The organism is Rhodospirillaceae bacterium, assembly GCA_028819475.1.
Lineage (GTDB): Bacteria > Pseudomonadota > Alphaproteobacteria > Bin65 > Bin65 > Bin65.
This window is the reverse complement of the sequence record JAPPLJ010000001.1, coordinates 1-96,106: the sequence shown is the minus strand read 5'-3', so window position 1 is coordinate 96,106 and position 96,106 is coordinate 1. Positions and strand designations below refer to the sequence as shown.

The 96,106-nt window shown below is 66.9% G+C and carries 82 protein-coding genes and 1 pseudogene; 58 read left to right on the top strand and 25 right to left on the bottom strand.

Annotation, left to right across the window (positions count from 1 at the left end; genetic code table 11):
• Window positions 1-512: 512 nt before the first annotated feature.
• Window positions 513-986 (top strand): SsrA-binding protein SmpB, encoded by a 474-nt coding sequence (smpB, locus tag OXM58_00415; protein MDE0146810.1) that lies wholly within the window; start codon window positions 513-515, stop codon window positions 984-986.
• A 33-nt stretch (window positions 987-1,019) separates the two neighbouring features.
• Here smpB and OXM58_00410 read toward each other — a convergent pair whose 3' ends face one another.
• The 7 genes from OXM58_00410 to OXM58_00380 all read right to left on the bottom strand — a co-directional run bounded on the left by OXM58_00410 (window position 1,020) and on the right by OXM58_00380 (window position 8,408).
• On the bottom strand, window positions 1,020-1,424 hold the full coding sequence (locus tag OXM58_00410; protein MDE0146809.1) for a Rid family hydrolase: 405 nt from the start codon (window positions 1,422-1,424) through the stop codon (window positions 1,020-1,022).
• A gap of 19 nt (window positions 1,425-1,443) precedes the next feature.
• The gene (locus OXM58_00405) at window positions 1,444-1,959 is read right to left on the bottom strand and encodes a hypothetical protein (protein MDE0146808.1); all 516 of its coding nucleotides are present in this window, start codon (window positions 1,957-1,959) and stop codon (window positions 1,444-1,446) included.
• Between the two features lie 120 nt (window positions 1,960-2,079).
• Window positions 2,080-3,258, bottom strand: a complete 1,179-nt coding sequence (pobA, locus tag OXM58_00400; GenBank protein ID MDE0146807.1) for a 4-hydroxybenzoate 3-monooxygenase — start codon at window positions 3,256-3,258, stop codon at window positions 2,080-2,082.
• Between the two features lie 28 nt (window positions 3,259-3,286).
• Entirely contained in the window at window positions 3,287-4,744 is a 1,458-nt protein-coding gene (locus OXM58_00395; protein ID MDE0146806.1) for an NADH:flavin oxidoreductase, read from the bottom strand.
• 180 nt (window positions 4,745-4,924) lie between these two features.
• A complete protein-coding gene (locus OXM58_00390; protein MDE0146805.1) occupies window positions 4,925-6,217 on the bottom strand; it encodes a HupE/UreJ family protein in 1,293 nt (430 codons plus the stop codon).
• 23 nt (window positions 6,218-6,240) lie between these two features.
• Complete coding sequence (locus tag OXM58_00385; GenBank protein ID MDE0146804.1) at window positions 6,241-7,188, bottom strand: MBL fold metallo-hydrolase; 948 nt, start codon at window positions 7,186-7,188, stop codon at window positions 6,241-6,243.
• Window positions 7,189-7,442: 254 nt separating this feature from the next.
• Window positions 7,443-8,408, bottom strand: a complete 966-nt coding sequence (locus OXM58_00380) for a LuxR C-terminal-related transcriptional regulator (GenBank protein ID MDE0146803.1) — start codon at window positions 8,406-8,408, stop codon at window positions 7,443-7,445.
• 298 nt (window positions 8,409-8,706) lie between these two features.
• Here OXM58_00380 and OXM58_00375 point away from each other — a divergent pair, with 298 nt between their 5' ends.
• From OXM58_00375 to OXM58_00350, 6 genes are all read left to right on the top strand, one after another.
• Complete coding sequence (locus OXM58_00375) at window positions 8,707-9,885, top strand: VWA domain-containing protein (protein ID MDE0146802.1); 1,179 nt, start codon at window positions 8,707-8,709, stop codon at window positions 9,883-9,885.
• Window positions 9,886-9,910: 25 nt separating this feature from the next.
• Complete coding sequence (locus OXM58_00370) at window positions 9,911-10,657, top strand: class I SAM-dependent methyltransferase (protein MDE0146801.1); 747 nt, start codon at window positions 9,911-9,913, stop codon at window positions 10,655-10,657.
• 313 nt (window positions 10,658-10,970) lie between these two features.
• On the top strand, window positions 10,971-11,420 hold the full coding sequence (locus OXM58_00365; GenBank protein ID MDE0146800.1) for a sulfur transferase domain-containing protein: 450 nt from the start codon (window positions 10,971-10,973) through the stop codon (window positions 11,418-11,420).
• A gap of 247 nt (window positions 11,421-11,667) precedes the next feature.
• Window positions 11,668-14,403 (top strand): DNA gyrase subunit A, encoded by a 2,736-nt coding sequence (gene gyrA / locus OXM58_00360; protein ID MDE0146799.1) that lies wholly within the window; start codon window positions 11,668-11,670, stop codon window positions 14,401-14,403.
• Window positions 14,404-14,502: 99 nt separating this feature from the next.
• Entirely contained in the window at window positions 14,503-15,003 is a 501-nt protein-coding gene (gene coaD / locus OXM58_00355) for a pantetheine-phosphate adenylyltransferase (protein MDE0146798.1), read from the top strand.
• A 109-nt stretch (window positions 15,004-15,112) separates the two neighbouring features.
• The gene (locus OXM58_00350) at window positions 15,113-16,201 is read left to right on the top strand and encodes a M48 family metallopeptidase (protein MDE0146797.1); all 1,089 of its coding nucleotides are present in this window, start codon (window positions 15,113-15,115) and stop codon (window positions 16,199-16,201) included.
• Window positions 16,202-16,222: 21 nt separating this feature from the next.
• Here OXM58_00350 and OXM58_00345 read toward each other — a convergent pair whose 3' ends face one another.
• Window positions 16,223-16,990 (bottom strand): glucose 1-dehydrogenase, encoded by a 768-nt coding sequence (locus tag OXM58_00345; protein ID MDE0146796.1) that lies wholly within the window; start codon window positions 16,988-16,990, stop codon window positions 16,223-16,225.
• 409 nt (window positions 16,991-17,399) lie between these two features.
• Here OXM58_00345 and OXM58_00340 point away from each other — a divergent pair, with 409 nt between their 5' ends.
• The 25 genes and pseudogenes from OXM58_00340 to gloA all read left to right on the top strand — a co-directional run bounded on the left by OXM58_00340 (window position 17,400) and on the right by gloA (window position 43,389).
• On the top strand, window positions 17,400-19,823 hold the full coding sequence (locus tag OXM58_00340) for an FAD-dependent oxidoreductase (protein ID MDE0146795.1): 2,424 nt from the start codon (window positions 17,400-17,402) through the stop codon (window positions 19,821-19,823).
• A 131-nt stretch (window positions 19,824-19,954) separates the two neighbouring features.
• Window positions 19,955-20,932, top strand: a complete 978-nt coding sequence (locus OXM58_00335) for a membrane dipeptidase (protein MDE0146794.1) — start codon at window positions 19,955-19,957, stop codon at window positions 20,930-20,932.
• An 82-nt stretch (window positions 20,933-21,014) separates the two neighbouring features.
• A complete protein-coding gene (locus OXM58_00330; GenBank protein MDE0146793.1) occupies window positions 21,015-22,673 on the top strand; it encodes a hypothetical protein in 1,659 nt (552 codons plus the stop codon).
• Window positions 22,657-23,328, top strand: a complete 672-nt coding sequence (locus tag OXM58_00325) for a DUF3726 domain-containing protein (GenBank protein ID MDE0146792.1) — start codon at window positions 22,657-22,659, stop codon at window positions 23,326-23,328. The genes OXM58_00330 and OXM58_00325 overlap by 17 nt, the downstream gene beginning before the upstream one ends.
• A gap of 19 nt (window positions 23,329-23,347) precedes the next feature.
• Window positions 23,348-24,364, top strand: coding sequence for an Ldh family oxidoreductase (locus OXM58_00320; GenBank protein MDE0146791.1), 1,017 nt, complete (start codon window positions 23,348-23,350; stop codon window positions 24,362-24,364).
• A gap of 29 nt (window positions 24,365-24,393) precedes the next feature.
• The gene (locus OXM58_00315; GenBank protein ID MDE0146790.1) at window positions 24,394-25,497 is read left to right on the top strand and encodes a hypothetical protein; all 1,104 of its coding nucleotides are present in this window, start codon (window positions 24,394-24,396) and stop codon (window positions 25,495-25,497) included.
• A gap of 209 nt (window positions 25,498-25,706) precedes the next feature.
• Complete coding sequence (locus OXM58_00310) at window positions 25,707-26,018, top strand: metalloregulator ArsR/SmtB family transcription factor (protein MDE0146789.1); 312 nt, start codon at window positions 25,707-25,709, stop codon at window positions 26,016-26,018.
• A 77-nt stretch (window positions 26,019-26,095) separates the two neighbouring features.
• Window positions 26,096-26,602: a hypothetical protein gene (locus tag OXM58_00305; protein ID MDE0146788.1), complete on the top strand. Its 507-nt coding sequence runs from the start codon at window positions 26,096-26,098 to the stop codon at window positions 26,600-26,602.
• Between the two features lie 225 nt (window positions 26,603-26,827).
• Complete coding sequence (locus tag OXM58_00300; GenBank protein ID MDE0146787.1) at window positions 26,828-27,139, top strand: hypothetical protein; 312 nt, start codon at window positions 26,828-26,830, stop codon at window positions 27,137-27,139.
• 11 nt (window positions 27,140-27,150) lie between these two features.
• Window positions 27,151-28,425, top strand: a complete 1,275-nt coding sequence (locus tag OXM58_00295; protein MDE0146786.1) for an NAD(P)/FAD-dependent oxidoreductase — start codon at window positions 27,151-27,153, stop codon at window positions 28,423-28,425.
• A 317-nt stretch (window positions 28,426-28,742) separates the two neighbouring features.
• Window positions 28,743-29,498: pseudogene (rpsB, locus tag OXM58_00290) on the top strand (30S ribosomal protein S2).
• 330 nt (window positions 29,499-29,828) lie between these two features.
• Window positions 29,829-30,752 carry a translation elongation factor Ts gene (gene tsf / locus OXM58_00285; protein ID MDE0146785.1) on the top strand — a complete coding sequence of 308 codons (924 nt, stop codon included), beginning with the start codon at window positions 29,829-29,831 and terminating at the stop codon, window positions 30,750-30,752.
• A 69-nt stretch (window positions 30,753-30,821) separates the two neighbouring features.
• The gene (gene pyrH / locus OXM58_00280) at window positions 30,822-31,541 is read left to right on the top strand and encodes a UMP kinase (protein MDE0146784.1); all 720 of its coding nucleotides are present in this window, start codon (window positions 30,822-30,824) and stop codon (window positions 31,539-31,541) included.
• 117 nt (window positions 31,542-31,658) lie between these two features.
• Window positions 31,659-32,216, top strand: a complete 558-nt coding sequence (gene frr / locus OXM58_00275) for a ribosome recycling factor (protein ID MDE0146783.1) — start codon at window positions 31,659-31,661, stop codon at window positions 32,214-32,216.
• Window positions 32,217-32,228: 12 nt separating this feature from the next.
• The gene (locus tag OXM58_00270) at window positions 32,229-32,960 is read left to right on the top strand and encodes an isoprenyl transferase (GenBank protein ID MDE0146782.1); all 732 of its coding nucleotides are present in this window, start codon (window positions 32,229-32,231) and stop codon (window positions 32,958-32,960) included.
• A complete protein-coding gene (locus tag OXM58_00265; GenBank protein ID MDE0146781.1) occupies window positions 32,848-33,825 on the top strand; it encodes a phosphatidate cytidylyltransferase in 978 nt (325 codons plus the stop codon). Before OXM58_00270 ends, OXM58_00265 begins: the two co-directional genes overlap by 113 nt.
• Window positions 33,816-35,039 (top strand): 1-deoxy-D-xylulose-5-phosphate reductoisomerase, encoded by a 1,224-nt coding sequence (locus OXM58_00260; GenBank protein ID MDE0146780.1) that lies wholly within the window; start codon window positions 33,816-33,818, stop codon window positions 35,037-35,039. Before OXM58_00265 ends, OXM58_00260 begins: the two co-directional genes overlap by 10 nt.
• 193 nt (window positions 35,040-35,232) lie before the next feature.
• Complete coding sequence (gene rseP / locus OXM58_00255) at window positions 35,233-36,624, top strand: RIP metalloprotease RseP (GenBank protein MDE0146779.1); 1,392 nt, start codon at window positions 35,233-35,235, stop codon at window positions 36,622-36,624.
• An 86-nt stretch (window positions 36,625-36,710) separates the two neighbouring features.
• Window positions 36,711-38,993, top strand: coding sequence for an outer membrane protein assembly factor BamA (gene bamA, locus OXM58_00250; protein ID MDE0146778.1), 2,283 nt, complete (start codon window positions 36,711-36,713; stop codon window positions 38,991-38,993).
• Between the two features lie 27 nt (window positions 38,994-39,020).
• Window positions 39,021-39,605, top strand: coding sequence for an OmpH family outer membrane protein (locus OXM58_00245; GenBank protein ID MDE0146777.1), 585 nt, complete (start codon window positions 39,021-39,023; stop codon window positions 39,603-39,605).
• Between the two features lie 68 nt (window positions 39,606-39,673).
• The gene (fabZ, locus tag OXM58_00240) at window positions 39,674-40,144 is read left to right on the top strand and encodes a 3-hydroxyacyl-ACP dehydratase FabZ (protein ID MDE0146776.1); all 471 of its coding nucleotides are present in this window, start codon (window positions 39,674-39,676) and stop codon (window positions 40,142-40,144) included.
• 14 nt (window positions 40,145-40,158) lie between these two features.
• Entirely contained in the window at window positions 40,159-40,956 is a 798-nt protein-coding gene (lpxA, locus tag OXM58_00235) for an acyl-ACP--UDP-N-acetylglucosamine O-acyltransferase (protein MDE0146775.1), read from the top strand.
• Window positions 40,949-41,809, top strand: a complete 861-nt coding sequence (lpxI, locus tag OXM58_00230; GenBank protein MDE0146774.1) for a UDP-2,3-diacylglucosamine diphosphatase LpxI — start codon at window positions 40,949-40,951, stop codon at window positions 41,807-41,809. The genes lpxA and lpxI overlap by 8 nt, the downstream gene beginning before the upstream one ends.
• Complete coding sequence (lpxB, locus tag OXM58_00225) at window positions 41,790-42,992, top strand: lipid-A-disaccharide synthase (GenBank protein MDE0146773.1); 1,203 nt, start codon at window positions 41,790-41,792, stop codon at window positions 42,990-42,992. The genes lpxI and lpxB overlap by 20 nt, the downstream gene beginning before the upstream one ends.
• Window positions 42,985-43,389, top strand: a complete 405-nt coding sequence (gene gloA / locus OXM58_00220; protein MDE0146772.1) for a lactoylglutathione lyase — start codon at window positions 42,985-42,987, stop codon at window positions 43,387-43,389. The genes lpxB and gloA overlap by 8 nt, the downstream gene beginning before the upstream one ends.
• Window positions 43,390-43,473: 84 nt before the next feature.
• Here gloA and OXM58_00215 read toward each other — a convergent pair whose 3' ends face one another.
• The 6 genes from OXM58_00215 to gltX all read right to left on the bottom strand — a co-directional run bounded on the left by OXM58_00215 (window position 43,474) and on the right by gltX (window position 50,938).
• Complete coding sequence (locus OXM58_00215) at window positions 43,474-44,235, bottom strand: ABC transporter permease (protein MDE0146771.1); 762 nt, start codon at window positions 44,233-44,235, stop codon at window positions 43,474-43,476.
• On the bottom strand, window positions 44,232-45,026 hold the full coding sequence (locus tag OXM58_00210; protein MDE0146770.1) for an ABC transporter ATP-binding protein: 795 nt from the start codon (window positions 45,024-45,026) through the stop codon (window positions 44,232-44,234). Before OXM58_00210 ends, OXM58_00215 begins: the two co-directional genes overlap by 4 nt.
• A gap of 34 nt (window positions 45,027-45,060) precedes the next feature.
• Complete coding sequence (locus OXM58_00205) at window positions 45,061-46,047, bottom strand: ABC transporter substrate-binding protein (GenBank protein MDE0146769.1); 987 nt, start codon at window positions 46,045-46,047, stop codon at window positions 45,061-45,063.
• The gene (locus OXM58_00200) at window positions 46,044-47,870 is read right to left on the bottom strand and encodes an amidohydrolase family protein (protein ID MDE0146768.1); all 1,827 of its coding nucleotides are present in this window, start codon (window positions 47,868-47,870) and stop codon (window positions 46,044-46,046) included. The genes OXM58_00205 and OXM58_00200 overlap by 4 nt, the downstream gene beginning before the upstream one ends.
• Window positions 47,871-48,015: 145 nt before the next feature.
• Entirely contained in the window at window positions 48,016-49,332 is a 1,317-nt protein-coding gene (gene gltA, locus OXM58_00195) for a citrate synthase (protein MDE0146767.1), read from the bottom strand.
• A 193-nt stretch (window positions 49,333-49,525) separates the two neighbouring features.
• Complete coding sequence (gene gltX, locus OXM58_00190; GenBank protein ID MDE0146766.1) at window positions 49,526-50,938, bottom strand: glutamate--tRNA ligase; 1,413 nt, start codon at window positions 50,936-50,938, stop codon at window positions 49,526-49,528.
• Between the two features lie 181 nt (window positions 50,939-51,119).
• Between gltX and OXM58_00185 the strand changes: the two genes are divergently transcribed.
• From OXM58_00185 to OXM58_00165, 5 genes are all read left to right on the top strand, one after another.
• Window positions 51,120-53,288 carry a ComEC/Rec2 family competence protein gene (locus tag OXM58_00185; GenBank protein MDE0146765.1) on the top strand — a complete coding sequence of 723 codons (2,169 nt, stop codon included), beginning with the start codon at window positions 51,120-51,122 and terminating at the stop codon, window positions 53,286-53,288.
• A 50-nt stretch (window positions 53,289-53,338) separates the two neighbouring features.
• The gene (locus tag OXM58_00180; GenBank protein MDE0146764.1) at window positions 53,339-53,725 is read left to right on the top strand and encodes a Rid family hydrolase; all 387 of its coding nucleotides are present in this window, start codon (window positions 53,339-53,341) and stop codon (window positions 53,723-53,725) included.
• Entirely contained in the window at window positions 53,722-54,411 is a 690-nt protein-coding gene (locus OXM58_00175; GenBank protein ID MDE0146763.1) for an SDR family oxidoreductase, read from the top strand. Before OXM58_00180 ends, OXM58_00175 begins: the two co-directional genes overlap by 4 nt.
• A gap of 197 nt (window positions 54,412-54,608) precedes the next feature.
• Window positions 54,609-55,742, top strand: a complete 1,134-nt coding sequence (locus OXM58_00170; GenBank protein MDE0146762.1) for an acyl-CoA dehydrogenase family protein — start codon at window positions 54,609-54,611, stop codon at window positions 55,740-55,742.
• A 95-nt stretch (window positions 55,743-55,837) separates the two neighbouring features.
• A complete protein-coding gene (locus tag OXM58_00165; protein MDE0146761.1) occupies window positions 55,838-57,058 on the top strand; it encodes an MFS transporter in 1,221 nt (406 codons plus the stop codon).
• Window positions 57,059-57,276: 218 nt separating this feature from the next.
• Here the strand turns inward: OXM58_00165 and OXM58_00160 are convergent, their stop codons facing one another.
• The gene (locus tag OXM58_00160; protein MDE0146760.1) at window positions 57,277-58,218 is read right to left on the bottom strand and encodes a terminase small subunit; all 942 of its coding nucleotides are present in this window, start codon (window positions 58,216-58,218) and stop codon (window positions 57,277-57,279) included.
• Window positions 58,219-58,743: 525 nt separating this feature from the next.
• Here OXM58_00160 and OXM58_00155 point away from each other — a divergent pair.
• Window positions 58,744-60,351, top strand: coding sequence for a methylcrotonoyl-CoA carboxylase (locus OXM58_00155; protein ID MDE0146759.1), 1,608 nt, complete (start codon window positions 58,744-58,746; stop codon window positions 60,349-60,351).
• A 122-nt stretch (window positions 60,352-60,473) separates the two neighbouring features.
• The gene (locus OXM58_00150) at window positions 60,474-60,728 is read left to right on the top strand and encodes a hypothetical protein (GenBank protein ID MDE0146758.1); all 255 of its coding nucleotides are present in this window, start codon (window positions 60,474-60,476) and stop codon (window positions 60,726-60,728) included.
• Between the two features lie 191 nt (window positions 60,729-60,919).
• On the opposite strand, the gene OXM58_00145 is transcribed toward OXM58_00150, so the two are convergent.
• From OXM58_00145 to OXM58_00130, 4 genes are all read right to left on the bottom strand, one after another.
• Window positions 60,920-61,933 carry an isopenicillin N synthase family oxygenase gene (locus OXM58_00145; GenBank protein MDE0146757.1) on the bottom strand — a complete coding sequence of 338 codons (1,014 nt, stop codon included), beginning with the start codon at window positions 61,931-61,933 and terminating at the stop codon, window positions 60,920-60,922.
• 463 nt (window positions 61,934-62,396) lie between these two features.
• Complete coding sequence (locus OXM58_00140; GenBank protein ID MDE0146756.1) at window positions 62,397-64,274, bottom strand: hydantoinase B/oxoprolinase family protein; 1,878 nt, start codon at window positions 64,272-64,274, stop codon at window positions 62,397-62,399.
• A 2-nt stretch (window positions 64,275-64,276) separates the two neighbouring features.
• Window positions 64,277-66,379: a hydantoinase/oxoprolinase family protein gene (locus tag OXM58_00135; GenBank protein ID MDE0146755.1), complete on the bottom strand. Its 2,103-nt coding sequence runs from the start codon at window positions 66,377-66,379 to the stop codon at window positions 64,277-64,279.
• A 133-nt stretch (window positions 66,380-66,512) separates the two neighbouring features.
• Complete coding sequence (locus OXM58_00130) at window positions 66,513-67,184, bottom strand: GntR family transcriptional regulator (GenBank protein MDE0146754.1); 672 nt, start codon at window positions 67,182-67,184, stop codon at window positions 66,513-66,515.
• Window positions 67,185-67,261: 77 nt separating this feature from the next.
• Between OXM58_00130 and OXM58_00125 the strand changes: the two genes are divergently transcribed.
• Window positions 67,262-68,626 carry an MmgE/PrpD family protein gene (locus OXM58_00125; protein MDE0146753.1) on the top strand — a complete coding sequence of 455 codons (1,365 nt, stop codon included), beginning with the start codon at window positions 67,262-67,264 and terminating at the stop codon, window positions 68,624-68,626.
• A 6-nt stretch (window positions 68,627-68,632) separates the two neighbouring features.
• Here OXM58_00125 and OXM58_00120 read toward each other — a convergent pair whose 3' ends face one another.
• Both OXM58_00120 and OXM58_00115 read right to left on the bottom strand, forming a co-directional pair.
• Window positions 68,633-69,919, bottom strand: coding sequence for an amidase (locus OXM58_00120; protein MDE0146752.1), 1,287 nt, complete (start codon window positions 69,917-69,919; stop codon window positions 68,633-68,635).
• Window positions 69,916-70,770, bottom strand: coding sequence for a VOC family protein (locus OXM58_00115; GenBank protein ID MDE0146751.1), 855 nt, complete (start codon window positions 70,768-70,770; stop codon window positions 69,916-69,918). Before OXM58_00115 ends, OXM58_00120 begins: the two co-directional genes overlap by 4 nt.
• Before the next feature lie 266 nt (window positions 70,771-71,036).
• Between OXM58_00115 and dctP the strand changes: the two genes are divergently transcribed.
• From dctP to OXM58_00080, 7 genes are all read left to right on the top strand, one after another.
• Complete coding sequence (gene dctP / locus OXM58_00110; protein ID MDE0146750.1) at window positions 71,037-72,104, top strand: TRAP transporter substrate-binding protein DctP; 1,068 nt, start codon at window positions 71,037-71,039, stop codon at window positions 72,102-72,104.
• Between the two features lie 79 nt (window positions 72,105-72,183).
• Entirely contained in the window at window positions 72,184-72,720 is a 537-nt protein-coding gene (locus tag OXM58_00105; GenBank protein ID MDE0146749.1) for a TRAP transporter small permease subunit, read from the top strand.
• Between the two features lie 46 nt (window positions 72,721-72,766).
• Window positions 72,767-74,089: a TRAP transporter large permease subunit gene (locus tag OXM58_00100; GenBank protein MDE0146748.1), complete on the top strand. Its 1,323-nt coding sequence runs from the start codon at window positions 72,767-72,769 to the stop codon at window positions 74,087-74,089.
• Window positions 74,090-74,339: 250 nt separating this feature from the next.
• Window positions 74,340-75,143, top strand: a complete 804-nt coding sequence (locus OXM58_00095) for an enoyl-CoA hydratase-related protein (protein MDE0146747.1) — start codon at window positions 74,340-74,342, stop codon at window positions 75,141-75,143.
• Window positions 75,144-75,156: 13 nt separating this feature from the next.
• Window positions 75,157-77,157 (top strand): acetyl/propionyl/methylcrotonyl-CoA carboxylase subunit alpha, encoded by a 2,001-nt coding sequence (locus tag OXM58_00090; protein MDE0146746.1) that lies wholly within the window; start codon window positions 75,157-75,159, stop codon window positions 77,155-77,157.
• A 3-nt stretch (window positions 77,158-77,160) separates the two neighbouring features.
• Window positions 77,161-78,084, top strand: coding sequence for a hydroxymethylglutaryl-CoA lyase (locus tag OXM58_00085; protein ID MDE0146745.1), 924 nt, complete (start codon window positions 77,161-77,163; stop codon window positions 78,082-78,084).
• Between the two features lie 7 nt (window positions 78,085-78,091).
• Window positions 78,092-78,508, top strand: coding sequence for a DUF1489 domain-containing protein (locus tag OXM58_00080; protein ID MDE0146744.1), 417 nt, complete (start codon window positions 78,092-78,094; stop codon window positions 78,506-78,508).
• A gap of 22 nt (window positions 78,509-78,530) precedes the next feature.
• Here the strand turns inward: OXM58_00080 and OXM58_00075 are convergent, their stop codons facing one another.
• Window positions 78,531-79,559, bottom strand: coding sequence for an amino acid dehydrogenase (locus tag OXM58_00075; protein ID MDE0146743.1), 1,029 nt, complete (start codon window positions 79,557-79,559; stop codon window positions 78,531-78,533).
• A gap of 173 nt (window positions 79,560-79,732) precedes the next feature.
• Between OXM58_00075 and OXM58_00070 the strand changes: the two genes are divergently transcribed.
• The 6 genes from OXM58_00070 (at window position 79,733) to OXM58_00045 (ending at window position 84,410) form a co-directional block, all read left to right on the top strand.
• Complete coding sequence (locus OXM58_00070) at window positions 79,733-80,014, top strand: GlsB/YeaQ/YmgE family stress response membrane protein (protein ID MDE0146742.1); 282 nt, start codon at window positions 79,733-79,735, stop codon at window positions 80,012-80,014.
• Between the two features lie 99 nt (window positions 80,015-80,113).
• Window positions 80,114-80,839, top strand: a complete 726-nt coding sequence (locus OXM58_00065; protein ID MDE0146741.1) for a VWA domain-containing protein — start codon at window positions 80,114-80,116, stop codon at window positions 80,837-80,839.
• On the top strand, window positions 80,840-81,514 hold the full coding sequence (locus OXM58_00060) for a DnaJ domain-containing protein (protein MDE0146740.1): 675 nt from the start codon (window positions 80,840-80,842) through the stop codon (window positions 81,512-81,514).
• 160 nt (window positions 81,515-81,674) lie between these two features.
• Complete coding sequence (locus tag OXM58_00055) at window positions 81,675-82,589, top strand: UTP--glucose-1-phosphate uridylyltransferase (GenBank protein ID MDE0146739.1); 915 nt, start codon at window positions 81,675-81,677, stop codon at window positions 82,587-82,589.
• Window positions 82,586-83,908 (top strand): UDP-glucose/GDP-mannose dehydrogenase family protein, encoded by a 1,323-nt coding sequence (locus OXM58_00050; protein MDE0146738.1) that lies wholly within the window; start codon window positions 82,586-82,588, stop codon window positions 83,906-83,908. Before OXM58_00055 ends, OXM58_00050 begins: the two co-directional genes overlap by 4 nt.
• A 7-nt stretch (window positions 83,909-83,915) precedes the next feature.
• Window positions 83,916-84,410, top strand: a complete 495-nt coding sequence (locus OXM58_00045; GenBank protein ID MDE0146737.1) for a gamma-glutamylcyclotransferase — start codon at window positions 83,916-83,918, stop codon at window positions 84,408-84,410.
• On the opposite strand, the gene OXM58_00040 is transcribed toward OXM58_00045, so the two are convergent.
• Window positions 84,388-86,037, bottom strand: coding sequence for a D-alanyl-D-alanine carboxypeptidase (locus OXM58_00040; GenBank protein MDE0146736.1), 1,650 nt, complete (start codon window positions 86,035-86,037; stop codon window positions 84,388-84,390). The genes OXM58_00045 and OXM58_00040 overlap by 23 nt on opposite strands.
• Before the next feature lie 506 nt (window positions 86,038-86,543).
• On the opposite strand from OXM58_00040, the gene clpS reads away from it, so the two are divergent.
• Entirely contained in the window at window positions 86,544-86,867 is a 324-nt protein-coding gene (gene clpS, locus OXM58_00035) for an ATP-dependent Clp protease adapter ClpS (GenBank protein MDE0146735.1), read from the top strand.
• A 32-nt stretch (window positions 86,868-86,899) separates the two neighbouring features.
• Complete coding sequence (clpA, locus tag OXM58_00030) at window positions 86,900-89,248, top strand: ATP-dependent Clp protease ATP-binding subunit ClpA (GenBank protein ID MDE0146734.1); 2,349 nt, start codon at window positions 86,900-86,902, stop codon at window positions 89,246-89,248.
• A gap of 293 nt (window positions 89,249-89,541) precedes the next feature.
• Here the strand turns inward: clpA and OXM58_00025 are convergent, their stop codons facing one another.
• Window positions 89,542-90,705, bottom strand: coding sequence for a GNAT family N-acetyltransferase (locus OXM58_00025; protein ID MDE0146733.1), 1,164 nt, complete (start codon window positions 90,703-90,705; stop codon window positions 89,542-89,544).
• Between the two features lie 511 nt (window positions 90,706-91,216).
• On the opposite strand from OXM58_00025, the gene OXM58_00020 reads away from it, so the two are divergent.
• Complete coding sequence (locus OXM58_00020; protein MDE0146732.1) at window positions 91,217-91,921, top strand: DUF4328 domain-containing protein; 705 nt, start codon at window positions 91,217-91,219, stop codon at window positions 91,919-91,921.
• Between the two features lie 276 nt (window positions 91,922-92,197).
• Here OXM58_00020 and OXM58_00015 read toward each other — a convergent pair whose 3' ends face one another.
• Entirely contained in the window at window positions 92,198-93,238 is a 1,041-nt protein-coding gene (locus tag OXM58_00015; protein MDE0146731.1) for a hypothetical protein, read from the bottom strand.
• 841 nt (window positions 93,239-94,079) lie between these two features.
• On the opposite strand from OXM58_00015, the gene OXM58_00010 reads away from it, so the two are divergent.
• Together OXM58_00010 and OXM58_00005 are read left to right on the top strand one after the other, a co-directional pair.
• Window positions 94,080-95,264 (top strand): tyrosine-type recombinase/integrase, encoded by a 1,185-nt coding sequence (locus OXM58_00010; GenBank protein MDE0146730.1) that lies wholly within the window; start codon window positions 94,080-94,082, stop codon window positions 95,262-95,264.
• 11 nt (window positions 95,265-95,275) lie between these two features.
• A partial coding sequence (locus OXM58_00005; GenBank protein MDE0146729.1) for an integrase arm-type DNA-binding domain-containing protein occupies window positions 95,276-96,106 on the top strand: 831 nt, incomplete at its 3' end.

Here is a 96,106-nt window from a genome sequence, read left to right as displayed (position 1 = left end):
ATGGTGCGAAACTTCAGCTTGGCCATGCGATGCCCCTTGTTGAGAATGGTTCTCACCGTCCCCGGTCGGCCGCCGATTTGCTATTCGTCGTAAGCGTAAGATGGGCGTAAGCGACCGGAGTCGTTCTCCAGGGTCTTGTACCGTAGCAGAACGAGGGTTTCAAGAGGGATCGACGTGGGTGCAACCCATTGTCCTATAGGGAATAATCATAGAAATGTCGCCTCCTGCGTTCTAAAGGCATCTCAAGGGTACGCATGTCCAGATATCCGAAAATAGAGGTCAATTTAAGTGCCGCCGACATCGACCCCGATCAGCTGCATTTTGCCTGTCCCCCGATCCCGTTCGCCCGGCGCCGGCTGACCGCGCCGGCCGACTGCGCGCGGCGAAGGTAGCAGCCGCACCTTGTGGCCGCCATCCGAATTTGCCCGGACCCGTCCCGGTTCGCGGCCGCGGCTTGGTCCCGCCGCATTTGCCTCATGACAAAGCGGGCGCAAGACGCCACCTTTCCGGCCATGGCGCGGAACGACCGGAATGCCCACCGCCTCGTGGCCCAGAACCGTAAGGCGCGGCGCAACTATTTCATCGACGACTCCCTGGAGGCCGGGATCGTCCTGACCGGCACGGAGGTGAAGTCCCTGCGCGCCGGGAAGGGCAATATTGCCGAAGCCTACGCAAGGGACGACCGGGGCGAGCTGTTCCTGTTCAACAGCTACATCCCGGAATACCACGCCGGCAGCTACAACAACCACGAGCCGCGCCGGCCGCGCAAACTGCTCTTGCGAAAGCGCGAAATGGCCCGGCTGATCGCAGCTGTCCAGGAGAAGGGGCTCACGCTGGTTCCGCTGTCGGTCTATTTCAACGAACGCGGCGTCGCCAAGCTCGACCTCGGCTTGGCGCGCGGCAAGAAGCAGCACGACAAGCGCGAGACCGACAAGCGGCGCGACTGGCAACGCGAAAAGGCGCGGCTGATACGCGAGAAGGGGTAGGGCGGTTCGAGGGCCGGGGCGGGCCGCCCGGCTTCAGTCGAACATCGCGATACAGTCGATCTCGACATTCACGCCCTTGCGGTGGGGCGTGCCGCCGATGCAGGTGCGGGTGACCCGTTCGCCGGCCATGTACTCGGTGAAAGCCTCGTTGAACTTCGGGAAGTCCGCCGTATCGCGCAGGCAGACGCGCATGTTCACCACGTTGGCGAAAGTCGCGCCGGCCGCCGCCAGCACGCCCTGGAGATTGGTCAGGGTCTGGCGGGTCTGGACCTGGATGTCGTCGGACACGACCTGCTTCGTCTGCGGATCGAGCGGCCCCTGGCCGGAGACGAACAGCATGTCGCCCCAGCGGATGCCCTGGGCCAGCGGCGAGGCGGTCTTGCGGTCGGTGAAGCCGGTGGTCGGCGCGGTGGCCGAGGTGATGAATTCCTTGGGCATGGCGGTTCCCCCGGAGCGCCTATTCGGAAGGCGCAGGCATGACGTGGCCGCAGGCATCGCAGGTGCGGTGCGCCTCGACGTCGAAGAAATTGGCGTAGGCCTTCGACACCGGATCGAGCGCGTAGTCGACCACGACGAATTCCTCCTCGTGCAGGAAGGCGTCGCATTCCGGGCAGAACCACTGGAAGCGGTCGATCTCGCCGGGCCGGCGCTTGCGTTCCTGGACCAGGAGGAAGGCGTCGGGCGGGAAGCGCGGCGAATGCGGGATCAGCGGCGCGGTGTAGACCGCCTCGCCCGCCTTGAGGACCTGGATGTCCTCTTTCCCGTCCGGGTCGCGGTAGTGCAGGTTCATCTGCCCGGAGATCATGTACATGACCTCGGCGCTCGGGTTGATGTGGAACTCGCTGCGGTATTCGCGGCCGCGGGCGACGAAGAGCAGGGTTTCCGGCTCCTGCCACAGGACATGCACCCGCCTGCCGGTCTCGGCAAGCTCCCGGGAAATGGCGTGCAGATCGCCGACAGGCATGGGCAACATGGCGAACCCCCGTCCCGGTTGTCCCAGTCTCATGGTAGGCAGCGGACCGCCGTGCAGGCAAAGACTTTCTCGCCCCGGATTTTCCAACTCCAACCGGGTCCGCGACAGATCGGCGGCGATTCAGCGGCCGAACGGCAGTCCGGTGTAGTTTTCGGCGACGGTCTGCTGCCCGGCGGCGCTGCCCAGAACGTAATCCAGTTCGGCGCGCTGAACCCGACTGTCGAAGGCGCTCCGGTCCGGATAGCGGTGGAGCAGGGATGTCATCCACCAGGCGAAGCGCTGCGCCTTCCAGATCCGCCTGAGACAGGTGTCGGAATAGGCATCGAGGCGGTCGCGGCGACCGGTGCGGTAGAAGGCGTCGAAAGCCTCGGCGAGGACGCGCACATCGGCGACGGCCAGGTTCAGCCCCTTGGCAGCGGTCGGCGGCACGATATGGGCGGCATCGCCGGCGAGGAACAGGTTGCCCCAGCGCATCGGCTCGGCGACGAAACTGCGCAACGATGCGATGCTCTTGTCGGTCGACGGGCCGGTTTCCATGCCTTCCGAGGCCTCGGGGCCGAGCCGGCGCTGCAGTTCGGTCCAGATCCGGTCGTCGGACCACTCGCTCAGGTCTTCGTCGGGCGCGCATTGGAGATAGAGCCGGCTGACCCGGGGCGCGCGCATGCTGAACAGTGCGAAACCGCGAGCGCTGCAAGTGTAGATCAATTCGTCGGAAACCGGCTTGGTATCTGCAAGAATGCCGAGCCAGGAGAACGGATAGACTTGCTCGAACGTTTCGAGCCGGTCAGCCGGGATGCTGGCCCGGCTGACGCCGTGAAACCCGTCGCAGCCGGCGATGAAGTCGCAATCGACGCGATGTTCGGCGCCGTCATGGACGTAGCGCAGGGACGGCCGGTCGCTTTCGACATCGTGGAGCGATACGGGCGCGGCCTCGAAGACGATGCTGGCGTTTTCGGCGAGGCGCTTCGCGAACAGGTCCTTTTGAATCTGCGTCTGGCCGTAAACGGTAACGCAACTCCCGCCGGTGAGGGCCTTCATGTCGATCCGGTGGCGGCGGCCGTCGACCGCAATTTCGACACCCCCGTGCACAAGGCCCTCTCGCTGCAGCCGCTCGCCGACGCCGGCCGCGGTCAGCAGGTCGACCGTGCCCTGCTCCAGCACGCCGGCGCGGATCCGGCCCTCGACATAGGCCCGGCTGTGGCGCTCCAGAACGACCGATTCGACGCCGGCGTTGTGCAACAGCTGGGACAACAGCAGACCGGCCGGCCCGGAGCCGACGATGCCGACCTGGGTCCGGATCGCGCTCACCTGGTCTGTCCGGGTGGGTTCAGGCCGGGCCGGCCCAGGCCGGCGCCGTGGTGCGCCGCTTGCCGTCCAGGGTCCGTTTCACGCCGGGCTCGTCCAGCTCCTTGCGGTCCCACAGCTTGCAGGTCACCTGCTTGTGCTTCTGGTCGAGCCCTTCGCAATAGTTGGTGTATTCGCAGACCCGCACCTCGCCGCCGCAGCCGGCGCGCACCTTGAGGAAAAAGTCCGGATCGGCCAGGGCCTGCCGGGCGATGCCGACGATATCCGCCTTGCCTTCCTGCAGGATCCGTTCGCCCTTCTCGAATCCATGGATGCCGCCGGTAACGATGACCGGCGTCTCGAAACCGGCGTCGCGCACTGCCTTGCGGATCGCCGCGCCCGGTTCGACGTTGCGGCCGAACGGCCCGCGCTCGTCGGAAATATAGGCCGGCATGCATTCGTAGCCCGACCGGCCGGTATAGGGATAGGCCGACTCGCCGACATTGGGCTGCTTGGCGTCCTCGAACCGGCCGCCGCGGGACAGGGACAGGAAATCCATGCCGGCGCGGGCGAATTCGGCGGCATAGAAGCTGCTGTCCGGGACTTCCGAGCCGCCGTCGACGATATCCTCGGTGAGAAAGCGGCAGCCGACCGGGAAATCCTCGCCGACGACCTCCCGTACCCGGGCGAACGCCTCGAGCGGCAGGCGGACGCGGTTTTCCCTCGAGCCGCCATAGCCGTCATCGCGGTCGTTGGTCCGCGACAGGAAGGACGCCATCGTATAGGCGTGGGCATAGTGCAGCTCGACGCCGTCGATGCCGGCTTCCTGCGCCCGCCGGGCGGCGTCCGCGAACAGGTTCGGCAGCACCTTGGGCAGATCGCGGATATGCGGCACATGGGTATCGCCGACCCGTTCGCGGAAGCCCATGCGCAGGGATTCGAGCTGGCGTTCGTCGAGAATGCCGTCGAGTTCGGCGTCCGACAGCGCCTTGAGCGTTTCCCGGATATCAGCTTCCGGCGCGTCGGCCATGCCGAGCGCCGCCCGGATGTCGTCCGTCACGACGAGGAAGCGGTCGAGAAATTTCGCCGGATCCGGTCGGCGCCGGATCGCCAGGAAGTCGATGCACTGGATGAACAGGCGGGTCTGGCCTTCGCTTGCCCGTTGCACTGTCTGGGCGATTTCCCGGAGGCCGGGGATGTAGCGGTCGTGCCCGATGCGCAGGAGCGGGCCGGACGGGATATCGCGGATGCCGGTGGCTTCGATGACCAGGCCGCCGGGCTTGCCGCGGGCGAACTGCTCGTACCAGTCCAGCACATCGTCGGTGACCCAGCCTTCCTCGTTGGAGCGCCACGGCACCATGGCCGGCACCCAGGTGCGGCTCGTCAGGGTCAGCGGCCCGATCCGGATGGGACTGAACCACAGGGAGCGCGCCGCCTGCTCTTGCGTCGGCCAGGCGCCGGGCTCGGGCGCATACTTGATCCGTTCCGGCGGTTTCCACATCGCGTCGTCACTCCGGCCGCCGTTCGGCTTTCCCGGATATTCCTGCTCAGGAAAGGGCCGGCCCCAATTAGTTTAGGTCTAAATATTTTATATTTAAACTAAATTGCTGCAAGCCGCAACCAGGTACAGAACCGCGGCCAGGGTTGACGCTGGACGCAGACGAGCGTGTCCGGGTTTCCGCTACAGGGTAGAAATCAATTGCACCGCCCGCTCGCCGGTCCAGATCGCAGCTACGAGTACGCATGGCAGGGCGATCGCCCAGCGCACCACGACCGCGCCACGAGGCAGTCTCTTCGCGACGAGGAAAAGGAGAGGCCACAGGACCAGTACGATCAGGAGCTGGCCGGCTTCGATACCCAGGTTGAAGGCCAGCAGGCTCTGCCAGAGGTTCGGCGAATCGAGCTTCAATATCTCCCGCAGGACGAAGGAAAAACCGAGCCCGTGGAGCAGGCCGAGAAGCGCGGTGACGCCCGTCGTCAAACGGTGTCCGACAGAAGTCAGGGCGGCGACTGCGGCGTAAACGATCGACAGGGCGATGCCTGTCTCGACCAGCGGAACGAACCACGCGCCGCTGGGATAGTAGCCGAAGAATCCGAGGGTCAGCGTAACGCTGTGTCCGAGGGTGAATCCGGTCACCCGCCAGGCCAGGGATCCGAGCGCGGTCGCGCCGAGCACGAGGCAGACGACGAACAGCACATGGTCCAGACCTTCCAGGATGTGACGGACGCCTTCGACGACAAAGGTCCAGGCAGCCTCCAGGACTGATCTCGATACTATCACCGGCTTCGCGATCAGGCCGCGAATGCGGAATACCAGGGGCGGATCGGTTGCGTGATCCAGAATGAGGTTGGCGGTCTCGTCCTGCTTGGGAAGACCGGGATCGAGCTTGCTTCGGAGCGTATACTCGGTGTGCTTGCGGCCGGTCGGATAGATGAGTTCGGCATCGACGACCGTATCGCCGACATAGGTGACCTCGAACCCTTCCGCATAGACCGGCCCGGCGAGCGCGGCCTCGGCTTCCTCGAGACTCGCAAACGGCGGCTGGATCCGGGCGGGATAGGCGCGAATTCTTCCGGTCCTCGCCCGGAGCGTGCTGCCTGCCGCCTCCAGGACCAGGCCGTCGGCGAGACTGCGGGCGAGTCCGCCGGGCGCGCGCCGCAGCGCTTCGGCGTCCAGATAGTGAACCGGCTTGCCGTCCTCGATCCGGTTGATCGTATAGGGGGCCGGCGCGCGGACACCCTCGGTGTTTTCCGGACCGAGCTTGTCGGCGACGAGATAGGGCATGGGCAGCCGGATCAGGAGCCGCATCCGGCCCTGCTCGTGGACGACATGAACGACCCGGATATTGACGTTGAGGAGGAAGTGGGCCGCGGCGGGAGCGCTAACCCAGGCCAGGGCCGCCAGTATCGGCACGACGGCAAGAAAGGAAAGGGCGGCGGGGCGCAGCGCACCCCGCCTCGCGGTCAGCGACACGCGAACGCCCTTGGACGGTCAGGCTATTTCTTCTTCTTCGCCATCTCTGTGGCCATGTTGTTGGAGCCGAAATAGTAGACGTGGCCGGACTTGCCCTTGAGGTCCGCCTGCGAAATCTCGACGGACGCCGATTTGAGCATCGTGTGCTCGTGGGTCTTCGCCCACTCCGTCGCCGGCGTGAGGGTCGAGGTCACGAATGTGGTTTCCGGCACCAGGTAGTGATGAGGAATGGCAATCTTGGCGCCGCTTTTCGCGACCACGGAATCCGCCTGCTTGTAGTCCAGAATGTGCTTGGAGCCGTCTACCGGCACGAAAACCACATCGACCTTGCCGATCCGGTCCCAGACCTCTTTCGGCGGATTCGGGCGGTTATCGCCCCACATCAGGAATCTCATTCCGCCGGTTTCGATGACGTAGACCGTGTTGTCCATGTGCCGGAAGTTCGTGGGCGGACAGATATTGTCGCGGCCTTCGAACTGCTTCACCGCGTCCGTCCACGCGACGGTGCCCGGCGCGACGCACTGGTGCTTGTCGGCAATGCCGGTGATCTTCACGTCACCGAGCTGGAACGTGCCGGCCATGCGGTCGAGCAGCATGTTGGCTTCCAGGCGGCCGAGCGCGTCGTGGTCGAAATGCGCGTGGGTCGACATGCCGATGTCGACTTCCGCCTTGGGAAATTCCATGCGGTACCACAGCCCCCAGGCGCCCGAGGGATCGTTGCGCCAGGGGTCGACCATGATCCGGATCCCCTTCGGCGAGGTGATCTGGAACGCGGAATTGGAGAAGAAGGCGACTCCGACCTTGCCGCTGTCGGGTTGCACGCCGCCGGTGTTTTGCACCTTGATGATGCGGTTGTGGTTCTTGCCGGATTTCCAGGTGTCGAGCCCGGTCGTATTCGCGCCGACGGCGCCGATGCCGATGCCGGCGACCACGACCGCTGCAACCCCGCCGAATACCAGTTTTCTGCGCATGATGGCACTCCCCTAAGGTTGTTGTCGTTCCTGCAGGCAGCGCCGGAACGCCGCCCGCACCCTGTCGCAATACCAAGGAACAGGAACTGCCGGTAGGTGGGCTGACCATGGGGGGTATATGGGGAGAAAACCCATACCTAATTTTGGTTAGCTGCCGCCGCTTCGGGGCGGACCGGGCGATGCCGGAATGACGGCGCGCCAGGGCGATTCCGGGTACCGGAACGGCCCGGTCCCTGCCGCCGGCATTCACGGGCCTAGTCCCGGCGGGCGGACGCCTCTTCGAAGAACGACGCGAGATAGGTGCGCAGGTTGATCGGGGCGCCGCGTATGCCGATTTTTTTTCGGATATTGTTCCGGTGAAAGTCGACGGTGCTGGTCGCGATGCTGAGCATGTCGGCGATCATCTTGGTCGTCTTGCCCTGGATGACGAGCTTTGCCACTTCCAGTTCCGTCTGGGTCAATCTCGAATATCGCGCCGACAGATGCTTGCTCAGGGGGGACGTCAGTTCGCTGACGTTCGCCTCGAGTATTTCGACATAGGCCCGCGCCCGGGCGTCGTTTACGCGGCGTTTCAATCTGTCGAGATAGGGAAAGACCAGGTCGTTGACATTGGTGAGTATCTTCTCTTCCAGATCCGCCTTCGAATCCTCGATACGCTTGAGGAGTACCTTCAGTGCCGCATTCGCCTCCTCCAGTTCTGCCTCTCTCCTGCGAAGGGAGGCTTCTACCCTGCGCCGGGTCTCGACCTCGTTTCTCAACTCCTCGTTGACCGTTGCCAGGTCCCTCGTCCGGATCCTGACCCGCGACTCCAGCTCGTCGCGCGCCCGCTGCAGCTTTTGCTGGGCGGCCTTGCGCTCGCTCACTTCGATCAGATATTTGAGGTCGCTCTCGACGACGTCCCGGAATTCCGCGAGCAGGTTCGTATAGGTGATCGCCTGCTCGTTGGTCTGTATGTCGAGCACGCAAATCGTGCCGAAAATGGATCGGTCCGGCCACGCGATGGGCAGGCCCAGGTAAAACACCATTCCGTGCTTGAGGTCCGGATTCCGGTCCCACACCGGGTCCTGTATCGCGTCGCGCACCAGCAGCAGGCGACGGTCGCGCATCACGGCGTCGCAATACAAACCCGTATCGAGCGTGAAAGAATCGTCGACTTCGTAAGGATTCCCCGGATTTCCGCTCGTAACGAACACCCGGTGGTCCGGTGGATCCCGTTGCATGATAAGCCCGGCAGGGACATCGAGCAGACGAGCGAGAATGTCTACGATTCGCTGCCACTTGAGCAGCATGTCATCCGGTATCGGAGGCTTTTCCTGCACCCTGGGATTTCCGGAGCCCGACCGGTGTCATGGCATCTGGCAGGACCGTGGCGTATTGCCGGTGAATCGATCCACGGCGCTCCTGACCTTGCCCGACGTCGGAAAAGGTGTCAACTACGGCCGGCCTCAATTGCGGCTGCCGAAAGCACGCCTGACGTTGCGGCAGGCGGGATATTCCCGACGGGTCTCGACGAGCGCCATGTTCACCAGCTTCTTCCTCGAACTCCGCAAGGCCAATCTGCCGGTCAGCATGAAGGAGTACCTGCTGCTGCTCGAAGCGGTGAAGCAGGGGCTGGCCGACTACCGGGTCGACGATTTCTACTATCTGTCCCGCTCGGCGCTGGTGAAGGACGAGCGCAATCTCGACAAGTTCGACCGGGTATTCGGCCATGTCTTCAAGGGGCTGGAGATGCTGTCCGAGCTGTTCGATCCGGCCAACATCCCGGAAGACTGGCTGCGCAAGATGGCCGAGCTTCACCTGACCGAGGAGGAGAAGGCCGAGATCGAGGCCATGGGCGGCTGGGAAAAGCTCATGGAGGAGCTGAAGAAGCGCCTCGAAGAGCAGAAAGGCCGGCACCAGGGCGGTAACAAGTGGATCGGCACGGCCGGCAAGAGCCCCTACGGCGCCTACGGCTACAATCCCGAAGGCGTGCGCATCGGCCAGGACGGCAACCGCAACTTCTCGGCCGTCAAGGTCTGGGACAAGCGCGAGTTCCGCAATCTGGACGATTCGATCGAGCTCGGCACGCGCAACATCAAGATTGCCCTGCGCAAGCTGCGCCGCTTCGCCCGCGAAGGGGCGGCCGACGAGCTCGACCTGCCGGACACCATCCACTCCACCGCCAGGCAGGGCTGGCTCGACATCAAGATGGTGCCGGAGCGGCACAACGCCGTGAAGGTGCTGATCTTCTTCGACGTCGGCGGCTCGATGAGCCCGCACGTCAAGGTGTGCGAGGAGCTGTTCTCGGCCTGCAAGACCGAGTTCAAGCACCTGCAATACTATTACTTCCACAACTGCCTGTACGACTACGTCTGGGAGGACAACCGCCGGCGCAACAGCGACCCGATGCAGACCTGGGACATGCTCCACACCTACGGCAGCGACTACAAGGTGATCTTCGTCGGCGACGCCTCCATGAGCCCCTACGAGATCGCCATGCCGGGCGGCTCGGTCGAATACTGGAACGAGGAGGCCGGCGAGGTCTGGCTCAACCGGATTACCCAGACCTTCACCCATTGCGTCTGGCTCAACCCGGTGCCCCGGCGGCACTGGCAGTACACCCCCTCGATCGGCATGATCGGCGATATCTTCGAGCGCCGCATGTTCGAACTGACCCTCCAGGGTCTCGACGACGCGATCAAGGAACTGAGCCACTAGGGGCGGGCGGTCGTCGGCGCGTCCCGTGTCCGAAGACGCCGCCATCTACGAGGTCTTCGGGCCGTTGCCGCAGGGTGCGCCGGGCATCGACACGTCGACGCTGCGCGCGCTGGACGCGGTGCTGGGCCGCGATGCCGTCAGGCAGGTGCTCGATCTCGGAGCGGGGCGCGGCCGCACGACCTTCGCCCTGGCGCAGGCGCTCCCGCACGCGCAGGTCACGGCGGTCGAGATCCACGCGCCCTTCGCCGGGCGGATCGCCGAACGCGCCCGCGAGGCGGGCCTTGCGGACCGCGTCGATGTGCTGTGCGGGGACATGGCGAAGATCGAGGTCGCCGCGGGGAGTATCGACCTGATCTGGGCCGAGGGCTCCATCTACGTCGTGGGCATGGAACGGGCCTTCGCCCTGTGGCGCCCCTGGCTTCGTCCGAGCGGCTGCGTCGCCTTCAGCGACGCCGTCCGGTGGACCAGCGATCTCTCGAAAGAGGCTCGCGCATTCTGGGCGGCGGAATATCCGGACATGACGTCCGAAGCCGCGATCCGGTCTCGCGCCGAGGCTGCCGGCTATCGGGTCGTCACCGGCTTTCGGATGCCGAAGGCGGCGCATGACGCCTACTACGTCCCGCTGGCGGCGCGCGCAGCCGAACTTGCGGGATGTGCCGATACCGGCGTCCAGCAAGTCCTTGCGGGTCTTCGAAGGGAAATCGACGTCGTCCGGCGCTTTTCCGATGAAGCGGGCTACACCTTCTTCGTCCTTCAGCGCAGCGACGGCTGAGCCCTGACCGCCGGCGGCACGGAATCCGCGACCGCAAGAAGCAGGACAGGGGGAGCGGCAACCCGAGGACCGGCGAGACGGCGGCGGCGGGCGTGCGGCGGGCCGCTCGACAACCGTGTGCCGAGTGCCTTCCTCGCGGCCGCTGCCGCCATGCGCGGGCCCGCCGTCGCGACCCGGAATGCGAGCGAGTTCCGCAACACCGGGGTGGGGCCGTCGATCCTTGGGCTGCGGAAGCGCGTTGGACCTCCTTCCCGACACGGTACATCGCCGCAGCGGATTTACATTCGCACAATTGAATATATAAAACGCTGCCATGAACATCCGCTTTCTCACCGGCCGGTTTGCTGTCGCCGACGGCGCGCCGGATGCCGCTCAAATCGCCGAATTCAAGACGCAGGGCTTCGGCGCCGTCGTCAGCCTGCGCATGGCCGGGGAGCGCGGCGAAATTCTGCCGCCGGAGAGCGAAGGCGCCGCGGTCGAGGCGGCCGGCATGGCGTGGCTGCACTTTCCCCTGGCGCCGCCCCAGGTCGGCGATGTCGAGAAGACCGACGACCTCAGCCGGCGGATGCAGGAGCTGCCGGCGCCCATCCTGATCCATTGCGCGTCGGGCGCCCGGGCCGCCGCCATGACGCTGGCGGTCTGCACGATCGGCGAGCGATGGGAGCCGGATGAGGCGGCGCGAAAGGCGGACGAAGCCGGGATCGCGATAGCGCCGGAACTCGCTCCGAAAGTGGCGGCATACGTCCAGGCGAAACGGGCCTGAATTCGTACCGGAGCCGTGCGCCTGCCGAATGGCGAATATGCGGCGCCTGTTGCGAAATTCGGGCCTTCACACCACATCATATTGTTGTAACCGGCCCCGCCGCATGCTAAATTTTGTGGTGTTTTCCGCTCCCGACCCGCTTCGCCGTTCGGTAGTCCCGACACAGCACCCAGCATTGCCGGTTTTCCGCGGTTTCAACCGCCGGAATCCGCTGCAGTACCCTTCGATCTAGCGAGTTCGAACCGCCTTGGCCGAGCCGACGACGCCCGAACGCGACATCGCGCCCATTTCCATCGAAGAGGAGATGAAGCGCTCCTATCTCGATTACGCCATGAGCGTGATCGTGGCCCGGGCGATTCCGGACGTGCGCGACGGCCTCAAGCCGGTCCACCGGCGCATTCTCTACGCCATGCGCGAGGGCGGCTACACCAGCGACAAGCCGTACCGCAAGTCTGCCCTGATCGTCGGCGACGTGATGGGCAAATACCATCCCCACGGCGACCAGGCGATCTACGACGCGCTGGTGCGCATGGCGCAGCCCTTCTCCATGCGCCTGCCGCTGATCGACGGCCAGGGCAATTTCGGCTCGATGGACAGCGATCCCCCGGCGGCCATGCGCTACACCGAGGCGCGGCTCGCGAAGGCGGCGGAGTCGCTGCTCGACGACATCGACCGCAACACGGTCGATTTCCAGGACAATTACGACGAATCCCGGCGCGAGCCGATCGTCCTGCCTGCGCGCTATCCCAACCTGCTGGTCAACGGCGCCGGCGGCATCGCGGTCGGCATGGCGACCAACATTCCGCCGCACAATCTGGGCGAGGTGATCGACGCCTGCTTGGCGCTGATCGGCGATCCCGACGCCGCGCTCGAAGATATCATGGAGCTGCTGCCGGGACCGGATTTCCCGACCGGCGCCCTGGTCATGGGCCGGGCCGGCATCCACGAGGCCTACCGCACCGGCCGCGGCGCCGTCGTCATGCGCGCGCGCCACAAGGTCGAGCCCGGCCGCAACGGGCGCGAGAACCTGGTGTTCACCGAAGTTCCCTACCAGGTGAACAAGGAGAGGGTGCTGGAGAAGATCGGCGATCTCGCCCGCTCCAAGCAGATCGAAGGTATCGCCGGCGCCAACGACGAATCCGACCGGGAAGGCGTGCGCCTGGTGGTCGAGGTCAAGCGCGACGCCGATCCGGAGGTGGTGCTGAACCAGCTCTTCCGCTTCACCCAGCTCCAGACCAGCTTCGGCGTCAACATGCTGGCCCTGAACGGCGGCCGGCCGGAGCAGATGGGGCTCCTGGAGGTGCTCAGGGCCTTCCTGGCCTTCCGCGAGCAGATCATCGTCCGGCGCACCGCGTTCCTGCTCGAGGAAGCGCGCGGCAAGGCGCACACGCTGGCCGGCCTTGCCGTCGCGGTCGCCAATATCGACGAGGTCGTGGCGCTGATCCGCCACGCTCCGGACGCCGCCGCCGCGCGGGAACAGTTGATGGAGCGGGCCTGGCCGGCGGCCGACGTCGCGCCGCTGATCGCGCTGATCGCGGAGCCCGGCCGCCTGGTCGGCGAAGACGGCGGCTACCGGCTCTCCGAAGCGCAGGCGCGCGCCATCCTCGATCTGCGGCTGCATCGCCTCACGGGCCTCGAGCGCGACAAGATCGGCGCGGACCTCCGGCAGATTGTCGAGGAAATCCGCGACTATCTCGATATCCTCGGTTCGCGCATCCGGGTTCTCGAAATCCTGCGCGAGGAACTCGGGGAAATGCGGGAAACCTATGCCGATCCGCGCCGCACCGCGATCGAGGACGGGGATTTCGACCAGGATATCGAAGACCTGATCCAGCGCGAGGACATGGTCCTCACCTTCACCCACGGCGGCTATATCAAGCGCGTGCCGCTCGCCACCTACCGGGCGCAGAGGCGCGGCGGCAAGGGCCGCGCCGGCATGAAGACCAAGGAAGAGGATTTCGTCGACCAAGTCTATGTCGTCAACACCCACACGCCGGTGCTGTTCTTCTCCTCGACCGGCATGGTCTACAAGCTCAAGGTCTACCGGCTGCCCCTCGGCACGCCCCAGGCGCGCGGCAAGGCCATGGTCAACATGCTGCCGCTCCAGCCGGGCGAAAACATTTCGATCATCCTGCCGTTGCCCGACGAATCGGAGTGGCCGGACCTCGACGTGATGTTCGCGACCAGCAGCGGCACGGTGCGGCGCAACTCGCTCGCCGATTTCGTCAATGTCCGGGCGAACGGCAAGATCGCCATGAAGCTGGATGAGGGCGAGACGCTGGTCGGGGTCGAAACCTGCGACGCCGGGCAGGACGTGCTGCTGGCCACCGCCGCCGGCCGGGCGATCCGTTTCCCGGTGGCCGACGTGCGACGCTTCCGGGGGCGGGATTCGCGTGGCGTGCGCGGAATCAGGCTGGCGGCGGGAGACCGGATCATCTCCCTGTCCATCCTGAATCATATCGATGCCGATACCGAAACCCGGGATGAGTATGTCCGCATCGCCAACGCGCATAAGCGGGCCGGCTCGCGGATCGAGCAGGGTGAAACTCCCAACCGGGAGGATGTCGAACTCGCGGCGCGGATCGTCGAAGCGCCATGGTCGGAGATGCACGCCGTCGAGGAATTTGTGCTGGCGGTCTCGGATGACGGTCTCGGCAAGCGCACCTCGGCCTATGAGTATCGCATCACCGGCCGCGGCGGCATCGGTATCGTCAACATGGATCTCGATCGCGACGGCAGCGAAGCCCGGGTTGTAGGCGCTTTCCCGGTGGAGAAAGAGGACGAACTGATCCTCGTGACCAATGGCGGACAGATCATCCGCGTCCCCGTGGACGGCATCGGTGTCGTCGGCCGCAAGACCCGTGGCGTCTACCTGTTCCGGTTGGACGACGACGAGCGGGTCGTCTCGGTCTCGCGCCTGCGCGATGCGAACGGCGCGGCGGAATCCCACCCGGAAGCCGGCCCGGAAGCTGGCTCCGCCTGAGACGAAGCGGCCTTCCCGCCGCGCCGGATTGGCCGTTGCATTCCCGGCCGCGTCCGCCTAGGCGTTTCGCCAGTCGCATCGCGAAGGGGGAGCGCATCCATGGCCGAGCGTATCGCAGTTTATCCGGGCACCTTCGACCCGATCACGAACGGGCATGTCGATATCATCCGGCGCGCCCTGCGGATCTGCGATCGCCTGATCGTCGCCGTGGCGGAAAACATCGGCAAGACTCCGCTGTTCACGCTCGACGAACGGCTGGCCCTGGTCGAACACGAACTCCGGATCGTCAACGGGGCGAACGACGGCGGCCAGGCGCAGGTCAAGGTTTTCGGCAATCTGCTGATGCATTTCGCGGAGGAAAACGACGCCGTGATGATTATCCGCGGCCTGCGGGCGGTCTCGGATTTCGACTACGAGTTCCAGATGGCGGGGATGAACGCCCGGCTCAATCCGGATGTCGAGATGGTCTACCTGATGGCGTCCGAGCAGCAGCAGTTCATCGCATCCCGGCTGGTCAAGGAAATCGCCTCGCTGGGCGGCGACATCGAGAGCTTCGTGCCGCCGAACACTGCAACGGCCCTGCGGGCTAAATTCTCCTGAATACGGGATTGCAGATCCGGGCCGGCGCCGGCTCCAGCGGGGTTGACGCCGCGGGGCGGCCGCGGCAGTCTTGGGCGAACTAAACAGGTACAAATCGGAAAGAGCCGGAATGAAACACCTGCCCCTGTTCGTTCTTCTGGCCGTCGCGCTCGCCGCCTGCGCGCCGCAGTCGCGGGTTCCGGAGATTTCGCGCAAGGCCGCGGAGGAAGAGGCCCGCAAACAGCGCGAAATCGTCGTCCTCGAACGCATGAAGGTGCAGGACCGCCTCCGCCGGGTCGATTTCGCCGTTCGCGCGGCCAACGTCGACCTCTGCAAGGAAAAGGCGCCGGCGGTCGGCTTCCTGACCATGGACCGGGACAGCGCGCCGCCGGAATACCGGGAGGCCTATGCCAGCCTCTACGGCGTTACGCGGCAGATGACCGTGATCTCGGTCTTCGGGGGCGGCCCCGCCGCGCGGGCGGAACTGGCTGTCGGCGACCGGATCGTCTCGGTGAACGGAGAGATCATAGGAGGCGGCAGTTCGGGGCGGTCCCGGGTCGCAAAGCTGATTGCGGAAGGCAACGGCAGGCCGCTCAGCCTGACGGTGCGGCGCGGCGGCAATCTGGTCCCTGTCGAACTGACGCCGGCGATGGTCTGCAACTATCCGACCTTCCTGCGCAACGACGACAGCGTGAACGCCTTTGCCGACGGCAGCCGGATCATCGTCACCTCGGGCCTGATGCGCTTTGCCGAAGCGGATGACGAACTTGCCTTCGTGATCGGGCACGAACTGGCCCACAACACGATGGGCCATATCGAAGCCAAGACCGGCAACATGATCCTCGGCGGCATTATCGGCGCGATCCTTACCGGGCTGAGCGGCGTCAACGTCATCGATCCGATGATGCAGCTTGGCGTGCTCGCCTTCAGCCAGGAATTCGAGGCCGAGGCCGATTATGTCGGCGTCTACTATGCGGCAAAAGCGGGCTACGACACCAAGAAAGCCGCCCATTTCTGGCGCCGGATGGCGGCGGCGCATCCCCGCGCGATCGGCCTCCAGGGCACGACCCACCCGTCGAGCGCCAAACGGTTCCTCGCCGTGGAAGCGGCGACCAGGGAAGTCGCCGGGAAGCGGGCGCGGGGAGAACCGCTGATTCCGTACATGAAATCCAGCAGGAAGCCGGCCTCGAAGCCGGCGGGGTCGGGCCCGACCCAATAGCCGTCCGGTGCGGATCCGGTATTACCCGGCCATCGTCAGCCCGCCGGACACGCTGATCGTCTGGCCCGTGATAAAGTCGGCGTCGCTGCTGGCCAGGAAGGCGACGATACCGGGATAGTCGTCCGGCTGGCCGAGACGGCGCATCGGAATGGCCCGTTCGAGGGCGACGACCAGCTTCTGCCCGGCTTCGTCGTCGCCGGCGAAAGTGCGGAACAGATTAGTGTCGGTCGGCCCCGGGCAGATGCAGTTCACCTGCACGTTGCGCCGGGCCAGTTCCCGCGCCAGCGTCTTGGAAAACGAGATGATGCCGCCCTTGCAGGCGGCGTAGACCGACTCGCCCGAAGAGCCGACCCGCGCGGCATCCGACGAAATGTTGATCACCTTGCCGGACCGGCGCTCGGCCATGCCGCGTACCGCGATATGGTGCAGGTTGAGCGGCCCGAAGAGGTTGATCTCGACGATCCTGCGCCACAGGGCGGTATCGGTGGCGAGGAACGGCATCGCGATGTCGATGCCGGCATTGTTGACGAGGATGTCGAGCGGGCCGGCAGCCGCTTCGAAGGCCGACACCGCGTCGGCGACCGCGTCATAGTCCGTGATGTCGGCCTCGAATGCCGTCGCCCGGCCGCCGTTTCCGGCGATCAGGTCCGCCGTCTCGCGCGCCGTCGGGCCGTCGCGGTCAAGGACGCCGACGGTTACCCCTTCCTCGCCGAGCCGCCGGCAGATTGCGCGGCCGATGCCGGCGCCGCCGCCGGTTACCAACGCATTTTTTCCGTCCAGGCCGCGCATGTCGTGCTCCCGTATCGCCGTGTTCCCGGCGGGCAACACTACTCCGGCCCGGCCCCGGACCGCCGCGCAAATGCCGCCGGCTTCCGGGCCATTTCGCCGCGCGCCGGCCTTGCGCCGCGTCTCAAGTGTCGGACAGGACGCAAAACCCTCGCCGACCCACCTTCCTTGCCGCCCCGGCCGACCGGAGGGAGAGCCGGGAACCAGAGTCGACCCGACGGGCCTGCACTTGTGGCCCTTGGGCCCCCGATCGTCGCTGCGCTCCGTCCGGCGCGGCATTGAGGGAAGATCGGGTTACACCGCCTCGACAAATCGTTTCTGGATCGCCCGGGCAATTCGCTTTAGTGAGCCCGGTTCGGCAACGCCGGCCGGAAAACGGAAGCGGTATCCGGCGCGTGTAAGGAGCGAAACGATGGACCAGTATCGGGTCGTGGTGATCGGCGGCGGGGTGGTCGGCGCCTCGGTCCTCTATCATCTGGCCAAGTATGGCTGGACCGACATTGCGCTGGTCGAGCGCTCGGTGCTCACCGCCGGGTCGTCCTGGCACGCCGCGGGCGGTATCCATGCGCTCAACGCCGACCCGAACATGGCGGCGCTCCAGGCCTACACCATCGACCTGCTGCGCGAGATCGGGCCGGAATCGGGCCAGGATATCGGCCTGCACATGACCGGGGGGATCACGGTCGCCTCGGCGCCGGCGCGCTGGGAATGGCTCCAGAGCACCTACCGCATCTTCCAGACCATCGGCATCGAGGACTGCCACCTGATGACGCCGGCGGAGATCAGGGAACGTTGCCCGATCATGGATGTCGACGGCGTGATCGGCGGACTTTGGGCCGACCGCGAAGGCTATGTCGACACCACCGGCACGGTCCACGCCTATGCCGGCGCGGCGCGCAAGCGGGGCGCGACGGTGATCGAGCACAACCGGGTCCTCGAACTGAGGCAGCGGCCGGACGGTTCCTGGGAGGTCGTGACCGAGAACGGCACGATCCTCGCCGAGCATGTCGTCAACGCCGCCGGCCTGTGGGCCAAGCAGGTCGGCCGCATGGTCGGCCTCGAACTGCCGGTGTCGCCGCTGGCCCACCACTATCTGGTGACGGAATCCATTCCGGAAATCGAGGCGCTCGATTTCGAAGTGCCGATGACGGTAGATCTGGAAGGCTTCACCTATCTGCGCCAGGACCAGAAGGGCGTCCTGGTCGGCATCTACGAGATCGACCACCAGCACTGGAATATCGACGGCGCGCCCTGGGACTACGGCTTCGACCTGATCCAGGAGGATACCGACCGGATCGCCCGCGAGCTGGAAATGGCGTTCACGCGCTATCCGGTCTTGCAGGAGGTGGGCGTCAAGAACTGGGTGAACGGCGCCTTCACCTTCTCGCCCGACGGCAATCCGCTGGTCGGACCGGTGCGCGGGTTGCCGAACTACTGGCTGGCCTGCGGGGTGATGGCGGGCTTCCTGCAGGGTGGCGGCGTCGCCAAGACGCTCGCCGAATGGATGATCCACGGCGAGCCCGAGGCCGACGCCTGGCCGATGGACATTGCGCGCTACGGGCCGTTCGCCTCGAACCGCGAATATATCCGCCAGACGACCGGCCAGTTCTATTCCCGCCGCTTCGTGATGACCTACCCGAACGAGCAGCTTCCGGCAGGCCGGCCGCTCAACAAGGCGCCGGCTCACGATGCGATGAAGGCGGCGGGCGCGCTGTGGGGGGTAAGCTGGGGTCTGGAGGTGCCGCTGGTGTTTGCGCCTGAGGGTTTCGAGGAGACGCCGACGCTCAAGCGGTCGAACGCCTTCGGGCTGGTCGGCGAGGAATGCCGTGCCGTGCGCGAGGGTGTCGGGCTGCTCGATATCACCGGCTTCTCCCGCTACGAGGTCACGGGCCGGGACGCCGAGGCCTGGCTCGACCGAACCATGGCGGGACGCTTGCCGAAACCGGGCCGGGTGCGCCTGTCGCCGATGCTGGCGCCGGACGGCCGCCTGAAGGGCGACCTCACGATCCTGAACTGGGGCGACGGTTCCTGGTGGATCATGGGCTCCTACTATCTGCGCGAATGGCATATGCGCTGGTTCCACGACCGGCTCGACCCGACGCGCGACGGCGACGTGCAGGTGCGCGATATCTCCGACGCCACCGTCGGCTTTTCGCTGTCCGGCCCGAAATCCCGCGACGTGCTGGCCGCGCTGACCCATGAGGATGTGAGCCACGAGGCCCTGCCGTTCATGAGTTGCCGCCTCATGGATGTCGGGCTGGTCCGCGCCCGGGTCGGCCGGCTCTCGGTCGCGGGCGAACTGGGCTACGAGATCAACTGCCCGGCGGCGGCGCATGTCACCCTGCGCGAAATGCTGCTGGAAGCCGGCAAGGCGGCCGGAATCCGCGAATACGGCTACTACGCCCTCAATTCATTGCGCCTGGAGAAAAGCTTCGGCATATGGTCGGCCGAATTCACCCAGGGCTATACGCCGGGCATGACCGGCCTCGACCGCTGGATCGCCTTCGGCAAGGGCGACTTCGTCGGCCGGGAAGCCGCCCTGGCGGAGCGCGAGAAGAATACCGCGCCCCAGCGGCTGGTGACGCTGGAGGTCGACTCGCCCGATGCCGACGCGTCCGGGTTCGAACCGGTCTGGCTCCGCGGCCGGCGGGTCGGATTCATCACCTCCGGCGGCTACGGCCATATCGTCGGCAAGAGCCTCGCGATGGCCCTGGTCGAACCGGAGTTCGCCGAACCCGGCACGGTGCTTCGGACCCATATCGTCGGCGTGGAGCGCGAAGCGGCCGTGATTCCGGCCTCGCCGTACGATCCCCCGGGCGAAAAGATGCGGATGTAGCGAGCGGTTCGGCCGGCCCGTGCAGCGGATTTCCGCTGTTTGCCGAATCGGTTTTGCTGTTATTGAACGCGAAGCGGCCCGCCGCGGCTTCCGGGAGAATCGAGATCGTTTCGGACCGTAAACCCGATACAGTGATCGACGGCCTGCAATATTGCCGGTGGTCGGAAAGGATATTCCGCCAGTTGCGCTCCGGCGGCGTAGACGCGGTCCACACGACCGTCGTCTATCACGAGGGCTATTGCGGCGCGCTCGGCCGGCTCGACGAATGGTCGGTCCTGTTCGACCGCTTCGGCGACCATGTCCTGCCGGGGCGGACGGCGGCCGACATCCGGGAGGCGCAGGCGGCGGGCAAGACGGCCGTTTTCTTCGGCATGCAGAATTGCACGCCCGTCGAGGACGATCTGGCCCGGATCGAAGACCTCCACGGCCGCGGCGTCCGGTTCATGCAACTCTCCTACAATGCGAAATGCTCGCTGGCGACCGGATGGGTCGAAGAAGCGGCGGACGAGGGCGTCACGCCGAAAGGGCGGGAGGCGATTGCGGAAATGAACCGGGTCGGCATGGTCGTCGACATGTCCCACTCGGCCGAACGGTCCACACTGGAGGCCATCGAACTGTCGGCCCGGCCGATCGTCGTGTCCCATGCCAACCCGCGGACGTGGCGGGACACCGGGCGCAACAAGTCGGAGACCGTGCTGAAGGCGCTGGCCGAAAGCGGCGGGCTGCTGGGCTTCAGCCTGTACCCCCATCACATGAAGGACGGACCGGCCACGACCCTGCGGAGCTTTTGCGACATGGCCGCCCGCACCGCCGACCTGATGGGTGCGGACCGGATCGGGATCGGTTCCGATCTGTGCCAGGACCAGCCGGATTCGATCGTCCGCTGGATGCGCAGCGGCGTATGGGAGGACGCGAACACGCCGCCGCCGGAAAGCGTACGGCAGGTCCGCTTTCCCGAGATGCCGTCCTGGTTCCGCTCGAACGAGGATTTCCCCGGCATCGCCCGCGCATTGCGCGATACGGGCTTCTCGGCGGAGGAGACCGCGGGGATCATGGGCAACAACTGGTTCCGTTTCATGGAGCGCGCCTTCGAACCGCAGGCGGCCTGAATTGGGCGCATCCGGCGACTTCCTTGCGGTTCCCGACGGCCGGACGGGGCGCACCCTGCGCCTACGGCCGCCGGAAACGGTCATGCGTCTCGCCCGCCTCGGCGCCTTTCACCAGACGCGGCTGAGTTTCCTCAGGGCGACGCTGCGGCATGTATGGTCCGCCGGCTTCCGGTTCGCGTACGACCGCTGGGACATCGGCGACGACGGAACCGGTGTCGCCGTCTATGCGGCTGCAGGACCGGAACACACCTACTCGCTGGTCTGTTTGGCCCACGACCTCGATCCTGCGATGCGCACCGACCGCGTGATCGCCGAAGCCTGGGACGCCACCTACGTCCTTTACGACGGCATTCCCGACGACAGCGAAATCGAACGCCTGCGCGCCAATACGCCGAAGCAGGAGGCCGGACGCTACCGCCACACCGATCTGATCCTGTCCCGCACCAACAAGAGTGCGCGTCTTTTCGACTACGTCGTCGGTTGCCTGGCCGAAGGCCGGCAGCCCGAAGCGGCGCGGCTTGAGGATGTCGGTTATGTCATGCGGACGACGGCGGTGTACGGCAACGGCAAGTTCGGCATTGCCGACCGGCATCGCTATGCCGGCCGGGCCGGGTTCGGCGGCCCATTCCGCATGGAAATGCTCACGGTCTGGATGATCCGCCAGTTTGTCGCCGATCTCGTCGATCACATGGCGCGGGTCACGGGCGGCTCCGGCGCCGCGCCGCTCGACAGGGCGCTCCGGCGCCGGCTGGGAATCGGCAATTCGACCGGCCTCGGTCTCGGGCCGTTCATCGTCAACCATCCCGCCCTGTTCGCCCGCTGGATCGAATGCCGTGAGACGGCGCTCGCGCGGGTTTGCGCACAGGAAAGCGCGCCTTCGGAAATCTGGGCCGTGTTCCGGCAGTGGATCGGGCGCGCCAGGGCCGATGTCGCGGCGTGGATCGTGTCGGACGAAGTGCAGGCGGAAAAGATTGCCCGGCTGGCGGGCGACATCGATCGGCTGGAGGCGTTTTCCGCCGGTTTCGGGCCGGAAACCGCCAGGCCCTGGGCCAGGATCCGCGACTGGGCGGCCGACCGGCTGTCGCTCGAAGGCCAGGAACTCACCGTTTCGCTGCTCATCGAGCCGTATGGCGGTCTGGTCGACGACCTGGCCGACCGGATGGCGATCGACGAACGGGAAATGGCGCCGGCCGGCCTGCCCGGAAGCGTCGGCGAAATTCTCGGGGCTGTCGAGGACCGGTACGGCTGGGCGCTGGAGCCCGACTATGCGACGCCGGAGGCGCAGGGGCGCTTCTGGTACGTCTCGGCGAACAAGCTGGAGCCGCGGCTCGGCGAACGGTGGGAGGAGGCGGGCGCAGACCTGGAACTTCCGCTCGCGACCGGCCGCGACATTGCGGCGTGCCGCGCCGATTTGCGCAAGGCGGCGCGGGAAGATTGTCTTGCGGATTTCCTGCTGCGCCACCCGGAGCATCGCCATGTCGTCCGCCGGCTTTGCGATCCGGACCTCGGACCGTATGGCCAAATTCGCGACAACCTGGTCGGCGCCGATCTGCTGCCGCTCAACCTGCTGCGCTGCAAGCTGGCGTTTTTCGGCGCCACGCATTTCGATCCGAAATCGGATCGCTGGCTGCGCATCAATATGTTCTGCCATGCGCCCTATCCGGACGAAACGGAAAGCCAGCAGCCGGACGACTGGATTTTTCCCCGGGGCGACGCCCAGGCCGATGCTCTGCTCCCTTAACGAAATTCAGGCGCTGGCGACGAAGGCGGCCCGCGGCGCCGGGCTGCCCTGGGGCGTGGCCGACGAAGCCGGCCGCGCGGCGCGCTGGCTGGAGGCGCGCGGCCTTGCCGGCTTGTCGGCCCTGGACGGGGCGCTCGATCGCTTGTCCGCGCCGGACTGGCGGCGCCGCTTCCCGATCCCCGACGGCGCCGTGTGGCGCGCGGACTGCGGCGAGATCGACGGGCTGTTTGCCGGGATCGCGCTGGCGGATCGGGCCGGCAGGCCGATTCCGCGTGCCGGCGCCGGCGCACTGGTCCTCTCTACAGTCCGCTGGCCGCTGCTGACGATGCCCTTTCTTGCAGCCGTCGCCGCGGCTCTCGGGGAGCGGCTGGCGGTTTCGCCCGGGCCGGATACGCCCGCGATCGAGGTCGGGCCTCATGTCATCTCCGAAACCTGCCGCACCATTGAGGGGTTGCCGCTGGCGACATCCGTCCGGGTCGAAAGGGTGGAAGGCAGCACCGCGCTGCAAGGCGCCGCGCGGCTTGACGGCAGCATCCCGATCGACAAAGAGGTCTATGCCCGCCTAGATCGCCGCGCTGGGCGGACGTATGTGGCCGAAAGCGCCGAATCGCAAACGCGCGGCGCGGGCGGCGGCGATCTGATCGAAACCGACTGAGCATTTGACGGGAGAGACGATGGCTACCGCCGAAACCGTTGCCATGACCCTTGGCGAGATCGAAGATCTGGCCTATCGCGCGCTTCTGAAGGCCGGAACCGGGACGGCGAATGCCCGCGCTGTCGCCCGGTCCTCGGCGGCGGCCCACGCCGACGGCGTCGCCTCGCACGGACTGCCTTATGTGCCGATCTATTGCGAGCACGTCCGGTGCGGCAGGGTGAAGGGCGCTGCGGCGCCGGTCGTCAGCCAGCCCAGGCCGGCAGCGCTGGTGGCGGACGCCGGCAACGGTTTTGCCCATCCCGCGATCGATGCCGGATTCGAACGGCTGGTTCCGCTGGCAAGGGAACAGGGGATCGCCTGCCTTGCGATCCGCAATTCCTACAATTGCGGTGTCCTGGGCTGGCATTCCTTCAGGCTCGCGCAGCAGGGGCTTCTGGCGATCGGTTTTACGAATTCGCCGGCGGCCATTGCTCCGGCGGGCGGGGCTCGCAAGGTGGTCGGCACCAACCCCTTCACGGTCGCGGCGCCGGACGGCGAGGGCGAGGCGCATGTCCTGATCGACCAGAGCGCCAGCGTCATCGCGCGCAGCGAGGTCATGCAATGTGCGCGCCGGGGCGAGGCCATTCCCGAAGGCTGGGGCCTGGACGCCGAAGGCAATCCGACGACCGACCCCGAGGCCGCCCTGGCCGGCTCGATGCTGCCGAGCGGCGGCTACAAGGGCTTCGGCGTCGGACTCATGGTCGAGTTGTTCGCCGCCGCCGCAGCCGGCGCCACCCTGGGCATCCACGCCAGCCCGTTTACCGGGACCGTCGGCGGGCCGCCGGCCACCGGCCAGTTTTTCATTGCGGTCGATGCCGAGGCGACGTCCGGCGGCGCGTTTGCCGGGCGGGTGGCGGAACTGGTCGCCGCCATCGCAGAACAGCCGGGCGCCCGCGTGCATGGCGCCGGCCGCAGGGCGGCGCGGGCCAGGGCGGCGGCCGGCCCGATCGACGTCGACGCCGCCATCGTCGAGAAGGTGCGAACGCTGGCGGCCTGAATCGTCATTCGTCAACGGAAGGACCGGACATGACAGGCGGGTCCAGCATCCGCGACGTCGCCATGAAAGGCGCCGGCTACTATTCAAGGTCGACCGCCGGCGCGAAAGACGTCATCGACGGTGCGGCCCCGCTGGTTCTCGACGCCGCAAATTCGCTGCCGATCCCGGAAGACGGCCGTCCGATAACGGTGGCGGACATTGGTTGCGCTGACGGCGGCACCTCGATGGAAATGATCGGCAAGGTGCTGGCGGCCCTGCGCCGGCGGGCGCCGGGGCATCCGATCCAGATGGTCTACACCGATCTGCCGCGCAACGATTTCAGCCAGCTGTTTCAGAACGTTCACGGGCTGAGCGATCTGGCGAGCCCGTTTCCGGATATGCCGGACGTTTACTGCTTTGCGAGCGGTACTTCGTTTCACAAGGGCATATTCCCGCCCGGCAGCCTGCATCTCGGATTTTCGGCCACGGCGTCGCACTATATCAGCGAGAAACCCTGCGCGATTCCCGATCACGTCCACATGGTCGGCGCCACCGGCCCGGTGCGCGCAGCCTACGAAGCGCAGGGCGCGCGCGACTGGGAGGCCATGCTGCTCCAGCGCGCCCGGGAACTCGTTCCCGGCGGTCGTCTGGCCCTGTTCAATTTCGGTATCGACGAGGCAGGCCGCTATCTCGGCCATACCGGCGGCGTCAGCATGTTCGACACGTTCAACGACCTGTGGCGCGATCTGGCTGAGCGCGGCGCGATCGCGCCCGAAGAATATCGCGATACGAATTTCGCCCAGTGCTATCGCACCGTCGATCAGTTCTGCGCCCCGCTGACCGACCGTGAAAATGCGGTGTACCGGGCCGGTCTGCGCCTCAAACATGTCGAGACCCGGGTCGTCCGCTGCCCCTATGAACGCGATTTCTCCGATCACGGCGACGCCGGCAAATTCGCCGCCGAATATATACCGACCCTGCGGTCGTGGAGCGAGCACACGTTCGTTGCCGGCCTGTCGCCGGCCCGCCCCGCTGCGGAGCGGCAGGCTATCGTCGACCGGTTTTACGACAATTACGAGAACCGGGTCCGCGAAAACCCGGACGGCCACGCCATGGACTATGTCCACATCTATCTGGTGTGCGAAAAGGTATGACGGTTCGGGCGCGGCCGGCGCGCCGAATACCGGCCTGAATTTCTCACCGGACCGGCGGCGCCGGCGGGCGGCGGCATATTCGGAAATTTGAACATTTCGCGCGGCGGGTTATGTTGTGCAGCGGTCTCGGCCGGGCGGTGCGTCCCGGTGCGCGACCGAGCGGTGTGCCTGAATCCGTCCGAAAGCGAGAACTGCCGGGGAGCCATTGCGTGGCCATCGACACGATCGATACCGAGGCGATGGCGCGCAGTGCCGAAGAGGCGGCGCGGTTCCTGAAGACGATCGGTAATCCGAAACGGATGCTGATCCTCTGCTATCTGGTGAACTGCGAACGCAACGTCATGGAGCTGGAGCAGCTTCTCGACGTGCGGCAGTCCAGCATTTCCCAGGAACTGGCCCAGCTGCGCCGCAGCGGCATGGTCGCGACGCGGCGCCGGCGCAGGAATGTCTACTACCGGATCAGCGATCCAAAGGTCGAGGCGATCATCGGCGCGGTCCACAAGGCCTTTTGCTCAACCTAGAAGATTTCCCGACCGGATATGATCGCACGGGAGGCCTTCTCCGGCCGCAAGGCGCAGCCTGACGTCGCGGGCGGAATGTGACGCCTGCCCTGGCCGAAACGATGGCCGCCTGGGACGGCAAGTCCGCCGCCGCATTGCAGTCGGCCTACGAGCGCCATCATGCCGAAGAGGGTTTCGTCGCGACGATCCTCGAGCATCTCGCAGAGGTCAAATCGCAACGGGCGGCGACCTGGCTGCTCAAGAAACACCTTGAATCCGGCAATACCCTGAGCGCTGCCGAGTGCCGTGCGCTTGTCGGCGGGCTTTCCCTTCAGGAGCACTGGGAGAGCAAACTGCATATGCTCCAGTGCATCCCCTGGCTGAATATCGCGGAGGAGGATTGCGCCGCTCTGGAGGGGTTTCTGGAGGCCGGTGTCAGGAGCGACAGGAAATTCGTCAGGGCCTGGGCCTACGACGGTTTCAACGAACTGTCGCTTCGCTTCCCGCGATATCGGAAAATGACGGACCGCATGCTCGCCCGGGCGAGCGAATCGGAAGCGGCGTCGGTCCGGGCAAGAATTCGCAAACTCCTGAAGACTCGCTGAATTTTTCGCCGAATCGAATTCTGGCGGCGCTGGCGCTGAAGCCGGTTCGAGAGCAGCGCCCCGTCGGACGAAGCGCGGCGGAGGAAGGTGCCGCCCGGAAATTCGGCTTTTTTCCGCTGCCGCCATGACGAAATCGCTTCCAACATCGGCGCACGCGGCATAGCATAGAGGTACCGCGCCGGGACGCCGGCTGTTCCGGTTCGACGAAAACGATGGAGGAAGCGCATGAAACTGGGATATGGCCCGGCCGCAGCCGGGCTTGTTTCCGCGGCGCTGATCGCCGTTGCGCCGGTTGGCGCTCAGGCGGAATCGTCCGGCCGCAACCTTGCCCTGTCCTGCTACAGTTGCCACGGCCCGGCAGGCAAGAGTCCGGATTCGATTCCGGCGATTGCGGGCAAGAGCAAGGCGTTTATCGTCCAGGAAATGATCGGTTTCCGCGACGGCAAGCGGAAATCCACGGTGATGCAGCGGATAGCCAAGGGCTACAGCGATGCGGAAATCCGTTCGCTTGCCGGTTATCTTGCCGGCGTGAAATAGGAGTTCGCGACATGAGCAGACTGACACGACGCGAATTTACCGCTGCAGCGGGCGCTTCGGCGGCGGCTTTCGCCGCCCCTGCGGTGGCCCAGGGGAAGGGGGGCCGGATCGTTGTGGTCGGCGGCGGCTTCGGCGGCGCGAGCGCGGCGAAATACGCCAAGATGTTCGGCGGCGACGCCGTCGAGGTGACGCTGATCGAGCCAAACAAGACCTTCTACACCTGCCCGTTCAGCAACCTCGTTCTGGGCGGCCTGCGCGACATCGGGTCGATCGGGCACGGCTTCGACGCCATGGCGAAGCGCGGCGTCAAGGTGGTCCACGATTCGGTGACCGGGGTCGATCACGCCAAGAAAACGGTGACGACTGCCGGCGGCGCCTCGATCGGCTGGGACAAGCTGATCCTGTCGCCGGGCATCGATTTCCAGTGGGGCAAGATCAAGGGCTATGACGCGGCGGCGGCCGAGAAGATGCCACACGCCTGGAAAGCCGGTCCGCAGACCGTCGTGCTGCGCAAGCAGCTCGAGGCGATGGATGACGGCGGCGTCGTCGTCCTGGCACCGCCGGGCAACCCGTTCCGCTGCCCGCCCGGGCCGTACGAGCGGGCCAGCATGATCGCCCATTACCTCAAGACCAAGAAGCCGAAGTCCAAGGTCCTGATCGTCGATTCCAAGGACAAGTTCTCCAAGATGCCCCTGTTCATGGAGGGCTGGAAGAAGGTCTACGGGCCGATGATCGAATGGATCCCGCAGAAGAAGGACGGCCCGGTGACCGAGGTCGATGTCGCCAACAACACGGTCATCACCGAGTTCGGCGCCAAGCACAAGGGCGCGGTGGTCAACCTGATCCCGCCCCAGAAAGCGGGCAACGTGGCCGATATCGCCGGCGTGACCAACAAGTCCGGCTGGGCGCCGGTCGACCGGCGGACCTTCGCATCGACCATGCAGAAGGACGTCCATGTGATCGGCGACGCTTCGATCGCCTCGCCGATGCCGAAGTCCGGCTTCTCGGCGAGCAGCCAGGGCAAGGTGGTGGCCGCCGCGGCGGTCGATGCGCTGGCCGGCAAGAACCCGGCCGACCCGTCCTTCGCCAACACATGCTACAGCCTTGTGGCGCCGGAATACGGCATCTCGGTCGCCAAGGTCTATGCCTGGCAGGGCGGCAAGCTGGTCGGCGTCAAGGGCTCCGGCGGCGTCAGCCCGAAGGGCGCGGCCGCCAGCTTTCGCGCCGAGGAAGCCCGGTACGCCAGCGGCTGGTACGCCAGCATCGCGGCGGACATCTGGGGATAGTCCGGCACGTCGATCCGGTATCGGCGAACGCAGAAAAAGGGGCCGCCCGGTTCGGGCGGCCCTTCTCTTTTCGGGAGCCCGGTCGGCGGACGTGTGACAGGGCCGATGCGCCGGCATCAGGAGATTTGCCGCATGGCGCGGTCGGCCGTTGCTCTCCGGGTGCCGCTGGCCTAGGTCTTGCTGCGTCAACTCCTCACGCGGATTTGCGGCAACCGGGCTCTCCGGTCCTGTCGATCCGGTGTCCGGACCGAAGCGCCAGACAAGCGCCGGGGTCCGGATGAACGTCCGCGGCGGTCGAACCGGTAAAGGAAATTGCCATGGCGATGCCAAGCTTCACCATGCGCCAGCTGCTCGAGGCTGGCGTCCATTTCGGACACAATACGCGCCGCTGGAACCCGAAGATGGAGCCCTACATCTTCGGCGCGCGCAACAATGTCCACATCATCGATCTTCAGCAGACCGTGCCGATGCTCCAGCGCGCGATGAACGCGCTGAGGGATGTCGCAACGGCCGGCGGGCGCGTGCTGTTCGTCGGCACGAAACGCCAGGCCTCGCGCATGATCGCCCAGTCTGCCGAGCGGTGCGGCCAGTTCTACGTCGACCACCGCTGGCTCGGCGGCATGCTGACCAACTGGGCGACCATCCAGCGCTCGATCGCACGCCTGAAGGCCCTCGACGCCCAGCTTGGCAACGAGGAAGAGACCCAGGGCCTGACCAAGAAGGAACTGCTCCAGCTGACCCGGGAGCGCGACAAGCTGGAGAAGGCGCTGGGCGGCATCAAGGAAATGTCTGCGGTGCCGGATATCATCGTCGTCATCGATACCAACAAGGAGGCGATCGCGGTCGCCGAGGCGAACAAGCTGAAGATCCCGGTGATCGCGGTGATCGACAGCAACAGCGATCCCAAGGGCATCGACTTTCCGGTGCCCGGCAACGACGATTCGCTGCGCGCCATCGAAATTTACCTGGAACTGTTCTGGGGCGCGGTGCTGGACGGTCTCGCGCAGGAAGTGGCGCTGTCCGGCGGCGATCTGGGCGAGGCGGAAGCACCGGTGCCCGAGGAGTTGCCCGAGGCGGCAGACGGCGAGGCCGGAGCGGCCGAAGCGACTGCCGACCCGGTTGCGGACCCGGCCGACGCCGCCGAAACGCCAGCCGAAACGCCGGCCGAAACGCCGGCCGAATCCGATAGCCCGGCTGGGGAAACTGCCTCGGAACCGGCTCCCGAATCGGAATCGGAAGCCGCCCCGGAACCGGTTCCTGAATCGGAATCGGAAACCGCCGCGGAAACAGTCGAAGAAAAAGCCGCCGGCTGATCGACCCGGCGCAGGCGTCCGCGATGCGGTTCGCGACTTGCCGCGGCCGGTGCAATCGGCTCCAGGCATGCCAGACAATACGAGGATGAGATGGCTCAGATCAGTGCGTCCATGGTGAAGGAACTGCGCGGGCGCACTGGCGCCGGCATGCTGGACTGCAAGAAGGCTTTGGTCGAATCCGAAGGCGATATCGAGGCCGCCGGCGAGTGGCTGCGCAAGAAGGGCCTGGCGGCGGCGGCGAAGAAATCCGGCCGGGTGACCGCGGAAGGCCTTGTCGGGCTGCGGACGGACGGCGCGCGCGGGGCGTTGGTCGAAGTCAATGCAGAAACGGATTTTGTGGCGCGCAACGAACATTTCCAGGCTTTCGTCGGCGCCGCTGCCGATGTCGCGCTCGGCGTCGGCGGCGACATGGCCGCGCTGAAGGCGGCCGAGTATCCGGACGGCGCCCGTACGGTCGAGGGCGAACTCACGAATCTGATCGCGACTGTCGGCGAGAACATGACCCTGCGCCGTTCGGTCGGCCTGAGCGTCGAAGAAGGCGTCGTTGCCTCCTATATGCACAATTCGGCGGCGCCCGGTCTCGGCAAGATCGGCGTGCTGGTCGGCATGAAGTCCGCCGCGGAGCCCGAAGCGCTGCAGCAGCTCGGCAAGCAGGTCGCCATGCATGTGGCGGCGAGCAGCCCCCGGGCGGTAACTGCCGAAGACCTCGACGCCGGGACGGTCGAGAAGGAGCGCGAAATCCTTCGGGAACAGGCCGCCGGCAGCGGCAAGCCGCCGGAGATCGTCGAGAAGATGATCGAAGGCCGGCTGCGCAAGTTCTACGAAGACGTCGTCCTCATGAACCAGACCTGGGTGATCGACGGCGAATCGAAGGTATCGAAAGTCATCGATACCGCCGCGAAGGAGCTCGGAGCCCCGATTGAGATTGCCGGTTTCGTGCGTTATCAGCTTGGCGAAGGGATCGAACGCAAGGACGGCGATTTTGCCGCCGAAGTTGCGCAGCTCGCCGGCTGATCCCGCCGTTTCGGCACAGGCATCGGCGCCGGTATCGATTCAGGTATCGACGTGGGGAGGCGACCGCCCTTGAAGGACGAACCCAAATACAGGCGCGTCCTTCTGAAACTGTCGGGCGAGGCGCTGATGGGCGGGCGGAGTTTCGGGCTTGACCCCGAGACGCTGGAGCGCATCGCGACGGAGGTGAAATCGATCCACGACATCGGGATCGAAGTCTGCCTGGTGGTCGGCGGCGGCAACATTTTCCGGGGAATTCAGTCGGCCGCGCATGCCATAGACCGGGCGACCGGCGATTATATGGGCATGCTGGCGACGGTGATGAACTCGCTGGCGATCCAGGGCGCGCTGGAGCAGGTCGGCGTCGATACCCGGGTTCAATCCGCGATTCCGATGTCGACCGTCTCGGAACCCTATATCCGCCGCCGTGCCGTTAGGCATCTCGAGAAGGGGAGGGTGGTGATCTTCGCCGCCGGAACCGGCAATCCCTTCTTCACGACGGACACCGCGGCCGCCCTGCGCGCTTCGGAAATGAATTGCGACGCCCTTTTCAAGGGGACCAAGGTGGACGGAGTCTACAGCGACGATCCGGTCGCCAATCCGGCGGCGGAGCGCTACGAAACCCTCACCTTCACGGAGGCGTTAAACCAAAATCTGAAAATCATGGACGCGACCGCCATCGCGCTGGCGCGGGAGAACGGCATCCCGATCATCGTTTTCTCGATTCAGTCGCCCGGTTCGATCGCCGAAGTCGCCCATGGCCGGGGCGCCTTTACCCTGATTACCGAATAAGGCATTTCCCGCTTCGAACATTCTGTTAAAAAAGTAGGAACAAGTGGCGCGCGAGGAGAAGCGCCGGCCGCGTGCAGCATTGCCGCCACTCGACGAAACGGAGCGAGAGGCCGAACCATGAAGGATCCCGTTCTGAAAGATATCAAACGCCGGATGGACGGGGCGATGGATTCCCTACGCGGCGATCTTTCGGGGTTGCGAACCGGGCGGGCGTCGACCGGCCTGCTCGAGCCGATAACCGTGGAGGCCTACGGCACGCAAATGCCGTTGAACCAGGTCGGCAACATTTCGGCGCCGGAGCCGCGCCTGCTGACGGTCCAGGTGTGGGACACCAACCTTGTCGGCGCCGTCGAAAAGGCGATCCGTGCGTCCGATCTTGGCCTCAATCCGCAAACCGAGGGGCAGGTGTTGCGGGTGCCGCTGCCCGACCTGACCGAAGAGCGCCGCAAGGAACTCGTCAAGGTGGCGGGCAACTATGCCGAACAGGCGCGGGTCGCGGTGCGCAACGTCCGCCGCGACGGTATGGACCGCCTTAAAAAAGCCGAGAAGGCCGGCGAGATTTCGCAGGACGAACATCGCGCCCGGGCCGACGATATCCAGAAGGCCACCGACGCGCATATCGAGGATATCGACATGTTGCTCGCCCAGAAGCGTGGCGAGATCATGCAGGTCTAGAGTCATCCGGAGATGGATGCCGTTTCACCCTGCGCGATCGTACAGACCCCGCCGCGCCACATTGCGATCATCATGGATGGCAACGGCCGGTGGGCGAAGGCGCGCGGCCTGCCGCGCACTGCCGGCCACCGACGCGGCGTGGAGGCCGTGCGCCGGACCGTCAAGGCCGCGATTGCGGACGGCATACGCTATCTGACGCTCTACGGTTTTTCTTCCGAGAACTGGAACCGCCCGGCCTCGGAAGTCCGGGAGCTGATGGAACTGCTGCGGTATTATCTGCATAGCGAAATCGCCGAGTTGCACGAACAGGGCGTCCGACTCCGCTTCATCGGCGACAGGCCGAGGCTGCCGGCCGATATCATCGCACAGATCGACCATGCCGAGCGGCGCACGGCCGGCAATACGGTCTTCACGCTGGTCATCGCTCTCAGCTACGGCGGCCGGGACGAAATTCTGGCCGCGGCACGGCGGATGGCCGCAAGGGCAGCGCAGGGTGATCTCGATCCCGATGCGATCGGGCAGGAGGAATTTTCCCGCCACCTGCTGACCGGCGATATCCCGGATCCCGACCTGGTCATACGAACCAGCGGCGAGCAAAGGCTGAGCAACTTCCTGCTGTGGCAGTCGGCCTATGCCGAACTGGTCTTCACGAAATGTCTGTGGCCGGATTTCGACGCCGAGACCCTGCGCGCCGCGGTCTCGGAATATTGTCAGCGGGAGCGCCGTTTTGGCGCGGTCGGCTGACCGGACAATCGCGCCGGAGCCGGCCATCGCTTCCCCGGCAACGGCGGGCGCGGCGGATGGATCGGGCAAAATTCTGATCAGATTGCTGTCCGCGACAGTCCTGACGGCTCTCGTGGCCGGCAGCCTGTATTTCGGCTGGCCGTTTTTCCACCTGTTGATTTTCGGCGCCGCGGGGTTGATGGCCTGGGAGTGGGCGGCGCTGTGCAGCCGGGGCAGGGTTGCGGGCGGCGGCTATGCGTTGATTGCCGTTTGCCTCGCTATCGTCGGGCTGGCCTCGTTCGCCATGTCCGGCGAGGCATCGCTGGTTCTGATCCTCGGAGCGCCTGCGATAGCAGTTTTGGCCCGTACGGACCGCATGTCGGATGCGGTGTGGCTCGGCGCCGGCGTGCTCTATGTCGGCGGCGCAGCCTGGGGTGCAATCGCCCTGTTCGACATGTACCGGGACGGCGCATGGGCCGTCGCCTGGATCTTCTGGGTTGTTGCGTTGACCGATATTGGCGCATTCCTGACCGGCCGGGCCGTCGGCGGCAGCAGGCTTGCGCCCCGGTTGAGTCCGAACAAGACCTGGTCGGGCTTCTTCGGCGGACTGGCGTTTGCCGCCGTTGCCGGGCTGCTGTTCGCCCTCGCCGCCGACCGTCCAGCGGCAGGCTTCCATGTCGCCGCCGCCCTGGTCGTGAGCCTGGTGGCGCAGGGCGGCGACCTGTTCGAATCGGTGTTGAAGCGCCGCTACGGCGCCAAGGATTCCGGAAAATCGGTCCCGGGGCACGGCGGGTTGCTCGACAGGGTCGACGGCGTCGTTCCCGTTATGATCCTGGTCGCGGTGCTGGCGTCGCTGCGTGGCGGCGTGGAAACGCCATGGCTCTAGGCGGACCCGATCCGGCGGCGCGGCGATCCGGGCGGATCCGTACGGAATCCGCCGCCGATGCGCCGCCCCGGCGCCTCACGATCCTTGGCGCGACCGGCTCGATCGGCCGAAGCACGCTCGATTTGGTTGCTCGCGAGCCCGACCGGTTTGCGGTCGAGGCGCTGACCGCCCATCGCAACGTCGCGCTCCTGATCGAGCAGGCGCGGGAAACCGGCGCGCGTCTGGCCGCAATCGGGGACCCGGCGCTCTACGGCGCGTTGAAGGAAGGGCTTGCCGGAACCGGCGTCGAGGCGGCTGCCGGGCCGGAGGCAGTTGCAGACGCCGCCAGCCGCCCGGCCGACTGGGTGATGGCCGGCATTGTCGGCGCCGCCGGCCTCGAGCCGACGCTGCGTGCGGTGCGGCAAGGGACGGTCGTTGCGTTGGCCAACAAGGAGAGCCTGGTCTGTGCCGGGGATTTCGTCCAGGCGGAAGTGGAGCGCTGCGGCGCGACGCTGCTGCCGGTCGATTCCGAGCATAATGCCATCTTTCAGGTGTTCGATTTCGACCAGCCCGAGCGGGTGGCGCGCATCGTCCTGACGGCGTCGGGCGGCCCGTTCCTGAACTGGTCGCGCGAACGAATGGCCGCGGCGACGCCGGCCGAGGCCGTCGCCCACCCGAACTGGGACATGGGCGCCAAGATTTCCGTCGATTCGGCCACGTTGATGAACAAGGGCCTGGAAATTATCGAGGCGTGGCACCTGTTTCCCGTCGAAAAAGACCGGATCGCCGTTGTGGTGCATCCCGAATCGGTCGTCCATTCCATGGTCGATTATGTCGACGGGTCGACGCTCGCCCAGATGGGGACGCCCGACATGCGCACCCCGATCGCCTACACCCTGGCCTGGCCGGAACGGATGGTGGCGCCGTCCGCCCGGCTGGACCTGACGGAGACCGGGACGCTCACGTTCGAAGGACCGGATTTCGTGCGCTTTCCGGCTCTCAGGCTGGCGTTTGGCGCGCTCGATGCCGGCGGCGCCGCGCCCGCCGTGCTTAACGCCGCCAACGAGGTTGCGGTCGCAGCGTTTCTCGACGGAAGGATCCCTTTCCTCGACATTGCCGCGGTTGTCGAGGAGACCCTGGCGCGCGGGCCCCAGCACCCGATCGGGTCGATCGAGGATGTTCTTGATCTCGACCGGGCCGCCCGGCGGGTCGCACGCGCGTTGACGATCCAGTGAGCGGGCAGTGAGCGGGCTCGAATTCCGCTATTGCGAGGACCAGATTCCGAGAGGGCCGGGCGTATCGGCAAGGAGCTCCCGGCTATTGCGCGACGCGACATGCCGAGCGGAGAATTCGGTACGGCCGCGCCTATATCCGATCCGGACCATGAGCGGCGCCACCGCTCGGCTTGCTGCACCGGACTGAAGACCGATGGAATTCATCTCCGTCCTCTGGAACTACATTCTTCCGTTCCTGGTTCTCTTCACGCTGCTCGTCTTCGTGCACGAAATGGGGCACTATTCTGTAGCGCGCCGCAACGGCGTGCGTGTCGAGATTTTCTCGATCGGCTTCGGCCCCGAACTGTTCGGCCGGGACGACCGGTGGGGCACGCGCTGGAAATTCTGCGCGATCCCGCTCGGCGGCTACGTCAAGATGTTCGGCGACGCCGATGCGGCCAGCCGGCCGGGCGAGGCGGTGCAGCGGCTCACGCCCGAACAGCGCAAGGTGAGCTTCTACCACAAGAGCGTGGGGCAGCGCGCAGCCATCGTGTTCGCCGGCCCTGCCGTCAACTATCTGTTTGCGGTCCTGATCCTCGCGCTGCTGTTCATGACCGCCGGCCAGCGCCATACACCCGCCGTCGTGGGAGCGGTGATTCCCGGCGGAGCCGCCGAAAGCGCCGGCCTGCGCACCGGCGACACGATCGTGCAATTCGCCGGCCGGAACATCGATCGTTTCGAAGAGGTCGAACAGGTCGCTCTGTTGCACCCCGGACAGGCACTTCGGATTGTCGTCAGGCGCGACAACGCCGAGCGCGCGTTCCGGCTGACGCCGGAACCGCGCACCGTGCGTGACAAGCACGGCAATACCGAGGTCTACGGTGTGCTCGGCGCCGTGCGGATGGTCGCGCCGGTCGTCGGGCGGGTTCTGGAGAATTCGGCCGCCGCCGAGGCCGGGCTTATGAACGGTGACCGGATCGTCGCAATCGACGGGCGGCCGGTATCGACCTTCCAGGAAGTCCGCACAGTCGTGATGGCCGGGCCGGAAAAGCGGCTGAGATTGCGGATTCTGCGCGACGGCCGTTCCCTCGGTCTGACGGTCGTGCCGAAAGTTTATTCGTACAGGGACGGTGCCGGCGTCGCGCGGACGGTCGGGCGGATCGGAATCGGGGTCGCGCCGCCGCCGATGAAACGTCACGGTCCGCTTGCCGCGCTCTGGGCGGCCGTGGGCGAGACCTGGTCGCTGACTGTCATATCCGCCACGGCCATCGGGCAGATGTTCGCCGGCAAGCGGGAGCTCAGGGATATCGGCGGTCCGCTGCGCATCGCAGAAATGTCCGGCGACATGGCGCAGATCGGAATTTATGCATTCGTCTGGTTCATGGCGGCGATTTCGCTTTCCCTGTGCCTGATCAATCTTCTGCCGGTGCCGATGCTCGACGGCGGCCATCTTCTGTATTACGGGATCGAAGCAATTCGCGGTAAACCATTGGGCGAGAAGGCTCAGGAATTTGGTTTCCGAATAGGCATGGCTTTGGTATTAGGGCTCATGGTCGTCGTTACGTGGAACGATCTGCTCCGACTGTTCGGAGCGCACGGTTCGTAATCCTGTCGAGTAGTGCGATCGCCGGCGATGGAATCGGCGGTCGCGTTGACTTGTGGCTGAAAGGATCTGGCGTGCGAATATTGACGGTGTTGCTACTGGGCGTAGCGCTGCTTGCCGGAATCGCACAAGCGACGGCCGTCAGCCCTGCAACCGCCCAGGCGCGCGGCGGAACGATCCGGAACATAATTGTCGAGGGGACGCGGCGCATCGATCCCCAGTCGGTGGCCGGCTATCTGACGATCAAGCGCGGCGAACCGTTCGATAGTGCAAAGATCGATGCCTCGCTGAAATCGTTATTCGCGAGCGGCCTGTTCCGCGATGTGTCGATCCGCCGCCGCGGCCCGGACCTCGTCGTCCGCGTTGTCGAAAGCCCGATTGTCAACCGGGTGGCTTTCGAGGGTAACTCCAAGCTCGACAATGAGGATCTGAACGCTGCCGCCAACATCAGCCCGCGCAGCGTCTATTCCCGCGCCAGGGTCGAAGAAGCGATCCGGAATATGCTGGTCGCCTATCGGGCCGCGGGCCGGTATGCGGCAACCATAACGCCGAAGGTCATTGCGCGCTCACAGAACCGCGTCGACGTCGTATTCGAGATCGAGGAAGGGGCCAAGACCCTGGTCCGTCGGATCACCTTTATCGGTAACAGAAACTATTCCGACGGGTCGCTGCGCGATGCGATTGTCACCAAGGAAACGGCATTCTGGCGTTTTCTCGGCCGCTCGGACATTTACGACCCCGGAAAGCTTGAGGCGGACAAGGAACTTCTGCGTCGATACTATTTGGAGCGCGGTTTCGCCGAATTTCAGGTTTTATCTGCGGTCGCCGAACTGGCTCCTGACCGGGAAGGTTTCTTTATCACCATAACTGTCAGCGAAGGTCCTCGCTACCGGTTCGGCAAGCTGGTGGTGGATTCCCGGCTCCCGCGGATCGAATCGAAAGCGCTGACTGCCGCCGTCAAGGCGCAAACCGGCGATCGGTATGACGCCGGGAAAATCGATCGTTCGGTCGTTGCCCTTACCAATGTTGCAGGCACTCACGGCTATGCGTTTGCCAGGGTGAACCCGCAGGTCAAGCTGAACCGCGACAAAGCGACGGCAGACGTTACCTTCACGATCGACAGAGGGCAGCGGATATTTATCGAGCGGATCGAGATTCTGGGGAATGTCCGGACCCGGGATTCGGTGGTTCGGCGAGAGATCCTCGTTTCCGAAGGCGACGCGTTCAATACGACCAAGATCAGCCAGTCGCGGCGGCGTTTGGTCAACACCGGCTATTTCGAATCCGTCAATATCGAGCGGAGGGAAGGCACGACACCGGACAGGGTACGCCTGGTCATTGTCGTCGTCGAACGCGCTACAGGCCAGCTGTCGCTGGGCGGCGGATTTTCCACGCGTGACGGACCGCTGGGCAATATCGGCATACAGGAATCCAATTTTCTCGGACGAGGCTACGATGTGCGCTTGTCGGGCCAACTGTCTCTGAGAGCTTCGCAGATCGACGCCAGCTTTACCGATAAGCATTTCCTGGGGCGCGACGTTTCCTTCGGCGTGGACCTGTTCCGGACCAAACGCGGATTTCAGAGCAGTTTCTCGGAATCTTCGGATTTCCAGATAGAACGGCTGGGCGGCCGGGTCCGGTTCGGTTTTCCGCTGGCTGAAGACGTCCGCCAGGGGGCGTTCTACGAACTGACGAACCGTCGAGTGACAGATGTTGCGGAGGAACGCTCCGAATTCCTTCGAAACGACACGGGCGCTTCGACGAAGTCGGCTGTCGGCACCAACATCGTTTGGGATACCCGCGACAACCGCTTCGAAGCGACGGACGGCTTCGTTCTGGGCGGCGGTACGACGATCGCCGGTCTCGGAGGATCGGAGAGTTTCTACAAACTCACGGCCGAGGCCGGCTATTGGCAATCGTTGACACCGGGCCTGGTGCTGGCGTTGCTCGGCGAGGCGGGCCATGTCGGCGGGATCGGTCAGGACGTCAAGCTGGGCGAACGCTTTTTCCTTGGAGGCGATACGCTCCGCGGCTTTGAATACGGGGGAGTCGGCCCGCGCGATAGGGCGACCAGCGATTCGCTGGGTGGCAATAACTACTGGCTGCTGACCGCCGAATTGAGTTTTCCGCTCGGCTTGCCGAAGGAACTGGGTATCAAGGGGCGGTTGTTCACCGATACCGGCAGCGCTTTCGGCATCGACGCGAGTGGGTCGAATCTGATCGACAACGGGACACCGCGTGTTTCCGCAGGCGCCGGCCTTTCCTGGCGTTCGCCGCTCGGGCCGCTCCGGTTCGACTTCGGTTTTCCGCTGGCGCGTCAACCCCATGATCGCGCCCGCCTGTTCAACTTCCGCTTCGGAACCAGGTTCTAGATCATGAAAGTTTGCGGATTGCTGAGTTTGGCCGCGGCGATCGCCTTGGGCACCGTTTCCGCATCGCAGGCGCAGACGAAGGCGCCAGCGATCAGAATCGGAATTGTCGATGTGCAACAGGTGCAGCGCGATTCGCGCGCGATGATCGGCATCCGGAAAGCGCTGGAGGCATTGCGCACCAAGTACAACAAGAATTTCGAATCCACCGAAAAGGAAATGCAGGCGGAATACGACCGGTTGCGCAAGGACAAGGAAATGTCGCGCGGGGAGTATGAGCGGCGTGTTCGCGCGCTTCAAGCCGAACTGGTGAAGCTGCGGCGCCAGAGCCGGGCGCGGAACGATGCATTGGGTCAGGCCTTCCAGCAGGCGTTTGCCAAATTCCGGCAGGAAGTGGTTCTGGTGGTGAAGGCAATGGCGGTCGAGGACGGCCTGACGCTGATTCTGAACCAGGTCGCGCTCATTCACGCCACCCCGCAATTCAACATCACGGAAAAGGTCGTCGCCCGCCTGAACAAGCGCCTGCCGAAACTGGCCCTGAACTTCAAGGACCCGGTCGGCAATGCCAGGAAAGAAGTGAAAAAGCGGCGCGAAAAGGCGAAGAAGAAACAATAACCGCCGCCGCTCTTCGGCAAGCGTCCGCGATCTGAATGGTTCGCATGGCGGTCGCGGCGAACCGGTAAATGACAGTGTCCGACGAAACGCCTCCCTCGACCCTGGACATACAGCGCATCCTGGAGGTGCTGCCGCACCGCTATCCGTTCCTGATGGTTGACCGGATGGAAGATGTGGTCCGCGGCGAAAGCGCGGTCGGGATCAAGAATGTGTCGGTCAACGAGCCGTACTTCCAGGGGCATTTTCCAGGCTCTCCCGTAATGCCGGGCGTGTTGGTGATCGAGGCGATGGCGCAGACCGCCGGGATCCTGGTCATCGAAACGCTGGGGCCGGAAATGGAAGGCAAGCTGGTCTATTTCATGTCGATCGAGAATGCGCGCTTCAGAAAGCCGGTCCGTCCCGGCGACCGGATGCGCATCCAGGTGGTCAAGCGCCATGCGCGGAAGCTGGTCTGGAAGTTCGACGGCGTGTGCAGGGTCGACGGCGAAGTGGTCGCCGAAGCGACCTACACCGCCATGATCGTCGATAAAGTGAGTTGAGTGGCGGCGCCGGCATGTCAGGAATTCACCCGACCGCCATTGTCGATCGATCGGCCACACTGGGGGACGCCGTTCGCATAGGTCCCTACGCCACGATCGGAGCCCATGTCGTTCTCGCGGACGGTTGCACGGTGATGCAGCACGCCGTGGTCGAAGGCCATACCAGCGTCGGCGCCGGCACGATCATCTACCCGCATGCCTGTGTGGGTTTGCCGCCTCAGGACGTAAGTTATCGAGGCGAACCGACCCGCCTCGTGGTCGGCAGGAACACCGTGATTCGCGAACACGCCACGCTGCATACAGGAACGGCGAAGGGCCATGGCGTCACGACGGTCGGCGACAACTGCCTCTTCATGGTGAACACCCATGTCGCGCACGATTGCACCATAGGCGACAACGTGATCCTGGCGAACAATGCCGTAATGGGAGGACACGTCACCATCGGCGACTACGCCATTCTCGGCGGCAACTCGGCGATCCAGCAGTTCGCCAGGGTTGGCCGGCATGCCATGATGGGCGGGATGTCGGCCTCCGAAGCCGATATCATTCCCTACGGCCTGGTGATCGGCGTGCGCGAGGGCCTTTCGGGCCTGAACCTTATCGGTTTGCGCCGCCGCGGCTATACGCGCGACCAGATCCACGAGTTGCGCCGCGCCTACAGATTGCTGTTCGCCGCCGAAGGCACGCTGACCGAGCGCACCAACGATGTCGCCGAAATGTTCAACGGCAGCGCTGCGGTTCGGGAAATCGTCGATTTCATCCGTGCCGATCCGGCACGGCCGATCTGCCAGCCGCCGGCGACCAGTGGCTGAGACGGCGGCCGGAACGCTCGCCATCATCGCCGGCGGCGGCGAAATCCCTGCGCTGGCCATTGAAGCCTGCGAAGAGGCGGACCGGCCCTATTTCGTCTTTGCGCTGAAGGGGCACGCCGACCATCCTGCCGTTTTCGCCGCGCCGCACGAGGTTATACGGATCGGCGCCGCCGGGCGCTTTGAAAACCGGGCGCGCGAGCTGGGCATCAGGGACATCGTCATGGTCGGTCGGGTTCGCCGCCCGGCTCTCAGGGAAATCCGGCCGGATGCCAAGGCGGCGGCATTCCTGGCGCGCGTCGCGGTCAAGTCGCTGGGCGACGACGGATTGCTCCGCGCGGTCGCCGGGGAGCTGGAACGCTTCGGTTTCAGGGTGGTTGCCATCCAGGATATCGTAACCGGCCTGCTGGCGCCGTCCGGTAACCTGAGCCGCGCGCGGCCGGATCGAGAGGCGCAACGCGATATCGCACACGGGGTCGGCATCGCCCGGTCCCTCGGCAAACTGGATGTCGGCCAGGCCGTTGTCGTACAGCAATCCCTGGTCCTGGGCGTGGAGGCCATCGAAGGCACGGATGCCCTGCTCGAACGCTGCGCAGCCCTCAAGCGCAGCGGACCGGGCGGTGTCCTGGTCAAGCTGCGGAAAACCGGTCAGGACCGGCGCATCGATCTGCCGACGATCGGCGCTGCGACAGTGGAAAAGGCGGCGGCGGCCGGCCTGCGCGGCATTGCAGTCGAGGCGGGCGCGACGCTTCTGGTCAACCGGGATGCCGTTATCGCGTCAGCGGACAAGGCCGGCCTCTTCCTGGTCGGTCTGGATCTGGATGGCAACGGAACGGATGCCGGGCACACCGTCTGATTCCGGCCGATCCGGCAGCCGCCGCCCGTTCGTCTACTTCATCGTGGGCGAACCGTCCGGCGACCAGATCGGGGGGCACCTGATCCGGGCGCTGCAGCGTCGGACAGGGGGCGAGGTCGATTTCGGCGGGATCGGCGGTCCGGCAATGGCCGCGGCCGGTCTCGAGAGCCTGTTTTCCATCGATCTGTTCTCGGTCATGGGCCTCGACTATGTGCCGCGCCTGCGCAGCATTCTCGGGCACATGAAGCAGCTTGAGCGCGACATCGCCCGCCGCCGGCCCGATTGCGTCGTCACGATCGACGCCCAGGCCCTGTCCGGCCATATGGGGCGGCGCCTCGCGCGGCGCGGCGAGACGCTGGTGCATTATGTGGCGCCGACGGTATGGGCGTGGCGCCCGGGGCGGGCCCGTGTGATCGCGCGGCGCCTGACGCATCTGCTGACGATATTCCCGTTCGAAGCGCCGTGGTTCGAACCGCATGGTTTGCCGGTCACGTTTGTCGGCCATCCCGCCGCCGAGCCGGATCCGCCCGATGCCGCCGCCGTAGCCCGGTTCCGGGATCGCTTCGCAGGCGAGGGCGGACGGCCGTTGCTGTGTCTGCTGCCCGGCAGCCGGCGCAAGGAGGTCGGCCGGCAATTGCCGCTGTACCGCGCCGCGATCCAGCGCCTCAAGAGCCAGGGCCTGGCGCCGGTTTGCCTGATGCCTACGGTGGCATCGGTTCGGGAACTGGCGTCGGCCCTGACGGCGGACTGGCCCGTACCGCTATTCCCGCTACCCGCCGACGATACGAGATACCTCGCCCTGGCTGCGGCCGACGCGGCGCTGGCGGCCTCCGGCACCGTTACGGTCGAACTGGCGCTCGCCGGCACGCCGGCCGTGGTGACCTACAAGCTGCCCCGGCTCGAAGGGCGGATCGCGGGTTTCCTCGTCAACACGCCGTATGTATCGGCGGTCAACGTCGCCGCCGGCGAGGAGATCATGCCGGAATGCCTGCTGGAGCGGTGCCGGCCGGAACCGGTCGCCGACGCGCTGGCGCCGCTGTTGCGCGATCCGGCGTTGCGCCGCGCCCAGGCGGAGCGTATTCGTGCTGTCGCCGAAACGCTGTCGGTGCCCGGCCGCAAGCCCAGCGACCTGGCCGCCGAAACGGTCCTGAACATCATCCGGGAAAAGAAGCGCGATGAATGACGGAAGGCCCGCTTTCCGCATGCTGCACACCATGCTGCGGGTGCGGGACCTGGAAGAGTCCATCGCGTTCTACACCGGACATCTCGGCATGTCGCTCCTGCGCAAGCGGGACTTCCCGGGCGGCCGGTTCACGCTCGCCTTTGTCGGCTACGGCGACCAGGCCGGCAACACCGTGCTGGAGTTGACGCACAACTGGGACCGGGAAGAGCCCTACGAAATCGGGACCGGCTATGGCCATATCGCGCTGGGCGTGCCGGATATCCACGGAACCTGCGCAAAGCTGGAAGCCGCCGGTATCACCGTCCTGCGTCCGCCGGGCCCGATGAAGCACAGCGCCATGGTCATCGCCTTCATCGAAGACCCGGACGGTTACAGGGTCGAACTGATCGAAACGTAGAGGCGCGGGAACCTTCGAAACGGGCGCGGCCCTGCCGAATGTCGGTATTCCTGACCTGGAATCCGGAATTCGCGGGCGTCCGGATCAGGTCATCGACTCGGACTTGATCGACCACGGCAACCAGAATTTCTGCACCTGTTGAACGATCTGGTAGAGCACCACGCTCATCAGCGCCAGCGCCACGACCGACGCGATTGCCTGAGCCAGATCGAAATTGGTGGTGGCGGACACGATCAGAAATCCGAGACCCTTTTGCGAGGTAATGAATTCGCCGACGACGGCGCCGATCACGGACAGGGTAATTCCGATCTTGAGACCACTGAATATGAAGGGCGCAGCGTGCGGCATGCGAATGGTGAGAAGTTCCGTCCCGAACGACGCACCCGTCGATTTGCTGAGGTCGAGAAATTCCTTCGGGGTGTCGAGAATGCCGGTCGCGGTGGCGACCATGATGGGGAAGAAACAGACCATCAAGGTGATTACCAGGCGCGATTCCAAGCCGGTTCCGAACATGACGACAATGATCGGCGCGACCGCGATCACCGGCACGGCATTGGCAAAAACCAGCAGCGGATAAAGCGCCTCGGAAACGGTCTTGTTGATCGAAAGGACGACCCCCAAGGGTATCGATATGGCCGTAGATAGCGCAAATCCCGAGAGAACGGTCACGAGCGTCGCCATGATGTGACGCGGCAGGACCGCCGCGATATCGACTGCAGCCGACCAGACGCGGCTGGGCGCCGGCAGGAGATAGGCGGGAATCTCCAAGGCGAACACCGCAAGTTCCCACAATGCCAGCATCGCGGCGAGGCTTGCGGTCGGCAACAGGATCAGGCGCAGTTTCATTCCTGTCCCCGGTCCCGTCCGTAGATCAGCTGCCGAATCCGGCCATCGAGCTCCCGAGCCCTGTCGAGCCGGAGCGATTCGAGGGTGCGCGGATGCGGCATGCCGGTTTCGAGTGTCTCGGCGATTCTTCCCGGCGAGGTCGCCATGACGACGATCTTCGACGACATCAGGACGGCCTCGGGAATGGAATGCGTTACGAAGATGATCGTCTTGCCGCTGTCGGCGTGGATACGGAGCAGTTCGAACTGCAATTCCTCGCGCGTCATGGCATCGAGCGCGCTGAACGGCTCGTCCATGACCAGGATTTCCGGATCGAGGATCAGCGAGCGGCAGATTGCGGCGCGCTGCTGCATCCCGCCGGACAGGCTGCTCGGCGGCTGGTCGGCGACCCGCGACAAGCCGACCATGTCCAGCAGGCGCAGGGCTTCGCCCCGTTTTTCCCGTGCCAGTCGTTGCGAGCGCACCCGTGCCGGGTAGACGACGTTTTCGAGTATCGACAGCCACGGCAGGAGCGTGGGCTGCTGAAAGACCATCCCGATCCGCTCGAACCCGGCGGCGATCGGGTCTCCGCTGACGCGGATGTCACCCCGGGTCGACGCGTCGAGGCCGGCAATCAGGCGCAGAAGCGTGGACTTTCCGCAGCCCGACGGGCCCAGCAGGAGGACGAATTCTCCCTGATCGATCGTCAGGTCGATATTGTCGAGGGCCACGAATGGTTCCGTGGCCCCCGTTTCGAATTCTTTCGCGACTTCGGAAACGACGACGTGCGCCCGGTCGACACTCGCCGTCATCCCGGATGTCCGAAGTCACTGAAGCCGGCACGGATCATTTGAACTTGTGCACGTAGGCGGCGCCGGCAGCGCCTTCCACCTTTTCGCCCTGCGCGGTCAGCGCCAGCTGGAACGTCCTGGCGACTTTGTCCATGTCCCATTCGAAACCGTGCGTCTTGTAGGTCCCGGCTCCGAAGGTCAGGATGATGCCGCCCCGGATGCTGGCGAGTTCCGCGCCTCGCTTTTTCGACGGAAACGCGGCAAGCAGCGCATCCGCCGCCGCGTCGGGATTGGCGCGGGCGGCCTCGTAGGCGCATTTCATGCCGGCCATCAGCCGTTTCGCCACCGCCGGGCGCTCCTTGAGGAACGTGTCGGTCGCGAAGATGACCGAGCCGTAGATCTTCAAATCCCTGCCGTAGTGGTAGAACGCAACCTCCTTGCCGGCGCTCTTGGAAACGGCTTTCAGAATTTGTGCGGTCGTCAGAAACGTGGTGAACGCCTCGACCTTTTCCCGCAGAAGCAGCCCGAGCAGCGCCGAGAAATCGGCCCGCTCAGCCTTCACTTTCTTGAAGTCCGCCCCGGCGAGTTGCATCGCGTACGGCAACATCTGGATGTTGGAATCGCCCGGACCGGCCGCCAGCTTCAGCCCTTCGAGATCCTTCAACGAGGCGATTTTGGTGGTTTTCAGCGACAGGATGCCGAACGGGTTGTCCATATAGACGGGAAAGATCGCTTTCACGCCGGCCTTGTTCTTGTGCGCGCCGATCATCACCGTTCCGAGATCGGCCATGCCGACGTCCGCGAGCCCGGACGCGACCTTCGCGACGGTATCGACGCCGCCCGAACCGCGCTGCAACGAGACCTCCAGCTTCCGGTCGCCGAAGCAGCCGTTCACTTTGCCGGCGTACCAGGCGGCGTGCCAGCCGCCGGGAATCCAGTCGAACATCACCTTGACGCTGTCGGCGGCAGATGACGGGGATGCCGCTGAAGCCGTAATCGCAGCGGCAACGAAGCCCATTTTCAATATCGCTAGCGGTTTCATGTCACTGTCCCTCCTTCTTCGATGACTGTCTCGACAAGCTGCATGCGCTGGTCCGAAGCGACGAGCCCCTTGTTGGTGAAGCCGTAGTCCGGAATATTTGGCAGCGAGAGAAAATTCATGTTGATCAGCGCCTTGTCGCCCAGGTCCGCGCCAAGGACATCGCCCAGCGCCTCCTCGAGCGACCTCAGGTCCGACGCCACCTCCTCGATGCTCGCTTCCGACATGAGCCCGGCGATGGGCAGCGCGAGTTCGGCGACGACCTCGCCGTCGCAGGCCAGAACGTATCCGCCGCCGATTTCCGCAAGGCGGTTTCCGGCCAGCGCCATGTCGCGGTGGTTGGCGCCGAGCAGCATCACATTATGCGCATCGTGGTTGACCGAACAGGCGATGGCGCCGCGCCGGAGCTTGAGGCTGGTCGCGAAGCCGCGCCCGATTTCGCCGCTCGCCTTGTGCCGCTCGACGACGGCGAGCGCGTTGATGCCGCATTCGGGCGCGGGAACGATGATCCCGTCTTCGACCGGAAGCTCGACCTCCCTCGCCGTTTTCCTGCCCTTGCCGGTGGGCGACGCGATGCAACGGACCATCGCCGAATCGGCGTTGCCCGGCGGCCGCAGCGAAAGATCGGCGGCCGTCAGCGGCTTTGCATAGCGGATCGTCGATTTTGTCCAATCGGGGTAGCGCGGGCTTTCGCCGGCCCCGCGATATTCTCCATCGGCATAGACGATCCGGCCGGCAATGATCGTGGCCGCGACGGAAACCGCCCGAAGGTCGTCGAGGAGAACGATATCGGCGACCTTGCCGGGACCGATGCTGCCATAGTCCCGGTCGACGCGAAGGCCCTGCGCAACGTTCAGGGTGGCGAACTGAAAGGCCTCGACCGGATCGAATCCGGCTTCGATCACGACCCGCAGGCGGTGGTCCAGATGACCTTCGTGGAGCAGATCGTGGGCGTGAATGTCGTCGGTGCAAAGCTGGAACAGCCTGGTGTCCAGCCTTTCCTCGGCCACGCGCCGGGCCAGTTCCGCCATATGCGCAGCATCGAGCCTTCGGGCCGGCCGCAACGCGAGGACCGACCGCATCCCGACGCGGGTATTTTCCACAATTTCGTCGACCGAACTCGCAACGTGCGAGTCTTCGGGGCCGGCGGCCACGAACGCCGACAGCGCCCGCCCGCTCAAGCCCGGCGACTGGCCGGAGATCGTGACGCCCAATTCATCGGCCAGTTCGAATTTTTCGAGCTGTTCCCGGTCCTGCCGCAGGACCAGATTCGGATTGATGTCCCCGGCGAGGCACAGGGCCTCCGGCCAGTCGAACATGGCGCGGGTGTCGGCGACGCTCAGCTCGCCGTTGGAGGTCTCCATCCATGCCGGCACCGCAGGGATTCGTCCGGGCACCCGCAACCTGACCCGCAGAGGCGCCGCGCTCGCTTCTTCGAACAGGGCTTTCATCCCGGGAAGCCCCAGCACGTTGCCGATTTCGTGCGGATCCGCTGCGACCATCGTGGTGCCGCGCGGAATCACGGCGCGGGCGTATTCAGCCACGGTGATCATGGAACTTTCGATATGGACGTGCGGATCGATGAAGCCTGGCGCCGCAAACCGGCCTTCGGCCTCGATGACATGCACGCTTCTGTCGTAAGTGCCGCCGGGGTCGAGGACGGCCGCGATTCGGCTGCCCTTGACCACGATGTCCGCGGGATGAAGCTCGCGGCTGATCACATTGACCAGCGTCGCCGACCGGATGACCAGGTCAGGGGGGTCAACACCCAACGCGACACCGATAAGGTCTCGCCGCTTCATTTCGCTGCGACCGAATTTGTCCATACAGGGCAGGGACGATCCTAAACCCCGTTGGAAGACCGTCAACGAATTAGCGATGCGCCTGCGTCAGGCGGCGGTTTCGGCAAATGCGGAGCCGGCTTCCGAACTGCCCGGACCCGTTGCGGCGGCGGCGGCGCGCTGCGTCGGCCTACCGTTCGTCCAGCGGCACGAAGGGCCGGCGGGCTTCGCCGGTGTAGAGCTGGCGCGGGCGGCCGATCTTCTGGACCGGGTCCTCGATCATTTCCTTCCACTGGGCGATCCAGCCGACCGTGCGGGCGAGCGCGAACAGCACGGTGAACATCGAGGTCGGGAAGCCCATCGCCTGCAGCAGGATGCCGGAATAGAAATCGACGTTCGGGAACAGCTTGCGTTGCTGGAAATACTCGTCTTCCCCGGCGATCCGCTCCAGTTCCAAAGCCAGTTCCAGCAGCGGCTCGTTGCGCACGCCCAGTTCGTCCAGCACCGAATCGGTGGATTGCTTGAGGACCGCGGCGCGCGGATCGTAATTCTTGTAGACCCGGTGGCCGAAGCCCATCAGGCGGAACGGGTCGTCCCTGTCCCGGGCCCGTTTCAGAAACTCCGGGATACGGTCCTTGCTGCCGATCTCCCGCAGCATGTTCAGCACCGCCTCGTTCGCGCCGCCATGGGCCGGGCCCCACAGGGACGCAATGCCCGCGGCGATGCAGGCGAACGGGTTGGCGCCCGAAGAACCGGCGAGGCGGACGGTCGAGGTCGAGGCGTTCTGTTCGTGATCGGCGTGCAGGATGAAGATGCGGTCCATCGCGCGGGCGAGCACCGGCGAAACCGGCCTGTCCTCGCACGGCACGTTGAAGGTCATGTGCAGGAAGTTTTCCGCGTAGCGCAGTTCGTTGCGCGGATACATGAAGGGCTGGCCGATCGAGTATTTGTAGGCCATGGCCGCGATGGTCGGAATCTTGGCGATCAGCCGGTGCGACGCGACCATGCGCTGGTACGGATCGTCGATGTCGGTGCTGTCGTGATAGAAGGCGGACATGGCGCCGACAACGCCGACCATGATCGCCATGGGATGCGCGTCGCGGCGGAAGCCGCTGAAAAAGGTCCGCATCTGTTCGTGGACCATCGTGTGCATGGAGATGGTCTGTTCGAAATCCTCCTTTTCCGCCTTGTCCGGCAGATGGCCGTAGAGCAGCAGGAAACAGACCTCGAGGAAATCGCTGTGCTCGGCCAGTTCCTCGATGGCGTAGCCGCGGTGCAGCAGCACGCCCTCGTCGCCGTCGATAAAGGTGATCTTGGATTCGCAACTGCCGGTGGCGGTGAAGCCCGGATCGTAAGTGAATATGCCCATATCGCTGTAAAGACGGCGGATGTCTGCGACCCGCGGGCCTTCCGTTCCCTGGCGCACCGGCAGCTCAAGCGTCTGTCCGGTCGCATTGTCGGTCACGGTAAGGGACTGCGTGGTAGCGCCGCCGGCGGTCTCGGACATATCGTTCATGGTGTTCCCGGCATAGGGTTCGCGGTCGTTCCCGATGCTGCCCCGACCGGCGTTCCGCATGTCCGTGCGCAGGGCGCGGACAGGGCCGTGGTGCAGCGCAGCATCAAGCGGAAAATAGGCCGTCGGGCCCGGTTGGGCAAATGCAACGTCGGGCAGGGAACCGCCGGGACGGCGACGGCGCGGTTCAACCGGCGGTCCGCCCGAGACCGTCGTCGATCCGGCCGAGGCTCTCCGCACGGCCGAGCACATCCAGAACCTCGAAAATTCCCGGCGAGACCGTGCTGCCGGTGAGCGCCGCGCGCAAGGGCTGGGCGAGGCTGCCCAGTTTTTCTCCGGCGGATTCGGCGGCGGCGCGGATGGCCGCTTCGGCACTTGCCGCGGACCAGTCGTCCAGCCCGGCGAGCGCCGCCCGGCCGAGCGCCAGCCGGGCCTTGCCGGCATCGTCCAGCAGTTTCGCCGCCTTGGCGTCCGGCTCCAGAGGCCGCGGCCGGCAGTAGAACAGGGCGGACTCCGCGAGGTCGGCCAGCGTCTTCGCCCGCGGTTTCAGCCCGGACAGGCCGGCGCGCAGCCGGGTGCGCTCCGTCTGCGAAAGCGGCGCGCCGAGCAGCCCGGCGACCAAGGGTTCGAGCGCGTCGGCGAGCGGGCCGTCAGCCGTCTCCCGAATGTAGTGGGCGCTGAGGCTGGTCAGCTTTGCGAGATCGAAGCGGGCCGGGGACCTGCCGACATCCTTGAGATCGAACCAGTCCGCCGCCTGCGCCATGGAGAAGATCTCGTCGTCGCCATGGCTCCAGCCGAGCCGGGCGAGATAGTTGCACATGGCTTCCGGCGGAAAGCCCATGTCGCGATAGGCCTCGATGCCCAGCGCGCCGTGCCGCTTGGACAGTTTGGCGCCGTCCGGCCCGTGGATGAGCGGAATATGCGCGAAGGCCGGAATATCCCAGCCCATGGCCCGGTAGATCAGCGCCTGGCGGAATGCGTTGGTCAGGTGATCGTCGCCGCGCACGATATGGGTGATAGCCATGTCATGGTCGTCGACGACGACGGACAGCATGTAGGTCGGCGTGCCGTCCGCGCGCAGCAGGACCATGTCGTCGAGCTGGTCGTTGCGCACCGTCACCCGGCCCTGGACCGCGTCGTCGATGACGGTCTCGCCGTCCAGCGGCGCTCTCAGGCGCACCACCGGCGCGACACCCTCCGGCGCCTCCGCCGGATCGCGGTCGCGCCAGGTGCCGTCATAGAGCCGCCCGCTGCCGCGTTTGCGCGCCGCCTCCCGCATCGCGGCCAGTTCGTCCGGGCTGCAATAGCAGCGATAGGCCCCGCCCGCATCGAGCAGTTCTTGCGCCACTGCGGCGTGCCGTTCGAGGCGGTCCGACTGGTAGGCCGGCGCGCCGTCCCATTCCAGGCCGAGCCAGCGCAGGCCGTCCAGGATGGCCCGTTTGGCAGCGTCGGTCGAGCGCGCGCGGTCGGTGTCTTCGATGCGCAGCAGGAATTGCCCGCCCTGCCGCCGCGCGTAAAGCCGGTTGAACAGGGCGGTCCGGGCGCCGCCAATATGGAGAAATCCCGTCGGCGAGGGGGCAAAACGGGTAACGACAGTCATCGGCGCTTCATGTAGATTTCGCGGCTACGGCCGGAGCGCCGCGCGTCGTACGGGCAGAGGCGTGGAAGCGGGCCGGACGGGTGGGTGCCATAGCACAGCCGCTGTCGCCATGCACGCACCCGGAAAACAAGAAGAATAGACGTTCAGAGGAGTGCGCCCGATCCCCGGCTGGATCGGCCAGATGGCAAGGATGCGGCGCTGCCTGCCGGAGGATGCGGGCGGCGTGTTCGGCCGTGCGGCAGGGCTGTTTGCCGGCGGGCTGGCGGCGCGACTGTCCGACGAACGGGAACGCTGGCTGCTCTGGTCTCCGGCCGCCGTCGGCCTCGGCGTTTTTCTCTACTTCTCCGGGACGGCCGAACCGGCCTTGTCGATGGCGCTCGCCCTGCCGGCAATTGCGGCCGTTGTGCTTGGGGCGGGATGGCGCCGGGAACTCCTGAGATTCCCGGCTTTCCTGCTTCTCCTCTGCGCGATCGGCTACGCAGCCGCCGCGGTGCGGACCTGGAGCGTCGAGGCGCCGGCGATCAGCCGCAAGATCGGTCCGGTGACCGTTACCGGCCGGGTGGTCGCCGTCGATCCGCTCCGCCACGGTGCGCGCGCGGTGCTGGACGATCTCGCGATCGGCAGGCTTGCCGCGGCCGAAACGCCGGAGCGGGTTCGCCTCACGGTTCGCCTCGGCTGGACCGGCCTGCGGCCCGGCCGGACCGTCATGCTGCGCGCCGTCCTGCTGCCGGTCCGGCCGCCGGTCGCCCCCGGCGCGGCGGATTTCCAGCGCCGGGCCTATTTTGAGCGCATAGGCGCCAGCGGTTTTGCGGTCACGGCGCCCGTTGCGGTCCGGGAAGCCCGCACCGGATGGCTCGATTCGCGGATCGAGCGTCTGCGGGATACCGCGATGCGGCGTATCGGGGCGGTTCTGTCCGGCGATGCCGGCGCGGTGGCGGCCGCCCTGCTGACCGGGCATCGCGGCGGCATTTCGCCCGAAACGATGACGGCGATCCGCAACGCCGGCCTGGCGCATCTGCTGGCGATTTCCGGATTGCATATCGGCATGATCGCCGGCATCGCCTTCTTCGCCCTGTGGTTCGGTCTGGCGCTGGTTCCCGGCGCGGCTCTGCGCTGGCCGACGCGAAAGATTGCCGCGATCGGCGCGCTGGCGGTCGCGGCGGGCTACCTGCTGCTGACCGGCGCGACGATTCCGACCCAGCGCGCTTTCCTGATGCTGGCGGTGGTGATGGCGGGCGTCCTGGTCGGCCGGGTCGCAATTTCGATGCGGCTTGTGGCGGCGGCGGCGACGGTCCTGCTTCTGCTGTCGCCGGAGAGCCTGCCCACGCCCAGTTTCCAGATGTCCTTCGCCGCGGTGGTTGCGCTGGTCGCGGCTTACGAGGCCTGGTCGATCTGGCGGATGAGAAACCGGACGCCGCGGCTGCCGCGGCCTGTGCGCGCCCTGGTCGGCATCGGTGCGGCCAGCCTGATCGCCGGCGCGGCGACCGGGCCGTTCGCCCTGTTCCATTTCCACCGGCTGGCGATGTATGGCCTGGCCGCCAACCTGGCCGCGGTGCCGATCGTTTCCTTCTTCGTCCTGCCGATGGGGCTGCTGGCCCTGTTCGCCATGCCGTTCGGGCTGGAAGCCGGGCCGCTCTGGCTGATGGCCCGGGGCATCGACCTGATGCTGTGGGTCGCCCACGGCGTTGCCGGCCTGCCCGGCGCGCTGGCGCTGGCGCCGGCGCCGCTGGCCTGGGGCATGGCGCTGATCGTCGCCGGCGGCCTCTGGCTTACGATCTGGCAGCGTCGCTGGCGGTTCGCCGGCGTTGCCGCCATTGCGGCCGGCCTCGCCAGCAGCCTCACCGTCGCCCCGCCCGATATCCTGGTCTCGCCGGAGGTGCAGCTCGTCGCGACCCGCACCGCCGACGGGGCGCTCGCCGTGTCTTCGGCGCGGCGCGGCCGTTTCATCGCCCGGGTCTGGCGCGAGGGCGAGGCGCAGCGCCGGCCGCGGTTCTGGCACAGCGACCGGTTGAGCCGGGTACGCTGCGACCCGCTTGGCTGCATCTACCGGCTGGATGGCAGGTTGATCGCCTTCCCGGCCGACCCGGCGGCTTTGGCGGAGGACTGCCGGCGCGCCTTCATGATCGTGGCGGACTTCGATGTCCGGCGACGGTGTCCCACGGTCCCATGGGCAATCGACCGGCGGACGCTGATGCGCAACGGCAGCTACGCAATCGGCATTTCGGCGGGGCGGGTGACGATCCGCACCGACCGGGACGTGCGCGGCGACCGGCCCTGGGTCAGCCGCCCGCCCATGCAGACGCGTCAAATCCGGTTGGCGCGCGGGCGCGCCGTGGCCGATATAAGGTAATCGGGAATTTGCCCATTTCCCCCGCTCCCGTTCGCCGCTAAGGAACCGCCATGCGCAGAACGATCTCCTCCGGCTCCCGTCTGGAAGCCGACTACGCCTTTTCCCGCGCCCTGGTGGACGGGGACTGGGTATTCGTCGCTGGCACGACCGGCATGGACTACGAAACCGGCGAGATGCCCGACGATGCGGCGGCGCAGGCCGAGCAGGCCTTCCGCACCATCGAGCGTATCCTGAACGAGGCCGGCGCCTCGATCGAAGATACCGTGCGGGTGCAGTACACGCTGACCGATGCCGCCGACCTGCCGGCCCTGCAGCCGGTCATGCACCGGTGGTTCGATACGGTGCGCCCGGCCGCGACCGCCGTGATCGCCGGGCTGGTCGACCCGCGCATGAAAATCGAGATCGAAGTGACCGTCCGGAAGAGGACCGCCCCATGAACCCCATGAACAACGTCCTGATTACCGGCGCGGGCCGCGGCATCGGCCTGGAATTCGCCCGCCGCTTCGCCGCCTCCGGCGCCCACATCCACGCAACGGTGCGCGATCTCGCCAAGGCCGACGCACTGCGCGCGCTGGGCGCGTCGGCGACGATCCACACCTGCGATGTCACTTCGGATGCCCATGTCGGGGCGCTGGCCGACCTGCTGGGCGATACGCCGATCGACATCCTGATCAACAATGCCGGCATCCTGCTGGGCCGGGGCGAAACCTTCGATACGCTCGAGGTCGCCGATCTGGAGGAGACGCTGCGGGTCAACACCGTGGCGCCGGTGCGGGTGATGCAGGCGCTGGCCGGCAACGTGGCGCGTTCGGAGCGCAAGCTGATCGTCAACATCTCCAGCCGCATGGGCTCGGTCAGCGAGGCGAGCGGCGGCAACTATTCGTATCGCGCCTCCAAGGCGGCGCTGAACATGGCGGTGAAGGTCCTGGCGAACGACCTGAAGGGCCGCGGCGTCACGGCGATCGTCGTCCATCCGGGTTGGGTACAGACCGATATGGGCGGGCCGTCGGCCGCTCTATCGGTGAAGGAGAGCGTCGACGGGCTGATGAAGGTGATCGACGGAGTCGGCCTTCGCGACACCGGCAGCTTCATCAACCACGACGGCAGCCGGATTCCGTGGTAGGGCGCGCGTCCTTCGAGACGGGCGTTTCGAGACGGCGCTTCGCGCCTCCTCAACGCCCTCCTCAGGATGAAGTTGAGTATAGTGAACTATCAAGTCTCTTCATCCTGAGGAGAGGCTGAGGAGCGGTTCGCAGGACCGCATCTTGAAGCCTCGTCTCGAAGGACGGCCGCCCCAATGAACCGATATCGAAGCCGACCATGCTGACCGACGACCAGATCATGATCCGGGACACCGCCCGGCAGTTCGCGCAGGAGCGGCTGGCGCCGACGGCGGCCGAGCGCGACCGCACCGGCGAGACGCCGCGCGGATTGCTCGCCGAGATGGGCGCGCTCGGCTTCATGGGCATGACGATCCCGGAGGAGTGGGGCGGGGCGGGCGCCGATACGGTCGCCTACGTTCTGGCAATGGAGGAGATCGCGGGCGGCGACGGCGGCGTCTCGACCGTCATGAGCGTCAACAATTCGCCGGTCGCCGCCGCGCTCTTCGGCTACGGCTCGACCGAGCAGAAGGAGCGCTTCCTGAAGCCGCTGGCCCGCGGCGAGATCAACGCGGCCTTCTCGCTCACCGAGCCCCAGGCCGGCTCCGACGCCTCGAACCTCAAGACCCGCGCCGAGAAGCGGGGCAACAAATACGTCCTGAACGGCGCCAAGCAGTTCATCAGTTCGGGCGCGACGGCCGATATCAACCTGATGTTCGCCGTCACCGATCCGGCGGCCGGCAAGCGCGGCATCAGCGCCTTCATCGTGCCAACCGACACGCCGGGCTACAAGGTCGTGCGCAAGGAGGAGAAGCTCGGCCAGCGCTCGTCCGACACCTGCGCACTGATCCTCGAGGACATGGAGGCGACGCCGGACCTGCTGGTCGGACAGGAGGGCGAGGGCTACCGGATCGCGCTCGCCAACCTGGAGGCCGGCCGCATCGGCGTCGCGGCGCAGGCGACCGGCATGGCCCGGGCGGCCTATGAGCACGCCGTCGCCTATGCCAGGGAGCGGGTCTCGTTCGGCAAGCCGATCGTCGAGCATCAGGCGGTCGCCTTCCGCCTCGCCGACATGGCGACGCAGATCGAGGCGGCGCACCAGATGGCGCTCAACGTGGCGCGGCTGAAGGACGCCGGCCGGCCCTGCCTCAAGGAAGCCGCCATGGCCAAGCTGTTCGCCAGCGAAATGGCAGAACGTGTCTGCTCCGACGCCATCCAGGTCCACGGCGGCTACGGCTATCTGCAGGATTTCCCGGTCGAGCGCATCTGGCGCGACGTCCGGGTCTGCAAGATCTACGAAGGCACCAGCGACGTCCAGAAGATGATCATCAGCCGGGCGATCGCGGCGGAGTAGTCGAAAGAGCACAGCCCGGTTGCGCGGGCCGCATGGCGCGGCCGGGCCGTCCATGTTAGAGCGAGGCCGGTCCCCGTTTCCGTCCGGAGCGCGCCTTGTCCGCACCGCCCGCCGCTTCCGGCGCCGCCGACTTTCCGCATTATAAGCGCAACATCGCCCTGCTGTTCGTCTGCTGGGCGCTGACCAGCACGTCGATGATGCTGCTGATCACGGTGTCGGCGCTGGTCGGGGCCAGCCTGGCGGAGAACAAGGCGCTGCTCGCGCTGCCCATCGCGATCCAGTGGTACGCCTCGGCCTTCTTTACCATTCCCGCGTCCTTCATCATGGCGCGGATCGGCCGGCGCAACGGCTTCCTGCTGGCCGTGACCGCCATGACGATCGGCGCCGGCCTGTCCCTGCTGGCGGTCTACGAGGGCAGCTTTGCCCTGTTCTGCGTCGCCAGCCTGGTGGTCGGCTTCGCCACCGGCTTCCAGTGGTACTACCGCTTCGCGGCGGCGGAAGTGGTGCCGGATTCGTTCCGCAGCCGGGCGATTTCGCTGGTCCTGGCCGGCGGCGTTGTCGCGGCGATCGTCGGCCCGACCCTGGCGCGCTATTCGGTCGACTGGCTGGCGCCGGTGACCTACGCCGGAGCCTATGTCGGCGTCGTCTGCATCCAGGCGACGATCATGCTGATCCTGCTCACCGTGCAGATCCCCCGGCCGCCCAGAATGGCCCTGCGCGGCGGCCGGCCGCTCGCCGAGATCGCCCGCCAGCCGAAATTCATGCTCGCCGTCGCCGGCGGCGTGATCGGCTACGGCGTCATGGTGCTGCTGATGTCGGTGACGCCCAAGGCGATGGAGATGTGCGGCCTGACCTTCGGCGAGGCGACCCATGTCATCCAGTGGCACGTGCTGGGCATGTATGTCCCCGCCTTCTTCACCGGCCATCTCATCAAGCGCTACGGCCCCCAGCGCATCATGCTGGCCGGCGGGCTGCTCAACGTCGCCTGCCTCGCCATCGCGATGGCCGACATCGCGTTCGAGAATTTCCTGGTCGCGCTGCTGCTGCTCGGCGTCGGCTGGAACTTCCTCTACACCGGCGCGACGACCCTGCTGACCGAGACCTACACGCTCGCCGAGCGCGCCAAGACCCAGGCGCTCAACGAATTCCTGGTGTTCGGCTTCGTCGCCACGGCGACCTTCTTCTCCGGCGTGACCCTGCAGCTTTACGGCTGGCAGAACCTGGCGATCGGCACGTTGCCGCTGCTGCTGATCGTGCTCGCCGCCACCGTCTGGCTCATGATGCTGTCCCAGCGCGAGGCCGCCGCGAAGGCGTAAGGGGGTGCTGTGCGCCCCGCCCTCCGTTCCCTGCTCCGTCATATCGACCGGAGCCCCGGCCCGGAGCCTGCCCTGAGCGAATTCGAAGGGGCCGGGGCGGAGCGGAGATATCGTTCCGGCGCGGTGCAACGTCCGAAGCGCTGAACCGGAAAGATTTCTCCACTCACTTCGTTCGGTCGAAATGACGGGGGAGAGAGTCGTGCGGGTGTCAGGATATGTCAGGATTCGTCATGTTCCGTCATGGTCCGGTCCCTGTCCGCGTCAGTGAAGAACGGGAAGAACGGCCTGTCGGGCGCGACGGGTACGCCGGCCGGCCCGCGGGCGCGGTCCTCCGCCGCCGCCGGCAGCAGGCCGGCCCGGTGTAAGGATATGTCAGGATTTGTCGGGGGCGGGCCGCCCGGTGCGCTGTCCGGCATCGGCGCGTCCGCGGCCCCGTGTACGGCCCCGTGTAAGGAATTGTCAGGATTCGTCATCGCGGGCGCCGGCCTGCGGTCCATCCGAACCGGAGTGCGGGGCCGGCGCTCCTCGACGGTGGCGTGCAGGCGCTGGGCCGTCGCCAGCCAGGCCGCCTCGTCGAAATCCGTGTGCCGCTCCAGCGCCCTGCGGCTCGCCCGGTGGGCGGCGAGGGCCCGCTCGGTCCGGTGCCGGCCCCGGCGCACCGCCTCGGCGATGGGGCCTTCGGCCCCGTCAACCGGCCTCTCTTCCGCCGGTTCTCCCGCCTGCTCTCCCGCCTCCTCTCCGGGCAGGGGCCACAGGCCGGCGCGCCGCTGGGCGCTGCGCCGGTCGAGGCCGGACAGTTCGGCCTGCAACCTGATGACCCTAAGCATGAGCGACGCCGAGCCCTTCTCGACCGCCGCGTCCCAGGCCTGCTCGAGCCGGCCGAGCAGGATCTGCGCCTCTTCGCGTTCGACCGCCCGCCAGGCCTGCCGGATGGCGCGCACCCGTGCGGCCACCGCCGGCCGCTCCAGCAGGTCGTGCCCGGTCTGACGCGCCGAGCCCGCGGCATAGCCGGCATCCCGCGCCGCCCCGGCGGCGTTGCCGGTCGCGGCATAGTGGCGGCAGAACTCCTCATGGCGCAGGGTGAGGGGCGGCGCAGGGGGCGGCGCGGGCGGAGACTTCGGCGCGGTTTCGGCCGGGTTGTCGGACAAGGGCCGGGACATGGCGGGCTTCCTTATGTTCGATAAATGTTCCTTTTGAAGATATAGGAAAAAAACATGATAATCAACAATTTTTCCTCTGCCCCGACAAACCCCATCCGTCATTCCGACCGGAGCGGACGCCAGTCCGCGTAGTAGCCTGCCCTGAGCGAAGTCGAAGGGGAGGAATCCCGTCGCAGACCTCGGGGTTCCGTTCGTTGAGTTCGAGCCGGGATCCCTCCGCTCGCTCCGCTCGGTCGGGATGACGGGGAGGGGAGCCCGGCCGGGATGACGGGTTGGGAAGGGCGGCGACGGCCGCTTCGGTCGGGATGACGATGAGGGGGACGGCCGGCCGGGACAATGGGTTGGGGACGTTTGGGTCGGGACGACGGTGAAAGAAGGGCGGGTGACGGCGAAACGCCCGTCTCGAAGGCCCGTCTCGAAGGCCCGTCTTGAAGGCCCGTCTTGAAGGATCGTCCGCATTCGCCGCTACCGCCGGCGGGGGAGCTGTTCTAAAACGGGCCGTCTTCTTCTGGCCGGGCCGGCGCCGTGGCGGTTATCCGTTCCAACCTCAACACCCGAACCGCGCAGTTCCGCGCGAACGACGCGCACAACCGGGCGCTGGTCGCCGACCTGCGCGAGACCGTGGCCGCGGTCAAGCGGGGCGGGCCGGAGCGCGCCCGCGAGCGCCACCTGGCGCGCGGCAAGCTCCTGCCGCGGGACCGGGTGCGCACCCTGACCGATCCCGGCTCGCCGTTTCTGGAATTCAGCCAGCTCGCCGCCCACGGCATGTATGGCGGCGACGTGCCGTCGGCCGGGATCGTCACCGGGATCGGCCGGGTCTCGGGCCGGGAATGCGTCATCGTCTGCAACGACGCCACGGTGAAGGGCGGCAGCTATCACCCGATCACGGTCAAGAAGCATGTCCGGGCCCAGGAGATCGCGATCCAGAACCGGCTGCCCTGCCTCTATCTGGTCGATTCCGGCGGCGGCAACCTGCCGACCCAGGACGAGGTCTTTCCCGACCGCGACCATTTCGGGCGCATCTTCTACAACCAGGCCAACATGTCGGCGCTCGGCATCCCGCAGATCGCGGTGGTCATGGGCTCCTGCACCGCGGGCGGCGCGTACCAGCCGGCAATGTCGGACCAGGCCATCATCGTGAAGGAGCAGGGCACGATCTTTCTCGGCGGGCCGCCGCTGGTCAAGGCGGCGACCGGCGAGGTCGTCAGCGCCGAGGAGCTGGGCGGCGCCGACGTCCATTCCCGGACCTCCGGCGTCACCGACTATTACGCGCTCGACGACCATCATGCGCTCGCCATGGCGCGGCGCATCGTGGCCGACCTGAACATGCCCAAGCCGCTGACGACGACGCTCGGCGCGCCCGCCGAGCCGCTCTACGATCCTGAGGAGCTGTATGGCCTGATCCCGGACGACGTGAAGAAACCCTACGAGATACGCGAGGTCATCGCCCGGATCGTCGACGGCAGCGACCTCGACGAATTCAAGCAGCTCTACGGCACGCAGCTGGTCTGCGGTTTCGCCCGGATCTGGGGCTATCCGGCCGGTATCGTCGCCAACAACGGTATCCTCTATTCCGAGGAGGCGTTGAAGGCCGCGCATTTCATCGAACTGTGCAGCCAGCGCGGCATCCCCCTGATTTTCCTGCAGAATATCGCCGGCTTCATGGTCGGAAAGAAATACGAGGCCGGCGGAATCGCCAAGGACGGCGCCAAGATGGTGACCGCGGTCGCGACGACGAAGGTGCCGAAATTCACCCTGATCGTCGGCGGCAGCTACGGCGCAGGCAATTACGGCATGTGCGGCCGGGCCTATTCGCCCCGGTTCCTCTGGATGTGGCCGAACGGGCGCATCTCGATCATGGGCGGCGAGCAGGCGGCGAGCGTGCTCTCGACCATCCGGCGCGACGCCATCGAGGCCGGCGGCGGCGCCTGGACCGACGAGGAGGAGGACGCCTTCAAGGCGCCGATCCGCGAACAGTACGAGCGCCAGGGCCATCCCTATTACGCCTCGGCGCGGCTCTGGGACGACGGGGTGATCGATCCGGCCGATACGCGGATGACGCTGGCGCTGGCGCTCTCCGCCGCCCTGAACGCGCCGGTCGAAGACACGCGCTTCGGCGTGTTCCGGATGTAGGGCGCGGGTCCGGCAGGCAAGGTCGTATGGCGCCGGCGGTCTCTCGCGAACCGCCGGCAGCCGCACCAGGCCGGAACCGAAAAGTGCTGCGGCTTCGTTCCCGCTGGTTCTATATCTTGCGGATGGCGATTTTCGATACCCTGACCGCCGCCACGGCGCTTGAGACTGCCGGATTCACGCCGAAGCAGGCCAAGGCGGCTGCGGCGCAATTGCACGCTGCGGCGGAAGCGGGGCGTGGCGAGCTGGCTGCAAAGACCGATCTGGACATCACAAAGGCCGATCTCAGAGCCGAAATCGCCAGTGTCAAAGTGTGGACGTTGAGTTGGACCGCCGTCATCGGCGGATTGATCGTCGCCGCCATCAAACTGATTCCGTAACCGGGACTTCCCCGTTCGGGCTCGACCATCCCTGCGCCACTCCTATGCCAGCGGCGGCCTGCCGGTCGGCGAGGGGCTGCCGATGATCGGCGAGGCGGCAGGGCCGCCGCCGTCGCCTAACCGGCCGCGGCCCGTGAAGCGCCGCAGCAAGGCCAACCGACGGCGCCATGGCGCTGCGCATGCTGAGGCCTTCACCCGACGCTCGCATCCTGTATCGCACCCGGCTGCTTCAATTGCTTGTCGTCCCCGTGGGCCTGGCGGTAACGGAGTTCGGCGTACTCGCCGTAGGTGATCGGCGGATACCTTGGCGCAACGCCCGCCTCGCGAAATGGCGGCAGGCACTCGATCACGGTGTCGCGCGGCAGGTTGTGGAAGTAGGCGATCGACTGGCGCCGGGTCGGCTGGCCGGGAACCGGAGGCGGGTTCACCACGCGGTGCTGGGTGGAGATCCAGCGGTCGTTGGTCCAGCGCATCATGGCGTCGCCGATGTTGACCACGAACGCACCGGGGATGTGCGGCACGCCGTTCCAGAGTCCGTCGCGCGTCCGCACCTGAAGACCGCCGGGTGCGTCTTCGGTGCGAAGGATCGTCAGCACGCCGTAATCCGAATGTGCGCCGGCGCGCAGCTGCCCCGGCGCCGGCGGCGCCAGGGGCTCCGGGTAGTCGATAACCCGCAACGAGGAGAGGTGGCCCTGGAACCTGTCCTCGAAGTAGTCCGGGTCCAGCCCGAGTGCGGCGGCGAAGATACGCCTCACCGTTGCCGCAAGGCCCGACATCGCCTCGTAGTACGCGCGCCAGGAGGGTTCCAGGTCCGGCGGGTCGGAGGGCCACCGGTCGCCGAAGAAGCCGGGGCCGTAGTCCAGCGTCTCCTTGAGATCCCCAATGGCCGCCTTGCCGAGGGTCGCCGCCAGCGCTTCCTCGCCGAACGCGAAATGCATCAGTCCGCCCAGGACCGGGCCGGTCTCGCCGACCGCGCTCTTCTCCTCGGCCGGCAAGTCGAAGAACGCCCGCGATGCATCGTAGATCCGCGTCGCCAGCTCCTCGGGGAAGCCATGACCGGTCATCACGAAGAAGCCGATGTCTTCGCAGGCGGCGCGAACCGCGCCGACGACTCCCGCCCGTGCGCGCGCCTCCCCGGCAGTGAACGGGCCGATGTCGATCGTCGGCACGAGACCGACCTCTTCCGGGTGGCGCGTTCCGGCCATGCGATGCACCCCTCGGCGAATCTTCAGCGCGTCCCTCGGGCGCGAGCATCCGGCCCGCCGTCCGGCGCCGTGCAACGCACCTAGCGCAACACGGGATCGCCGGGCAAGCGGCCTCGAGGCACTCCGTTCGGGAATCCGGGCGAACTCGCATCGGTCTGGCGAGCGGAGCCCCCGCGACCCCGGTCCGACCGGCGCGCGCCTGGACGTGGTTCTGGACAGGGTAACGGTCCGCCTCGACGCCGCGACGCCGGCGGTGCGCGACGGCATAATGCACCTGGACCATGCCCAGTTCGAGGCCCTGTTCGCCGGCCTGGACTGGCGCCGGGTGCGGGCTCTGTCGCTGCGGGAGCGCCACCCCGCCCGCCGGCGAGGAGTTGAGCCATACGCAGTTCGGCGGTCTTCGGCTCCGGCACAACTGCATCCCGCATCATGGCGTTGCCGGCGGGCAGGCGCCCAGCGGGACTCAGGTTTCTGCGGTTTCGTCGGAAGCGCTGCGCCGCTGCCGGCGGAGGCGTTCGGTGGCCGGCCGGTCCAGGGTTCCGTCTGCGCCGACAGCAACGCCGTAGATCGCTCCGGCTTCGGCGCAATCGACCAGCCCGTTGGCGACATCGTCCGCCACTGTGGCCGGATCGCGTTCCAGCGGATCGCCCATTCCGGCGCCGCAGATGCCGACGATCTCCAGCGTGTCGCCGGCGCCCAGCCGGTAGCCGCTGACCTTGGCCGGCAGATCGGCTTCGTCGGCGCCGCCCGGGTTGTGAATCATGGCGCCTGGCCGCCCGTCCGCGCCGCCGAACAGGCCGCAGGGCGGATCGCCGGAGCGGTGATCGCCGGTCGATCCGATCGAAGTCGGCGCCAGGAAGCGCCAGCGTTTCACCGAGCCGAGGCCGCCGCGCCAGCGGCCGGCCGCAGGCGCCTCGCCCCGCAGCTCATAGCGCTCACAGACCACCGGCGCGCTCAGCTCCATCTCCTCGATCGGGTTGTTGCGCGTGTTGGCCATCAGATTGTCGATGGCGTCGATGCCGTCCTTGCCCCAGCGCGCGCCGTAGGACCCCTCGTTGACCTCGATCAGCACCCAGTATTGCGACGGGTCGTCGAGCCTGCCGCCGGCATAGGCGATGGCGCTGACGCTGGCCGAGTTGCCGGCCGTCACCCGGGTCGGCATGGCGGCGGCGAAGGCCTGGAGGATCTGGTCGGGAATGCGGTTGATCTGGGCGAAGCGGGCCTCGCAGCCGCGCGGGAAGCGCGGATTGAAGATGCTGCCCTCCGGCGCATAGACCTTTACGGGCCGGAAGATGCCGTCGTTCTGCGGCACGTCCGCCCCGTCGCCGGCCTCGTCGAGCAGCAGCGTCCGGATGGCGAAATTGACCGTCGGGAGCACGCTGCCTTCGAAGGGGCAGTTGAAGCCCGTCTCGACCTCCGGCGACGAGCCGGAAAGATCGACGTAGATGTCTTCGCCGTCGACGACGACCCGGGTCGCAATGGGCAGCGGCACGCCGAAATTCTTGCCGTCGTCCTCCAGCCAGCCGCCCGGCGCTTCGTAGACGCCGTCGGGAATGTCGCGGATCCGCCGCCGCATGCGCGTCTCGGCATAGTCGAGCCAGGACTCGCAGGCGCTCATCACGGTATCGAGGCCGTAGCGTTCGAGCAGTTCGGTAAAGCGCCGGACGCCGAGGCGGCAGCAGGCGATCATCGCCTCGATATCGCCGGCATTGGCCTCCGGCGTGCGGACATTCTCGATGATGTGGTCCCAGAGCGCGTCGTTGCGTTCGCCCTCGCGGTAGATCTTGGCGGCGTTGATCAGCTTGCCCTCGGCGTAGACATCCGGCACGTCGACCGAAAATCCCGGATGGGCGCCGCCGATATCGACCATGTGGCCCGTGCAGCCGGCGAAGCCGACGTGGATATCCTGGAAAAAGATCGGGATCAGGACGCCGTAATCCGGCGCGTGGGACGCGCCGAAATAGGGGTGGTTGTGCAGGATGATGTCGCCCGGCCGGTAGCTGCCGGCATGCTTCCTCTCGATGCCCCTGACATAGGCCGGCAGCGAGCCGCAATGCATCGGCGTCGAATCGCTTTCGCAGAGCTGGCGGCCGAAGCGGTCGAGAATGCCGGCGCCGATATCCTGGGATTCGCGCATGATCGACGAATAGGCCATGCGGAACAGCAGTTCCGCCATTTCCGATGCTGTCGTCTTCAGGGCGCCGCCTATGACCTGGAGCAGCACGGGATCGACCGCGGCCGGTTGCCAGTAGCGCCCGGCCGGCGGCGGGGCGGCCGTGCTCGCCGCCTCGCGGCGCAGGGATTCGAGATCGGGCCGTTCGGCCGGCGACTTGGCGTCCACGGTCAGCGCCCTTCCTCGATCGTCAGATGGCCGTGCGCGTCCGGAATTGCGCGGTATTTAGGCGGTACGACGATGGTGGTGTCTTCCTGCTCGACGATGGCCGGGCCCTCCAGCACGGCACCGGGCGCCAGCCCTTCGCGCCGGTAGACGGCGGCCTCTGCCCGGACCCAGCCGTCGCCGGCGGGGAAGACCGCCGCCCGGGTCGCGATCCGGGCGGCTTCGGCAACGGCCCCGTCGCTTGCCCCGGTGTTCAAGGGCGCGCTGCTGGGGGAATTGCCGTTTCCGGTCGCCGGAACCCGGCCGATCCCGGTCGCCCGCAGGTTGACCAGCTGTACCGGTGCCTCGGCGAAACGGCGCAGATAGTGGCGCTCATGCGCGTGATGAAAGGCTTCGGCCACGGTGCCTTTCCAGCCGTTCCCGAAGTCGGCCGGCGCCTCGACGCCGAGTTCGTAGCCCTGGCCCCGGTAGCGGCAATCGGCGTGGAAGGCGACGGTCACCGCCTCGTCCGCGAAACCGTCCCTGGCCAGTTCCCGGCGCGCCTGGGCGGCCATCGTGCGGTATTTGTCCGCAACGGCCGTCAGGTCGGCGTCCGCAAGGTCCGCCCAGTGACTCGTCATATAGTCGTAGCGGATATCGGTGCTGAGCAGGCCGGCGGCGGCGCCGACGCCGGGGTGAGGCGGGACGACCGCCCTGGGAATGCCGAGCTCGCGGGCGATCTCGGCGGCGAAGGCGGCGCCGGCCCCGCCGAACGCGACCAGCACGAAATCGCGCGGATCGTAGCCCTTGGAAACACTGCCCAGCCGGATCGCGTCGATCATGTGCCGGCAGGCGATCCGGTAGATGCCCAGCGCCGCATCTTCGAGGGAAAGGCCGAGCGGCTCCGCGATCGTGCCTCGGACCGCGCGCTCGGCCAGCGCCGGGTCGATGGCGATGCCCGAGCTTTCGAGGGTTTCCGGGCGGAACCAGCCGAGGCAGACCAGGGCGTCCGTCACCGTCGGCTCCGCGCCGCCGTGGCCGTAGCAGGCCGGTCCGGGCAGCGCGCCGGCGCTGCGCGGGCCGACCTGGAACATGCCGGCCTCGTCGACGAAAGCGATGGAGCCGCCGCCCGCGCCGATGCTGTTGACGTCGACCATCGGCACCATGGCGTCGTAATCGCCGATCCGGGTGTCGAGCACATGCTTCAGATGCATCGCCCCGTCGCGCGCGACCCCGACGTCGGCGGACGTGCCGCCGACATCGAGCGTAATGACGCCGGGATGGCCGATCGACCGGCCGATCGCGATGCCCTCGATCAGCGCGCCGACCGGCCCCGAGGCGAGCAGCGCGACCGGTCGTTGCGCGGCGATGCGCGAACCGATGACGCCGCCCGCCGACGTCATCAGGCGAAGATCGGACCGGATGCCAAGACCGTTCAGCGCTTCGCTGAAGCGGGCGGTGTAGGTCGCTGTCGCCGGCCCGACATAGGCGTTCAGCGCCGTGGTCGAAAACCGCTCGTATTCGCGGTGGAGCGGCGAGACCTCGTGGCTGCAGGTGACGAAGACGTCCGGGCACTCCTCCTCCGCCAGTTCGCGGACGCGGTTCTCGTGATCGGGATTGAGGAAGGCGAACAGGAAGGCGACCGCGATCGCATCGACCCCCTCCCCGGCGAGCGTGCGCAGGGCGCGCCGCGCCGCCTCCTCATCGAGCGGGATTTCGACCGCGCCGTCCGGCGCGCGAATCCGCTCGGGAACGGTAAGCCGGAGCCGGCGCGGCACCAGCGGCGCGGTCTGGCGCGGTACGTCCTGGTAGTTCGAAAAATTGAGTGGCCGCTTCTTGCGCCCGATATGCAGAATATCCCGGAACCCCTCGGTCGTGATCAGCCCGACCCGGGCGCCGGTGCGCTGCAGGATGATGTTGGTCGCGATGGTCGTGCCGTGGACCACCCGGTTCAGGTGCGCCGGATCGAACCCCTCCCGCGCGCTCAGGGCCTCGATTCCGGCGACGGCGGCGCGGGACGGGTCGTCGGGCGTCGACGGCAGTTTGTGGATCGACGTTTCGCCGGTTTCGTCGTTGTGCAGGACGAAATCGGTAAAGGTGCCGCCGACATCGATGCCGATCTGGTACACGCCGCCTCCGGTCGGGTTCGCGCCGCCGCGGCAAGCGCCGCCGCAGCCGGATGGTATACCAGAATAGGGGCTTCGCCTTTCAGGTCAAAGCATTCGCGCGCGCCGCGCCGGCCGTCCCCGGACATCGCCGGTCTCAGTCCCCGGCCGTTGCGTCCTGTTTCACGACGGCGTTCCGTCCGGTCAGGATGTGGTTGCGCATGGCGACCTCCGCCCAGGCTTCGTCGCCCGACCGGATGGCTTCGAGGATTTCGCCATGCTGGCGGACGCTGCGCCGGAAGTCCTCCGGCCCGTACTGGCGGAAGGCGGAGGACAATACCGGCAGGCTGACGACATGCTCGACCAGCGCCTGGAGCTTCCGGTTGCCGGTCGCCGCCACGATCGTCGAGTGGAAGCGCTTGTCCAGCTTGACATAGTCCGGGCCCGGATTGCGCTCCGACCGGGCGGCCAGCCCTGTCATGCCGTCGAGGCAGTCCTGGAGCACATCGAGCGCTTCGCCGCCGATCTTGCGCGCCGCCAGCCGGGCGCAGCGGCTTTCCAGCGCCGCGCCGATATCGAAAATTTCCAGCAGTTCGCCCCGGTCGATTTCCTCGACATAGACCCCGCGGTTGGGTTCGAACCGGACGGTGCCTTCCGAGCTGAGGCGCCGCAAAGCCTCGCGCACCGGCGTGCGGCTGAGTCCCAGCAGAGCGCCGAGATTGCGTTCGCGCAGGCGCTCTCCCGGCGCGATCCTGCCGGTCAGGATCAGCTCGTGAATCCGTTCATACGCCTTCTGATGCGCTGTCGAGGTGTCTTCGGTTGCTGTCATTCGATGTTCAGGCACCGGTTTTCCGGCTATCGTCGCCAAATGGTATACAACATGGTTCCGCGAATAAAGGAGGCGAGGTGGGCGCGCTAACCGAGAGTCTGGTCTCATTCATTGCCGATGCGGACGCCCACACCCTGCCGGACGGAGCCGAGGACGTGGTGCGCACCGGTTTCTGCGACACGGTCGGGGTGATGATTGCCGGCCTCTCGGAACCGGTATTTTCAACGCTTTCGGCGGCAGTCGCGGCGCGCGGCGGCAACCCGGAGGCGCGGGTTGCGCTGGGCGGGCGACGGGCGGGCGCGCCTGACGCCGCGCTGGTCGGCGCGGCGACCGCCCACGCCCTCGATTACGACGACTATGCCTATTCCAACCATGTCAGCGCGGTGCTGGTGCCGGCGATCCTCGCGGAGGGCGAGCATGTCGGCGCAACCGGCGCCGGCATGGTCCGCGCCTATGTCGTCGGCTACGAGGTCTGGCGCGAGATCATGAAGCGCGAGCCGGGGCACCTGTACGACCGCGGCTGGCACCCGACGGCGGTGTTCGGCGCCTTCGGCGCGGCGGCCGCGGCGGCCAGCCTGCACGGGCTGGACGGCGACACGGTGCGCAACGCGATCGGCCTGTGCGTCGCCCATGGCGGCGGCGTGATGGCGAATTTCGGCACCATGGCCAAACCCTATCAGGGCGGCCGCGCGGCCCAGGCCGGCCTGTCGGCGGTGCGGCTGGCGATGGCCGGGGTCGAGGCCGGTCCCCATGCGCTGGACGGCGAAGACGGCTATCTGCTCGGCCTGTCGCCGGAGCGGGACGCCGACGTGACCCGCCCGGCCGACCGGCTCGGCCGGGACTGGGGCATCGTCGCGGAACGGCTGAACGTCAAGCGCTACCCGATCGTCGGCGCCGCCCAGCGCGGTGCGGATTGCGCGATCCAGCTGCACGAGACCGGGATCGACGTCGGCCAGATCGAGCGGATCCGCTACTGCCTGAGCGAACGTCATGCCCGGGTGATGCCGTTCCGCAAGCCGCAAACCGGGCTGGAGGCGAAATTCAGCGCCGAGTTCACGGCCGCCGCCGGCCTGATCGCCGGCGCCCTCGGCTTCGACCAGCTGGAGGATTCGTTCGTGCAGCGGCCGGACGTCCAGGCCTTGATGGCGCGCGTCGAGCCGGTGATCGGCCCGGACGACGATCCGGTCTACGCCTCCGGCGCGCGGGCCGACATCGTCCATCTCGACCTCAAGGACGGCAGCACGGTATCGAGCCGGGAAGTGACCCGCTGGCGCGGCCATGCCGAGAACCCGATGACGACGGACGAGCTGAAGGCCAAGTTCATGGACTGCGCGTCGCGGCAACTGGAGCCCGCGGCGGCGGCGGCCCTGTTCGGCCTGCTGCACGACATTGCGAATCTGCCGTCCTGCGACGCCCTGCCGGTGGTGACGTCGCGCGGTTGAACGCAGCTATCGGTCCGCCAGAACGGGCGATATCGCTTCGGCAACCGCGAGCAGGCCGGCGTCGCTGAGTCGCGGCGAGACGATCTGCACCCCGACCGGCAGGCCGTTCGGGCCGCGATGGGCCGGGATCGTGATGCAGGGGCCGTGCAGCGCGGTCCACATCCGGTTGAACAGGGCCTCCCCGGTCGATTCGAGCCCGGCCGGCGCCTCGCCGATGACCGCCGGCGTCAGCCAGGCGTCATAGCCCGCGAACGCCGCGGCGAACTCGATGCGCGCAACGGCCATGCGGTCGTAGGCTTCGTTGATCTGCGGAATCGTCCGGCCCTTGGCGTTTTCCACCTCGTCACGGAAGGCCGGATGCAGGAGCGCCGGCTGCGCGAGATATTCCGCGCGATAGGCGCCGCGGCCCTCCCAGTGCATGATCCGGTCCTGGGCCTCGGTCAGGCCGTCGAAGGCGGGCGGATCGGCCACGGCCTCGATCGCCGCGCCGGCCTCGGCAAGGCGATTGGCGGCCCGGTCGATCGCTTCCCGGGTTTCCGGCGCCGCCTCGGCCCGGTGCGGCGTCCGGCAGACGCCGATGCGCAGCGCCGGCAGCGCGGCCGGCTCAGGCATTTCCTCCACGACCCCGAGCACGAGCGACAGCCGCGTCAGGTCTTCCGCCGACCGGGCCATGTAGCCGATGGTGTCGAGCGACTGGGCGTAGACCTTGATGCCCTCGGTGCCGATGAGGCCGTAACTCGGCTTCATCCCGAACACGCCGCAGAACGAGGCCGGCCGGATCACCGATCCGCCGGTCTGGGTGCCGAGCGCCAGCGGCGCCATGCCGGCGCCCACCGCCGCGCCCGACCCGCTCGACGAGCCGCCGGGGGTGTGCCCCGGATCGAGCGGATTGCGCGTCGGCGCGGTGCGGCCGAGCGAGGCGAATTCGACCGTCGCCACCTTGCCCAGCACGACCAGCCCCGCGCTGCGCAGGATGGAGACGCAGGCGGCGTCCCGCGCCGGCCGGTGGCCCGGATAGAGCGGCGAGTTGTACTCCGTCGGCATGTCGCCGGTGTCGATCATGTCCTTGATGCCGACGGGCACGCCGTGCAGCGGGCCGCGGGGCGGTTCGGCGTCGCGCCGGCGCGCCTCGGCGATGGCGGCGTCCGGGTCGAGCCAGGCCCAGGCCTGCACCGTCGCTTCCCGTTCGGCGATCCGGTCGAGGCAGGCGCGCACCAGCGCTTCGCTGGTCAGGTTTCCGGCGGCGATCGCGTCCGCCGCCGCAGCCGCGGTCAGTTCCCAGGGCTGCATCATTCCGGCGGGGCGAAGGCGACGATGGCGCCGCAGGCATGGTCCGGTGCGAGCCACAGCCGGTCGGCGCCGCCGTGCCAGGGCAGGTCCGAATCGCGAAAGAAGCGCTGGGTCGCCGCGAAATCCGGGCAGCTTACGGTAAAGCCGGCGGCCCAGGGCAAAGCCGGCGGCATGACGCCGGGAAAGACCCGCTGCAGCGCCTCGGTGTCGAGGAAACGCGCCCGGCCGACCGCCAGGTCGACGCCCGGCCCGTCCGGCGCCCCGGAAACGGCCGCGCCGGAAGCCCTGGCGAAGCGGGCGGCGGCCGCGGCCGGATCGTCCGCGCAAATCAGGATGTCCTGCAATTCCCGCGCGCCGTTGGGGTGATCGTTCAGCGACGCGTCGAACACCAGGTCCGGGGTCAGCTGTTCGACATAGCAGACGAAGGCTTCGGGCAGGTCGGCATCCGGCACCCGGAACCAGCGGAAGCCGGCCATGCCGCGCCCGCCCGGATAGCGCACCTCGCGGCCGGCCAGCGCCGTCGGCGGCGCGTCGATTCCGCTTTCGGTGAGCCGGCTGCGGGCCGCGTCCGCATCGTCCGCCGTCAGCACGACGATGTGGAAGCCGTAGTAGCGTGCAATGGCGTCGCGCAGATGGTGGGTCTCGAGATCGCCTTCGACCGCGGTCAATTCGACATAGGTCCGGCCGAACACCAGATGGCTGTTGACCTGGCCGAGCGGCGTCGCGCTGCCGTCCTCGGCGAGCGCCACCAGTTCGCAACGCGGCGCCACCGTGAAACCGAGCCGGGCGTAAGCCGCTTCCATCGCCTCGAGGTCGGCGCCGACGATGCCGATATGGTCCAGTCCGGGGATCATTGCGGGCGGACTTTCGTTTCTGTTCGCAGGGCGGATCGGCACGGATGGTATACGAAATGCCGGGTCGCCAACAGCGGGTGCCGTTGCCGGACCGGCTCGGGAGGTCCGCAGAGGCCGAATTCCCGCGATTATTGCGGAATCTAGCGCCGGCGCACGGAAATGGCGCATTGCGCAGCATCGCCCGAATTGCATACCATATGGCCCATGGCCATCGAACGCGGTGCGCCGGCAACGCGCGGTCAGACGACGTAGAGGAGAGAACAGGAATGACTCGGTTCGGAAAATGGCTGCTTGTCGCGGCCGCGATAACGGTCGCCAGCGCCGGCACGGCAGGCGCGGCCGACTTCAAGTGGAAAATGGCGACCATTGCGCCGAAGAACAGCTATGTCTTCAAGCTGTTCGTCGAAGGCTTCACGGAACGCGTCAAGCTCTACACCGGCGGCAAGGTCGAAATCACGCCCTACGGCGCCGGCGTGCTCGCCCACCCGTTCAAGGTCTACGACGCGGTCCAGAACGGCACGGTCGACATGGGCTGGAGCTATGCCGGTTTCCTGGTCAACAAGGATCCGACCAACGCCCTGTTCTCCGGTTTCCCCGGCGGCATGGGCCCCGAGCCGTTCATGCACTGGTTCTTCAACGGCGGCGGCCAGAAGATGTATGAGGATTTCCGCCGCAAGCATATGGGCCTGGCGGGCTTCTATTCCGGCCAGGGTACCACGGAAATCTTCGCCCATTCGCACAAGCCCGTGCGCACGCGCAAGGATCTCGCCGGCTACAAGCACCGCACGACCGGCGCCTGGGCGGCCATCCTGAAGGAGACCTTCAACGGCGCGCCGACGGTCACGCCGTTCGGGGAAATCTTCGGCATGCTGCAGCGCAAGGCGATCGACGGCGTCGAATATGCCGGGCCGGGCGGCAACCTCGCGCTCGGCTATCACAAGGTCGCCAAATACATCATTCTGCCCGGCGTCCACCAGCCCGGCACGATGACCGAGATGTTCCTGAAGGCCGACACCTTCGACAAGGTGCCGAAAGACCTCCAGATGGCGATCAAGGAAGCCGCCAAGATGACGGTGCTCAACACCTATCTCGGCCTGGGCGACACCGACCAGAAAGCGATGAAGGAATACCGGTCGGGCAAGAACGAGATCGTCCAGATGGAAGCGGCGCTGGTCAGCGAAATCCAGTCCGCCGGCCGCGCCTGGATCGAAAAGAAGGTTGCCGAGACGAAGGCGGCGGGCAAGCCGTGGATGTCCGAAATCTGGGCGTCTTACAAAGCCTACCAGGATACCTGGGCGAAGAACGCCTTCACGCGGATCTGGGAAGTGAAGTAACCTTCGCCGACTTCGGACAATCGCCGATTGCGGAAAGCGGCGCCTGGCCGGGGCGCCGCTTTCTGTATTTCAGGACGCCATGCTGAACCGGTTGCTCCGCGCTATCGACGGCTTTTCCAGGCTGGTCGGCGGCCTGGCCATGGCGATGATCGCCCTGCTCGTGGCGGCGATGTTCTACGAGGTGGTCGCGCGCTACGCCTTTCACGCGCCGACGGTCTGGTCCTACGACATCTCCTACATGCTGAACGGCACGATCTTCCTGCTCGGCGCCGGGCTGGCCCTGTCGAAGAACCTTCACGTCCGGATCGATTTCCTGTCCTCGCGGCTGCCGGTGCGGATCCAGCACGGGCTCAATCTCGTCTTCTATATCGGTTTCATCCTGCCGATCTTTACCGTCCTGGCGTATATCGCGACGAGGAACGCCGCGATCGCCTTCCTGACCGGCGAACTGGAGCCGGTGAGCCCCTGGGCCCCGGTCATCTGGCCCTTCTACGCCGGGATCGCGCTGGGGCTGGTCTGCTTCTGCCTGCAGGCCGTCGCCGAAGCGGTCCGCCACGGCATCGGCATCCGGGCGCCCGACCGGGTGCGCCGGCCGGACCGGTCCGAGGCCCATTGATTCCCATGACTGCATCTGGGACGGCATCGGGCCCGGCGAGGGGCGGATGAGCGGAGGCCTGACCGCAGCGCTGATGTTCCCGGCGCTGTTCCTCTTCATCTTCCTGGGCATGCCGGTCTCGTTCAGCCTGGCGGCGGTCGCCCTGCTGTTCGGCATCGGCACCTTCGGGGAAGCGATCGGCTCGATCTTCTTCGACCGGCTGCTCGGGATTTCGACCGCCTCGATGCTGGCCGCCGTCCCCCTGTTCATCTTCATGGGCGCGATGCTGGAGCGCTCCGCGATCGCCGAGCGGCTGTTCCGCGTCATGCAGATCTGGCTCGGCTTCCTGCCGGGCGGGCTCGCCATTGCCACCATCGCGATGAGCGCCGTCTTCGCCGCCGCCACCGGGATCATCGGCGCGGTCGAGGCCGTGATCGGCATGATGGCGATCCCGGCCATGATGAAGCTGGGTTACAACAAGGGGCTGATTTCCGGCACCATCTGCGCCGGCGGCTCGCTCGGCACGATCATCCCGCCGTCGATCGTCGTCATCATCTACGCCTCGCTCGCCGAGCTTTCGATCGGCGAACTGTTCGCCGGGATCATCGTTCCCGGCGGGCTGATGGTGGTGCTGTTCATCCTGTACATCTTCGTTCGCGCCGCCTTGCGTCCGCAGGACGCGCCGCGGGCGCCGCCCGAGAGCTATGCGCTGCCGCTGCGCGAGAAACTGGCGATCACCGTGTCGGGCCTGGCCCCGGCCGTCGTGCTGGTCGCCGCCGTGCTGGGTGCGATCCTGGCCGGCATCGCCTCGCCGACCGAGGCGGCGGCGGTCGGCTCGGTCGGCGCCGTCCTGCTGACGCTCGCCTACCGGGAATTCAGCTTCGACCTGCTGCGGGCGAGCCTGCGCAAGACGCTCACCGTCACCGCCATGGTGATGATGATCGTCGTCGGCGGCAACATGTTCTCCAGCGTCTTCATCGTCATCGGTGGCTCGACGCTGGTCGGCGGGCTGGTCGACGACCTGCAGCTCAGCCCGGCCCAGATGGTGGCGCTGTTCCTGTTCATCGTCTTCCTGCTGGGCTTCGTGCTCGACTGGATCACCGTCGTGCTGATCTGCCTGCCGATCTTCCTGCCGCAGCTCAAGGCCGCCGGGGTAGACGGCATCTGGTTCGCGGTGATGGTGGTGATCGTCATCCAGACGGCCTATCTGACGCCGCCGATGGCGCCGGCGGTCTTCTATCTGCGCACCATCGCCCCGCCGGAAATGACCTACCGCGACATGTATCGCGGCGTCGCGCCATTTGTGGTGCTCGAGGCGATCGTGTTGCTGATCGTGGCGCTGGTGCCCGAAGCGGCAACCTACCTGCCAAAAGTTCTCGTCGGATTCTGATGCGGCCAAGGGGAAAATCCGGTCGCCCCGGACGGCCCCGTACACCCGCCCGTTCCTATGCCGTTCGGCACAGATCACCGGCATGCTCTACAAGGCGTCGGGCTGGACCCACGTCGGAATCACCCGGGGTCGCTGCGGTCTAAATGACCGGGTGGGCCGAATACGCGCCGCAAGCCGATTGGTCCGTCCTTGCGGCTTTGGTGTATAAGCCTGCACGTTAACTGGCGGATGCCGGAACCCGGAGACAGGAATGGACGAAGACCGCCCCAGGACCGTCCTCGCCGAAATCGACGGCCGCGGCGTCGCGCGGATCGTGCTGAACCGGCCCGAGGTCCGCAACGCGATGAACGCGGCCTTCATCCGCGACCTTACCGAAGCGGTGGAGACGGTCGGCGCGGACGAGTCGGTGCGGGCGGTGATTCTGACCGGAAAGGGCAAGGGCTTCTGCGCCGGGGCGGATCTCGCCTGGATGCGCGAGACGGCCGGCTATTCGGTCGAGGAGACCTACGCCGACAGCGGCCGGCTCGGCCGGATGCTCAACCGGCTGAACACACTGCCCCGGCCGGTCATCGGCTTGGTCAACGGCCACGCTTTCGGCGGCGGCCTCGGCCTCGTCGCCTGTTGCGACATCGCGATCGCCAGTTCGGCGGCGAAATTCTCGCTTTCGGAGGTGCGGCTCGGCCTGACGCCGGCGACCATCAGCCCCTATGTCGTGCGCAGGATCGGCCAGAGCCATGCGCGGCGCTATTTCCTGACCGCCGAGGTCTTCGACGCCGCGCGCGCTGAGGAGATCGGCCTCGTCCACGCGGTCGCCGAACCGGACGCGCTGGAGGCGGCGGGGCAGGAATTCGTCGACCTGCTGCTGCTCGGCGGGCCGAAGTCGCAAGCGGTGAGCAAGGACCTGATTTTCCGGGTCAGCGACCGGGAGATCGATGGGGACCTGATCGACTGGACCTCGCGCCTGATCGCCGATATCCGCGCAAGCGACGAGGGCAGGGAAGGGGCGGGCGCCTTCCTGGAGAAGCGGAAGCCGGCCTGGCAGGCCCGGGACTGAGGGCGGCCGCCGCATGTTCGACCGCATCCTGATCGCCAACCGCGGGGAGATCGCCTGCCGGATCGTCCGCACGGCGCGCCGGCTCGGGGTCGAAACCGTCTCGGTCCATTCGGATGCCGACGCCGGCGCCCTGCATGTGCGGCAGGCGGACCGGGCGGTCCGGATCGGGCCGGCCCCGGCAGCGGAAAGCTATCTGGTCGGAGAGCGGATTATCGAGGCGGCGCGGCAGACCGGCGCCCAGGCGATCCATCCGGGCTACGGTTTCCTCTCGGAGAATGCCGGCTTCGCCGAAGCGTGCGCGGCGGCCGGGATCGCGTTCATCGGTCCGCCGGCCGAGGCGATCTGGGCGATGGGCTCAAAAAGCGCTGCCAAGGCTTTGATGGAAAAGGCGAATGTCCCGGTCGTGCCGGGCTATCACGGCGCCGGCCAGGAGCCGGACGTTCTGGCCGAGCAGGCTGCCCGAATCGGCTATCCGGTGCTCATCAAGGCGTCGGCCGGCGGCGGCGGCAAGGGCATGCGCCGGGTCGACCGGGCGGAGGATTTCGCCGCCGCGCTCGAATCGGCGCAGCGCGAGGCGGCGGGCGCCTTCGGCGACGACCGCATGCTGATCGAGAAATTCGTCGAGTCGCCGCGCCATATCGAGATCCAGGTCTTTGCCGACCGCCACGGCAACGCCGTCCATCTGTTCGAGCGCGACTGCTCGATCCAGCGGCGGCACCAGAAGGTGGTGGAGGAAGCGCCCGCGCCGGGCATGACGGCGGCGCGCCGGGCGGAAATGGGCAAAACTGCCGTCAATGCGGCGAAGGCCATCGGCTACGAAGGGGCGGGCACGGTCGAGTTCATCGTCGGGGCCGGGGGCGCGTTCCATTTCATGGAGATGAACACGCGCCTGCAGGTCGAGCATCCGGTGACCGAGATGATCACGGGGCAGGACCTTGTGGAATGGCAGTTGCGCGTTGCCGCCGGCGAAAAGCTGCCCCTGGCGCAGGAAGACCTGTCGATTACCGGCCACGCCGTCGAGGTGCGCCTGTATGCCGAGGACCCGGACCGGGATTTCCTGCCCCGGACCGGTACGCTCCGGCGGCTCCGGCTGCCGGACGGCGACGGCATCCGCTGCGACTCCGGCGTGGCGGAAGGCGACGGCGTCACGGCGCATTACGATCCGATGATCGCCAAGCTGATCGCCTGGAGCCCCGACGGAAGGGCCGCCGCCCTGCGCCGGCTCGGCCGCGCGCTGGCCGAAACCGAAATCGTCGGACTGGAGAACAATCGCGATTATTTGCAGAGGGTTATTGCCGATTCTGCATTTGCCGCGGGAACCTTCGATACCGGATTTGTCGAGCTTCACGGCGACGCGCTTCGGCCGCCCGCCGCCCCGCCGTCCGAAGACGCGCTCGCCTGCGCCGTGCTGGCGATCGAACTGGACCGGCAGGAACGGGCCGCGGCTGCCGCGGCCACCTCGACCGAGCCCTGGTCGCCCTGGCATCTGGTCAACGGGTGGCGCCTCAACGATACCGGCCGCCACGATATCCGGCTGACGCATGACGGGACCGGGCATGTCGTAGCGGTCGCCTACGACGGCGCCGCCTATGTGCTCGAACTGCCGTCCGGCCCGATGGCCTGTTCGATGGCGGAGGACGGCGGCCGGATGCGCGTGCGGGTCGGGGACCGCCGGTTCGTCGCCGGCGCCCATGTCGACGGCGGGACCGTCGCCGTGTGGATCGACGGCCATCGCACGGTTTTCGGCCGGGACGACCCGCTCGCCGCGGTTTCCGAGGCGGAGGAAGCCGACGACAGGCTGGTCGCGCCGATGTCCGGCAAGGTGATCCGGGTCATGGCGGAGGCCGCAACCGCCGTCGAGGCGGGCGAACCGCTGCTCGTGCTGGAAGCGATGAAGATGGAGCACACGATCGTCGCGCCCGGCGACGGCACGGTCGCCGCGGTGCATTTCCGCGCCGGCGACCAGGTCGAGGAAGGCGCGCAACTGGTCGATTTCGAGCGGAAGGAGGCCTGAGCGATGGGTTCTGAGAACGGGCGCGGAGACCGCTATGTCCGGGTTCAGGAAGTCGGCGCGCGCGACGGGCTGCAAAACGAGCCCCGGACGGTGCCCGCCGATATCAAGGTCGACCTGATCGAGCGCCTGGCCGCCGCCGGCCTGCCGGCCGTCGAGTCCGGCGCCTTCGTCTCGCCGAAATGGGTGCCGCAGATGGCGGATTCCGAAGAGGTCTTCCGCCGGATCGACCGGCGCGCGGGCGTGACCTATCCGGCCCTGACGCCGAACATGAAGGGTTTCGAGCGCGCAACCGCCGTCGGCGTCACCGAAGTCGGCGTGTTCGCGGCGGCTTCCGAGACCTTCTCGCAGCGCAACACCAACTGCACCATCGCAGAGAGCCTGGAGCGCTTCCGGCCGGTCTGCGCCGCCGCTGCGGAGGCGGGTGTCAGGGTCCAGGGCTATGTTTCGACCGTCCTCGGCTGCCCTTACGAGGGCGCGGTCGATCCCGGTATCGTCGCCGATCTGTGCGGCCGGCTCTACGGGATGGGCTGTTACCGGGTTGCGCTCGGCGACACGATCGGCGTCGGCACGCCGTCGAAGGCGGCAGCCCTGATCGACCGGGTCGCCGAGGCCGTTCCGCTCACGGACATCGGCATCCATTTCCACGATACCTACGGCCAGGCCCTGGCCAACACGCTGGCCTGCCTGGACCGCGGCGTCCGGACGGTCGATGCCTCGGTATCCGGGCTTGGCGGCTGTCCCTATGCCCCGGGCGCGGCGGGCAATCTGGCGACCGAAGACCTGATCTACATGCTCGACGGCCTCGGCATGGAAACCGGGGTCGATCTCGACGCTGTGGCCGAAACGGGCGCCTTCATCACCGGCTGGCTCGGCCGTGCGCCGGCCTCGCGGGTCGCCCAGGCCTTCGCCGGCCGCAAAGCCGCCTGACCGGAGCATGGCGCTTCACCTGCTCAAGCTGAGCGTCGGGTCGGCCTCGGTCGAAACCCTGGCGCGCTGGCAGGCGACCCGCCTTGCGCGCACCGGCGCGCTGTTTCACGAAACGCGCCACCATCCGCGCCGGGCCGAGGAAATCCTCGACGGCGGCTCGATCTACTGGGTCGTCAAGGGCTTCGTCCGCGTGCGCCAGCGGATCGTCCGGCTGGAACGGCGCGCCAGCCCGGAACGGGGCCGGTTCTGCCGCATCCATCTCGATCCGGAATTGATCCGGACCGAGTTGCAACCGCGCCGGCCGCACCAGGGCTGGCGGTATCTCGAAGACATGAACGCCCCGCCGGATGCGCCGGCCGGCGCCGTGCCGGAAGAGCCGCCGCGCGAAATGGCCGCCGAATTGCGCCACCTGGGCCTGCTGTAGCCGGGCCGGGCCGGCCGGGACGCTACCGGATGAAGCGTTCTTCGGCGATCGCGTCCGCGACATCCGCGGTCGGCCGGTCTTCGGCGTCGGCGCGGGCGAAGATTTCCGTCAGCGTCCCGTCGATCCGGTGCAGCCTGGCCCGCGCCGCTTCGATATCGAAACCCAGCGCAAAGCGCGCGACGTCGATCAGGCCGCCGGCGTTGATGACATAATCCGGCGCGTAGAGGATGCCGGCGCGGCGCAGGGCGGCGCCGTGCCTCGCTGCGTCCAGCACATTGTTGGCCGATCCGGCGACGATCGGGCATTTGAGGCGGGGCAGGGTGGCGTCGTTGACGACGGCGCCGAGGGCACAGGGGGCGAACAGGTCGCAATCGAGCCCGAAGATCTCGTCCGGGCCGACGACGGCGGCGCCGAAATCGCGTTCCGCCCGCTCCAGCGCGGCCCGGTCGATATCCGTAACCGAGAGCCGGGCGCCGGCCTTGTGCAGGTAGTCGCACAGGAAGCGCCCGACATGTCCGACGCCCTGGACGGCGACGTGCAGTCCGTCGAGCGTGTCCCGGCCCAGCTTGTGGCGCACAGCCGACAGAATGCCGATACAGACGCCGTGCGCGGTCGAATTGGACGGATCGCCGGCGCCGCCGGTCACGCCGACGACATGGTCGGTCACGGTCTTGATCGCATCCATATCGGCTACCGTCGTGCCGACATCCTCGGCGGTAATGTAGCGCCGGCTCAGGCGGTCGACCGCCCGGCCAAACGCCTTCATCAACGCCGGCGTCTTGTCCGTCTTGGCATCGCCGATGATCACGGCCTTGCCGCCCCCGAGGTCGAGACCGGCCATCGCCGCCTTGTAGGTCATGCCGCGCGACAGGCGCAGCGCGTCTTCGAGCGCCGCCGTTTCGTCGGCGTAGGGCCACATCCTGCAGCCGCCGAGCGCCGGGCCGCGGTTGGTGTTGTGGATCGCGATGATCGCGCGCAGGCCGGTCGCATCGTCGTGGCTGAAAACCACCTGCTCATGGCCGGAAAATTCGGGGTGATCGAACAGGGTCATCGGTCGGGTCGAACGGGCTTCCGCGCCAAAAATGTCCGGCGGCGCGGTGCCCTGTAGCCATGTCGGTCCGGCCATGCTAGCCGCCGTTCCCGAACCGGCGGCGGGCCGGTCCGGCGCCGGAAACGGGTCCTTTTCGCCACGGTGCTGCTTCTCATGCCTTGGAGATGGTGCGTTTGATCGGCAGTGTCGACCAGATTCTGGTCATCGTTATTGTCGGCGGGTTCGCGGGCTGGCTCGCCGCCGCCCTGTTGCGCGTCCGGGCCCTGAGCATCGTCGGCACGATGATCGTCGGCGTGGCCGGCTCCTTCATCGGCATCGTGCTGTTCCGCCAGTTCGACATTCGCATCGAGGGGTACCAGATCGGCCCGCTGCCGATCGGACACCTGTTTGCCGCCTTTCTCGGCGCCGTGTTGCTGATTGTCGTGCTGCGTCTGGTCCGGCGGCAGCGCTACTAGCCGGGGGGCGCGGGGCGGGATCCCGCAATCGGGCGGCGAGACTGGACGCGGGATTGGCCGACTCCTATCTACGAAACGCAGCAGATCAGCGGATCGATCATGGGAAAGTCCGTCACGCCGCGCAGCCGGGTGCTGCCCGATTCCCAAACGGCCAGCGAAGTTGACGCCTTCCTGCAATCGATGGCGCAGACGCCGGCCGCCGGCGCCGGACGCGGCCGGCTGATCTTCGCCATGGACGCCACGGCGAGCCGCGAACCGACCTGGGACATCGCCTGCGACATCCAGGCGGAAATGTTTGCCGAAACCGATTCTTTGGGCGGCCTGGAGGTCCAGCTCGTCTTCTACCGCGGCATCGGCGAATGCCGGGCGACGCAGTGGCTGACCTCGTCCCGCGACCTCGTCGACCGGATGGTCAAGGTGCGCTGCCTGGGCGGGCGGACCCAGATCGGCCGGGTGTTCAGACACGCGATCAAGGAGGCCGAATCCCAGGCGGTCGGTGCGCTCATCATCGTCGGCGACGCTTTCGAGGAAGCGATCGATCCGGTCTGCGATCTGGCCGGCCGGCTCGGCCTGATGGGCACCAAGGCGTTCCTGTTCCAGGAAGGGGACAATCCGGACGCGACGCTCGCCTTCCGCCAATTCGCGCGCCTCACGGGCGGCGCCTGCTGCCGCTTTGATGCCGGAAGCGCCAAACAGTTGCGCGAGCTGCTTGCCGCGGTCGCCGTCTATGCCGCAGGCGGGCGGCCGGCGCTGGAAGACTATTCCGCCGGCCGCAGCGGTCCGGTGCTGCAGATCACCCGTCAGATCGGCGGCAGCGGCGGATAGATGGGCTGGTTCCTGCTCGGCGTCGCCCTGATCGCGGCGGCCATTCTTCTGCTGTTCTCGCTGCCCCAGGCGAGCGTCGGACAGATCGTCCGGCTGCTGCGCGGCATTGCCATCGCCTGCGCTGCGCTTTTCGGCCTGTTCGGCCTGCTTACCGGCAAACTGCTGTGGGGCGTGCTCGGCCTCGGCGCTGCCCTGGTCATTTACCTGATGGGCGGCTCGATGCCGTGGAATTTCAGGAAGCCGGAAAAGGGCGTCTCCGAGGTCGAAACGCCCTGGCTCAAATTGCAGCTCGATCACTCGACCGGCGGCATCACCGGCGACGTGCTCGCCGGCAGCTATGCCGGTTCCCGGGTCGAATCGCTCGACCGGGACGACCTGATGGTCCTGCTGGCCGAATGCGCCCGCGACGACGCCCAGTCCGCCCGGCTCATCGAGGCCTATCTCGACCGGATGTGGCCGGAATGGCGCAATATCCACCGCGCCGGCCAGGGCGCCTCCGGCCCCATGGACCGGGCCGAGGCGTTGTCGGTCCTGGGTCTGGACGAGACCGCCACCGACGACGATATCCGGCGGGCCCATCGCGACCTGATGCGCAAGCACCATCCGGACCATGGCGGTTCGGACTGGCTGGCCGCCAAGCTCAACCAGGCCAGGGAAGTCCTGCTCGGCGAGTGACCGCGCACCGGAGGCGGCGGCAAAACCGGCTGCGGAACCGGCGGGGGCGCGCATTTTGGCGCGTGGTCACGCAACGGGTTTCGTGCTGCAAACGCCGCGCTTCCCCGCGCTTACGGGCCGGCCGGACCCGCGCAGCCGCAATCAAGCTCCGATCCCGCCCATGCCGAAACCGATCCGCAAAGCCGTCTTTCCCGTTGCCGGCCTGGGAACGCGCTTCCTCCCTGCGACCAGGGCCGTGCCCAAGGAATTGCTGCCGGTCGTCGACCGGCCGCTGATCGACTATGCCGTGGCCGAGGCGGCGGAGGCGGGCGTGACCCGCATGATTTTCGTTACCTCGGGGCGTGACGCGGCGCTCAGGCGCCACTACCGCCCGGATACCGAACTCGAAAAAACGCTGGATTCCCGGGGCAAGATCGCGGAACGCGACCGGTTGGCCGCAATCGTGCCGGAAGGCGTTCAGTTTGAGTTTGCGAACCAGCCGGAACCGCTCGGGCTTGGCCATGCCGTCCGGTGCGCGCGGCAGCATGTCGGCGACGAACCGTTTGCCGTGCTGCTGCCGGATGACCTCGTGCAGGCCGAACCGGGGTGTCTTGCACAATTGTTCGGGCGTTATCGCGAAACCGGGGGCAACCTGCTGGCGGCGGAAACCATCCCGCCGGACCGGACGGACCGCTACGGCATTCTCGATGTCGGCGCCGGAGAAATGGTGCCGGGCGGACTGGCGGATGTCCGGGGACTGGTCGAAAAACCGCCGCCGGCGGAGGCCCCGTCGACCCTGGCGGTCGTCGGCCGTTATATTTTACAGCCCGAGATTTTCGCCGCGCTGGACGGCGTCGTGCCGGGCGCGGGCGGCGAAATTCAGCTGACCGACGCCATCGCCGCCCTGATCGGCCGCCAGCCGGTTTCGGGCTTCCGTTTCGAGGGCGTGCGTTTCGACTGCGGCGACCGTCAGGGCTGGCTGATGGCGAATGTCGCCTTCGCGCTGGACCGGCCGGATTTCGACGGCATCGGCGACAAGCTGCGGGCCTTGCTGGAGACGGCCGGCCGCCGCAACCGGATCGGAGGCGCCGAATGAAAATCGCCATGATCGGAGCCGGTTATGTCGGCCTCGTTTCCGCTGCGGGCTTTTCCGAGTTCGGAACCGATGTCGTCTGCATCGACAAGGACGCCTCCAGGATCGCAACGCTGCGCAACGGCGGTCTGCCGATATACGAACCCGGTCTGGAGGATCTGGTCGCCCGCAACGTCGAAGCCGGCCGCCTGCGTTTCGGGACCGATCTCGAAGAAGCCGTCGCCGGGGCCGAGGCGGTCTTCATTGCCGTCGGGACGCCGTCGCGGCGCGGCGACGGCCACGCCGACCTCAGCTATGTCCACGATGCCGCCCGGGAGATCGCCGGGGCGATCCGCGGCTATACTGTCGTCGTCACCAAGTCGACGGTGCCGGTCGGCACCGGCCGCGAGATCGAGGCGATCATCCGCGAGGTCAATCCGGCTGCCGAGTTCGACGTTGCGTCCAACCCGGAATTTCTGCGCGAAGGCTCGGCGATCGCCGACTTCATGCGGCCCGACCGGGTCGTGATCGGCACCGGCAGCCTGCGCGCGCGCGATGTCATGCGCAGACTGTACCGGCCGCTCTACCTGATCGAGACCCCCATCCTGTTCACGCGCCGCGAAACGTCCGAATTGATCAAGTATGCGGCCAATGCGTTCCTGGCGACCAAGATCACCTTCATCAACGAAATCGCCGACCTGTGCGAAAAGGTCGGCGCCGACGTCCACCAGGTCGCGCGCGGTATCGGGCTGGACGGGCGGATCGGCCCGAAGTTCCTCCATCCCGGCCCGGGTTACGGCGGATCCTGCTTTCCGAAGGACTCGCTCGCCCTGATCAGAACCGCCCGGGACAGGGAGGCGCCGCTGCGCATTGTCGAGGCGGTGGCCGACATCAACGCCGCGCGCAAGCGCGCGATGGCGCAGCGTGTGATCGACGCCTGCGGCGGCGAGGTGAAGGGCCGGACCGTCGCGATACTCGGCGTCACCTTCAAACCGAACACCGACGATATGCGGGAGAGCCCGAGCCTGGATATCGTTCCCATGCTGCAGGCCGCCGGCGCGAACCTCCGCGCCTACGATCCGGAGGGTATGGCGGAGGCCGGCCCGCTGCTTCCGGACGTGACCTGGTGCGACGACGCCTACGACGCCCTGATCGACGCCGATGCGGTGGTGATCCTCACGGAATGGAACCAGTTCCGGAATCTCGATCTGGACCGGGTCAAGGCCCTGATGAAGGCGCCGGTCTTCGTCGATTTCCGTAATATCTACCATCCGCGGGAAATGGCCGAGGCCGGCTTCCGCTACGCCTCCATCGGCCGGCCGCTGGAGGCGATGACCGGTTGAGCGCGCCGTGGCGGTCGATTTCTTCTTCTACGGCACCCTGCGCGACGCCGAAGTCCGGCAGATTGTGCTCGGTCCGGACGCCTCCGCCGGAGCGGCGGAACCGGCGACCCTGGAGGGCTATCGCTGCGCGCCGGTCGAACGCGGGCGCTTTCCGGCCGCCGTGGCGCAGCCGGGCGCCGTGACGCCGGGCGTGCTGGTGCGCGGGGTTTCCCTCGATGCCGCCGCCCGGGTCAGCTTTTTCGAAGATGACGGCTCGCTTTACAGCGTCGCCCTGAAGCCGCTCGGGGTCGCCGATGCCCGAAGCGCGGCGGCGTGGGTCTGTATCGCCGGCGCGGCCCTGCCGGTCGAAGCGGGCACATGGCGTTTCGAAGCCTGGCAACGCCATTGGAAGCCGGGGTTTCTGGCCGCCGCGGCGGCGGCGATGGCGGCGGCTGCCCCGGCCGATCTCCGCCGGTACCGCCGGGTCTGGCTCGGCCGTCTCAGCCGCGCGCCGGAAGCTTGAACGCCATGCAGTTGAGGCTGCGCCGCTTGAGAATCGAGCAGGCTTCGCGGGCCTGGCTGAAGGAGAGGCCGGTGATCCGGGCCCGGTAGATCGCCCGGTTCGACCGGTTGCGCCGGGCCTGGATATGGGCGCCGGTTCCGCGGGCCAGGCGATTGGGCAGAACCTTCTGCGCCTGGGTGAGGCCGCGCCGAGCCCGCCGGTACTCGGTAAAGGCGCCGACCTGGATGCCGAACCGCGACTTGGACTTGCTCCGGCGGGCGGTGACGGCCTTCGGTTTGGGTTTGGCGGCGGCTATCCTGACGGAGACCGGCACGCAATCGATGCCGCGCCGATGCACCGTCCGGCACGCGCGCTGCGCCTGGCGCAGGCCGAAGCCCATCAACCGGGCGAGGTAGATGGTGCGCTTGCGTCCGCGCGACCGGACGATCGCGCCGTTTGCCTGGCGCCGGTAGCTGCGCGGCAGAGCCTGTTTCGCCCGCCGGATCGCCGATCGCGCCTGATGCCGGCGGTAGTACGCGCCGACCTGGACGCCATGAACAACGCGCCGGCGCACCGTTGAACTGCGGGGTGGCCGCGCGACCGCGGCAGGGCGCGGCGCCGCCACCGCCGACGATGTCAGCGACAGGCCGACCCGCGCCTTGTCCGGGCGTTTCTTCGGCAGCGCGGCGACCTGCCGGGACGGGCCGCTTCGGCGCGCGGCGCCCGGTTTGGCCGTGCCCGATTTGCGTGCAGTCCTGACCGCCGGCTTGCCCTTGATGCTGCCGCGCATCGCGATGCGAACGTAGCCGCGCGGCCTCTTGCGCAGATAGGTCGTGTTGTGCGCCGTGCGCCATCCGCCGGCGAGAAGGCGCTTGGTCTTCCAGTAGCGGTGGTTGGATGTCCGCGCACCCAGAACGACCGTAATCAGATGGATGTTCCCGTTACGGGCGCTGGTCACGAGATTGTAGCGCGCGCGCCGGGTGTAGCCCGTCTTCATTCCTTCGACATGGGGATGGGACTGAAGCAGCCGGTTCGTGTTGCGGAAGCCGCGCCGGCCGAACCGGTAATAGCGGGTCGAGAAGACCTTTGCGTATTGCGGATAGTGGTGGACCAGGGACCGGGCCAGGATCGCCATGTCCCGCGCGGTCGTCCGCTGGCCGCGGGCGGGCAGGCCGGAGGCCGTGCCGAAAACGGTGCGGCGCATGCCGAGCTGGCGCGCGCGTTGCGTCATGAGACGGGCGAACCGGCGTTCGCTGCCGGCAATTTTCTCGGCCAGCGCCGCCGCGGCATCGTTGGCCGATTTGATCGCCGTCGCGTAGACCAGGTCGCGGACCCGGACGCGCTGCCCGGTGCGCAGATAGAGCTTCGACGGCTGCCTCCGCGCCGCGTATCGGGAAATCCGCACCCGCGTATTCCAGCCGAACCGGCCGCGCGACATGGCTTCGAAGGTCAGGTAGAGCGTCATCAGCTTGCTGAGCGACGCGGGCGGGTGGCTGGCGTCCGCGTTGTGCGCCTGAAGCACGAGGCCGCTGCGGGCATCGATCGTGATCGAGGATTTCGTGTAGGCCCGTGCCGGTTCGACCGCCGCTGTCGCGGCAAGGCCGGCCGCAAGGCAGATGGCTGCGGCAACGCGCCCGGCAGAACGCATTCGCTCTCCGGTGCGCGGATCCGGACCGCACGCCGGCATTGAGGCTGTCAAGCCCGTCTTACCCATGAAGCTGTTCCGGCTCCCGATCGCATGCAACAGTCCGCGGTCTGCCGGCCGCCGCCCCTGGCAGCGTCGCGGCAGGGTTACTCTCCCCGCACTCCGCATCGATTACGCAGGTTTCGGCGGAATATCCCGCCGCGACCGGTCGGCCGTTCCTGCGTCAGGCTTGTGTCGCCTACCGGATAGAAATCCTAACATAGACGTATCTTGAACGGATGTCAAAAATTCCTTTGCCGGCCGGATTCGGCGCCCCGCCGCCGCCCGGGATCAAATTCGATCTTCACCGGAGACTGTGCTTTGCCCTATCATTCCCTACCTTAGAGTGCCGGAGCGACGGCCGGCGGCAACAGGGAAACCCGGCGCCGGGAAGCAGGCGTGAACGAGACGGAATTGAGCGACCCGGAATGAGCGACTCGATATGAGTGATCCTGAATGAGTGATCCTGAATGAGTGACAGGGATCGTAACGGCGACGACGGTCAGACCGGCGTTATCGTCCGGTCGAAGACGCGCACGAAGAAGCCGGCGCTCTACAAGGTGCTGATGCTGAACGACGACTACACGCCGATGGAATTCGTCGTCCATGTGCTGGAGCGCTATTTCGGCAAGAGCCGGGAAGAGGCCACCCGCATCATGCTTCACGTCCATCAGCGCGGCGTCGGCGTCTGCGGCGTTTACACCTATGAAATCGCGGAAACCAAGGTGAACCAGACCATGGAACTGGCGCGCAAGCACCAGCATCCGCTGCAATGCACCCTGGAAAAGGAATGACCTCTTGAGGGACGGGCTGAGGGACAGGCGCGATGCTGTCGTCAAATCTGGAACGTAGCCTCCACCGTGCGCTGGCGCTCGCCAATGAGCGGAGCCACGAGTTTGCGACGCTGGAGCATCTCCTGCTGTCCCTGGTCGAGGATCAGGACGCGCTCTCGGTCCTGCGCGCCTGCAATGTCGACGTCGACAAGCTGCGCGCCGACGTCTCGGACTATGTCGACACCGAACTGACCGGCCTGGTCACGGACCGGGACGAAGACGCCAAGCCGACGGCCGGCTTCCAGCGCGTCCTCCAGCGCGCCGCGATTCATGTCCAGTCGTCGGGCCGCGAAGAGGTGACCGGCGCCAACGTCATCGTCGCCATGTTCGCCGAGCGCGAGTCCCACGCGGTGTATTTCCTGCAGGAGCAGGACATGACGCGCTTCGATGCCGTCAACTACATCTCCCACGGCATCGCCAAGGTGCCGGGCGAGGACGCGGCGCGGACGCCCGAAGGCGCGGACGATGACGCCGGCGGCGAATCGGTCGTCAAGCAGGGGACGGAGGCGCTGGCCGCCTATTGCGTCGATCTCAACGCCAAGGCGGAGGACGGCCGGATCGACCCGCTGATCGGCCGCGAGGCCGAGGTCGAGCGCACCGTCCAGATCCTGTGCCGGCGGACCAAGAACAACCCGCTCTATGTCGGCGATCCGGGCGTCGGCAAGACGGCGATCGCCGAAGGCCTGGCGCGCCGGATCGTCAACGGCGAGGTGCCGGAGGTGCTGGGCGAATCGACGATCTACGCCCTCGACATGGGCGCATTGCTTGCCGGCACCCGTTATCGCGGCGACTTCGAGGAGCGGCTCAAGGCGGTGCTGAAGGAGCTGGAGAGCACGCCGGGCGCCGTCCTGTTCATCGACGAAATCCACACGGTGATCGGCGCCGGCGCCACCAGCGGCGGCTCGATGGACGCCTCCAACCTGCTCAAGCCGGCCCTGCAGAGCGGCACGCTGCGCTGCATCGGATCGACCACCTACAAGGAATTCCGCAACTATTTCGAGAAGGACCGCGCCCTCGTCCGCCGCTTCCAGAAGATCGACATCCACGAACCGTCGCTCAAGGATTCGATCAAGATCCTGCGCGGCCTGAAGCCCTATTACGAGGAGCATCACAGCGTCCGCTACACGAGCGACGCGCTGACGGCGGCGGTCGACCTGTCGGCCCGCTACATCCATGACCGCAAGCTGCCCGACAAGGCGATCGACGTGATCGACGAGGTCGGCGCCGCGCAGAATCTGGTGGCGCCGTCGAAGCGCAAGAAATCGATCACGGTGCGCGATATCGAGGATGTCGTCGCCAAGATCGCGCGGATTCCGCCCAAGAACGTCTCGCGCGACGACAAGGAGACGCTGCGCAACCTGGAGCGCGATCTCAAGCGCATGGTGTTCGGTCAGGACAAGGCCATCGACGCGCTGGTTGCGGCGATCAAGCTGGCGCGCGCCGGGCTGCGCGAACCGGAGAAGCCGATCGGCAACTACCTGTTCTCCGGCCCGACCGGCGTCGGCAAGACCGAGGTCGCGCGCCAGCTCGCCATGACGCTCGGCGTCGAACTGGTCCGCTTCGACATGTCGGAATATATGGAGCGCCACAGCGTCTCCCGGCTGATCGGCGCGCCTCCCGGCTATGTCGGCTTCGACCAGGGCGGCCTGCTGACCGACGCCATCGACCAGAATCCCTATGCCGTGCTGCTGCTCGACGAGATCGAGAAGGCGCATCCCGACCTGTTCAACGTGCTGTTGCAGATCATGGATCACGGCAAGCTGACCGATCACAACGGCAAGCAGATCGATTTCCGCAACGTCATCCTGATCATGACGACCAACGCCGGCGCCATGGACCTGGCGAAGGCGGCGATCGGCTTCGGCCGCACCGTGCGCGAAGGCGACGACAAGGAAGCCATCGACCGCATGTTCTCGCCGGAATTCCGCAACCGGCTCGATGCGACCATCGGCTTCGCCAGCCTGCCGCCGGAGATTGTCCGCCGTGTCGTCGACAAGTTCGTCATGCAGCTCGAGGAGCAGCTCGCCGACCGCGGCGTGACCATCGAGCTGGACGACGACGCGCGCGGCTGGCTGGCCGAGAAGGGCTACGATCCCAAGATGGGCGCCCGGCCGCTGGCCCGCCAGATCCAGGAGCATCTCAAGAAGCCGCTCTCCGAGGAGCTGCTGTTCGGCGAACTCGCCAAGGGCGGCTCGGTGCTGGTCTCGCTCAAGGACGGCAAGCTGGATTTCAAGGCCCTCAAGAGCCCGGCCGGGCGCAAGAAGGGCAAAGGCGGGAAGAAAGCGGCGTCCGAAGAGACAGACGCTTCCGGCGAACCGGCGGTCGAACCCGAAGACGCTTAACCCGGATTTCTCACAAGAATTGTCGCCCCGGCCCCCGAGCCGGGGCCCAGGGCTATCTGGCAAGGCGGTAGATACAGGTCCGGGCGAAAGCAACGATCCGCGGCGCTGCGCAGGTTGGAATGCAGGGCTGCGAAAACCTTACCGCCAATCTCCGAACCTACCGTTCGTTGTGCGACTCTGGACCCCGGCTCGGGGGCCGGGGTGGCATGAGGTCTTTACGCTAACCGATTGGTGTGAAAGAAATTTCTTGGACGCAAGCCGCGGATGCGCCCATTCCTGGCGAGAAATCCCGGTTAGCCGTCCGTCTGCCGGTAGGGCGAGTGGCGGGACATGATCCGCATCTCGTGCAGGATCGCCGCGCTTTCCCGCTTCAGGAAATCCTCGACGGCGTTGCGGAAGCCCCGGTCGGCGATCCAGTGGGCGCTCCAGGTCTCGACCGGCAGATAGCCGCGCTGGACCTTGTGCGGCCCCTGGGTGCCCGCTTCGACGCGGTTCAGGCCCCGTGAAATGGCGAAGTCGATGGCCTGGTAGTAGCAGGTCTCGAAATGCAGGAACCGGATGTCGGCGGCGCAGCCCCAGTTGCGGCCGAAAAGGGCGTCGGCGCCGATGAAGTTGAGCGCCCCGGCGACCGGCGCGCCGTCGGCCGTTGCCCAGATCAGCGCCACCTTGTCCGGCATGCGCTCGTGGAGCAGCCGGAAGAACCGCCGGGTGAGGTAGGGATAGCCCCACTTGCGGTCGTAGGTATCGGTGTAGAAGCGGTGGAAAATGTCCCAGTGCTCGCTGCGCAGGTCGCCGCCGGTCAGCGCGCGCACGTCGATCCCGACCGCGGCGACGGCGGCGCGTTCCTTGCGGATCGTCTTGCGCTTGCGCGAGGCCAGCGCGCCCAGAAATTCGTCGAAGCTGCGATAGTCCCGGTTGTGCCAGTGATACTGGAAGGCGCGGCGGCGCAGCAGGCCAAGATTCTCGGCGAGATCCGCTTCCGCTTCCTTCGGGAAGGTGATGTGCAGGTTGGTGACGCCGATGCGCCCGGCGATGCGTACCAGCGCGTCGACCATCGTGCGCTGCAGGTCGCGCCGGCGCGGGCCCGGCGGCACCAGCAGGCGCGGCCCGGTCACCGGGGTGAAGGGCACGGCGACGATCAGCTTGGGATAGTAGCGCCCGCCGGCCCGCTCGTAGGCGTCGGCCCAGCCCCAGTCGAAGACGTATTCGCCCTGTGAATGGTTCTTCAGATACATCGGCGCGACGCCGAGCACCGCCCCGGCCGTATCCTCCAGCACCGCATGCTGCGGCAGCCAGCCGGCCTCGGCCCCGACCGAGCCGCTTTCCTCCAGGGCGTTGAGGAATTCCCACGACAGGAACGGGTTTTCCGCGCCCGCGCAGCGGTCCCACACCGCCCGGTCGACCCGGGCGACGGCGTCCACGGTGCGGACGGCGAAGGTTTCCGGGCCGTCAGGCATGGCGCGCCCGGCAGCGCGGCCCGGCCGCGGTCCGGCCGTTGCGCAGCGCCATGTCAGGAAATGTCATGTTTCGTCATGGTCTGTCATGAATCGTCATGGCACCCCCGCGCCCTGCCGCATCGATCCGTAGGGGAGGGTTTCAAACCCTCCCTACATGGCCGTTCCTGTTCGAAAGGAGCCGATGGTCCTTCCGAGCCCCAAATGTGTCACGAAATGTCATGGTCTGTCATGATCCTGCATTTCCACCTTCCATTGCCGCCCCGGACTTGATCCGGGGCCCAGGGATGATCCGAAAGATGTTTGCCTGTGGCCCTTGGGCCCCGGATCTCCGCTGCGCTCCGTCCGGGGTGGCACGGAGGAGTGGCAGTGAGTCCGGGATGTGTCATGAAATGTCATGCTCTGTCATGGCCCATCGGGAAGGAGGCTGAATCGCGGACACCGGCCGCTTGACAGTCGGTTAAATGTAGAACAAACATAGAACAATACATGAATATATGCAAGGGGACCGGCCATGAAGGATCCGAGGCAAGCCCACAGCTACAAGGGTCTGCATCCGATTGCCAAGGCGGTCACAATTCTTCTGGCTCTGGGAATCGTCGCGGCGGCCGTCGACCTGGGCCATGACATCCACCTGCTCGTTCTGCTCGACGCCGTGATCGAGGAAAGGAGCAGGGAGGCCGTGCTGGACATGGCGGCGGCGTTCGAACTGGGCGACAGGATTCTCTTTCCGACGCTCGGCATCGTCGCGGTCACTGCGGTTGCATTCCTGGTCTGGGTCCACCGCGCCAATGCGAACGCCCATGCCCTCGGCTTCGCGGACCTGAAGTTCCGGCCCGGCTGGGCGGTAGGCTGGTGGTTCGTTCCGATCGCCAACCTGGTCCAGGTGCCGAGGGTGATGCTGGAGCTTTACCGCGTCGCCCTGACGGGCGGTCCCGCTGGCCGGCTCGGTCAGATCGGTAGCGCCCCCGTCATCGTCTGGTGGCTGCTGATCCTGTTCGCGAACGGCGCCGACCGCTACGGCGCCGGCCGGATCGGCAGCGAGGAAGGATTCGAACCGTTGCGGCAGGCGCTGATCGCCTATATCGCCGGGGACGTCATGTTTCTGGTTGCCGGCGCGCTCGTGATGTGGCTCGTGCGCCGGATCACCGACGGCATCGAAAGCGCGAAAGCGGCGGCCGACCGGGCGGAGAGGGAGGCTGCGCGCGGGCGCGCGTGATCTTTCGGAGCGCCTCGCCGAAAGGCACTTTTCAGAGCGTACGGCACATCGAATCCCCCCTCCCCTTGGGGGAGGGGGTTAGGGGGAGGGGTATGCGGCCTCCCGTTGTAGTGCCAGAATCGGGCGCGTCGCTGCTGTGGCTGGCAACCCCTCCCCTTGCCCCTCCCCCAAGGGGAGGGGGATTCGGATAGAGCTCTCTTCGCGTAGAAACCCCTTGGAGGAGGGGATTTCCGCGCCTTTTTTCACAGTAGGGGTCAATCCGTTCGGCGGCCCCGTTCACCCGCCTTCGAGGGCGATGCGGTGGCTGTCGAGCAGGCCGGGGGCGCGGGCCGGGTCGCCGCGGCCCCAGCCGCATTCGGTGGCGATGCCGAAATCGGCCACGGTTTCGGTCGCGGCGGCGATGCGGCGCCGGTCGCCGTCGCGGTCGTCGTGGTGGATGATGCCGAGATAGAGCTCGCAGCCCGCCGGCAGGCGCAGGTCCGCCAGCGGTGCGTAGTAGGCCGCATCGTCCCGGTGTTTGGGCGCCGGGACGTGGACGAACTGCAGGGAGCGGTCGAGCCCGGCCAGGATGCCGTGGGTCATCTCGACCGCGTTGGCGAGGTCGGCCGGCATCACGACATGCTCGTCGTTCGGCGTGCCGTAGCACAGATGGTAGCCGAGCTCCGCCGCTTCCGGCACGGCGTTGCCAAGGCGGGCGAGCATCCCCGTGATGTCGTCCTTGTAGCTCGCCGGCCGGTTCGGGAAGTAGCCTTCCCAGGCGAGCACCTCTTGGCAGACGTCCCACTGGATCGCCAGGTCGCCGTGGGGAATCGCGGCGCAGATCTTCGCCAGGTCGGCCTTGAAGCCGCGCTCGTAGGCGGCGAAGAAGTCCGGCCGCGCCGCCGGCGAAACGAACCAGTAGCCGATCGCCATCGGCGTCGGCAGGCAGACCTGGAAGCGCATGCCGGTCGGCAGCGTCCCGGCCTCGCGCAGGGCGGTGAAGCGGGCGTAGGAGGCGATGGCTTCGGGCGCGTAGCCGGGGTCGAAGTCGACCGTTGCCGGATCGACGCCGGCTTTGAAGCGGAACAGCTCCCATTCGCGGATCAGCTTGCCGTCCCACTGGTGGATGCGCTGCATGTCCTCGTCGGCGGCGACCTCCATCGCCGGATGCTCCGCCACCTTGGCGCGCTGCCAGAAGATCCAGCGCGCCCGCTCCCCGGTCTCGCCGTCCGGGATGCGCTTCAGATGCCCGCCGAGCCGGCCGGCGATCTCGCGGAAGGTCGTATCGGCGTCCGGATAGGGCAGGCTGCCGACGAGGTGTGCGCAGGTGAGGGGCATGGGGGAGTCTTTCAGGTTGCCGCGGCGCAGCGCGTGGCCGGCATGGAAGCAGCGCCGGCCCACGATGGCAAGAGGCGCGCGCCACGTTTGCGTGCGGCACTCTCCATCCCGTCATCCCGACCGAGCGCAAGCGAGCGGAGGGATCTCGGCTCGGCCCAGGGAACAAGCGCCATCGTGCGGCGACGAGATTCCTCCACTCCGCCCCGGATTTGTTCCGGGCACGCACGACAGCATGGCCAATCCCCGCCATCATCCGCCGCTGGACGCCGAGGGTATGATACAGCGTTGTAATAGTTGATGATTTTCCATCCTCTCCGGTTTCGCGGCCCTTGACTTGCCGCCAGATATCGCCTTCAATCGACCCCGACTTGATGCCGTCCGTATGCGGTTTGATGACTGAAATTCGGGCGATTCCGGACCGAGCGCGACGAGGCCGAAGAAAGCGTTCGGTCACGCAGTGATGGAGGAGACGATGGCACAGAGCGAAGCTGGCCGAAGCTCGGCAGAACGCGGAGTTGGCATCGTGGTCCTTACCATCGTCACCCTTTGACCGAACGCTTTCCGGCCGAAAGCGTTCGGTCACGCAGTGATGGAGGGGACGATGGCACACAGCGAAGGCTGCCGAAGTCCGGTAGAACGTGCAGTTGGCATCGTCGTCCTCATCATCGCCACACCTTGAACGAACGCTTTCACGAGGCCCGGAAAACGCCCGTTCGGTCTCGCGGTGACGGAAGGGGAGGAAGAGGCCGGCGGCGGTTGGGGTGGATAGGCGGAGCCCGGAGTTGCCATCGACTTCCTCATCCTCGCCATCCTTCGGATCGACGCCTTCGGGGAGAACACCATGCCGAAACGGAGCACCCTCAGGCTGACCAAGCGGAGTGTGGACGCACTCAAGCCCGGCGGCAAGGACGCGATCTTCTGGGATCGCGACCTCGCCGGCTTCGGGGTCAGGGTCCACGCCACCGGGCGCAAGCTCTGCATCGTCCAGTCGCGGGGGCCGGCCGGCCTGAAGCGGGCCACCCTGGGGCCGGTGGGTGAGAAGACCGTCGAGGAGTATCGCCGCGAGGCGGCGGCGGCCATCGACCGCATCAAGCGGGGCGAGGACCCGAGGCCGCCGGAGCCTGAGCCCGAGCCCACCGTGGCCGACCTGGCGGCGCTCTGCCTGAAGGATCATGTCGCCGCGCGCTGCAAGCCGGCGACGGCGGAGAACTACCGGAAGTCCATCGACTGCCACATCCTGCCGGCGCTGGGGAGCAAGGCGCTGAAGGATGTCGCGCCGGAAGACGCCGCCAATCTTCACCACGAGCTGCGGGGCACGCCGGCGGCGGCCAACCAGGCGATCTGGGTGCTCTCGAAGATGTTCTCGCTGGCCGAGAGCTGGGAGATGGTCCCGCCCGGGCGCAACCCGTGCCGGCATGTCCGCCACTACCGCGCCACGCCCCGCGAGCGCTTCCTGACGCCGGACGAGTTCCGGCGCATCGGCGATGCGCTGAAGAGCTTCGAGGCAAAGGGCTCGATGCAGCCCTCGGCCATCGCGGCGATCCGCCTCTTGATGCTGACCGGCTGCCGCTCGGACGAGATCCTGACCCTGCAATGGGACGACATCGACCGCGCGGCGCGGGTCATCCGGCTCCGCGATTCGAAGACGGGTCCGCGCATGGTGCCGCTGACCGGGCCGGTGCTGTCGGTGCTGGACGGCATCGAGCGGGAGGACGGCGTTCCCTGGGTATTGCGGGACGCGAAGCCGAAGACCCGGCTCACCTGCCTCTCCTGGCACTGGCGGAAGGTCAGGACGGCGACCGGGCTCCATGACGTGCGGCTTCACGACTGCCGGCACAGCTACGCCAGCCGGGCGCTGGCGCTGGGCGAGGGCCTGCCGGTCATCGGGCGCCTGCTCGGCCATGCAAGGGTCGGCACCACCGCAAAATACGCCCACCTGGTGCGCGACGCCGAGAAGGCGGCCGCCGCCCGGACCGGCGGCAGCATCGCCGCCTGGATCATGCCCGGCGACGCCGAGGCGGCGTGAGGGGAAGAGCGATGCAACAGAGGACGATCTCCAACCGCTCCGTGGCCGCCATGACGGTCGAGCGCGACACGGTGTTCTGGGACCGGACCGTGACCGGCTTCGGGGTCCGGGTCTATCCGACCGGCGGCAAGGTCTATATCGCCCAGGCGCGGGGGCCGGAGGGGCCGAAGCGGGTGACGGTGGGCCGGCACGGCGTGCTGAATGCCGACGAGGCGCGGCAACGGGCGGCGCTGATCGTGACGCGCATCAAGGCGGGCGAGGACCCGGTGCCGCTGCCGCTCGCGGCCCGGGCGAGGGCCAATGGGAGTCCGACCGTGGCCGACCTCGCGGCGCGCTATCTGGAAGGTCATGTCGAGGTGCGGCTCAAGCCGAGGACACAGGCCAAGACCCGCGGCGTGCTGCGCCGCCACATCCTGCCCGCCCTCGGCAAGATGCCGGTGGAGACGGTGGAGCGCCGGCACGCGGTCGAGCTGCACCGCGGGCTGAGCGACCGCCCGGTGACGGCGAACCGGGCGGTCAAGACGCTTTCGCACATGTACCGTCTGGGCGAGGGCTGGGGCCTGGTGCCGGCGGGCTGCAACCCCTGCCGGGCGATCGAGAAATATCCCGAGCGCGGCTGCGAACGCTTCCTGACCGACGCCGAGTTCGCGCGGTTGGGACAGGTGCTGGACGAGACCGTGGAGGCCGGGACCGTCCCGCCCGTGGCGGCGGCGGCGATCCGCCTGCTGACGCTGACCGGCTGCCGCAAGGGCGAGGTGCTGGCGCTGCGCTGGACCGACGTCGATCTCGACGCCGGCGAGCTCCGCCTGCCCGACGCGAAGTCCGGTCCCCGCGCGGTGCAG

Coding starts and splice junctions, on each gene's coding strand:
- OXM58_00395 (MDE0146806.1), bottom strand. CDS start 4,744: ATGTGGAAACCGCCGGAACGGATCAAGTATGCGCCCGAGCCCGGCGCC.
- OXM58_00215 (MDE0146771.1), bottom strand. CDS start 44,235: ATGAAACTGCGCCTGATCCTGTTGCCGACCGCAAGCCTCGCCGCGATG.
- rseP (MDE0146779.1), top strand. CDS start 35,233: ATGGAATTCATCTCCGTCCTCTGGAACTACATTCTTCCGTTCCTGGTT.
- lpxA (MDE0146775.1), top strand. CDS start 40,159: ATGTCAGGAATTCACCCGACCGCCATTGTCGATCGATCGGCCACACTG.
- OXM58_00210 (MDE0146770.1), bottom strand. CDS start 45,026: ATGACGGCGAGTGTCGACCGGGCGCACGTCGTCGTTTCCGAAGTCGCG.
- OXM58_00090 (MDE0146746.1), top strand. CDS start 75,157: ATGTTCGACCGCATCCTGATCGCCAACCGCGGGGAGATCGCCTGCCGG.
- OXM58_00115 (MDE0146751.1), bottom strand. CDS start 70,770: ATGATCCCCGGACTGGACCATATCGGCATCGTCGGCGCCGACCTCGAG.
- OXM58_00040 (MDE0146736.1), bottom strand. CDS start 86,037: ATGCGTTCTGCCGGGCGCGTTGCCGCAGCCATCTGCCTTGCGGCCGGC.
- OXM58_00095 (MDE0146747.1), top strand. CDS start 74,340: ATGGACGAAGACCGCCCCAGGACCGTCCTCGCCGAAATCGACGGCCGC.
- frr (MDE0146783.1), top strand. CDS start 31,659: ATGAAGGATCCCGTTCTGAAAGATATCAAACGCCGGATGGACGGGGCG.
- OXM58_00065 (MDE0146741.1), top strand. CDS start 80,114: ATGGGAAAGTCCGTCACGCCGCGCAGCCGGGTGCTGCCCGATTCCCAA.
- dctP (MDE0146750.1), top strand. CDS start 71,037: ATGACTCGGTTCGGAAAATGGCTGCTTGTCGCGGCCGCGATAACGGTC.
- OXM58_00340 (MDE0146795.1), top strand. CDS start 17,400: ATGGACCAGTATCGGGTCGTGGTGATCGGCGGCGGGGTGGTCGGCGCC.
- lpxB (MDE0146773.1), top strand. CDS start 41,790: ATGCCGGGCACACCGTCTGATTCCGGCCGATCCGGCAGCCGCCGCCCG.
- OXM58_00320 (MDE0146791.1), top strand. CDS start 23,348: ATGGCTACCGCCGAAACCGTTGCCATGACCCTTGGCGAGATCGAAGAT.
- OXM58_00145 (MDE0146757.1), bottom strand. CDS start 61,933: ATGGCCGGAACGCGCCACCCGGAAGAGGTCGGTCTCGTGCCGACGATC.
- OXM58_00185 (MDE0146765.1), top strand. CDS start 51,120: ATGGCAAGGATGCGGCGCTGCCTGCCGGAGGATGCGGGCGGCGTGTTC.
- OXM58_00365 (MDE0146800.1), top strand. CDS start 10,971: ATGAACATCCGCTTTCTCACCGGCCGGTTTGCTGTCGCCGACGGCGCG.
- OXM58_00050 (MDE0146738.1), top strand. CDS start 82,586: ATGAAAATCGCCATGATCGGAGCCGGTTATGTCGGCCTCGTTTCCGCT.
- OXM58_00260 (MDE0146780.1), top strand. CDS start 33,816: ATGGCTCTAGGCGGACCCGATCCGGCGGCGCGGCGATCCGGGCGGATC.
- OXM58_00010 (MDE0146730.1), top strand. CDS start 94,080: ATGCCGAAACGGAGCACCCTCAGGCTGACCAAGCGGAGTGTGGACGCA.
- OXM58_00385 (MDE0146804.1), bottom strand. CDS start 7,188: ATGCGCAGAAAACTGGTATTCGGCGGGGTTGCAGCGGTCGTGGTCGCC.
- OXM58_00175 (MDE0146763.1), top strand. CDS start 53,722: ATGAACCCCATGAACAACGTCCTGATTACCGGCGCGGGCCGCGGCATC.
- OXM58_00085 (MDE0146745.1), top strand. CDS start 77,161: ATGGGTTCTGAGAACGGGCGCGGAGACCGCTATGTCCGGGTTCAGGAA.
- OXM58_00380 (MDE0146803.1), bottom strand. CDS start 8,408: ATGCAACGGGATCCACCGGACCACCGGGTGTTCGTTACGAGCGGAAAT.
- coaD (MDE0146798.1), top strand. CDS start 14,503: ATGGCCGAGCGTATCGCAGTTTATCCGGGCACCTTCGACCCGATCACG.
- OXM58_00105 (MDE0146749.1), top strand. CDS start 72,184: ATGCTGAACCGGTTGCTCCGCGCTATCGACGGCTTTTCCAGGCTGGTC.
- OXM58_00405 (MDE0146808.1), bottom strand. CDS start 1,959: ATGTTGCCCATGCCTGTCGGCGATCTGCACGCCATTTCCCGGGAGCTT.
- OXM58_00265 (MDE0146781.1), top strand. CDS start 32,848: ATGCCGAACTGGTCTTCACGAAATGTCTGTGGCCGGATTTCGACGCCG.
- OXM58_00170 (MDE0146762.1), top strand. CDS start 54,609: ATGCTGACCGACGACCAGATCATGATCCGGGACACCGCCCGGCAGTTC.
- clpA (MDE0146734.1), top strand. CDS start 86,900: ATGCTGTCGTCAAATCTGGAACGTAGCCTCCACCGTGCGCTGGCGCTC.
- smpB (MDE0146810.1), top strand. CDS start 513: ATGGCGCGGAACGACCGGAATGCCCACCGCCTCGTGGCCCAGAACCGT.
- OXM58_00300 (MDE0146787.1), top strand. CDS start 26,828: ATGAAACTGGGATATGGCCCGGCCGCAGCCGGGCTTGTTTCCGCGGCG.
- OXM58_00330 (MDE0146793.1), top strand. CDS start 21,015: ATGCGTCTCGCCCGCCTCGGCGCCTTTCACCAGACGCGGCTGAGTTTC.
- clpS (MDE0146735.1), top strand. CDS start 86,544: ATGAGTGACAGGGATCGTAACGGCGACGACGGTCAGACCGGCGTTATC.
- OXM58_00295 (MDE0146786.1), top strand. CDS start 27,151: ATGAGCAGACTGACACGACGCGAATTTACCGCTGCAGCGGGCGCTTCG.
- gltA (MDE0146767.1), bottom strand. CDS start 49,332: ATGTCCGAGACCGCCGGCGGCGCTACCACGCAGTCCCTTACCGTGACC.
- OXM58_00350 (MDE0146797.1), top strand. CDS start 15,113: ATGAAACACCTGCCCCTGTTCGTTCTTCTGGCCGTCGCGCTCGCCGCC.
- gloA (MDE0146772.1), top strand. CDS start 42,985: ATGAATGACGGAAGGCCCGCTTTCCGCATGCTGCACACCATGCTGCGG.
- OXM58_00345 (MDE0146796.1), bottom strand. CDS start 16,990: ATGCGCGGCCTGGACGGAAAAAATGCGTTGGTAACCGGCGGCGGCGCC.
- OXM58_00315 (MDE0146790.1), top strand. CDS start 24,394: ATGACAGGCGGGTCCAGCATCCGCGACGTCGCCATGAAAGGCGCCGGC.
- OXM58_00025 (MDE0146733.1), bottom strand. CDS start 90,705: ATGCCTGACGGCCCGGAAACCTTCGCCGTCCGCACCGTGGACGCCGTC.
- OXM58_00270 (MDE0146782.1), top strand. CDS start 32,229: ATGGATGCCGTTTCACCCTGCGCGATCGTACAGACCCCGCCGCGCCAC.
- OXM58_00375 (MDE0146802.1), top strand. CDS start 8,707: ATGTTCACCAGCTTCTTCCTCGAACTCCGCAAGGCCAATCTGCCGGTC.
- OXM58_00205 (MDE0146769.1), bottom strand. CDS start 46,047: ATGAAACCGCTAGCGATATTGAAAATGGGCTTCGTTGCCGCTGCGATT.
- fabZ (MDE0146776.1), top strand. CDS start 39,674: ATGACAGTGTCCGACGAAACGCCTCCCTCGACCCTGGACATACAGCGC.
- gltX (MDE0146766.1), bottom strand. CDS start 50,938: ATGACTGTCGTTACCCGTTTTGCCCCCTCGCCGACGGGATTTCTCCAT.
- OXM58_00410 (MDE0146809.1), bottom strand. CDS start 1,424: ATGCCCAAGGAATTCATCACCTCGGCCACCGCGCCGACCACCGGCTTC.
- OXM58_00060 (MDE0146740.1), top strand. CDS start 80,840: ATGGGCTGGTTCCTGCTCGGCGTCGCCCTGATCGCGGCGGCCATTCTT.
- OXM58_00015 (MDE0146731.1), bottom strand. CDS start 93,238: ATGCCCCTCACCTGCGCACACCTCGTCGGCAGCCTGCCCTATCCGGAC.
- OXM58_00100 (MDE0146748.1), top strand. CDS start 72,767: ATGAGCGGAGGCCTGACCGCAGCGCTGATGTTCCCGGCGCTGTTCCTC.
- OXM58_00020 (MDE0146732.1), top strand. CDS start 91,217: ATGAAGGATCCGAGGCAAGCCCACAGCTACAAGGGTCTGCATCCGATT.
- OXM58_00080 (MDE0146744.1), top strand. CDS start 78,092: ATGGCGCTTCACCTGCTCAAGCTGAGCGTCGGGTCGGCCTCGGTCGAA.
- tsf (MDE0146785.1), top strand. CDS start 29,829: ATGGCTCAGATCAGTGCGTCCATGGTGAAGGAACTGCGCGGGCGCACT.
- OXM58_00075 (MDE0146743.1), bottom strand. CDS start 79,559: ATGACCCTGTTCGATCACCCCGAATTTTCCGGCCATGAGCAGGTGGTT.
- OXM58_00180 (MDE0146764.1), top strand. CDS start 53,339: ATGCGCAGAACGATCTCCTCCGGCTCCCGTCTGGAAGCCGACTACGCC.
- OXM58_00130 (MDE0146754.1), bottom strand. CDS start 67,184: ATGACAGCAACCGAAGACACCTCGACAGCGCATCAGAAGGCGTATGAA.
- OXM58_00200 (MDE0146768.1), bottom strand. CDS start 47,870: ATGGACAAATTCGGTCGCAGCGAAATGAAGCGGCGAGACCTTATCGGT.
- OXM58_00150 (MDE0146758.1), top strand. CDS start 60,474: ATGGCGATTTTCGATACCCTGACCGCCGCCACGGCGCTTGAGACTGCC.
- OXM58_00120 (MDE0146752.1), bottom strand. CDS start 69,919: ATGATGCAGCCCTGGGAACTGACCGCGGCTGCGGCGGCGGACGCGATC.
- OXM58_00160 (MDE0146760.1), bottom strand. CDS start 58,218: ATGTCCCGGCCCTTGTCCGACAACCCGGCCGAAACCGCGCCGAAGTCT.
- OXM58_00055 (MDE0146739.1), top strand. CDS start 81,675: ATGCCGAAACCGATCCGCAAAGCCGTCTTTCCCGTTGCCGGCCTGGGA.
- OXM58_00325 (MDE0146792.1), top strand. CDS start 22,657: ATGCTCTGCTCCCTTAACGAAATTCAGGCGCTGGCGACGAAGGCGGCC.